This is a genomic window from Rhizobium sp. AN80A (genome assembly GCF_030053015.1).
Taxonomy (GTDB): Bacteria; Pseudomonadota; Alphaproteobacteria; order Rhizobiales; family Rhizobiaceae; genus Rhizobium; species Rhizobium metallidurans.
Window position 1 is genome coordinate 907,466 of sequence record NZ_JASJPX010000002.1, and the last position, 115,343, is coordinate 1,022,808.

The 115,343-nt window shown below is 57.9% G+C and carries 96 protein-coding genes and 12 pseudogenes (2 of these 108 running past the window's edge); 43 read left to right on the top strand and 65 right to left on the bottom strand.

All coding sequences use genetic code 11. The annotated features are described in order from the left end of the window. From P3R82_RS10925 to P3R82_RS10940, 4 genes are all read right to left on the bottom strand, one after another. Positions 1 to 1,656 carry the 5' portion of an ATP-binding protein gene (locus P3R82_RS10925; RefSeq protein ID WP_283193846.1) on the bottom strand. The gene continues 465 nt to the left of window position 1, outside the view, so 1,656 of the gene's 2,121 nt are visible here — the first part of the coding sequence; its start codon is at positions 1,654 to 1,656; its stop codon lies beyond the left edge, outside the window. Beyond that, positions 1,649 to 3,139, bottom strand: a complete 1,491-nt coding sequence (locus tag P3R82_RS10930; protein WP_283193929.1) for an ATPase domain-containing protein — start codon at positions 3,137 to 3,139, stop codon at positions 1,649 to 1,651. Before P3R82_RS10930 ends, P3R82_RS10925 begins: the two co-directional genes overlap by 8 nt. A gap of 262 nt (positions 3,140 to 3,401) precedes the next feature. Beyond that, entirely contained in the window at positions 3,402 to 3,662 is a 261-nt protein-coding gene (locus P3R82_RS10935; RefSeq protein ID WP_283193847.1) for a DUF982 domain-containing protein, read from the bottom strand. Positions 3,663 to 3,851: 189 nt separating this feature from the next. Continuing rightward, positions 3,852 to 4,139, bottom strand: coding sequence for a PRC-barrel domain-containing protein (locus tag P3R82_RS10940; RefSeq protein ID WP_111563724.1), 288 nt, complete (start codon positions 4,137 to 4,139; stop codon positions 3,852 to 3,854). 327 nt (positions 4,140 to 4,466) lie between these two features. Between P3R82_RS10940 and P3R82_RS10945 the strand changes: the two genes are divergently transcribed. Continuing rightward, positions 4,467 to 5,330: an SDR family oxidoreductase gene (locus P3R82_RS10945; protein WP_283193848.1), complete on the top strand. Its 864-nt coding sequence runs from the start codon at positions 4,467 to 4,469 to the stop codon at positions 5,328 to 5,330. Positions 5,331 to 5,372: 42 nt separating this feature from the next. Here P3R82_RS10945 and P3R82_RS10950 read toward each other — a convergent pair whose 3' ends face one another. The 4 genes from P3R82_RS10950 to P3R82_RS10965 all read right to left on the bottom strand — a co-directional run bounded on the left by P3R82_RS10950 (position 5,373) and on the right by P3R82_RS10965 (position 8,949). Beyond that, entirely contained in the window at positions 5,373 to 6,608 is a 1,236-nt protein-coding gene (locus tag P3R82_RS10950; protein WP_112950140.1) for a DUF763 domain-containing protein, read from the bottom strand. 198 nt (positions 6,609 to 6,806) lie between these two features. Beyond that, entirely contained in the window at positions 6,807 to 8,144 is a 1,338-nt protein-coding gene (locus P3R82_RS10955) for a sorbosone dehydrogenase family protein (protein WP_283193849.1), read from the bottom strand. A gap of 1 nt (position 8,145) precedes the next feature. Then, positions 8,146 to 8,589 carry a DUF2231 domain-containing protein gene (locus tag P3R82_RS10960; protein WP_283193850.1) on the bottom strand — a complete coding sequence of 148 codons (444 nt, stop codon included), beginning with the start codon at positions 8,587 to 8,589 and terminating at the stop codon, positions 8,146 to 8,148. A 177-nt stretch (positions 8,590 to 8,766) separates the two neighbouring features. Next, positions 8,767 to 8,949 carry a hypothetical protein gene (locus P3R82_RS10965; RefSeq protein WP_113178024.1) on the bottom strand — a complete coding sequence of 61 codons (183 nt, stop codon included), beginning with the start codon at positions 8,947 to 8,949 and terminating at the stop codon, positions 8,767 to 8,769. Between the two features lie 155 nt (positions 8,950 to 9,104). Here P3R82_RS10965 and P3R82_RS10970 point away from each other — a divergent pair, with 155 nt between their 5' ends. The 4 genes and pseudogenes from P3R82_RS10970 (at position 9,105) to P3R82_RS10985 (ending at position 11,068) form a co-directional block, all read left to right on the top strand. Then, positions 9,105 to 9,464 carry a response regulator gene (locus tag P3R82_RS10970; RefSeq protein WP_111563730.1) on the top strand — a complete coding sequence of 120 codons (360 nt, stop codon included), beginning with the start codon at positions 9,105 to 9,107 and terminating at the stop codon, positions 9,462 to 9,464. A 138-nt stretch (positions 9,465 to 9,602) separates the two neighbouring features. Next, entirely contained in the window at positions 9,603 to 9,983 is a 381-nt protein-coding gene (locus P3R82_RS10975; RefSeq protein ID WP_283193851.1) for a DUF6180 family protein, read from the top strand. A gap of 102 nt (positions 9,984 to 10,085) precedes the next feature. After that, complete coding sequence (locus tag P3R82_RS10980; protein WP_112950088.1) at positions 10,086 to 10,307, top strand: hypothetical protein; 222 nt, start codon at positions 10,086 to 10,088, stop codon at positions 10,305 to 10,307. Positions 10,308 to 10,569: 262 nt separating this feature from the next. Beyond that, a pseudogene (locus tag P3R82_RS10985) lies at positions 10,570 to 11,068 on the top strand (N-acetyltransferase family protein). 207 nt (positions 11,069 to 11,275) lie between these two features. On the opposite strand, the pseudogene P3R82_RS10990 reads toward P3R82_RS10985, so the two are convergent. Then, positions 11,276 to 11,410 (bottom strand): annotated as a pseudogene (locus P3R82_RS10990) (SDR family oxidoreductase); the annotation flags it as partial. Between the two features lie 94 nt (positions 11,411 to 11,504). On the opposite strand from P3R82_RS10990, the gene P3R82_RS10995 reads away from it, so the two are divergent. The 5 genes and pseudogenes from P3R82_RS10995 (at position 11,505) to P3R82_RS11015 (ending at position 13,939) form a co-directional block, all read left to right on the top strand. Beyond that, positions 11,505 to 12,056, top strand: coding sequence for a DUF924 family protein (locus tag P3R82_RS10995; RefSeq protein ID WP_111563733.1), 552 nt, complete (start codon positions 11,505 to 11,507; stop codon positions 12,054 to 12,056). A 27-nt stretch (positions 12,057 to 12,083) separates the two neighbouring features. After that, a pseudogene (locus tag P3R82_RS11000) lies at positions 12,084 to 12,653 on the top strand (pyridoxamine 5'-phosphate oxidase family protein). Between the two features lie 196 nt (positions 12,654 to 12,849). After that, entirely contained in the window at positions 12,850 to 13,086 is a 237-nt protein-coding gene (locus P3R82_RS11005) for a hypothetical protein (RefSeq protein WP_111563844.1), read from the top strand. A 34-nt stretch (positions 13,087 to 13,120) separates the two neighbouring features. Continuing rightward, positions 13,121 to 13,351: a hypothetical protein gene (locus tag P3R82_RS11010; RefSeq protein WP_283193852.1), complete on the top strand. Its 231-nt coding sequence runs from the start codon at positions 13,121 to 13,123 to the stop codon at positions 13,349 to 13,351. A 213-nt stretch (positions 13,352 to 13,564) separates the two neighbouring features. After that, positions 13,565 to 13,939: a VOC family protein gene (locus tag P3R82_RS11015; protein WP_283193853.1), complete on the top strand. Its 375-nt coding sequence runs from the start codon at positions 13,565 to 13,567 to the stop codon at positions 13,937 to 13,939. A gap of 61 nt (positions 13,940 to 14,000) precedes the next feature. On the opposite strand, the pseudogene P3R82_RS11020 reads toward P3R82_RS11015, so the two are convergent. Then, a pseudogene (locus P3R82_RS11020) lies at positions 14,001 to 14,257 on the bottom strand (sulfite exporter TauE/SafE family protein); the annotation flags it as partial. A gap of 97 nt (positions 14,258 to 14,354) precedes the next feature. On the opposite strand from P3R82_RS11020, the gene P3R82_RS11025 reads away from it, so the two are divergent. The 5 genes from P3R82_RS11025 to P3R82_RS11045 all read left to right on the top strand — a co-directional run bounded on the left by P3R82_RS11025 (position 14,355) and on the right by P3R82_RS11045 (position 19,029). Further along, positions 14,355 to 15,236 (top strand): LysR family transcriptional regulator, encoded by an 882-nt coding sequence (locus tag P3R82_RS11025; RefSeq protein WP_283193854.1) that lies wholly within the window; start codon positions 14,355 to 14,357, stop codon positions 15,234 to 15,236. Between the two features lie 158 nt (positions 15,237 to 15,394). Next, positions 15,395 to 16,276, top strand: coding sequence for an aldo/keto reductase (locus tag P3R82_RS11030; RefSeq protein ID WP_283193855.1), 882 nt, complete (start codon positions 15,395 to 15,397; stop codon positions 16,274 to 16,276). A 15-nt stretch (positions 16,277 to 16,291) separates the two neighbouring features. Further along, positions 16,292 to 16,633, top strand: a complete 342-nt coding sequence (locus P3R82_RS11035) for a hypothetical protein (RefSeq protein WP_283193856.1) — start codon at positions 16,292 to 16,294, stop codon at positions 16,631 to 16,633. A gap of 102 nt (positions 16,634 to 16,735) precedes the next feature. Beyond that, complete coding sequence (locus tag P3R82_RS11040; RefSeq protein WP_111563739.1) at positions 16,736 to 16,957, top strand: hypothetical protein; 222 nt, start codon at positions 16,736 to 16,738, stop codon at positions 16,955 to 16,957. A 170-nt stretch (positions 16,958 to 17,127) separates the two neighbouring features. Next, positions 17,128 to 19,029: a potassium transporter Kup gene (locus P3R82_RS11045; RefSeq protein WP_283193857.1), complete on the top strand. Its 1,902-nt coding sequence runs from the start codon at positions 17,128 to 17,130 to the stop codon at positions 19,027 to 19,029. A 216-nt stretch (positions 19,030 to 19,245) separates the two neighbouring features. Here P3R82_RS11045 and proP read toward each other — a convergent pair whose 3' ends face one another. From proP to repC, 3 genes and pseudogenes are all read right to left on the bottom strand, one after another. Beyond that, entirely contained in the window at positions 19,246 to 20,763 is a 1,518-nt protein-coding gene (proP, locus tag P3R82_RS11050) for a glycine betaine/L-proline transporter ProP (protein ID WP_283193858.1), read from the bottom strand. Positions 20,764 to 21,352: 589 nt separating this feature from the next. Further along, positions 21,353 to 22,591: a phosphoglycerate dehydrogenase gene (gene serA, locus P3R82_RS11055; RefSeq protein ID WP_283193930.1), complete on the bottom strand. Its 1,239-nt coding sequence runs from the start codon at positions 22,589 to 22,591 to the stop codon at positions 21,353 to 21,355. Positions 22,592 to 22,869: 278 nt separating this feature from the next. Then, a pseudogene (gene repC, locus P3R82_RS11060) lies at positions 22,870 to 23,232 on the bottom strand (replication initiation protein RepC); the annotation flags it as partial. Here repC and P3R82_RS11065 point away from each other — a divergent pair. After that, positions 23,222 to 23,491: pseudogene (locus tag P3R82_RS11065) on the top strand (FAD-dependent oxidoreductase); the annotation flags it as partial. The pseudogenes repC and P3R82_RS11065 sit on opposite strands and share 11 nt — an antisense overlap. 192 nt (positions 23,492 to 23,683) lie before the next feature. Here P3R82_RS11065 and P3R82_RS11070 read toward each other — a convergent pair. Together P3R82_RS11070 and P3R82_RS11075 are read right to left on the bottom strand one after the other, a co-directional pair. Next, the gene (locus P3R82_RS11070; protein WP_112436750.1) at positions 23,684 to 23,965 is read right to left on the bottom strand and encodes a helix-turn-helix transcriptional regulator; all 282 of its coding nucleotides are present in this window, start codon (positions 23,963 to 23,965) and stop codon (positions 23,684 to 23,686) included. 20 nt (positions 23,966 to 23,985) lie between these two features. Further along, positions 23,986 to 25,308: a HipA domain-containing protein gene (locus tag P3R82_RS11075; protein ID WP_283193859.1), complete on the bottom strand. Its 1,323-nt coding sequence runs from the start codon at positions 25,306 to 25,308 to the stop codon at positions 23,986 to 23,988. 444 nt (positions 25,309 to 25,752) lie between these two features. On the opposite strand from P3R82_RS11075, the gene P3R82_RS11080 reads away from it, so the two are divergent. Continuing rightward, positions 25,753 to 25,971, top strand: coding sequence for a hypothetical protein (locus P3R82_RS11080; protein ID WP_349294062.1), 219 nt, complete (start codon positions 25,753 to 25,755; stop codon positions 25,969 to 25,971). Positions 25,972 to 25,978: 7 nt separating this feature from the next. On the opposite strand, the gene P3R82_RS11085 is transcribed toward P3R82_RS11080, so the two are convergent. Both P3R82_RS11085 and P3R82_RS11090 read right to left on the bottom strand, forming a co-directional pair. Further along, on the bottom strand, positions 25,979 to 26,188 hold the full coding sequence (locus P3R82_RS11085; protein WP_283193861.1) for a hypothetical protein: 210 nt from the start codon (positions 26,186 to 26,188) through the stop codon (positions 25,979 to 25,981). A gap of 444 nt (positions 26,189 to 26,632) precedes the next feature. Next, positions 26,633 to 26,857, bottom strand: a pseudogene (locus P3R82_RS11090) (hypothetical protein); the annotation flags it as partial. A 59-nt stretch (positions 26,858 to 26,916) separates the two neighbouring features. On the opposite strand from P3R82_RS11090, the pseudogene P3R82_RS11095 reads away from it, so the two are divergent. The 3 genes and pseudogenes from P3R82_RS11095 to P3R82_RS11105 all read left to right on the top strand — a co-directional run. Continuing rightward, a pseudogene (locus tag P3R82_RS11095) lies at positions 26,917 to 27,120 on the top strand (hypothetical protein); the annotation flags it as partial. A gap of 573 nt (positions 27,121 to 27,693) precedes the next feature. After that, positions 27,694 to 27,915 carry a hypothetical protein gene (locus P3R82_RS11100; RefSeq protein WP_283193862.1) on the top strand — a complete coding sequence of 74 codons (222 nt, stop codon included), beginning with the start codon at positions 27,694 to 27,696 and terminating at the stop codon, positions 27,913 to 27,915. A 285-nt stretch (positions 27,916 to 28,200) separates the two neighbouring features. Further along, positions 28,201 to 28,707, top strand: a complete 507-nt coding sequence (locus P3R82_RS11105; RefSeq protein ID WP_283193863.1) for a hydrolase — start codon at positions 28,201 to 28,203, stop codon at positions 28,705 to 28,707. A gap of 1,175 nt (positions 28,708 to 29,882) precedes the next feature. On the opposite strand, the gene P3R82_RS11110 is transcribed toward P3R82_RS11105, so the two are convergent. The 5 genes from P3R82_RS11110 to P3R82_RS11130 form a co-directional block, all read right to left on the bottom strand. After that, entirely contained in the window at positions 29,883 to 30,656 is a 774-nt protein-coding gene (locus P3R82_RS11110) for an SDR family NAD(P)-dependent oxidoreductase (RefSeq protein WP_283193864.1), read from the bottom strand. Positions 30,657 to 30,795: 139 nt separating this feature from the next. Continuing rightward, positions 30,796 to 31,386 (bottom strand): isochorismatase family cysteine hydrolase, encoded by a 591-nt coding sequence (locus P3R82_RS11115; protein WP_283193865.1) that lies wholly within the window; start codon positions 31,384 to 31,386, stop codon positions 30,796 to 30,798. A gap of 246 nt (positions 31,387 to 31,632) precedes the next feature. Further along, positions 31,633 to 31,893, bottom strand: coding sequence for a DUF982 domain-containing protein (locus P3R82_RS11120; RefSeq protein WP_283193866.1), 261 nt, complete (start codon positions 31,891 to 31,893; stop codon positions 31,633 to 31,635). Positions 31,894 to 32,435: 542 nt separating this feature from the next. After that, positions 32,436 to 33,035 (bottom strand): flavodoxin family protein, encoded by a 600-nt coding sequence (locus P3R82_RS11125; protein WP_283193867.1) that lies wholly within the window; start codon positions 33,033 to 33,035, stop codon positions 32,436 to 32,438. Further along, a complete protein-coding gene (locus P3R82_RS11130; protein WP_283193931.1) occupies positions 33,032 to 33,697 on the bottom strand; it encodes a glutathione S-transferase in 666 nt (221 codons plus the stop codon). Before P3R82_RS11130 ends, P3R82_RS11125 begins: the two co-directional genes overlap by 4 nt. A 1,217-nt stretch (positions 33,698 to 34,914) precedes the next feature. Here P3R82_RS11130 and P3R82_RS11135 point away from each other — a divergent pair. Next, positions 34,915 to 36,851 (top strand): annotated as a pseudogene (locus tag P3R82_RS11135) (mechanosensitive ion channel family protein). A 640-nt stretch (positions 36,852 to 37,491) separates the two neighbouring features. Here P3R82_RS11135 and P3R82_RS11140 read toward each other — a convergent pair. From P3R82_RS11140 to P3R82_RS11155, 4 genes and pseudogenes are all read right to left on the bottom strand, one after another. Then, positions 37,492 to 37,878, bottom strand: a complete 387-nt coding sequence (locus P3R82_RS11140; protein WP_283193868.1) for a hypothetical protein — start codon at positions 37,876 to 37,878, stop codon at positions 37,492 to 37,494. Positions 37,879 to 39,241: 1,363 nt separating this feature from the next. Further along, positions 39,242 to 39,727 carry an HWE histidine kinase domain-containing protein gene (locus P3R82_RS11145; RefSeq protein WP_111563757.1) on the bottom strand — a complete coding sequence of 162 codons (486 nt, stop codon included), beginning with the start codon at positions 39,725 to 39,727 and terminating at the stop codon, positions 39,242 to 39,244. Between the two features lie 1,156 nt (positions 39,728 to 40,883). After that, a complete protein-coding gene (locus P3R82_RS11150; protein WP_283193869.1) occupies positions 40,884 to 42,251 on the bottom strand; it encodes an HWE histidine kinase domain-containing protein in 1,368 nt (455 codons plus the stop codon). A 587-nt stretch (positions 42,252 to 42,838) separates the two neighbouring features. Continuing rightward, positions 42,839 to 44,786: pseudogene (locus P3R82_RS11155) on the bottom strand (bifunctional diguanylate cyclase/phosphodiesterase). Positions 44,787 to 45,016: 230 nt separating this feature from the next. Here P3R82_RS11155 and P3R82_RS11160 point away from each other — a divergent pair. Beyond that, a complete protein-coding gene (locus tag P3R82_RS11160; RefSeq protein WP_283193870.1) occupies positions 45,017 to 46,075 on the top strand; it encodes a class I SAM-dependent methyltransferase in 1,059 nt (352 codons plus the stop codon). A 56-nt stretch (positions 46,076 to 46,131) separates the two neighbouring features. Here P3R82_RS11160 and P3R82_RS11165 read toward each other — a convergent pair whose 3' ends face one another. Then, a complete protein-coding gene (locus tag P3R82_RS11165) occupies positions 46,132 to 47,118 on the bottom strand; it encodes a zinc-dependent alcohol dehydrogenase family protein (protein ID WP_283193932.1) in 987 nt (328 codons plus the stop codon). A gap of 786 nt (positions 47,119 to 47,904) precedes the next feature. On the opposite strand from P3R82_RS11165, the pseudogene P3R82_RS11170 reads away from it, so the two are divergent. The 6 genes and pseudogenes from P3R82_RS11170 to P3R82_RS11195 all read left to right on the top strand — a co-directional run. After that, a pseudogene (locus P3R82_RS11170) lies at positions 47,905 to 48,012 on the top strand (cation-transporting P-type ATPase); the annotation flags it as partial. 478 nt (positions 48,013 to 48,490) lie between these two features. Beyond that, a pseudogene (locus P3R82_RS11175) lies at positions 48,491 to 49,099 on the top strand (HAD-IC family P-type ATPase); the annotation flags it as partial. Positions 49,100 to 49,169: 70 nt separating this feature from the next. Next, positions 49,170 to 49,532, top strand: a complete 363-nt coding sequence (locus tag P3R82_RS11180; RefSeq protein WP_283193933.1) for an HAD family hydrolase — start codon at positions 49,170 to 49,172, stop codon at positions 49,530 to 49,532. Positions 49,533 to 50,422: 890 nt separating this feature from the next. Next, on the top strand, positions 50,423 to 52,072 hold the full coding sequence (locus P3R82_RS11185; protein WP_283193934.1) for an EAL domain-containing protein: 1,650 nt from the start codon (positions 50,423 to 50,425) through the stop codon (positions 52,070 to 52,072). Positions 52,073 to 52,582: 510 nt separating this feature from the next. Continuing rightward, entirely contained in the window at positions 52,583 to 53,008 is a 426-nt protein-coding gene (locus P3R82_RS11190) for a hypothetical protein (protein ID WP_283193871.1), read from the top strand. A 125-nt stretch (positions 53,009 to 53,133) separates the two neighbouring features. Further along, positions 53,134 to 53,430, top strand: a complete 297-nt coding sequence (locus P3R82_RS11195) for a DUF982 domain-containing protein (RefSeq protein ID WP_111563778.1) — start codon at positions 53,134 to 53,136, stop codon at positions 53,428 to 53,430. Positions 53,431 to 54,103: 673 nt separating this feature from the next. Here P3R82_RS11195 and P3R82_RS11200 read toward each other — a convergent pair. The 3 genes from P3R82_RS11200 to P3R82_RS11210 form a co-directional block, all read right to left on the bottom strand. Beyond that, positions 54,104 to 54,958 (bottom strand): DUF1236 domain-containing protein, encoded by an 855-nt coding sequence (locus P3R82_RS11200; RefSeq protein WP_283193872.1) that lies wholly within the window; start codon positions 54,956 to 54,958, stop codon positions 54,104 to 54,106. Positions 54,959 to 55,068: 110 nt separating this feature from the next. Further along, positions 55,069 to 55,356, bottom strand: a complete 288-nt coding sequence (locus tag P3R82_RS11205; RefSeq protein ID WP_113177996.1) for a DUF1236 domain-containing protein — start codon at positions 55,354 to 55,356, stop codon at positions 55,069 to 55,071. Between the two features lie 129 nt (positions 55,357 to 55,485). Next, on the bottom strand, positions 55,486 to 55,758 hold the full coding sequence (locus P3R82_RS11210; RefSeq protein ID WP_111563781.1) for a BON domain-containing protein: 273 nt from the start codon (positions 55,756 to 55,758) through the stop codon (positions 55,486 to 55,488). Between the two features lie 555 nt (positions 55,759 to 56,313). Between P3R82_RS11210 and P3R82_RS11215 the strand changes: the two genes are divergently transcribed. Then, a complete protein-coding gene (locus P3R82_RS11215) occupies positions 56,314 to 56,496 on the top strand; it encodes a hypothetical protein (RefSeq protein ID WP_283193873.1) in 183 nt (60 codons plus the stop codon). Between the two features lie 1,654 nt (positions 56,497 to 58,150). On the opposite strand, the gene P3R82_RS11220 is transcribed toward P3R82_RS11215, so the two are convergent. Beyond that, positions 58,151 to 58,750 carry a hypothetical protein gene (locus tag P3R82_RS11220; RefSeq protein ID WP_111563783.1) on the bottom strand — a complete coding sequence of 200 codons (600 nt, stop codon included), beginning with the start codon at positions 58,748 to 58,750 and terminating at the stop codon, positions 58,151 to 58,153. A 121-nt stretch (positions 58,751 to 58,871) separates the two neighbouring features. Further along, complete coding sequence (locus P3R82_RS11225; protein ID WP_112436723.1) at positions 58,872 to 59,300, bottom strand: hypothetical protein; 429 nt, start codon at positions 59,298 to 59,300, stop codon at positions 58,872 to 58,874. Between the two features lie 328 nt (positions 59,301 to 59,628). Here P3R82_RS11225 and P3R82_RS11230 point away from each other — a divergent pair, with 328 nt between their 5' ends. Beyond that, entirely contained in the window at positions 59,629 to 59,832 is a 204-nt protein-coding gene (locus P3R82_RS11230; RefSeq protein ID WP_112436842.1) for a cold-shock protein, read from the top strand. Positions 59,833 to 60,180: 348 nt separating this feature from the next. Then, positions 60,181 to 60,426: a hypothetical protein gene (locus P3R82_RS11235; protein ID WP_283193874.1), complete on the top strand. Its 246-nt coding sequence runs from the start codon at positions 60,181 to 60,183 to the stop codon at positions 60,424 to 60,426. A gap of 603 nt (positions 60,427 to 61,029) precedes the next feature. On the opposite strand, the gene P3R82_RS11240 is transcribed toward P3R82_RS11235, so the two are convergent. Further along, on the bottom strand, positions 61,030 to 61,314 hold the full coding sequence (locus P3R82_RS11240; RefSeq protein ID WP_283193935.1) for a hypothetical protein: 285 nt from the start codon (positions 61,312 to 61,314) through the stop codon (positions 61,030 to 61,032). A gap of 293 nt (positions 61,315 to 61,607) precedes the next feature. After that, positions 61,608 to 61,886, bottom strand: coding sequence for a BON domain-containing protein (locus P3R82_RS11245; RefSeq protein ID WP_162718164.1), 279 nt, complete (start codon positions 61,884 to 61,886; stop codon positions 61,608 to 61,610). A gap of 624 nt (positions 61,887 to 62,510) precedes the next feature. Between P3R82_RS11245 and P3R82_RS11250 the strand changes: the two genes are divergently transcribed. Beyond that, positions 62,511 to 63,011, top strand: a complete 501-nt coding sequence (locus P3R82_RS11250) for an SRPBCC family protein (protein WP_283193875.1) — start codon at positions 62,511 to 62,513, stop codon at positions 63,009 to 63,011. A gap of 935 nt (positions 63,012 to 63,946) precedes the next feature. Here P3R82_RS11250 and P3R82_RS11255 read toward each other — a convergent pair. Beyond that, the gene (locus tag P3R82_RS11255) at positions 63,947 to 64,954 is read right to left on the bottom strand and encodes a YihY/virulence factor BrkB family protein (RefSeq protein ID WP_283193936.1); all 1,008 of its coding nucleotides are present in this window, start codon (positions 64,952 to 64,954) and stop codon (positions 63,947 to 63,949) included. Between the two features lie 717 nt (positions 64,955 to 65,671). Here P3R82_RS11255 and P3R82_RS11260 point away from each other — a divergent pair. Then, positions 65,672 to 66,886: an IS256 family transposase gene (locus P3R82_RS11260; RefSeq protein ID WP_283193876.1), complete on the top strand. Its 1,215-nt coding sequence runs from the start codon at positions 65,672 to 65,674 to the stop codon at positions 66,884 to 66,886. A gap of 153 nt (positions 66,887 to 67,039) precedes the next feature. On the opposite strand, the gene P3R82_RS11265 is transcribed toward P3R82_RS11260, so the two are convergent. Together P3R82_RS11265 and P3R82_RS11270 are read right to left on the bottom strand one after the other, a co-directional pair. Further along, positions 67,040 to 68,077 carry an IS110 family transposase gene (locus P3R82_RS11265; protein WP_283193877.1) on the bottom strand — a complete coding sequence of 346 codons (1,038 nt, stop codon included), beginning with the start codon at positions 68,075 to 68,077 and terminating at the stop codon, positions 67,040 to 67,042. 254 nt (positions 68,078 to 68,331) lie between these two features. Beyond that, complete coding sequence (locus P3R82_RS11270) at positions 68,332 to 68,730, bottom strand: DUF4112 domain-containing protein (RefSeq protein WP_283193878.1); 399 nt, start codon at positions 68,728 to 68,730, stop codon at positions 68,332 to 68,334. A gap of 653 nt (positions 68,731 to 69,383) precedes the next feature. Between P3R82_RS11270 and P3R82_RS11275 the strand changes: the two genes are divergently transcribed. Beyond that, positions 69,384 to 69,818 carry a hypothetical protein gene (locus P3R82_RS11275; RefSeq protein WP_113037615.1) on the top strand — a complete coding sequence of 145 codons (435 nt, stop codon included), beginning with the start codon at positions 69,384 to 69,386 and terminating at the stop codon, positions 69,816 to 69,818. A gap of 361 nt (positions 69,819 to 70,179) precedes the next feature. Here P3R82_RS11275 and P3R82_RS11280 read toward each other — a convergent pair whose 3' ends face one another. From P3R82_RS11280 to P3R82_RS11305, 6 genes are all read right to left on the bottom strand, one after another. Continuing rightward, a complete protein-coding gene (locus tag P3R82_RS11280; RefSeq protein WP_112950108.1) occupies positions 70,180 to 71,079 on the bottom strand; it encodes a sugar phosphate isomerase/epimerase family protein in 900 nt (299 codons plus the stop codon). A gap of 78 nt (positions 71,080 to 71,157) precedes the next feature. Beyond that, positions 71,158 to 72,096: an ABC transporter substrate-binding protein gene (locus tag P3R82_RS11285; RefSeq protein ID WP_111563795.1), complete on the bottom strand. Its 939-nt coding sequence runs from the start codon at positions 72,094 to 72,096 to the stop codon at positions 71,158 to 71,160. A gap of 65 nt (positions 72,097 to 72,161) precedes the next feature. Beyond that, complete coding sequence (locus P3R82_RS11290) at positions 72,162 to 73,145, bottom strand: ribose ABC transporter permease (RefSeq protein ID WP_111563796.1); 984 nt, start codon at positions 73,143 to 73,145, stop codon at positions 72,162 to 72,164. Positions 73,146 to 73,176: 31 nt separating this feature from the next. Then, positions 73,177 to 74,721 carry a sugar ABC transporter ATP-binding protein gene (locus tag P3R82_RS11295; protein WP_283193879.1) on the bottom strand — a complete coding sequence of 515 codons (1,545 nt, stop codon included), beginning with the start codon at positions 74,719 to 74,721 and terminating at the stop codon, positions 73,177 to 73,179. Beyond that, a complete protein-coding gene (locus P3R82_RS11300; protein WP_283193880.1) occupies positions 74,718 to 76,124 on the bottom strand; it encodes a carbohydrate kinase in 1,407 nt (468 codons plus the stop codon). Before P3R82_RS11300 ends, P3R82_RS11295 begins: the two co-directional genes overlap by 4 nt. Continuing rightward, positions 76,121 to 76,900, bottom strand: coding sequence for a DeoR/GlpR family DNA-binding transcription regulator (locus P3R82_RS11305; RefSeq protein ID WP_111563798.1), 780 nt, complete (start codon positions 76,898 to 76,900; stop codon positions 76,121 to 76,123). The genes P3R82_RS11300 and P3R82_RS11305 overlap by 4 nt, the downstream gene beginning before the upstream one ends. Positions 76,901 to 77,078: 178 nt before the next feature. On the opposite strand from P3R82_RS11305, the gene P3R82_RS11310 reads away from it, so the two are divergent. From P3R82_RS11310 to P3R82_RS11325, 4 genes are all read left to right on the top strand, one after another. Further along, complete coding sequence (locus tag P3R82_RS11310; protein WP_283193881.1) at positions 77,079 to 77,636, top strand: class II aldolase/adducin family protein; 558 nt, start codon at positions 77,079 to 77,081, stop codon at positions 77,634 to 77,636. Further along, positions 77,599 to 78,162 (top strand): hypothetical protein, encoded by a 564-nt coding sequence (locus P3R82_RS11315; RefSeq protein ID WP_283193882.1) that lies wholly within the window; start codon positions 77,599 to 77,601, stop codon positions 78,160 to 78,162. Before P3R82_RS11310 ends, P3R82_RS11315 begins: the two co-directional genes overlap by 38 nt. Positions 78,163 to 78,332: 170 nt before the next feature. Further along, on the top strand, positions 78,333 to 79,436 hold the full coding sequence (locus P3R82_RS11320; RefSeq protein ID WP_283193937.1) for an FGGY-family carbohydrate kinase: 1,104 nt from the start codon (positions 78,333 to 78,335) through the stop codon (positions 79,434 to 79,436). Continuing rightward, the gene (locus P3R82_RS11325; RefSeq protein ID WP_283193883.1) at positions 79,429 to 80,268 is read left to right on the top strand and encodes a TIGR01459 family HAD-type hydrolase; all 840 of its coding nucleotides are present in this window, start codon (positions 79,429 to 79,431) and stop codon (positions 80,266 to 80,268) included. The genes P3R82_RS11320 and P3R82_RS11325 overlap by 8 nt, the downstream gene beginning before the upstream one ends. Before the next feature lie 694 nt (positions 80,269 to 80,962). Here the strand turns inward: P3R82_RS11325 and P3R82_RS11330 are convergent. Beyond that, positions 80,963 to 82,279, bottom strand: a complete 1,317-nt coding sequence (locus P3R82_RS11330) for an MFS transporter (protein ID WP_283193884.1) — start codon at positions 82,277 to 82,279, stop codon at positions 80,963 to 80,965. Between the two features lie 575 nt (positions 82,280 to 82,854). Continuing rightward, positions 82,855 to 83,745, bottom strand: a complete 891-nt coding sequence (locus tag P3R82_RS11335) for a porin family protein (protein WP_283193885.1) — start codon at positions 83,743 to 83,745, stop codon at positions 82,855 to 82,857. Positions 83,746 to 84,282: 537 nt separating this feature from the next. Here P3R82_RS11335 and P3R82_RS11340 point away from each other — a divergent pair. After that, positions 84,283 to 84,807: an NUDIX hydrolase gene (locus P3R82_RS11340; RefSeq protein WP_111563806.1), complete on the top strand. Its 525-nt coding sequence runs from the start codon at positions 84,283 to 84,285 to the stop codon at positions 84,805 to 84,807. Positions 84,808 to 85,286: 479 nt separating this feature from the next. Next, complete coding sequence (locus P3R82_RS11345) at positions 85,287 to 85,565, top strand: hypothetical protein (protein WP_162718163.1); 279 nt, start codon at positions 85,287 to 85,289, stop codon at positions 85,563 to 85,565. Between the two features lie 591 nt (positions 85,566 to 86,156). On the opposite strand, the gene P3R82_RS11350 is transcribed toward P3R82_RS11345, so the two are convergent. The 8 genes from P3R82_RS11350 to P3R82_RS11385 form a co-directional block, all read right to left on the bottom strand. Continuing rightward, positions 86,157 to 87,215, bottom strand: coding sequence for a sn-glycerol-3-phosphate import ATP-binding protein UgpC (locus tag P3R82_RS11350; RefSeq protein ID WP_283193938.1), 1,059 nt, complete (start codon positions 87,213 to 87,215; stop codon positions 86,157 to 86,159). Next, positions 87,215 to 88,063: a sn-glycerol-3-phosphate ABC transporter permease UgpE gene (gene ugpE / locus P3R82_RS11355; protein WP_111563808.1), complete on the bottom strand. Its 849-nt coding sequence runs from the start codon at positions 88,061 to 88,063 to the stop codon at positions 87,215 to 87,217. The genes P3R82_RS11350 and ugpE overlap by 1 nt, the downstream gene beginning before the upstream one ends. Before the next feature lie 8 nt (positions 88,064 to 88,071). After that, a complete protein-coding gene (gene ugpA, locus P3R82_RS11360) occupies positions 88,072 to 88,953 on the bottom strand; it encodes a sn-glycerol-3-phosphate ABC transporter permease UgpA (protein ID WP_112436711.1) in 882 nt (293 codons plus the stop codon). A 70-nt stretch (positions 88,954 to 89,023) separates the two neighbouring features. Continuing rightward, a complete protein-coding gene (gene ugpB / locus P3R82_RS11365) occupies positions 89,024 to 90,331 on the bottom strand; it encodes a sn-glycerol-3-phosphate ABC transporter substrate-binding protein UgpB (RefSeq protein WP_283193886.1) in 1,308 nt (435 codons plus the stop codon). Positions 90,332 to 90,499: 168 nt separating this feature from the next. After that, a complete protein-coding gene (locus P3R82_RS11370) occupies positions 90,500 to 91,300 on the bottom strand; it encodes an inositol monophosphatase family protein (protein WP_111563811.1) in 801 nt (266 codons plus the stop codon). A gap of 21 nt (positions 91,301 to 91,321) precedes the next feature. Continuing rightward, positions 91,322 to 92,395, bottom strand: a complete 1,074-nt coding sequence (locus tag P3R82_RS11375) for an ABC transporter ATP-binding protein (RefSeq protein WP_283193887.1) — start codon at positions 92,393 to 92,395, stop codon at positions 91,322 to 91,324. Then, the gene (locus P3R82_RS11380; RefSeq protein WP_283193888.1) at positions 92,392 to 94,632 is read right to left on the bottom strand and encodes an iron ABC transporter permease; all 2,241 of its coding nucleotides are present in this window, start codon (positions 94,630 to 94,632) and stop codon (positions 92,392 to 92,394) included. The genes P3R82_RS11375 and P3R82_RS11380 overlap by 4 nt, the downstream gene beginning before the upstream one ends. Positions 94,633 to 94,701: 69 nt before the next feature. Then, the gene (locus tag P3R82_RS11385) at positions 94,702 to 95,730 is read right to left on the bottom strand and encodes an ABC transporter substrate-binding protein (RefSeq protein WP_111563814.1); all 1,029 of its coding nucleotides are present in this window, start codon (positions 95,728 to 95,730) and stop codon (positions 94,702 to 94,704) included. A 159-nt stretch (positions 95,731 to 95,889) separates the two neighbouring features. On the opposite strand from P3R82_RS11385, the gene P3R82_RS11390 reads away from it, so the two are divergent. After that, on the top strand, positions 95,890 to 96,900 hold the full coding sequence (locus P3R82_RS11390; protein WP_111563815.1) for a LacI family DNA-binding transcriptional regulator: 1,011 nt from the start codon (positions 95,890 to 95,892) through the stop codon (positions 96,898 to 96,900). Between the two features lie 329 nt (positions 96,901 to 97,229). Here P3R82_RS11390 and P3R82_RS11395 read toward each other — a convergent pair whose 3' ends face one another. The 5 genes from P3R82_RS11395 to P3R82_RS11415 all read right to left on the bottom strand — a co-directional run bounded on the left by P3R82_RS11395 (position 97,230) and on the right by P3R82_RS11415 (position 102,827). Then, complete coding sequence (locus P3R82_RS11395; RefSeq protein WP_283193889.1) at positions 97,230 to 97,667, bottom strand: MgtC/SapB family protein; 438 nt, start codon at positions 97,665 to 97,667, stop codon at positions 97,230 to 97,232. 1,132 nt (positions 97,668 to 98,799) lie between these two features. Then, positions 98,800 to 99,078 carry an HU family DNA-binding protein gene (locus P3R82_RS11400; RefSeq protein WP_112950130.1) on the bottom strand — a complete coding sequence of 93 codons (279 nt, stop codon included), beginning with the start codon at positions 99,076 to 99,078 and terminating at the stop codon, positions 98,800 to 98,802. Positions 99,079 to 99,328: 250 nt separating this feature from the next. After that, positions 99,329 to 99,811 carry a CBS domain-containing protein gene (locus P3R82_RS11405; protein WP_283193890.1) on the bottom strand — a complete coding sequence of 161 codons (483 nt, stop codon included), beginning with the start codon at positions 99,809 to 99,811 and terminating at the stop codon, positions 99,329 to 99,331. A gap of 246 nt (positions 99,812 to 100,057) precedes the next feature. Next, positions 100,058 to 101,668, bottom strand: a complete 1,611-nt coding sequence (locus P3R82_RS11410) for a DHA2 family efflux MFS transporter permease subunit (protein WP_283193891.1) — start codon at positions 101,666 to 101,668, stop codon at positions 100,058 to 100,060. A gap of 1 nt (position 101,669) precedes the next feature. Then, positions 101,670 to 102,827 (bottom strand): HlyD family secretion protein, encoded by a 1,158-nt coding sequence (locus tag P3R82_RS11415; protein ID WP_283193892.1) that lies wholly within the window; start codon positions 102,825 to 102,827, stop codon positions 101,670 to 101,672. Between the two features lie 473 nt (positions 102,828 to 103,300). Here P3R82_RS11415 and P3R82_RS11420 point away from each other — a divergent pair, with 473 nt between their 5' ends. Both P3R82_RS11420 and P3R82_RS11425 read left to right on the top strand, forming a co-directional pair. Continuing rightward, positions 103,301 to 104,428, top strand: coding sequence for a PAS domain-containing protein (locus tag P3R82_RS11420; RefSeq protein ID WP_112950133.1), 1,128 nt, complete (start codon positions 103,301 to 103,303; stop codon positions 104,426 to 104,428). Continuing rightward, complete coding sequence (locus P3R82_RS11425; protein ID WP_111565282.1) at positions 104,425 to 104,859, top strand: response regulator; 435 nt, start codon at positions 104,425 to 104,427, stop codon at positions 104,857 to 104,859. The genes P3R82_RS11420 and P3R82_RS11425 overlap by 4 nt, the downstream gene beginning before the upstream one ends. Positions 104,860 to 105,540: 681 nt before the next feature. Here P3R82_RS11425 and P3R82_RS11430 read toward each other — a convergent pair. The 7 genes from P3R82_RS11430 to P3R82_RS11460 form a co-directional block, all read right to left on the bottom strand. After that, the gene (locus P3R82_RS11430; RefSeq protein WP_283193893.1) at positions 105,541 to 106,248 is read right to left on the bottom strand and encodes a Crp/Fnr family transcriptional regulator; all 708 of its coding nucleotides are present in this window, start codon (positions 106,246 to 106,248) and stop codon (positions 105,541 to 105,543) included. 819 nt (positions 106,249 to 107,067) lie between these two features. After that, on the bottom strand, positions 107,068 to 108,960 hold the full coding sequence (gene htpG / locus P3R82_RS11435) for a molecular chaperone HtpG (protein WP_112950151.1): 1,893 nt from the start codon (positions 108,958 to 108,960) through the stop codon (positions 107,068 to 107,070). Positions 108,961 to 109,435: 475 nt separating this feature from the next. Next, positions 109,436 to 111,574 (bottom strand): histidine kinase dimerization/phosphoacceptor domain -containing protein, encoded by a 2,139-nt coding sequence (locus tag P3R82_RS11440; RefSeq protein WP_283193894.1) that lies wholly within the window; start codon positions 111,572 to 111,574, stop codon positions 109,436 to 109,438. A gap of 579 nt (positions 111,575 to 112,153) precedes the next feature. Beyond that, entirely contained in the window at positions 112,154 to 113,137 is a 984-nt protein-coding gene (locus P3R82_RS11445) for a PAS domain S-box protein (RefSeq protein ID WP_112437093.1), read from the bottom strand. Positions 113,138 to 113,245: 108 nt separating this feature from the next. After that, on the bottom strand, positions 113,246 to 114,328 hold the full coding sequence (locus tag P3R82_RS11450; RefSeq protein ID WP_111564717.1) for a response regulator: 1,083 nt from the start codon (positions 114,326 to 114,328) through the stop codon (positions 113,246 to 113,248). A 7-nt stretch (positions 114,329 to 114,335) separates the two neighbouring features. Continuing rightward, positions 114,336 to 114,899 (bottom strand): chemotaxis protein CheB, encoded by a 564-nt coding sequence (locus P3R82_RS11455; RefSeq protein WP_112437091.1) that lies wholly within the window; start codon positions 114,897 to 114,899, stop codon positions 114,336 to 114,338. Continuing rightward, on the bottom strand, positions 114,899 to 115,343 hold the 3' portion of the coding sequence (locus tag P3R82_RS11460; protein WP_111564813.1) for a CheR family methyltransferase. The gene runs 395 nt beyond the window's last position; the window shows 445 of its 840 coding nt (coding positions 396–840); its start codon lies off the right edge, out of view; its stop codon occupies positions 114,899 to 114,901. The genes P3R82_RS11455 and P3R82_RS11460 overlap by 1 nt, the downstream gene beginning before the upstream one ends.

The following is a 115,343-nucleotide window of genomic DNA, read 5'->3' on the forward strand; positions in this document are numbered from 1 at the left end:
CGACGTGCCTTGTCCGGGGGAACTGTCAATGCGAACCTGACCGCCCGACTGCTGCGTGAAGCCGTAAATCATTGACAAGCCCAAACCGGTGCCCTGCCCGATCGGCTTTGTCGTGAAAAAAGGATCGAATACCTTCTCCAAGATTTCCGGGGGCATCCCCACGCCGGTATCTTCTACGGCGATCATCACGTAGTTCCCCGCGTCAAGCCCACCGGCTTCCGATGCCGCGACCCGGCATTGCTCCGCGGTGATCGTAAGACGCCCGCCATCAGGCATGGCGTCGCGCGCGTTGATAGCAAGGTTCAGCAGAGCGCTTTCAAGCTGATTGGCGTCCGCCATGGTATATCCCACGTCAGCCGTGACTTTCAGCTCTATTGCGATGGTTTCAGGAAGGGTTCGTTCCAGGAGTTCCTTCGTAGCGAGGAGCTGAGCTGCCACGTCAAGCGACGTTGCGTCGAGGGTCTGCCGGCGCGAGAAGGCAAGAAGTCTGGCAATGAGCGCGGCGGCCCTGTGTGCCGACTCCGTGGCGGCATCCATGAAGCGCCCAACCTCCTCAACGCGACCGGAAGCGATGCGGCGCTTGGCGAGATTGATACCGCCGATAATACCGGTCAACATGTTGTTGAAGTCGTGAGCAATCCCTCCAGTCAACTGGCCGATTGCCTCCATCTTCTGCGCTTGACGAAGCGCTTCCTCGGCCCGGCTGCGCGCGGCCATTTCCTCTTCAAGTTCCGCAGTGCGCTGCACGACACGCGCCTCGAGATTTCGGTTGAGATCATCGAGCGCTTCGCGCTCGAGACGCAATGCAGCCTCCGACCTAGCCAGTGCTTCCTGCGTCCGCTTGCGTTCACTGATGTCGATGGCCGTGCCGACGAACCGAACGGCCTTGCCGTCAACGAAAATTGTACCGCCTTTCGCCGCGATCCAGCGTTCGACACCGTCTTCTATTCCGATGGTCCGATAGTCGATCTCATACTCTCCGGAACCGCCGGGCCGCAGCGCATCCCTGACGGCTTGGTCTGACCTCTCGCGGTCATCAGGGTGTAGTCCGGCCAAGAACCCCGCTTCGTAGGAAACCTGCCGATCGGAGAGAATTCCGAACATCGCTCGGCAGCGTTTGTCCCATCTCAGCTCACCGGTGATGAGGTCGAAATCCCATGTTCCGACACCAGCGGCGCTGGTTGCAAGACGCAGCCGCGTTTCGCTCTCGTCTAGTTCCGCCAAGCGGTCACGCATCTGGAACTGCTTGGAGCGCAGCCGCATTGCGGACGCGACGGCGCTGAGAAGCGAGGCTCTACCGAGCGGCCGCTCCAGAACCACGCTATTGCTTGCGAGATCAAACAGCGCCAACTGAGACAGACGCCCGTTCGGCGCTCGGCTGGTGCGAGGTGCTGCCAGAAGCACGAAAGGAACGTCAGACCACGAAGGCTGAGCGTCCAGCGCCGACTTGAGCTTATCGACATCCTTGACGAGGGCTTCTTCCGTGAGGAGGATTGCGCCAATACTCTCGTCGATCGCTTCTGCCACCTCGGCGAGATCGAGACAGACGACAACGTCGTAGTTTTCTTGGCGTAAAAGCGTCGCGACGCTGTCGGCATCGCGCCCGAACGGAGCGCTGACGAGAATTCGGCAACCTTCTCGCAGTCGCTCAGCCATCACGTTCGCGATCTTCCATCAGCGGACCCCGCGCGCCCATGTATTCGGGTGTCCCCGTCAGAATTCCCCTGAATTGCGAAAGCGGCTCGCCAATCCTGATGCCGCCACTGTCAATGCGCAGTTCGCGAATGGTATCCTCATGCATGCCGCTGCGGTTCTTCAATACGGATATTGCCTTTCTGACACGCCCTTCCGCCTCGAAGAAACGAAGCAACACCACGGTATCAGCGATATAGGATACATTCAGGTTGGTCGACATGCTTCCAACGAGACCATTCTGCGGGTTGATCAGGAAAGTCACGACGCCTTTCTGGCTGAGATAGGAAAGCAGTTCGTGCATCTGCAAGATTAGATGCTGCTCTTGCGGCATGGCGGCCATGTAGCCGTTCAGGCTGTCGACCACCACCACCCGTGCGCCTCTCGCCTCCACCTCACCGCGGACGCGGGTCGCGAATTCGCCGGGGGAAATTTCCGCCGGGTCGATCTGCTCGACCACAAGCAGGCCACTATCGATATGGGGTTGCAGGTCGAGGCTGAACGCCTTGACACGGGCAAGCAGCGTTCCGATCCGTTCGTCGAATTCATAAACAATACAGGGCTCGCCGCGCTCACAGGCTGCGAAGAGATATTGCAGGGCGATCGTAGTCTTGCCGCAGCCAGCCGGCCCCGTCAGAAGCGTGCTGGTTCCCCGTCGCGGACCACCGCCCAAAAGACGGTCCAGCTCGACCACGCCGCTCGCCGTCACTTCTCCGGAAAAATCCGCGTGATGGGCGGCGGCGATGAGGCGCGGATAGATTTCGAGCCCACCTTTCCTAATGGTGAAGTCGTGATATCCGGCGGTGAAATCGACGCCACGCAGCTTCTGCACCTGCATGCGGCGGCGGGCGGCGCCATAATCCAGCGTCAGCCGTTCGAGGGTGATGACACCATGACAGAGACTATGGAGATGAGCATCCCGCTCCTCGGCGTTGCCGGTCATGTCGTCAATCAGAAGGACCGTCGTGTCGCGTCCCGAGTAGAACTGCTTCAATGCAAGAACTTGCCGGCGATAACGCAACGGGTCCTGGGCCAACAGGCGCATCTCTGAAAGGCTATCGAACACAACCCGCTTCGGTTTGACCCGCTCAACCTCATCCTGGATCAGCCGGATCGTCTCGGTGAGTTCCATCTCCCATGGATGCAGAATGGACTGTTCTCGTCCTTCGCCAAATACGTCTGACGCGGAGTTGAATTCGAAAACGTCGAACTCCTTGATGTCCCACCCATGCGAGTTTGCAACGGCGGACAACTCCTCCTCCGTTTCAGAAAGCGTGATATAGAGCGCCCGCTCACCCTGACGGACGCCTTCTCGCAAGAATTGCAGCGCCAGCGTGGTCTTCCCCGACCCTGGCGCTCCTTCAACGAGGTAAAGGCGCCGCGACGGCAGTCCACCCTTCAGGATGATATCAAGGCCTTTGTTTCCGGAAGAAAGAGTTGCTGGCAAGGTGTGTTCCTGGAAGTTCGTCGCCAAGGGGCTTGTCCCTGGGAAATATGAAGGAAGCGGCGGAAGGCAAGGATAGCCGCACACACGTCGCGCCAGGCTTAAGCTGACGACGATTTAGAGAATGGCTGGCCGCGCGTATGCTCCACGAGTATAAACGAGCCGCAGTCGTCCGCCGAATTTTGTACGGTAGCGCACAGATGAACATTTGCAGTTGGAAGGCCGACAAGCAGCGGCTCCTAAAGTCACCCGACGAAAATGAATGTCAGTTGACACCCGGCTTGGCCGCTTCCACCGCAGCCAAAAACTTGATTTGAGCGACATCGCCGTCGATGAGGCCTGCTACCGCGGCACGGCACGCGTTTCGAGCCTCGATAAATAACGCGCTGGTGCGCTCCGGCCAGCCATCCGTCAGATGGATCATGTCTTCGAAAGGGCCCGCTACAGTCTCCGGCTTAACCCATTCACGATGATAACTGGATTTCCCCACTTGGTGATCGGCATGTTTTCCTCCCTGCGGATGCAAGAAACATCGCTCCACTCGGGGGTTCCAGCGCGCGCTGGTTCGGGCACCACCGTACAAACGTTACCCGGCATTAGTCAGGCTAAGCTTCGCTTGTGACCGACGAGTCCCGAATGTGGATTGCACAGGCGGGCCGGGCGGGGATCAAAAATAGGCCATGAAAAGGCCCGGCATTGAACCGAGCCAGCCTTCTCAATCGCGATGCTCGGGCATCGCCTTTAGCTGATCCTTCGTCCAGCTTGTCACCGCGTGAACATCGCCATCTTCGTCGCGCATCCAGTCGAGGTCCGAAAACGGCACGGCTACGGGCTTCGCACCGATCCCGAGAAAACCGCCGACATCGATAACGACCGAGTTCGTTCCGTGGATGTGATCCACGGAGCCGACCTTGTGGTCGTCAGCGCCATAGACGGTCGCTCCTTGAAGATTGTCCGCTGTCAACTCGGCAGCGGAAAGGCGCACGTGATTCGTGTGATCCATTAGCATTCTCCTTAGCTACAAACCCTAACGTCGCCACCGCGCTTTGTTCCTCGTGCTACCGCAGGCCCGGTGGCTTTGAGGCGAAATCGCAGCTTGGACAGGTCGGATGCTCGCCTGGCGTTTCGTTGCCCGCAGCGAGAAACCGGAAAAACCGCAGCGTTCACCATCCCTGTCGCGTCCGGTTGACACAAGCGCGATCTCCAAATGCAAGCCTGGAGTTCGGAGACAGGTTCCATCACGACCAAAGTCGCCGACGGGGAAATGACCACAGTGGGAACTGTTGCCGCTCGCGTAGGTTTGCCTCCTGAACAGCCAAAGGAGGCGACCATGAGCGATGACCGCAGACCAGCACCCCCTTACCCCGAACAGCGCCAACAGCCGCCCGGCAGCACCTCACGGATGCAGCCCGTTCCCGACCACGGTGAGCGTTCCTACCGCGGTAACGGAAGGCTCGATGGAAAGGTCGCCCTAATCACGGGGGCGGATTCGGGTATCGGCAAGGCAGTGGCGATCGCGTTTGCCCGTGAGGGCGCCGATATCGTGATTTCCTTCCTTGACGAGACCGAGGACGCCGAGGATACGGCAAAGTGGGTCCGCGAAGCAGGTCGGCAGGCGGTCGTCGTCCCAGGCGATATCACGTCGGAAGATCACTGCAAGGATCTCGTCCAGCACACCGTGCGAGAACTTGGCGCCATCGACGTGCTTGTGAACAACGCCGCGTTTCAGCGGACCTATGCCGATATTGCAGACATCACCGACGGAGAATGGGATCGGACGTTCCGCACCAATATCTACGCGCCATTCTTCCTGTCGAAGGCCGCGATCCCTTACATGCGCTCAGGCAGTTCGATCATAAACACGACCTCAATCCAGTCTCGACAACCGTCGGCACACCTGCTTGCCTACGCGTCAACCAAGGGCGCCGTTTCGAATTTCACCGCCGGGCTAGCGGAAATGGTCGCCGAGAAAGGCATTCGGGTCAACGCCGTGGCGCCAGGGCCAATCTGGACGCCGCTCATCCCATCCACGATGCCACCGGAGAAGACCACCAGGTTCGGCGAGCAAACGCTGATCGGCCGCGCAGGTCAGCCGGCGGAATTGGCGGGCGCCTATGTGCTCCTGGCATCTGAGCTAGGGAGCTACATGACCGGCGCGGTCATTCCAGTGACCGGCGGCGAGATCATGATCTAGCATCAAGGGCACTTTGAGAATGACCAGCCAAGATGTGACCGGTCATTCCTCCCAGCCGAACACGCTGCGGCCACCGAAGCTCGCGCTATCTCGGAATTCGCCCGCGAGGATCTCCTTGAGATCAGGCCCCGTGACATAACGCTCAAGCTGCCGCGCCTGGATATCCAGGCGTTGCAGGGCTGCAAGTTCCTCCTCGCGCCCAAGTCGCCCCTTCGCAACGGCTGATCTCATGACGCTGATGGTTTCGTCATAGACCTTCAGCGGCACCGGAAACGGGTGTCGGTCCTTACCGCCATGGGCGATCGAGAATCGCGCCGGATCGGAAAACCGACAGGGAGCGCCGTGGACCACTTCCGCCACCATCGCAAGCGCCCGGACCGTTCGCGCTCCCACGCCTGGGACCATCAGCAGCTCCTGGAAGTCGACCGGACCGCGATCCACCGCTGCCGCCAGGCTGCCATGCAGCCGCTTCATGTTCACATCCGTCTCGCGGACATCGTGATGAGCGGGCATGACGAGGTGTGGCAGCGACATTTGTGCCGGTTCCGGCGCAGGTACTGCCTCGACTTTGCGGGCGAGCGCGGACGCTTCCCGAACAATTCTATCCGGTCCGAGCGAAGCGAGGATATCCAGTTGTCCGACGCGAGAACGCTCCGCGCGCTTGTCGGCGAGATTGATGATATCGCCCTGCGTTCGCCCCTCGATCGCGCTGTGGGGAGAATCGATGAAGCTTTCCAGCCCCTCGGACAGCCAATGATACCGTCTCGCCTGGCGGGTCGCGTCGTTCATCCCTTGCTGCACGACAACCCACTTGCCGTCGTCGGCAACGATGAACCCATGCAGGTAGAGATCAAATCCGTCCTGAACCGCAGCGCTATCGACCTTCGCCACGAGGCGGCTGACATTGGCGAGCCCGGTGCCATCGAGACCCACGCGATGCCCGACATCAACAAGTTCGTCCGGCGTTTTTCGCGAATGGGAGCCGCGGCCACCGCAGACATGGAGCCCAAGCTCCCTGGCCCGCGGTTTCAAACCGCGTTTTAGCGACCCCAGCACACTGGTGGTGATACCGGAAGAGTGCCAGTCCATGCCCATGACGGATCCAAACGACTGGAACCAGAACGGGTGAGATAGTCGGCGCAAAAACTCATCACGGCCATAGTGGTGGATAATCGCCTCCGCGATAAGAACGCCAAGTTTGGTCATGCGCTCGCCCAGCCATGGAGGAACGCGTCCGCCGTGAAGCGGTAAGTCGGCGCTGCCTGATCGTTTTGACATCTCGACGATGTTTACGCTCGGCCGGCCGAAAACACAACCGATCGCCCGCAAACTGGCCGTCTTCTGATCTCGAACAACGATCGTGCGCTTTTCGGCCTCAGCCGGAAATAAATGCCGAGGACGGTCAGCGAATTGCTTGCCCCTGTTGTGACGCGTCGCCGCCTAATCCCTGGTTTCGCACCGGCCGATCGTAGCGGTTCACTGCGCGGTCACCCGCCAGATCGTGTTGCCGACGTCATCGGCGACCAATAAGGCCCCCTTACCGTCAACGCCCACGCCGACCGGTCGACCTCGCGCCTGGTCTTGCTCGTTGAGGAACCCCGTAAGCACATCCTGCGGCAAACCATCAGGCTTTCCATCCTTGAACGGCACGAACACGACCTTGTAGCCGTTGAAAGCATGCCTGTTCCAACTGCCGTGCTCACCAACGAACGCGCCGCCTCGATAGGCCTCGGGCAGATTGTCGGCGGTATAGAATGTCATGCCGAGCGGGGCGACGTGCGAGCTCAACGCATAATCCGGGACGATCGCCTTCGCGACCAGATCCGGACGCTGCGGCATCACGCGCGGATCGACATTCTGCCCGTAATAGCTATATGGCCAGCCATAGAAGCCGCCATCTTTAACCGAGGTCATGTAGTCGGGCACGAGGTTCGGGCCGAGCTCGTCCCGTTCATTCACGACCGTCCAGAGCGCTTTCGTCCGCGGCTCTAGGCTCAATCCGTTCGGATTGCGTAGGCCGGCAGCAAAAATCCGGTGGCGGCCCGATTGACGGTCGACCTCCCAGATCGCGGCTCGGTTCTTCTCCGCTTCGATCCCGTTTTCCGTGATGTTGCTGTTGGAGCCCACGCCGACATAAAGCAGACTACCGTCGTCGCTAGCCACGAGGCTCTTTGTCCAGTGATGGTCGATCGGGCCGCCCGGCAGCTCGGTCAGAACCGTGCCGGGGTCGCTGATCTTGGTATCGCCCTCGCGGTAGGGGTAGCGGACAATTGCGTCAGTGTTGGCGACATAGAGATCGCCTCCAACCAGCGCCACGCCGAAAGGCGAACTCAGATGATCGAGAAACACCTCCCGCGTCTCAGCCACACCATCTCCATCGGCGTCGCGAAGTAACGTAATACGGTTGCTGGCCTCGCCTCCGCCACCGCCACCTCCTGTCGCCAGGGATTGCACCCAGCCTACGATCAGGTCTTTGGGTCGTGTGATCGCCTCGCCCTTTGGCGCCGTGGATTCGACGGCCAGAACATCGCCGTTTGGAAGCGTGTAGACGGAACGAGGATGTGAAAGCCCGGTGGCCAGAGCTTGGACCTTTAGCCCTGCCGCCGCCTTCGGCGTCTCGCCATCTTTCCAACCGACCACCTTCGCGACGTTCATCGGCGGCACGAAATATTCGGCCTGGGCCGGAAGTTTCGGGCTAGGGCCGATCTCCGTCGGCTCCGGCTCACTGTCACTGCACCCGGCTAGCGCCAATAGACCGGCGCTCGCGAACAGGCCGGCCGTGAATATGCGATATCGCTGAGAGAGAAACTTCATTTTACCATCCTCCCGCAGCGAGGCGTCGGACGCGCGCGCCCAGAACCGAAACGATCAACACCAGCAAGACAGTCACCACAGAGAGTGCCAATCCCAGCGGCATCACTGATGTCCAGGCGTCACGGCTATGAACGAAGGAGTTGAAGATGGCGAGGCCAAACACGATGAGATTCCCGACACCATAGAGCCAACCCGCCGCAGTCCTCAGCGCAAGAAGACCCCGCGCCGCATCGATCAGCCCGGCCAGCAATCCGACGGCACCAAGCACGGCCCCGGCGAGCAGGAGCCACGCGGAGAAGTTGGTCCACATCATCTGCATCGTTCGCCAATACGCGATATCGGTAAGAAGCGCGCCGATCAAACAGGCAGCGGCGAAATGTAGGGGGATTGAGCGGAAGGGTGATTTGAATGCCCGCAGCGCGGGCGCAGAGACGGTATAGGTCATGGGCATTTTCCAAAGAAACCGGCAACTAGTGAGAAAACTGACGATCTTAGTGATTGTTCCCGCCATGACTGCATTCGCAAAGCTTGAGCGTGGCGCCGCTATTCAATCGCCAGTTTAGTCGTTGACGCGATCATGCAGGACCGCGTTTGGCGCTTCATGTGAATGTCGCGCGCCGAATTACAGTTGCCTCTCTTGTTGTTGTGCCTGGATCCGCGCGGCCCGCAGCCGCGCGGTCTTGGCATCCCTGCGCCCACATTCTTCAGTGATCGTCTCGCGCGCAATTTCATCCGTCCGGACGCGCGCTTCGATCTTCTTTGCAAGGTTCGAAGTTGCCCGGCTCTTCACCGTGATATCTGTCATGTATTTATTCTCCCGTTCGGGCGGAGAACGCGGAGGACTACGAGATGTTACCGTCTGATAGCGTACAAAACAGCGCAACGGCCCTCGACACGATAAAGTGCTGGTTGTCCGAACGGAGATCTCGGTCAACGTATTGATTGGAGGGAGCCGCAGCAATGAAACTTGGAAACGTACTCGTTCTCGAAAACGAGCCGTTCATCGCGCTCGACATGGAAGACATGCTTAGAGGCTACGGCGCATCTTCCATCACTTCTTTTGACACCCAATCAGAGGCGTTAATATGGCTCGAGACCAACAAGCCTCATGTCGCAGTTGTAGATCCAAGACTGAATGATGGCCTCTGCGTCGATGTCGTAGCAGCGCTGGCTGACGCGAACGTGCCCTTCGTCGTGTATTCCGGCGCCGAGGTCGATGACGATGCAAAGCACGCATTCGAAAAGGGTCTGTGGCTTGGAAAGCCAGCTATTCCGGAAATGCTCAAGGAAACGTTGGCTCGCTTACTCGCCGCGGACTGAACGTGGAAGCGAGCAAATGCTCCGATCTGAACAACCCTTCGAGCTGGAGCGGGTGGTTAGCGCACATCCATCTCTTCCCTTTCGTCGACCGAGCGCCAATTCCCCGGCGACATCCAGCCTTTCAGCGGAGACGTTTCAATGAAGTATTCTGCCCTGCTGCTCACCGCAGCGAGCGTGTTTGGTTTTACGGTTCCTGTTCTTGCGCAAGATAGCAATTTCAATCTGACCTATCACGTGGAGCGCACACCGAAGGCAAAGTTGAGCATCGAGACCCGCGGGAGCACGATCGAGAAAACGGCGGAACAATCGGGGCTCGCATCCGACGTACAGACGTTCCCAGGGCAGCTCGTGCTCGTCCGAGGCGGTGATGAAGGCCGCGGCGCTTTCATCGCACAGTGCATCGAGGTTGAGAGCACGACTGTCAGCGTTGTCCAGGGGATCGACTATCAGGGACCGAAGGCTGCACTCGGTAAGTTTGCAGACCAGGCAAACGCCGCGGTCAAAGCCGCCGCGGAATAACCTACGGTATCGTCTTTATCCTCGTTGTAGGTGGCGAAGACGAGAGATGGTCATATTACAATTTCGTGATATCGTGGCCTCATTGTGTGGGGAGTAGACGTGATGAAGAGTTTGGTTCCAGACGCATTTTACTGGGCACGGTCCGACAAACACACCGATGGCCGGACGACAATCGTACAGGTGTCGACGATTTTCGGTGAGGATCCGGACTTCTGGACCTTGGCCGTCCTCGGCTCCGACCAACATCACATGATCAGTGATTTCGAGCTCATTGCGCTCGTCGAGCCGCTGGAGGGCTATTCGCTGCGTCACGCGGCGGAGTAACTTCAGCCGGACTCTTGGCAGGGCCGGTAAAAGAAAGCCCTCGCAGGAGAACGCGAGCTCGAATTTTATCCGTCCAAAGGGGTGACGGCAAACGCACGCTTGTTTTGTGCATGCGACTATATTCGAACCTGCTCAATAAAATGAAAGTTCCAATGACGCCGACGATCGCTGCGGCACCGAGCGGGCGGCAGAGGTGGTGTTGAAACAATTCTTTCCCGCCCTCCTGATGGACTTCTCGCCATCGTCACAGCACCGTCATAAAATCAGGCGAGATCTTGCGTTCGATTGCCGAGGCGTCGAAGAGGGCGTTGACGACAGCGATACGCCGGAGCCGGATGACCTGGGCGATCGACGCAAGAACCTTAAAAGCAGGCGCTTTCCGCAACTTGTCCCGACCATAAACGGGACCGTGGTCGGTTATGCATATGTCGTGCTGTTCCGCAAACACCCTGCCTACCGCTATACCGTCAAGCATTCGATCTATGTGCATCACGACCACATCAGCAAGCGTCGGAAGCCAGCTCCTACGCGGTCTGATCGACGCCTGTGCGGCGGCAGGTTTCCGACAGATCATCGGTTACATCGACGCCGACAACGCGGCGTCGCTTGACCTGCACGAAAGGTTCGATTTCGTGCGCGTCGGCCTAATGCCAGCCGTCGCATATCGCTACGGCCGCTGGGCCGACAGTGTCATGGTGCAGCGTTCGCTGGGGACCGGTTCGACCACATCCCCTCGCCCGCCGCCTTTATCCACTCGCTGAAGGCTTGCGACCGGCTTGTTGCAAGGTGGCTGAACCGCCGACCTGCTGGTGTTGTGCTGGTCTCAAGACTGTCGGGGACCGCCGCGTGATCTGGATAAGTAGCACGGCCTGACGTCGCGTTCGGCTGATAGTTCAGCTCGCAGTGCAATCGCTTTAGGGCGAAAAGCCGCCGCGACGTCCGGTTGTCGCGGCGGCCACATCCGATTGCTACAAGAGGCGGATTGACATGCCTCCATCGACGATCATCGGGCTGCCGGTCCTGAATTGGGATCGGTCCGATAAAAGGAAAAGCGCGGCTTGCGCGATCTCCAGGGCGGACGCCATTTTTTTCGTTGGATGGATCGGCCTCTTGTTGAAGTGGCGAAGAAGCGCTAGAGGCGCTTAGGCTTTAGGGAGCCTCGCATGGCAAAAACTACCTGCGGCGCAAGGAGGACACGTGAGTTCGATCTGTACACCTGAGGACGTCTATCACTTCTGGTTCAAGAAGTGCGGCCGCGACGACTGGTTCCGTGGCGCCACTGAACTCGACGCTGAAATCAAAAGTCAGTTCCGCGACACCCATCTTGCGCTCGCGGCTGGTCCGAGCCCCGAATGGCGGGAAAACGCCGTAAACCACCTCGCGCTGATTGTCGTGCTCGATCAGTTTGCTCGCAACATCTACCGCGGAACAGCACTCGCATTCGCGACAGACGGCCTTGCCTTGGCCGAATCCGAGTTGGCGCTTAGGTCTGGCCACGACAAAGTTGTCTCGCCAGAGCTCCGCGTTTTCTTCTACATGCCGTTCGAACACGCGGAGGATATCGCGCATCAGGATCGCTCTGTTGCGCTGTTCACCGAACTGGGCGATGACGAGTACCTTGATTATGCGATCCGCCACCGAGAGGTGATCAGGTCATACGGCCGCTTCCCGCATCGAAATCGGTCACTTGGCCGACAGTCGACGGCCGCCGAGCTTGAATACTTGGCGCAGCCGGGAGCAGGATTCTGAAATCTGGCCATCTCATTGGAAGCCGGCATGAACCTAACCGAGCTCGATGAAGCCGCTTGGATCGATCTCGAACTTGCAGGCACGGATCCGAACTCCGGCCTCCGCCATGTGAACCTGTGCACGGTAGATTCCGACGGGCGTCCGCAGGCTCGTCTGGTCGTCCTGCGGTCTGCGAATGGGCAAAAGCGCACGATCGAGATTCACACGGATACTAGATCGGACAAATGGCGCAAGATTGGCGCCAATCCATCAGTAACGCTTTTGGCGTTTGACCCAGCGCGGGGCCAGCAACTTCGGTTACGTGGCACAGCGGAGCGCAATGGACCAGGAGTCCGGTAGCAGCAGATGCGTGGGATCGTCTGTCGCCATGGACGCGGTCGACCTACGCTGGCGGCCCACCGGGCGACCCGCCTACAGGTAAGAGGTCTGACGCAGCGAATGCTGGCGATGAAAGCGGAAAGGTCGTCTTCGGAGTCATAGTTTTCCTCAGCTTCCGAACTCGATTGGTTCCAGTTAGAGCGTGGAGCCAATCGGCGAGCGATGTTTTCCTACGGATCCCGTGGTGAACTCCTGGATGCCCGAAAGATCAATCCCTAATTTTTCTGGAGCTCAGCGTAGGACCGCCCGCTCAACCAACGCTACGTCGCGGCAGGGGTGAACAAGGGTGACGCTTTTTCCTGCAGTCTTTACGCTGATCATCCGGATCTCGGTGAACTGTGACAAAGCGCCGAACTTGATCTTGGTGGACCCGGACTGTAGAGAAGGCGCTCGAATAACGCATGGACTACAGACTTTGACCATACGCTACCTATGGACCCTCGACCGCACTGGTCAGCAGTCCCGCAATGGCCTCGCGACTGAGAACGAGCTCCTCGATATTATCGGTAAAGAAGCCCTGCCCTGTGTCATGCCCGCCGATTGGCTCCTGGCGACGATGCAAATCGATATGGAAGGCAGCGGGCTTTCGATCCACGAGTCCAAGCACAATCCCCAGGACACGTGGAAGCTCGAACTAAAGCTGGCGGCGTAAAGCCGAGGGCTACACGGAAAGCCGGAGCATGAGAATGAGTGAACTGACCGTAGAAGATGCAACGAAGCGGATCTATGAATCGCTTCAGGCCGACAACGCCGACATCGACGAGCGCATCGCAGAGCTCAAGGCAGCGCTGACGCGTGCAAGCCAGAAAGATGCCGTGTTCGATCCCACCAAGCTCGTGCAAAGTAATCGGGAGGGTCGGAAACGGATGAAGGCTTATTTTCGCCAGCGTGGGGTCATTGTTAGGTTCTCGGATTGATCCAAGCTCCTAGCGACTAGGAATGCGCCAATCTGACGGCTTTTGCTGCCAGCTTTTCGCCATTGCATCGACAGGCTGCTGATTTGATGAAACTGAACCGGGTGAGCGATGCTACTGGTGGCTGGCGCTATCTGACCTAACTTTGTCCGGATTTGGTTGGCACGGTGGAATACCCGCTCGCGCGGGTTAGACCCCATTCCAGGAGATGATGCAATGTTCACCCACGTCATGATTGGCAGCAACGACCTGGAGCAAGCGAGACGCTTTTACGACGCCACGTTCGCCGCACTGGGAGGCAAGCCGGGCGAGATGGATGCACGAGGCAGGCTGATCTACGCCCACGAGGGTGGTCGGCTGATGATCTCGAAACCGATCGATGGCAATCCGGCAACTGCCGCCAACGGCGGGACCATCGGTATCGCCGCCACGAGCCCAGACCATGTTTTAAGTTGGCATTCCGCGGGCACGGCGAACGGTGGCACAGCAATCGAGAGTCCGCCCTCCGAGCGTCCGAACGGGGCGTTCGTTGCATATCTGCGCGATCCTGATGGAAATAAACTGACCGCGCGGTCTCAACCGACGAAGTAAGATGGCATCATCAGGATGGGCGACCACTTTGCGCCCTCCACCAGTACCGGTCACTGCTGCGTGTTCCGGCCACCACACCCGCCATCATTGTCCAGAGCCTACGCATGCCCATGAAACGTGGTGCCGCGAACAACTGCCAGACGTTCGTCACAAAGGACGGAATGATGAGCAACGACGCTGCTGCGAGCGGTGATAGCAGGCTCCCAAGTATCCCATTGCAACGGTTGGGAGGCGAATGCCGGTCACCCCTTTAACCGCTCCGGCGGCAAAGAACGTTGCGAAGAGGGCGAACAGGGTCGAGGTTGATAGGCCGGTCATAACCTCTCTCATAGGTTATGCGGCGGCATGCACAATGCGGCGTTCCCGTATCAAGCCTTCGCCTAGACTGAAGGCTAATCGCTTGTAGCATCCCTCGATGTGCTTTGACTTTACCGAAGTGCGTCTCTTTCTTGCCGTAGCAGATGCCGGAAGCATTACCCATGGAGCAGCCGATGTCGGTCTTTCTCTTGCTGCGGCCAGCGACCGTTTACGAGAAATGGAGGCGACGGGAAAGGTTCTCCTCTTGGAAAGAGGCCGCCGAGGTGTTGTGCTAACGGAAGCGGGCGAGGCACTTTCCCACCATGCCCGCGAAATACTCAACCAGGCCGCTTTGATGCGTGGAGAACTGAGCCTCGTTGCAAAGGGCATAAGGGCGACCATTCGTATTGTTGCCAACACGGCGGCTGTCGTTGATACGCTTCCAACACGGCTGTCACCATGGCTTGCGGCGCATTCTAAGGTCGACGTTGAGCTTCGCGAGCGCCAAAGCCATGAGATAGCACGCAGCGTCGCGGCAGGTTTTGCAGATATAAGCGTATTGTCGGACACGGCCACCAACGAGGAACTCCTTCTCAAGCCCTTCGCCGTGAGCAAGCTCGCTGTCGTCTCGGCCCAGGCACATTGGCTCGCGACCGCAAAGGAAGTTCGGTTCGCGCAGATCGGTGAAGAGTATTTCGTCGGCTTGGAGCGCGGCGCACTGCAAGATCATATCGATGCGCAGGCGAACAGGCTTGCGATAAAGCTGCGATACCGGATCAGGCCGCGGACACTCGAAAGCATATGCTCCGCGGAAGGCGCTGGCGTTGGTATTGCCATCGTTCCAGGGACCGTCGCCAGGAGGTGCACGCGCACATCAGGTCTCTCCGTAACGCCGCTGGCCGATACCTGGGCACGCCGGCATCTCTCGGTCTGCATCGCCGCGAGCCGCGGTGTCCCGCCGATTGTAAAAGACCTGTTCGACCATCTGGCGCGCGCATGATCCACGGCAGGTAAGGCCGAGGACCGACAAACCGCCGTGCGTAAGGTTGGTCCTTTCCGTGCGCGTGTGTAAGAATGTCATCAAGACCACTTTAACAACCACCTCGCGCCACTACCTTCACGATATCGATCAACTACATGCGACGGCGGAGCCTGGCGATGACCGAGTACAGTGCGGCGAAATCAGGATCGTTCAAGATCGGCGGAGACATGGAGGTGAACCGCTTGGGGTTTGGCGCCATGCGCGTGACCGGCCCCGGCATCTGGGGCCCTCCCGCAGACCATGGTGAAGCGATCCGAACGCTAAAGCGTCTCCCCTCGCTTGGGGTCAACTTCATCGACACCGCCGATTCATACGGGCCAGATGTTTCCGAATGGCTGATTAAGGAAGCGCTTCACCCTTATAACGATGGATCAATCGTCGCCACCAAGGGTGGCCTCACCCGTCACGGCCCGGATATCTGGCTGCCTGTCGGGCGTCCCGAATATCTAATTCAACAGGTACACAAGAGCCTTCGAAACCTGGGCGTTGAAAGGATTGATTTATGGCAATTGCACAGGATCGATTCAAGGGTACCAGCTAAAGAGCAGTTTGACGCCATCAAGTCGCTCATCGACTCGGGCCTAATCCGCCATGCGGGGCTGAGCGAGGTGTCGGTGGCTGATATCGAGGCTGCATCGAAGGTCTTTAAGGTGGCCACGGTGCAGAACAGGTACAACTTGGTGGATCGCACGAGCGAGGACGTCCTCGACTATTGCACGAAACACGGAATTGGCTTCATCCCGTGGTATCCACTGGCGGCCGGAGAATTGGCGAAGCCTGGATCTCTTCTGGATACGGTTGCAAAGCAACACAGCGTATCGCCAAGTCAAATCGCACTTGCATGGGTCCTGAAGCGTAGCCCGGTCATGCTCCCGATTCCGGGCACCTCAAAAGTCAAACATCTGGAGGAGAACGTCCGCGCGGCGGACGTAACGCTGACCGACGATCAATTCAGGGCACTCGACGCCGAGGGCAAAAAAGCGTTCCAGAAGGCATAATTAAAGAAAGAACCGATGGTCGAGAAGATTTCCAAGCTTTCGCCAACAGCGCCATCAAATGCGACGCGGATCGATCAGAGCGTTTCTGTCGCCGAACCGGACATTGCATGGGTGGCCAACCGGCAGTCCGTGATCGACGCCGCATTCTGTGAGGCGAAGACTGACCGATTGGTCACCGGTGAGGATGATCGAGCATTTGACGGCGAGGAGGAAGCTCGCGGGGGACAAAGCCGAGGGCACGCTCAAGGTGAAACAGACCAAGGCGTCGAATTACTGTCGGGAGAAAGCAAGAGGATTGGTACGGGAAACCTTGATGATGAAGAGGTTGCGTTTGGCGGACATACGGGATTTGTGTGACGTCGAGGAACTTTAGCGTGACAACCTCGAGAGTGGTATCTCTCCAGGTCGATACGCGGCGCGGAGAGCAACGCGAGGACACGCAACAAACGAAAGCATCACATGAGTCGATTTAGCGAAACAGAGAATGCTCTCATCGCAAGGCTTCGGGCACTCAAGGCGAAGCGCAAGGTAACGATCAGTTTGCTTGATATCAGCGACCCGCTTCGCGAGAGCGGGTTTACGCATGATGAAATCCTAGCGGTGTTGCGGGCAATCGAGCAGGACAAGGTTATTGCCTTCACAACCGCAAACCGGATCCGGATGCTGAAGGACCTGCCCTGATGTCGTGTGGCAGACCGTTCGAAACAGGGTAGCCGTACGCGGCCTCTTTTCCTTTTTGGCAAGTCTTAAATGCTGTGGTTCATCCGATCGAACCAATCGAACGTTCGAGCGTTCAGCGATATCATCACCTACAATGTTGAAAACAAAGTCGCTTCCGTCAGGATTGCTCGGTGACCTACCCCCAACTTCGCTCTGAAGACCCAGAACTGGCAACTGAATCGCGCAACGGTCTGCCGTCACTGGTGTTGGCTGCCCTTGGGGTCGTATACGGTGACATCGGGACAAGCCCCCTATACGCGTTTCGCGAAGCACTTCACGCCACGGCGGGGTTGGGATCGCACCGGGAGAACGTGCTCGGCATTCTTTCACTCATCGTGTGGGCCCTGACTATCGTCGTCACCGTTAAATACGTGATGTTCGTTCTTCGGGCTGACAATCGGGGCGAAGGGGGAACGCTGTCCCTGATGACGCTTGCCCGGCAGAGCTTCACCGACAAGCCAGCGTGGATTCTCGTCTTGGGTGTCGCGGGAGCCTCCCTCTTCCTTGGCGACGCCATTATTACCCCAGCAATCTCGGTTCTGTCCGCCGTCGAAGGAATCCAGGTGGTCGCGCCCGGCCTGTCGGCATGGATCGTTCCGATCACCGTTACGATCATTGCCGTACTGTTTTTCGTTCAACGTTTTGGGACAGGTGGTGTCGCGTCAGTATTCGGACCCGTCATGGCGGTATGGTTTCTGGTTCTTGGAATAAGCGGCGCCGTCCATATTCTCGATGATTTGGAGATTTTTAGCGCCATCAATCCACTTCACGGAGTTTTGTATGCATCGAACAATATCGGTCACGCTATCGCCGTCCTAGGCGCGGTCTTCCTCGCTGTCACCGGCGCTGAGGCACTCTACGTCGACCTCGGCCATTTCGGCAGACGACCAATCGTGGTGGCGTGGTTCTCGCTCGTATTTCCATGCCTGCTTCTCAACTACTTCGGACAAGGCGCGTTCGTTCTCGCAAATCCTGGCATGACCGACCACCCATTCTTCGGCATGCATCCTGAATGGGCGCGTGTGCCAATCGTGTGTCTGGCAACCGCAGCAACGGTGATCGCGAGCCAGGCAGTCATTTCGGGGGCATATTCGCTTGTGCGTCAGGCAATGCACCTCAACTTACTGCCACGCCTGCAGATCCTGCACACTTCCGAGACGCACTCCGGGCAGATCTTCATGCCACAAGTGAACGCGTTCCTATTCGTGTTCGTTATCGCACTTGTTCTGTATTTCAGAAGCTCGAGCGGACTGTCTGCCGCATACGGCATCGCGGTTACGGGCGAGATGCTGATCACCAGCATCCTTTTGTTCGTCGTCATGAAACACATCTGGAGATGGACGACGCTCACCACCACGGCGATCATCGTGCCACTCTTCCTGATCGACGCCGGGTTCTTTGTGGCAAACATCGCCAAATTTCCGGAAGGCGGGTGGGTTCCGGTCTCGGTTGCATGCACGATGGCCCTCATCATGCAGACATGGATGGCAGGCCGTCGGCTACTGGCGTCTCGAACGCGTGCGGACGAGGTACCGCTGGAAGGGATCATACAGAGGTTGACGAAGAGGCCACCGACGACGGTACCTGGAACAGCAGTCTTCCTGACAAGCGACGTCGAGGGTGCCCCCACAGCCCTGCTGCACAGCCTCAAGCACTACAAAGTTCTTCACGAGCACAATGTCATTCTGAGCGTCGTGACTGCAACGGAGCCGTTCGTTCCTGACCACGAGAAGATTTTCCTTGAGAGCTTCAGCCCACTGTTCAGCCGGCTGGTGATCACGTTCGGATATATGGAGACGCCTAACATCCCGCGCGCGCTTGTGCTTGTTCGCAAGCTTGGTCTGAAGTTCGATATCATGTCGACATCGTTCTTCCTGTCGCGCCGGACGATCCTCCCATCCAAGAAAGGCGGCATGCCTTTCTGGCAGGATCGCCTGTTCATCGTACTCGCCCAGAACGCAGGTAATGCTACCGATTATTTCGGTCTTCCAACAGGACGCGTGGTCGAGCTCGGCTTGCAAACCGTTATCTGATTTTTTTGGGGTCGATCGTCGCAAAGCGTGCTCCTATTCGCGTAACCTCAAAGACAATCGCTACGTGTACACTGCGGAGGAATTGTCGGTGAAGAAACGCGACGAGTTATCAAGCGAGGGGTCGGAACTCGAATTGGCCCGAAAAATCTCGTTCGAAGCACATCAGGGGCAGGGCCCTCGGGGGCGATCTTCCTGCTTCGCACACCTCGTGGGCGATCAATTCAGTTCGGGGTGTTGGCCCACGAGCTTTTCACGCTTCTGCTGAAGAAGTTGCATCTGCTCGGCCAACTCCGCCATCGCTTCATCGATCTTTTCAACGCTTTCCTCGATGTATAGATAATGCTCCGCCAGAAGCGCACTTGCCTCTTTGCGGCTGGAAGCGTTGGGCGTATCTCCATAAAGGGGCCGATTGGCCGTCTCCTTCAGGAAAAAGGTCGTCAGAAGACCTGCGGCTGCGGCAATCATGAGATAGTACGCCGGCATATAGATGTTGTCGGTCGCTTCGACCAACCATGCCGCCACAGTGGGTGTGAGGCCGGCGACGATAATCGAGATATTGAAGGATATGGCGAGCGCGCTGTAGCGAATTCGCGCAGGAAACAAGGCGGGCAAAGTTGCAGCCATGATGCCGACAAGGCAATTCAGACCGATCGCGAGGATTAACAGACCAAAGAAGATGCCGATCGTGTTGCCGCTCGCTATCAGATGAAATGCCGGCAACGACAAGGCGAGGATGATCATGCTTCCAACCGCGAGAAACGGCCGACGGCCGATGCGGTCACTCAAAAATCCTACCAGCGGCTGCACGAATAACATTCCGACCATGACCGCGATGATGATTAAAGCGCCATGGTCCTCCGTATAGCCGAGGGTTTTCGCCAGATAGGTCGGCATATAGGTCAAGAGCATGTAATATGTGACGTTAGTAACAAGCACCATGCCGATGCATATTGCCAGGGACCTTGGATGCCTCTGGATGATCTCCGCTATCGGGATCATGGGCCGCTCGGACAACGTCTGCTTATCTTCCTTCTCGGTCCGCTTCAGGCGTTCGGTGAAGGCCGGCGTCTCCTCGGCCGCATGCCGCAGATAAAGGCCGATGAGACCCAAGGGAGCAGCGAGAAAGAAAGGTAGGCGCCAACCCCAGGCGAGGAAATTTGCTTCGCTCATCGCCGCGGTCAGAACGACGACCAGTCCAGCGCCGAGAACAAATCCGGCGATCGAGCCAAAATCGAGCCAGCTTCCAAGAAAACCGCGCCTGCGATCAGGCGAATATTCCGCGACAAATATGGCGGCGCCGGTGTATTCACCGCCAACCGAAAACCCTTGGACAAGTTTGCACATGAGCAGCAGGATGGGTGCCCACAAGCCAATCATCGCATAACTCGGTATCAGGCCAATACAGAACGTGCTGACCGCCATGATGACGATCGTCAACGATAGAACCTTTTGCCGACCGAACTTGTCACCCATAGAGCCGAAAAACACGCCGCCCAATGGCCGCACGAGAAACGGTACGGAGAAGGTTGCGAGTGCGGCAACGGTCTGCACTGCTGGCGAAGCTTCAGGAAAAAATACCTTGCCAACCGTGGCTGCGACGAACCCATAGACGCCGAAATCGAACCACTCCATCGCATTGCCGAGGGCGGCCGCGGTGATCGCCTTCTTGAGCTTGGAGTCCTCGATGACAGTGACGTCGTTCAGTGTCAGCGTGTTGGTTTGCGTATCGCTCACGATGCCCCCATGTACAAATTCACCTCAACCAAGAGGCGCGGGTAAATGCCTGAAACGCCTGAACGCTCCAAGCTGTTATCTAGGGCTTGTTTTTGCCGCTCCAAGCTGGCCGCCAGCCTGGCGAGCGAGCCATCTTGCCGGGAAGACGCAGTTGCGTGTCGCGTCCATCGCCAAGCAGTCTGACCTTCTCGAGGCGCCACGTCGCGCCGGCATAGTCGAGCTGACCAGATCCCTCCACGACATCGGTCTCGATCCGACGGCTGTAATCCTCAATGTTTCGCCATGCATTGATCACAATGGCGGCCGCGATCAGAAACGGCAGGCTTGCGAGCGAGAGTCACCATGTCCACTTCACACGATTAGATGCCATCTTTACGGATCGCCAGTCTCGCTTGCGGGGCAGCATCATTCGGTTCGAGCGACACGCTGATCTCGTCCTTGAGCTGCGGATCATATTGTTTCGAGAGCACCAGCTTCATATAGCGTATCTCGTCCTCGGGGAGCTCGTAAACGAATAGACCTGTCATCGGCGGACCGGGCTGAACGACTTTCGCCGAAAGACTGTTTGGCGCATCCCCTGGGCGCACCGTCAATAGAGCAGTCGCGCTCTGATCGTGCCGGGTATCGCGCGCAGCGCCTGTAGAATTTCATCGGACGTCTCGGAAACGCCCTCAACCTCGATCACCACATAGCCCGTGTCGCCATGGGTCTGCAGGAACTCTGCGATTATATTGAGCCCGCGCGAAGAGAATATCTCGTTTAGCTTGATGAGCGTACCGGGGCGGTTTTCATGGACGTGGATGAACCGCGTGCCATTCGGGCGCTCGGGCAGCTGAACCTGAGGAAAATTGACCGCGCCCATCGTCGAGCCGACGTCGGAATATTCGACCAGCTTTCTGGAGACTTCGCGGCCGATGCGCTCCTGCGCCTCTTCGGTGGAGCCGCCGATATGGGGTGTCAATATGACGTTGCTCAAACCCTGAAGCGGCGATTCGAAGCGATCCTTGTTCGATGCCGGCTCCACGGGAAACACATCTACGGCAGCTCCGGCTAGATGCCCTTCCTTCAATACGGTCGCGAGCGCATCGAGATCGACGACAGTGCCGCGCGAATTGTTGATGAAGATCGCGCCCTTTTTCATGCGGCGCAGTTCGGCCTCGCCGATCATGTTTTGGGTCGATGCTGTCTCGGGAACGTGCATCGTCACATAGTCCGAGATTTCGAGGAGCTCGCCGAGCGACGCCATCGATTCCGAATTGCCCCGGCGCAACCGATCGGAAAGGTCGAAATAGCGCACCACCATCCCCATGCTTTCGGCAAGAGCACTGAGCTGCGAACCGATATTGCCGTAACCGACGATCCCTAGCGTTTTACCCCGCAGCTCGCGGCTGCCGACAGCGGATTTCTCCCATCCGCCCTGATGTGCGGACGCCGACCGCGGAAAGATCTGTCGGGCCAGCATGATGATCTCGCCGATCACAAGTTCCGCCACCGAGCGCGTGTTCGAGTAGGGTGCGTTGAAGACAGGTATCCCGCGGCGCCGCGCCGCCTCGAGATCGACCTGGTTTGTGCCGACCGAGAAGCAACCAACGGCAATCAGCTTTTTGGCGGATTGGAATATCTCGTCTGTCAGCTGCGTTCTTGAGCGAATACCAATGATATGCGCATCGGCGATGTGGCTCTCGAGATCCTTGTCATCGAGCGCCTTCGGCAGGTGAGTGAGATTCGTGTATCCAGACGCCGCAAAGTAATCCACGGCGCTTTGGTTGATGCCTTCGAGCAGAAGTACAGAAATACGGTCCCGGGAGAGAGAAAGCTGGCGAGTCATGATAGACCTTTTGTCTCCGATTAAATTTGCCAGCGTCGTTTCGAGCCGACCGTGGCGCCCTTCAACATGGCTTTGCGACCATCCGATAAGCAATGCAAGCGCAAAAGCCGTTACTCTCCCGCCCATCTCTCGATGCATGTTGGACGCCAAGTCGGCGACGCGAGGATCTTCAAACCCACTAATGCGTTGTTTCAGAAGAAAAAAGACCAGAATAAAACGGCCGTCAAGTTTTGCGTCAAGCTCTCAGGCCCTCTGGCGTGTCAGTCAACCGGGCACCGTCAGCCAGCGCGGCGTCCTTCCATCCCATTTACCTTCAAGAACGCCATCAGCATCGGTCCGAGCGAAAACTCACCGCGCTCCGACCGCTTCGCGTGGTCACGCAGATACCCGCCTGGCGAGTCGATCATATTCGATCTCCAAAATGCAGGCCATAGCCACCGCAGGGTTCTCCGGCCCCATCGCTCCGCACGCCTCCTCCTAAGCAGACGGGCTAACCCAAGCATTGACCGGACGACCACCGCGGCTCCCATCAACTCGCGCCAATGGTCAATCCTGCCGCTGGGCCCGTAATCGATGATTTGAAGGCTAGCTTTGAGCACCATGCCTAGCGGAAACGCGTTGATCGGCTCAATGTTGCGCTGCGTTCTACCCTGCCCCGTCAAAGGGGCCGGCGTTGCCGGCCTCGCGGTGGTCCATGCGCTTGTCGCGCGCGGCGCCGAGATCACGGTCTTCGATCCGCACCCCGGCTTTTCGGCGGCCGCGTCATGGCTCGCCGGCGGCATGCTGGCGCCTTGGTGCGAGCGCGAGAGCGCCGACGAGGCGGTGCTGCGCGAGGGGCAGGATGCGCCCGACCGCTGGGAGGCGATGCTGCCCGGCGTCGTCAAACGCAACGGCACATTGAACGACCGCGCAGGGACAGAGGGACGAAAGTCACGCCCGACTCGCGTCGTGGTTACGACGCAGCCACCGCGGTCGGATCGTGGCGCCATTGAATTTCCCGATACGGCGGCACGCCGCGCCAGCTTGAGCGACCCGCAGCGCACCTGGGCGGATACGTCAATCACGCTTTTCGCAACCGGAGATATTGCTATTTCATGATCGTGATCTCGGAATAAACCCGACTCCAAACCCAAACAGGCGACCAATCTTCTCCAACGTCTCCAGTGTAGGATTCGCGGTCCCAGCTTCAATCTCGGCAACTTGCCGCCTAGTGAGGCTTAGCGATTTAGCGAATTCTTCTTGGGTCATGCCGATGCCCTTGCGGAGATCCCCGACTGCTTCGGGTAAAGGCAAATCGCCATTGCGCGCGCGCGCGGCCAATGTCCGGCGGTTTTCAAGAACTTGTTCTTTTGTTGGCTTCTTCCAGCGGGCCATATATCAGTTCGACCTCCGCGTCATGAGCAGGCCTCGAGAACGCTGTTTGTTATTTCGACGCAGCGCGTCATCGCTCGCTGCTGAATTTCGGGAGAAGCGCCCCCGTGCCTCGCAAGGTTCGGCGCCCGTCGCAGTTGTTCAGCGAAAGAGTAGAGTGCACTCGCCATACGTTTCTGCTCATCGGGAACGGCCATCACTCCTTTGCAGATCTTCTTCCAGTCAGGGAGGTGATCGACGCCTCCATCACGCATCATGGCCCATCGTGTCGAGCGAACGATTCCTTCCTTGGCCAGCCGCATGGGCGCGAAGTCAAACAATGGAGCAAGACGGATCGTGCCATCTTGATGTTTGCTTAGAGCCGAGTTCCGACCGTGATTATCAGGATTTCCGAGCGCCAGATTGGCGATATCGCGCTTCACATATTCGACGATGTCCGAGAATGGCTCGGCTGAATATTGGCGCAGCAGGTCGATATACGCCTCGTGTGTGCCAACATGGCCGAAATCCGCGACGCCGATCGCCGACACGAGGCTTTCCTGCCCCAGCCTGACGGTTCCGCCGCCTTCTCTTATCTTCCGGTCGAAACGGGGAATGATCAGGACCCCTTCGGCATGGCTCGAAGGTTCGCTGACATGAAGACCGATCTCTTCAGCAATTCGCGAATAGATGGCTTCGCCCTCGAGGATCAGACGATCGACGGGGTCGCTGCTGCGTACCAGCTTGACGATGACGTGGCGCACGGCCTCGTCATCGGTCACGAAGCTATCAGGATAATAAAGACCATCATTCGCCTGGGTCATGGAGACCTTGGGCCATTCGCCTTGCAGTCCGCTTGAACCAGACGCAAGCATTGCAAAGCGATCAGCCACCTCCATGAAGCGATCCGACCGCTCGAGGATTTCCTCTTCCGTCACGCCTCGGCGCCGCACATTATATAGTCGTTCCCTTTCGGCCTCAGCCGCTTCCTTGATGCGGATATTGCCTATGCCGCCCGTCGCTGATCGCAGAAGCAGCGGGAGATCAGAAGCGCGCGAGCCTTCGGCGAGCCCTAGGTGCTCCGCAAGCTTTCGCCTTGCATGTCCTTGTGGCATGAGATCCAATAGAAACGGCGGCCAACTGCCACTAAATCGATTTTCGAGATCAACAGGATAGCGGATTGACAAGGCGCGATGGTCTCTAACCGTTTTTCCGGCCGCGAATTCCACCGACGCCACGGTAACGAAATAATCGAGATCGTAGTCGACGATCGACGCGCCCTTGAAGCCGGCCGTATCGTCCTTCAATTCGAGCGTCGCGGCGTGGTGCCACTCACGGTTAAAATGTGTTTGAAGCGTCAGCCGCATTAAATTGATCCTTCTAATGGGACGTTAATGTACTACGTAGAAAAGATAAACCCCATTTAATGGTTCATAACCGCGTCGGAGGCGGGACCCGGCGGCGCGGGGAGTAATCGAGCATGCCGAGGATGCCGACGGCCAGAAAAAAGGGTGCCGAGAGTTCAGGCGCTCGGCGGAGAACTCGGTTCGACGGTGTTGATTGCCCCTTCGGCCGATCGGAGCCTAAGCGCGGACACTGGCGATTGATGGCGATATCAAATAGGATTCGATCACGGAAGGCGACAATATCGTCGAGGTTCCCAGCGAAGGCAGTCGTCCGACGACAGTTGGACTAGGAAAGACGCATTGTCAGACTACCCGACCACGCCAGATAATCGATACTTCATAGTGCGCGGCCGCCTATGGCGGCAGTGCAACCCCGCGCTCGACCAAGATACCCATGATCGTCTGGTGGCTCAGCTCATGGCGGCGCGGCGCGCCGTTCGCGATGCGACAGCGGGCAGTCGCGAGATGGCGGACGCCCGTGGCCGCGTCAACGATGCGAAGGTAGCGCTTGGCGAGCGGGGAACCCCGTGGTGGAACGACGGCGCTCCCGACTACAATCGCCATCTCGTCCGAAACACCCCGTACGCTGAGTGGTATGCCGACTTGCAGGAAGCGCTTCCGTGAAAAGTATTCAACCCTTTGGCCCATCCTTCGGCGGTTCGCGGCCCCGCTGCAGGGCGGCGACAATCAAAGGCATTGCCGCAATGACAATCCGGCCAAGCGGTACCTTGCGGATGACGCGAGTCGCCACGGCACTCCCGGCGATACCCGCGATCAATTTTCCCCATGGGAATGCCCCAGAGGTCTCCACGTTATCGGACTTCGTTGTACGCTTCGCCATGTCTATATCCTCAATGCGTTCCCGCGCTAGCAAGGCGTTTCGGGTGGAGTACGACCGACACTCAATGCCAATGCCAATGAGCTTAAACGGGCTGATTACGAGAAAAGTTCACATGACGATGCATTAACACATCCGCGGGAACCCTGTCCGTTCATTGCGCCACCGCCTCAACGAAGTCTCGAACCCTGTCCTGAGGCGGATCCTTATCAAGCGTTTTTCATCGTACCGCGCGATCGCCCATAGTCGCCTATACTCTCCTACCGTCGTTTTTCGTGCTCAAGGTTCGTATGGCCGAGCAGTACGAGAAACCTCGGTATCGTTTTCACGACGCCGCTCTCCTCGCATCGGATAGAGCCGCTTGCTTGACAGGAGACTGACCCTGCGCACCTTCCAGGAATTCCGGTGCGACTAACGTCGCAATGATGCGCAACACAATGGGGCATTCTGGAGCGAGAGCGCGAAGGCGAGCGCGGGGACAGCGACAATGCTCGTGGCGAAGAACGCTGGTCCATCAGCAGGGTCCGCGAAAAAACAATCGAGGCCAAGAACCTCGTAGGCGGGAGCCAATGACGACGGGCCATCGAAGAGATGGCCGCGTTGACACCGTGGGTAAGGCCCTCTGATGCCTGTCAGTGCGAGATCCTTCGTTTCGTCGAAATCGCTCGTCACACTCGCATTTTTTAGTTCATCTTAGCCTCAAACTGCTTCCGCCTTCGGCGGCAACACCGACGACACCACGCGAGAGCATGGTTGAAATCATTCAGACGATCATGCTTGCGGCCCCAAGCACGCATTTCATCGTGATGGCGCAGGCCGTGCTTTACAGAGGCGCGGGCTTTTCGGTCGTTTGGCCACAGTTCATGTGGCTCGCAGGGATCGCCGCGGCCCTGTTTACTCTCTCGCTAAGGGGCTTCCGCCGCTCTCTCAGGTGAGATGCCGGGCTTGAAGGGCGTCAACGTGCCCGGAGCGCCCTGCCAGTAGCCTGGGAGCAAGCAAGGAGATTTGTGATGCTGACCGTGCGATCCATCGAGTCCCGATCCTATCATGCTCGGGCCGCGACCGAGAATATGGGAAGCCGCGAATTCGGTGCTGGATCGCGGCTTCAGCAGCCTGCCAGTCGTCGACAATGACGGCGCGCTGCTCGGCATCGGGTCTCAATTTCGAAGCACCTTGTGCTGATCCTTGTCGTCGTCTGGAGAAGCGCATGATGATGCGGCCGAGCCAAACGCCCGCCAAGCGCGTGATAAATGGACCCATGAGCCTTGCGTCGCCATTTCCCAATCCGACGGTGATCATGGACGCCGAGGCGCCCCCGGCCGCGACAGCCACGTTTCGCAGCGAGATTGTACACTAACGTACAGACTATTCTGTTTTGATATCAATCATTTGCGGATATTCCGGAATATGGCTTTCGAGCCGCTTCAATCATGGTTCAGCTCTTGCCCTGCCTAATCGCGGGCTAGCTTTCTTCTTGATGCTGTCTCATCAAAGCCAAGGGACATCGCTTGACCAAGACCGACTGGCCAAAAGAGCCGCTCACGACAACCGACCTGAAGATGTTGCACGGCGTTCTCATCGATTGGTGTCGCGACAATGACTGCGATCCGTCCAGCGATCGCGGAAGGCTAGCTGCCAAGGCGCTTGTGGGATGGCACGAATTCGGCATTCACGATGCGGCCGAGCTTACCAAGCTCATGCATGACGAGGTTATAATCGCGAAAACCTGATTTTATAGCGTCATCATCCAGACGGCCTCGCCACCGTTTTCGACGTTCTTGGGGCTCTTGATATCCCGGCCGCCAGCCCCAGCTTTCGTTCATGGGACATCTTCGATATCAAGTCAGTAAAAACCATTCCGATGTATACTGGTCGATTATCGACATCTTCACGGGTTGGGCCGCCGTCTATCACGGCGTCCGTCTGGATACCTTGGAACCGGACGAAGCGGATCGGATGGTGGATGTGATCAATCTCGCCGACCTCGCCAAACGCGGACAGCTTAGGCTTCTTCGATGATCTACTTCACGAGCGATACGCACTTGGCCGACCCTCGCGTACTGAGGATCGACCAAAGACCTTTTCCGGGAATGAAGGAGCATGACGCGGCCCTGATCGCAAACTGGAACGCGGTCGTTCGTCCGGATGATGAAGTCTGGCATCTCGGGGACTTCATGGGCAGGGGCGCGGGGGATTGCAACCATATGCTCCAGCGCCTAACCGGCATAAAGCACCTGATCATCGGCAACAACGATCCCGACACGGTGGTCGCCTGCGGAGGGTGGAAAACGGTGCAGCACTACAAAGAGCTCATCGTTGACGGCGTTCTGCTGGTGATGTGCCATTACCCCTTCCGCACCTGGAACCAGATGGGCAAGAAATCGATCAATCTCCACGGTCATTCACACGGCCGGCTCAAACCTTTGCCCCGTCAGTTTGATGTTGGGGTCGATGTTTTTGATCTCAAGCCTGTCACACTCAACGATATCCTATCATCGCGCTTGAAACGAGTGCCAGGATGACCAATTTTGGATGTACAAACCGGGGAGCTACCTTCCTAGCCAAGGTACTCCGCGATGGAGGCATTGCCCGACTTCTTGTGGCGGGTCGCAAGCGAAGGGCAAGGCGAAAGCGCGTAATATCAATGCAGCCTGTCCGTGGGAAAGCAAGATCGCGATCTTTCCAGTAGCGTCATCGAAAACGAGCCGGCATGGTCGCCTGAGGCTATCAGTGCCCGCTTGGCCGATGCATGTCCCTTGGCCTTTGCGATGAGTGCGTTCCATGCGCTGTCGCTGGACGCCGCCTGCTGAAGCGACAACCCCAAGCATGCTTCCTACTCATCCACGTTCCGGCCTTTTCGGCGGGGAGCCTCATGCGAGGTCCGACAAAGGTCAACAAGGCCGAGCGTCGCCAGGACGCACGCTGTCACTGTCGCCTCCGGCATTAGCCAAGGGGCATGACGCGGGACAGGAACTGTGTAGCGCCCGAGCATCATCGTCCCGGTAGCGCTTTCTTCACCACGTTTGAACCGAGTTCAGTTAGACATGGTGCATGTTAAGTTTCCTGTCATGTCGGCCCGATATGCCTTTTCGCGAAGTCAGGCAGAGATTTTGAGATGACCCGTTATGAAGTCGAGATGTCGAACGGCCGATGGGTGGTCATTGATCGCACTACGGGACTAGCTCTGCGAAATTCTTCCGATGAGAGGTTCACCCAGTTGGAAGCCCAGGCTCTTGCTGATTTCCGCAATGGCATCGGGACCTCGACGCCGGAGCGTGTCCACACACGCCTTCAATCCATCCGACTTGCGTGGAAAGCTGTCCTAGGCAGGCGTGGATAGCTCCAAGGTCATCGTGACGCCAAAGAATGCGAAGTCGCGAACGTGAGCGAACCACTCGGCCGCTTGCGTGCTGGAGCTGATTGCGTTGCGGACGAGGCCCCTTACGCCTCCTGGTCTGATGCCGTCCGATTTGGCGGGGACCCGTGGTTCGCACGTGCGGCTATCAGCAAGTTTCGTTCTTGGACGCACCCGTCGATTTCTCAACGTCCTTGGATGTGAGTTAACGTTGTTTGACGCCCCGGCACGATTTCTCCGGTTCATTGCGTTCTCGCCAGCTCTCGGCATGCTTGGCTACCTCCGGGAACAACTCCGTCTGCCGGCCTCGTCCTTACAACGACCGATTTCGACCCGATGGTTTCACCGCAACAGTCCTTGGCCCCCATCGACCCATATTGGTGATCCAGTGATGTGCCGCGCCTTGTCTGATGCCAGAAATGCTATGACGTCCGCCACATCAGAGCTTTTGCCTGGCCTGCCGCCGGTGATGGGAACTTGGCCGTCTGGCCAGATGACGGGGATCACTGTTTGATCCTCTTGTCGAAGGGCAGTGTTCGAGTCGATATTCGTTTCGATCTCGCCGGGGCACACCGCGTTGATACGGATGTGATGACGAGCAAGTTCGAGCGCCAATTGCTGCACCATCGCAACCTGACCCGCCTTGGTGGCGGTGTAGGCCGTCGCGCCGGGCGTCGTGAAGGTTCGGGTTCCGTTGATCGATGACACCACGATGATCGATCCGCCACCCGCCGCCTTCAGGAGAGGAACAGTCGCCCGGATTGTCAGGAAGGTGCCAGTGAGATTGGTGGAGATGGTCCTGTTCCATTCCTCCAATGTCAAATCATCGATGGGAGCCCACGCGCCATTGATCCCGGCGTTCGCCACTACGACGTCGAGCCTGCCGTAACGGCGCGCCAGCTCGCTGACCGCCTCCTCCATTTGCCGTTGGTTCGCGATATCGGCATTCAAGACGTGAGCATCGCCATCGCTCTCGCTGATCTCGAGCATCGTCGCGTCAAGATCGTCCTGGCTGTGTCCAAGCAAGCCGACGCAATATCCTTCCGATGCAAGGGTTTGGGCCGAGGCTCTTCCGATGCCCGATCCCGCGCCTGTAACCAAGGCAACTCTCTTCATGTGACCCCCGTCCAATGCTTGACGAAAACAAGACGATGATTAACCCGGTATCAGCGGATCCGGTTCCAAGTACGCTTCTGTACGGACGTTCGATGGTCGGGTACATGACGGAAAACGCCCACCGAAAGCGCCGCGCGGTTCATCGCACGACTTTCGCAAGCAGCTCTTCCGTGGAAGTCATCTCGACCTGCACGGAAAATCTCGCGCCGAGAAGCTCCAGTGTCGAATCGTGCGTGCTATCCGCCCCACTGCACACCGCGTCATGCGGAATCAGCACACGGTACCCGAGGTCGATCGCGCCGACCACGGTCGCGAGCACGCAAACGTCCGTCTCCCCTCCGGTGACGATAAGCGTATCGACGCCGTCCTGGACCAGAAATTGATGAAGCCGTCCGTCAACCCAGGGGGAATACGTCCGCTTGTCAAAGATCCGCGCTGGCGGGACAAATCGAGCCAGGGCCGGTAAAAGGTCGACAAGCTCGCGCGGTAAGCGGTTCAGGGTCATCTGATCCCACTTTTCGTAATAGGTCTTCCATGCGCCCGGCATCTGGCTCGCGGAGCGCGGCGGGATGAAGCGGGTGAAGATGGTCCGTGCAGGTGTTCTCGCCGCCAATTCCTCGATTTGGCCGGATACCTCCGCCATCCATGGAACGTTCCACGCGGTCTCCTCGTCGAACATCCGCTGCATATCGATACATAGGTGAGCCCACCGTGGCATGATCGCCTCCATGTCGTGCCGCAGACCGCGAACCAGTGGCCTACGAACCAAATCCGAGTAAAAGGCCCATCGCCGTCAAGGAAACAAAGCCTACCGCGGCCAATCCCGTCGTGAGGTAATCACTCAATCGGCCTGGCTCCGCGTTCCTGATTTCGCCCTTGGTCCCCAAGACAGCGGAGAAGCCGGCAAACATCCAGCATAGTAGCGTTATGGATCCCAAGATGATGGCCCAGTGGAATGTCATGGCTGATATCGCTGTCATGAAAGAACCTTCGCCCGAACCGCTGCGTCCATGAAGCTTTCGCGTGCCAATTCCGCGCTTCCGTGCTCCATTAGAGCCTTGCGGCACCTGGACATCGCCAAGCTGAATTCCGCGCTGTCCTTCGATGGCCATTGGCTTTTTAGCGCTAGCAGGGCGGCATCGGGTCCATTAATGCGTTGACGGCTACCGCCAGCCATCCGCACGTGAACTGGCACCGCCCACCTTATCTGGAAGTCGACATCAATAACCATGGGCATGAGGCACCTCTTTTTCAAACCGTATGTACAACCTCGACGACGGTTGCCGGTTCCCGAGGTGAGGGCTTGGTCCGCAACCGCACGATCGATCCTGATTTAGATTGTGTTCCACGACATTTTCGTCAGCGGCATCTCATGATTGGTGTAATGGCCCCATAAATATCCGGGGATATGCTATCTCCCGCGCCATCGCGGCTGACCCAAGGGGGCATGTTCCCGCCGTCGCGGGCGACCAGGAGCGGTCGCACTCCGGCGGGCACGGGTTTTTCGAGCCTTTGGACCGGCTTTTCGGGTTTGATGTGCCGCCTCCCGTGTTCGTGGTGAGGCTCGTATGGAGTTGGTGACGTCGATATCACCAGCCTGCCATGGCCGCCGGATCCAAGCGAGATCCGCACCGCGCTCGAGATCCGCCGTCCGGCCCCAGGCAAATCGAGTTCGCGACCTTGGGCGTTCGGGCGGCTCAACCGTGCGAAACCGCTGGTATCATAAAGAAGCGGCCGTGGCTCGATTCAAACCAGACGGGGACCCGTCGGCGGTAAGAGCTATGGCGCTTTGTTGCCCAACAATCCCGCGAGTTGGACCGTGTTGCGAACGAGCATGTCGACTGCCGACGTCACAACCTCCGGGATCTCGTCGAGGTCCACGAAGTTCTTGCTGCCCATTGCCTCACCCACCCAATAGGCGACCGCGTTGGCGGGAATGGTGAAGCCCACGTCGTTGAGGGCCTGGAAAACCTCGGCGGAAACGTGATGGGCGCCGTCCTCGTTACCGACGACGGCGACGGCCGCGACCCGCCCGTGGGAAATCATTCGCCCCTCGTCATCGGTTTCCTCGAGGAAGGCATCCATGCGCTCAAGAGCGCGCTTGGCGACCGAGGAGGGTTGCCCAAGCCAAATAGGTGTCCCAATTATCAAGATGTTGGCATCGAGAATCGCCGTTCTGATATCGGGCCATGCATCGCCTGGCCCTTCGTCTGATGTGACGCCTGGCTTGATGTCATGGTCGGCCAAGCGGATCGTTTCGACCTCGACATGCATTTCGCGCAATCCGCGCCCAATGAGGTCGAGCATTCGGTCGGTGGATGACGGCTCGCCTCCGCTAGATTTCAGGGTGCCGTTCAGAGCGATTGCCTTGAGGTTCATTGGGTCGTCTCCTTTGATGATCGCGGCGGTCCAAAAGCATAGGGTCCGCCTTTCTCCAGGGCTCTATGGTAGGCGGGACGGGCGTGGATACGTGCGAGCCAGTCTGTTGTTGCTCGATTGTCATCTCCGAGAAACCCACGGGCCCCCGCCGCCTCGAGGGGAAAGCTCATCATGATGTCGGCCGCGGTGAACGCGGTTCCAGCGAACCATTCGCGACCACGGAGTTCCTGTTCGACGAAGTTCAGGTGCGTCTCGAGCATCGGACGTATGCGCTTCAACGCGAACCGTCCCAGAAGGAGAATTTTCGATGCGACGAGGCTGGTGAAGAGTATCGGCATCAGCGAACCTTCGGCATAATGGAGGTACTGGCGATATAGAACGGCTTCGCGGGGCGTCGCAGGCAAGCCTAGCTTGCCGTCCGCCGAGCCAACCAGGTGTTCGACGATCGCACCAGTCTCCACCAACACCTGGCGGCTGGCGGAGCTATCGAGATCCTCGACGATCGGCGACTTTCCGAGCGGATGAACCGCCCGCAATGCCTCGGGGGCGGACATATCCTTGTTTCGCTCGTAAAAGCGGATAGCGTAATCCAGTCCCAGCTCCTCCATGAGCCAAAGGATGCGCTGGGAGCGGCTATTATTGAGATGATGGACAATAAACAGGTGAATTCTCCGCGGTCACGATCAGCAGGGAGAAGCTGGATAGCCGTCAATGGTTCCATTCGTCGCCAGGGCTTGGCAAGGTCGCGCGTTCGCCTCGGACAACAGCAACACGGGTTCGAGCTTCAAATCGTCGCCGAACTGTCCAAGCAGCGGGCTCGTGTTCGAGAGCGGGTTTGTCGCCTTCGGGCGGCGTTTCCCATCCAGACCGCGCGAGCAGTGATCGGCTTCGCCTCGCCGCTTTGACCGTCCGCCCGCTGTCGCCGGCCCGCCCGATGCGCAAGGTATCGCTTTCCTCTCACAGCTTGCGGTCGGCGGTCTCGAACTAGGTGGATCGGTTGTCGAGAACCTTGTCAGGGCGCCGAGAAGATCAGAACCAACGAGGGCGCCGAGGGCTTCTTGTTACAGGTCAGGATTGATTTCGGTTCGAACGAAGAGATCAACTCTGGGTGCTTGAGGAAGCAACTGAACGTGGATCAGGCTCTCATGGTTTGATGCCGCGGCGATCACGACCGGTCGCGATATCAACCAAGGAGGCGCGATTCGTGGCAGGTTTAAGCCGGTTTGCTTATTTCATGCCGGGAAATTCCAGAACATCCCGCCTGAAACCATCGCAACCCCCAAAGTGATGGTTTCTGTTATCACTGTTGGTTTGGGTGAGCTCAAACCACATAGAAAGCGCGTACATTTGAACTACCGCAACCTTCCAACGCCCGACATGACCAAGGAAGCGGTCCTGTGACGTGACGGCCATCGGCCCCCAAACCGGTCTTGAAAGCGGCAACGACGCTTCCGTGTGAAGTACTCACGCCAGCCCGCTCACCTTTAGGCTCGCGGCGGTGGCAGCCATCAGGGCCACCACGATCCAAGGTGGGGCTCGCCGCGAGGCCCCTGCGGACGGCGATGTCTTTCCGATAGCTGAGCGTACCGACGACGGCCGCCACCACATCTCCCACGACGTCCGCTTCCTCGAAGGATTGGCCCGGCTGCCTGAGCGGTCGTCTCGCTAGGGTTCAAATGTCCTTTCGGGAGGTCCCATGGTCCGGGCCGGAAGTCCACGGCTTCCTCATGGCGGAAAGTTCGCGGCGGTGGCCTTCCATAGATACTACGCGATGCTACAAGCCTCACCCACATTCCATCTGCTAGCATCAAGCTGAATGACGTTGCAGGTAAATGGGCATACGCAGGCGCCGCATATGACGAAAGAGAGGGGCTGAAATATGAAATGGCTTCTATCTCTCGCCGCCGGAATTCTTTTCGCTCTCAGTTCTTTCGCACAAGTGCCTCCCGCCGTGGCCCCGCCGGAGAAGGTCGATGAACTCCTGCGCCTGTTACAGGACCCGGAGGTTCAAGCGTGGCTAAACGGTCGAAAGGCATCGGGTTTACCAGCGGCGACTTCGGCGGCCGGTGCCTCGAATCTCAAAAATTGGGATTCGCGGCGCGTGCCCGTATTAGCGGGATCCTTGCCGCCTTAGCGGAGATTCCAACGGAGGTTGTCGCTGCCGCGGCCAGAACACGAGAGGATGCAACAAGCAGGGGCGGCCATGCTCCGGTGTTCGTGCTCTTTGCCGGCCTGGTTGCCGTTGGCCTCATTGCCGAGGGTCTTTACCGTAAGCTAGTGGCACGTGGTGACACCATTCCTAGTGACCTGGCTCCGATTGTCATTTTCGCTGGCGCGATGGCGATTATTTTCTTCGCGGTGGACTGGCCGCCTCTCGCTCGCATCGTCTTGCTAGCCTACCTGTCCGCCTTCATCCTGTTCCGGTTGGCTCGCGTGTTCATGTCCATCGCCAAGGTCGCACCGCCCTTGCGGGCAAGATTGTCGGCCGTCATCGGACTTGTCTGCTTCGCGGCCGCCACTGAAGCAATTGGGGAACCCCTCGGGGTTCCGCCGCTCGTTACGGAGGCAATCAGTTACTGTTTCTCCCTTATCGGCCTGATGTTGGCGATCGAGGCCGTTTGGGCCACTTCGCGGCGACCTCGGTCCTGGAAGGTTGCTATCGCGGGTTTCCTTGTGGTGCTGTGGGTGATCTGGTGTGTCAACATGCGGGGGGTTTTCTGGATCGGCATCTATTTGCTTGCCTTACCGGCCGTCCTCAACGCGGTTGGCCGCGCGGTGGCCTCTTTCACCGGCGATCCGAGCAGCTTTCGCGGTGTCTTGATTATCCGCAGCGCTCGTGCCGTCGTGATCTGTCTGGCCGTCGGCTGGCTGGCGCTGGTCTGGCGTCTCAATCCGGATACGTTGGGTCGGCGCGATCCGGTGATCGTCTCACTGTTCTACGGTGGTCTGAAAAGTGTCTTGATCCTCGTCTGCGCCGATCTGCTCTGGCAACTGGCGAAAGGTTGGATCGACCGGACACTGCATGGCGCGACGGATGCGACCTCGCTCGCGCCGGCCGATGCGGCCCGCCGCGCCCGATTTCGCACCCTGCTTCCAATCCTTCGCAACGCGCTGGCTGTCATGGTCGGCGTCATGGCCTTTCTGATCGTTCTGGCGCAACTCGGCGTTCAGATCGGACCGTTGATCGCGGGCGCGGGCATCTTCGGCGTCGCTATAGGCTTCGGCTCGCAGACCCTCGTCAAGGACGTGATTAGCGGCGTGTTCTACATGCTGGATGACGCCTTCCGCGTCGGGGAGTATATCCAAGCCAAGGATTACAAAGGCACTGTCGAGGGCTTCAGCCTGCGTTCGGTTCGCCTACGTCATCATCGCGGCCCGGTCTTCACGGTGCCATTCGGCGACCTCGGTGCCGTCGAGAACATGAGTCGTGACTGGGTGATCGACAAGTTCAGAATTACTGTCGGCTTCAACACCGATATCGAAAAGGCCCGAAAGCTGACCAAAAAGATCGGAGCGGAGCTGAAGGAAGACCCAGAGCTTGGCCCGCTCTTTATCGAGCCACTGAAGATGAAGGGTGTCGAGGAGTTCGCGGACTATGGAATAGTCCTGAGCTTTGCCATGACCACGGTGCCCGGCATGCAGACTTTCATCCGTCGCAAGGCCTACGCCAAGCTTCGCGAGGCGTTCCTGGCAAATGACATCGCTTTCGCCCAACCGACCGTACAGGTAGGCGGTGACGACAAGGAAGGCGGCGCGGCAGCGGCAGCGCAGGCGATCCGCGCACAACGGGCGGGCACAGCCACGACCGCGACGTGAGCGAAGCCCATGGCCTCAATCCCTCAAGGTGCGCGATTACCACCGCGTGATCAGCACAACATTGCTACAGGCCACGGATGCGGCAGCCCGGTAGCGATCCTGCTCGATCAGTGCGATGAGGGTGTGAAAGACCAAAGCAAGCGCACTTGCTTCCAAAACACAACAACACAACGACGAACGGCCGGGCGGCATTAGTAAGGATACCTCTCTAAATGGGCCTCTTTGCTCAAGCTGTCCTTCGGCGAGGTAGAGCCATTTAGTTCAATCCCGCGATTGCTCCATGGGCGGATTTCGTTAAAACCCTCTTGATCGAGTGCTCATCCGCCCACCTCGGTCTTGCCGGGCTTAGTACCAATGCGAGTCTGCTCCGCGCCTCGGCCCAGGGTCTCGATCCGTGCCGCTTTCTGCGGCGATGAGCCCGTGTGTTGGCGTTCGCGGCCCGAGTTTGGCCAGTCTCCTTGGATTTTGTGCCGTGGCCGCGAGCGCTCAGTGAGTGCGTGCCGTAGTCGCCGGCTTACAACCCATGGAAGCCACCCATCGACGCACGATCCGAGCGCAGTGTCTGCGTCGCCGATCCTGTTGTCATTGCGGTCGACGGAAGTCCCCCCCATGGTGGTCCTTGGTAAACTGGCTCGCTCTTTTAAGTCCCGGATTCTAGAAAATGGCGATGAGCGCCATCCATTGCCTTGCCAGGATTAGGCGAAACGGTGTTCAAGATTCTGCTGCCAGTGACACGTGTTTTCCGTGCTGTCGCGGCGTGTTCGCGGAACGCTCTCACCGCTTCGATCGCGTCGTGGCTTAGCTTAGCCATGGCGGAAGATACGTCGTGGATACCCGCCACCGCTTGAGCATGGCCCACCGACCCAGCGTTGACCGATCCCATGACGATCGAAGTCACCTGGAGCTGCGCTAACATGAAGGCAGCGTGGATTTCGATAACAAGTTGTCGCGTCGCGTCAATGGCTGCAACGGAACTCGTGTCGAACGCATCCCGGTTATCGCTGGACATCTCGGTCAGTCTGGACATGCGCGATCTTTCTTACTGATGCGATCCGGGCCTTTGGTATGAATGCAATCGATACGTCGATGCCCACGACAACGTTTGGCGCGCGAGATGGTTTGAAAAATATCTGAAAGTTGCTCAGCGGTAGAGGTTGTGAACGACGAAGCGGAGACCCGGCTTATGCGTGATCCGGGATCATTTATTGAGGACTGGATGGCTTTCCAACAAAGTGCGATCCTCGTGCGCGGTTGCTTTGTCGCCAGCTTGGATGTCGACGGTGGCGGGAATTTCAAGGACCGCCTTGTTCGGTTGCCAAAATGCCACGACAACCGATGAAATCAGAGGGGCTCGATGCCACGACAACGATCATTCATTGCGGGGCTGTTTGTGTCCGCTAAAACTCGCTGGCGGGAAAAAATGGACCGGAAATGTTTCAACGATCGAATAGGCGGCAAATAGCCCGGACGTTCATCCAAGCGGCGACGACTTGCGCCGCGGCTTTATTGTTAACGGGCGTGGATGCGCGCGCCCAGTCCATCACTCAGGTCGCGCCTTTCTCACTCGTCGCGGCCGAGCTCGACTTGTTGGTGAGCGAGGATACGAGAGCGGCGAAGGTTGACGGTATAGGCTACTTTGTGATCGATGACCGTGGCGCCATGGTGCGCGGGCCCGTCGTTACCGTGAAAGGGTCACCTGCTCCCGCTCGGCAAGCGTTCGAAAGAGATTTTCGTGCCGCTATCTTGAAGGCAGCTCCTTTCGATCCGCGCAAGGAGTTTGTCGGCAAAGTCCTTGTACTGCGCCTATCGACGTGCGGTTCTGGTGCGGACGCCTCTTGTGGCCATCGGCTCAAGTCAACACCACCGAAGCTGGTGCAAAGCTGGCTAGCGCGGCAATAGGAAGGCCTCGGCGGTCCATGGAGCACTATCGCGTCCGTCAGCGCTGCGTCAACGGTACGCGCTGTCATTCGCTACTCCAAGCATCGGCTATTCTGGGTACCGTATCTTGGAAGTCGACGTGCGCGCACCGGGCAGGATATGCTGAGCATTTCCACTCAACCAAGAGCTACCACATCCTCGTCAGGAACCCCGATACGGCATGTCGGCGCGCTCTCATTGAACATGGTCTCTGCCCCACCGTGAACGGAATAGTTTGAGCTTCTCCCAATCACCGTGCCGCCAAAACCGTTTCGTGTTGGCTCCGTCACCCGAGGCCCCCGCTCAATCCAATTGATGACGCGCGATCCAGAGCCCTGCTCCGAGCCGAGTTCAACGGTCACCGTTCCAGTGTCATTCGACAGAGCGCCATATTTCGCGGCGTTCGTGGTGAGCTCGTGGATAATCAGCCCCAACGGAACAGCCGTCCGCGGGAGGATACCGAGGCCCCCCCTTTATCTCGACCGCGTTCGAAAGTTTTCAACAAAGGGCTTCAACTCGGCGACCATCAAGTCGCTCAGCCGGATGAATGTCCAAGAGCGGTCCGCAAGCACATTGTGTGACGCCGCGAGAGCCTGGATGTGACCGGCGAACGCACGCCTGAAGCCGTCGCCCGTGTCCTCTGTCGACGCGGTGCGGTTGGAGATCGAAACGACCAGCGCAAGTCTATTCTTCACACGGTGGCCAAGCTCGCGCATGAGGAGGAACTGCTGCCGTTCGGCTTCCTTGTGACGGGAAAGATCGACCAGCGTCGAGACCGCGCCCTTGGTTTCATTTCCGGCAACCCGAAACGGTGCGGCGCTGACCAGGAGCGGCTGCGAGTTACTCTCGTTCAAGGTGAATGCTTCGACGCCTTGGACGGAATGACCGGAGAGCGCGAGCGAAATGAAATCGTCGCTCTGCATCAATCCGGTGGCAGCCTTGAACTCAAGCTCGAACACGGCGCAAACTTCGAACCGACAGGCTCACGTCGGCATAATGTCAGGGCGGCGGCATTCGCGTGTGACACGAACCGCGCCAGGTCAGTCACGATAACATGCTCCGCCGTGGAGGAAAGTATAGCCATGCCGTGCGCTCCGCTTCCTGGAGCGCTCGTCCTCTATGCGGTCGCCAATATCGTCGAAGGTCACCGCTATCGCATCGGAAATGCTAAGCGTGAGAAGGCCCTCCTCGACAAGCTTTTGGGGAATTTGTTCAAACCGGGCCAAGGGTTTTTGGCCGGAACCTTTATCATTGGTCCCTTGGGTTCCTTACGATCGTGTGGCGGCAAGCTCGCGCTGTTCGTTCGAGCCTCACGAGATTGCTCCAAGGTCCGAACGACATAGTCGAGTTTCGATCTCGCTTTATGACACGGACAGGCGAGCCGCGCGGAAAAGAACCACTAGCCATCCTTGGTTAATTTAGTTTTAGAGCTCGGGAACCCAAGACGCTGTTTACGCGTTCCTTTTCGCATTGTGATAAGGAGTGACTCACCGCATGTCCACAGGCAACAAGGCTCGCCACCGCATGTACGGATTCGTGCGATAATCTTCGCGGCGGGGATCGTGATCGCGGGTGGCTATATCATTTTGGCAAAGCCAGGCGAGAGTACGGACAAGCCAGTCTCCGAGGTCGTCAATCCAAGCAGATAGCGCGTGGGAGCAGTGTCCTGGGAGGATATTTATCACGCGCTCGACAGATGCCCTGGGCCTTGCCGCCGCGCGCAGCTTGGTCCGTGCTGGGCACGAGGTCGTTGTGCACGCCCGATCTCAACCTAGGGCCAACGTCGTTTCCAGCACCTTCCCAGACGGTCATCACGTCCCACTCGATCTAAACCTTGGCGGTTGCGATCGAGAGATGTCAGCGGGCTTTAACGCGCGTGACCACTTGCGCAGCGCGGGAGGCGATCGGCCTTTGTCGATGGTCATTAGCACTCGATCTGGGCGGTGCATTCGAGTGTGACCGAGCATGATCTGGAAAGCAAGGAGATTGCCGGTCTCCTTGTACACCGCGCTGCCTTCGTTTCCTCATCGAGTAGGTGACATAGCGCTTGGTTTTGGCCGGGCGCAATCCAGGCATCCGAGCACGATCGTCTCGAGGCAGTGGAGGCAAGTGGCTTCAAATCAATTCGCCTTGAAGCTCGAATATGAGTCCGGCTTGAGGGTATTGAACTCGCCCTTTGCCACTGAAATAGCTCGGAACAATGCGCGTGAGAAGACGTGATCCGAACCCGTCGCGCTCGGGCGCGGCCACCTTCGGTCCCCCAACTTCTTGCCAAACCAGATGAAGGCGGCCCTGCTCCACTGCCCAAAGTAAACGAACCTGGCCCGTGGGTACCGATAGGCTTCCATACTTGGCGGCGTTCGTAGCCAATTCGTGCACGAGAAGAGCAAGGCCCAGTCCCTGCTGGGGTGATATGGGCGCCAACGGTCCCTCCAACGAAATCCGGCTGTGATTGAGCTCCGCATGGGGTTGCAGGGCTCCCCGCAGGACAACACCGATGTCGGCTCCCGTGTCTGGACCGTGGACGAGGATATCCTGGGCGTTGGCCAGGGCTTGTATCCGTGACCGGATAGCAGTCACTACCTCGTCCGTGGATCCGGCTGATCGAGCACTCTGGCTGACGATAGCCTGGACAACGCTCATGGCGTTCTTGAGGCGGTGCGACATCTCCTGTTGCAGGACGCGCCGGACTTCGTCAGCGGCGAGTTGTTCAGATAGCTTTTCCTGGGTCGTTTCCAGCTCTCTGTTCAGCGTTTCCTGGAGAGACCGTTGCTCGACTTCAGACGTCAAGTCTCGGGCCACGCAATAAAGTAGACCCTGGGAGGGGACAGCATTCCATGACAAGGGACAATACGTTCCGTCACGCTTTAGAAGCCGATTGGTAAAGGAGAGGACCGACGTCCCGCTCGCCAGGCGGTTTATTTCCGAGCTTGTTCTTAGGCGATCTTCGGGGTGCTCCAACCACTCGGAAGTGCGTCCGAGAAGGTCCGAGGGTTCCCAACCAAGTGTTTTTGTCCATGCGGGATTGACGCTCAACCATACACCCTCCGCGTCCGCGACCCCAAGCAGATCGATGCTCAGGCTCCAGATGCGGTCCTGGTCGTCCAGCCCCTTCTCCACTTGGAGCCGGAGCTCGTCATTCGCCTTTTTCAAAGCAGCTTCCGCGATGACCTGGCCCGTCGTTTCCTTCACGACAAGGAAAATGCCTTCGATTTCTCCGGTGTCGCCCCACATGGGACTGTGGCAGTGAGTGAAATATGCCGTCTGGCGTCCGCCGTAACGATCAGGCTGATAGGCGGCGTTCTCGACGTAAAAGGGCTTACCACCCAGCACCTGCTGGAAAATCGGCTCTAGCGCGTCCCACATCTCCGACCACCACTCCTTGGCGGGCCTGCCAAGGTTGCCAGGGTGCTTGTTGCCAAGGCTGGGAGCGTAGGCGTCGTTGTAGAACGTAATCAGCTCTGGCCCCCAGTGGATCATCATCGGGAACTCCGAATTCAAGATCAACCGCACCGCCGTACGCAGACTTAAAGGCCACTTCTCGGGTGTGCCCAAACCCGTGTTCCGCCAGTTGATGGCTCTAAGTGCTGCTCCGCACGCTCCGCCATTTTCCAGGCAACCGAAAATAGTTGAATCCATTTATGAAACACTTGGCTCGACGTCTGATCAATATTTCCGTCGTTTATAGGCCCAAACATCCGTCTTAGTCGATGCCAAGAGTTTGAAGCCATCGTGTCCCATGAGATGGTTTTGTGGCGACGGGTCGCTCAGCGGCAAAACCGATCATGTCGCGGAATATCCGCGTCCGGGGTCTTCTCCACAAGCTCTCGTAGGTCAATTATGTCGTTGGTCATCGATGTATCCTTCGTATCTGGTTGAGTGTCAGCAACCCACCATACCGAAGAATATAGATGACCGCCCGCAAGGCCGCTCACTCGCCACGGCGCACTAAGGGCACGCTCGCGTTCTACCGTCCACCCGCACCACGCCACGGGGTCTGGTCCACATGTAGACAACACGTCGGAAGCCAAGGACTTCGGCCACAGACCCAATCAGCAAAAGAAGTCGAATCAAGCCGCGCTGAGCAGCTCAGCTGGGACCGGCATGCCCATGTGAAACCCTTGAACACGGTCGATATGAAGATCCTTCAGCAACGACAGCTGCGCCGCGGTCTCCACGCCTTCCACTAGGATCGTGTTCCCTCGATTTCGTATGAGGGCAACCATGTCCCGGAGCATGGTCAACCCGCGTGGGGTGGAGCAATCTTGAAGAAACGTTCTATCGACCTTGACTGTCTGGAACTCTATGGCCCTTAACCAAGACAGTCCCGCGAAACCGGATCCAAAGTCATCGAGCCAGATCTCAACGCCAAGCGCCCGCAGATCGGATATGCATTTAAGGACCTCCAGCTGCATATCCATATCCAGGCCCTCGGTCACTTCCAGGGCCAACCGGGACCCGTTCACACCGCAGCTGCTGAGGATGTCGGCGACGCTGGCGGCAAAGCCCGGAGAACGAAGCTGTATCGGAGATACGTTGACACTGACGGTCGCCATCCGGTCCGTCATTAAGATATCCCGGCACGCGGTCTCGATGGCCCACCTTCCAAGCTCCAAGATCGCGCCAGTTCGTTCCGCGACCGGAATGAAGATTTTCGGTGAGACAGCCGTTCCGTCGGGCATCTTAAGGCGCATAAGGGCTTCCACGGCCCTCGCCTTCTCGTGGGTTACATCGAATATTGGCTGGTAGACGAGCGAGACAAGTTTGCGATCGATCGCGGCAGCCAGCAACGGGATGAGCTTACAAGCGCTGTCGTCGGGGCGCGGCAATGCTGGATCAAAATGTCGTATGCAATTTCGTCCGCTGGCCTTTGCACTGTACAAGGCGAGATCGGCCTCACGTACCAACCTTTCGACCTTTTCAACTGACTGCTGGCGCGTGAACGCCACACCGATACTGACTGTAACGATGGATCGATCATCCGGTCGCTCGTCATGAGCGATGGCCAGAAACTCGACCTCCATCTTTATTCTTTCCGCGATGATCATTGCTGTCTTCGAATTATCGATGGGGAGCACCACGATAAATTCCTCGCCGCCGTATCTACCGATCATGCCGCCAGAAGCCTCAACGACAACTTTCAGAGCGTTGGCGATGACTGTAAGGCAGCGGTCTCCTTCCTGGTGACCGTAACGGTCATTGAACCGTTTGAAGAAATCCACATCGATGAGAAAGACCGAAAAATCTCGACCCTCGGTCGTCCACGCTGTCCAACATTCGTCGAGGCGCCTATCCAGCGCTCGCCTGTTGTTTATGCCCGTTAGATAGTCAGTATGTGAAAGCTCAAGCAGGGTCTTTCCACGTTCGGTCGCTTCCCAATGCTGGTGGCGAGCCTCCGCCGCCCTTAGTAGCACCTTCCGTCTCTCCGAATTCAGGCTCCAATTGACGAACGACGTGAAGGCGAAACACGAAATGTAGAACAATCCGAAGGCGATCTTATAGGTCGCGCTCGATGGAAAGAATTCCTCAATCGTGACGAAAAATACACACAGCACGACGCTGGAAGCAGCAACCGAAAGGCGAAATGGGAAGCTAAAGAATAGGTTGGCGCCCATCATGAAGATGGCACCGAATATCATGTAGTACGACATGGCGGCCGCGTCGCTCGTGCCTATCGCGGGTGCGAGCCAGCCGATATAGCCCATCAAGAGCGCCGCGGCGCAGGTGACGTCAAGCCAGAGGGTCCGTGCTTTCGCAAGGCGCAGGATTTCAAAGGTAAGTAGCGCGACCGCGGCGACAGCAGAATCGAGCAACGATGGTCACGGGCGCGACATCAGGGATGAGCAACTGATCTGGCAAGGCGAAAGCAACATACACCGCCACCGCGACCCAAAGACCTCGCCGGGTGCTACGCCGTCGAACAGCATCATTCTCGATCTCAAGAGAATTGCGGGCCTCATCAAATGAAAGTTTTTCGTTTAACGGATCAGATCGAAAATCCGCGTAGGTCGAACTCATGCAAACACCCGCGGTTCATAGCGGGGCAGATCCGGTATAAAGTAAATCATGCCTTGGCGCCCTCCAAAAGCTACTTAGAGCAGCTCGCGACAACTCTTCCGATTACTCCGCTCTTTTAGAGGGTGAAATTTATACCCGCAACAGTAGAATTACCCTTATACCGCGCGGATTCCAGTCGCCTTATTCTCCATGGTTGATTATGATTAACGTATCGCAAATGGGGTCTCGTAATGGCACAGAGCATTTTCCTGGACGGGGAGAGCCTCGTCCTTCCCAACGCAATCCGTCAAGCGGCCATCGGGGTCGAAGCTCCAGATCTCACGGGCCTGTCCTCGGCGGAAGCCGAGCTCGCACTCATTCTCCAACTAGCTATCCAACAGTTCGTATCCGGCGTTGAGCCGTCCATGACTGTCGCGCGACTGGCGCGTTCGCTGCACGACATGCGTCGCGCCCTTCACCCAGCTGTGTGGGATGAGATTGTTCCAATGGCTCAGTCTCATCCCGTCGCGGAGTACCTGCTTCAAGATCCCTTGACGGCTTGGTCGTTCGCGAAACCCCGCGGCTATTCTGGTGATGCGCATCTCCTGGATTTCATCTATGGGAGGCCTGAGGTGCAGGCAGACATCGCATCGGCGAGCAAATTGGGACGAGGGATATATAACCACACCGTCAATGCATCGTCGTCCGTCGCGGTGAGAGAACGTCGGGACATTCTTGCCCGTCGTGTCGACGAGTTTGCTGGGGCCGGAGCTAGCCCGATTGACGTGCTTGCCATCGCGTCGGGGCATCTTCGCGAAGCGTCGCTATCCAAGGCTCTCGCAGCGAAACGTGTCGCGCGGTGGGTCGCCCTGGATCAAGATCCTCTCAGCGTCGGCCTCGTCGCTCGCGACTTCACTCGCACCGTTGTCGAGGCGGTGAACGGCTCAGTGAGATCGTTGCTGGCTGGGAAGTACGCCCTTGGCATGTTCGACTTTGTGTATGCGGCAGGCCTGTATGACTACCTGCCTGATCCTGTCGCAATCAGGCTTGCCAAGAAATGCATCACCATGCTTAAGCCTGGCGGGACATTCTTGTTCGCGAACTTTTCACCCGAGACAGATGTAGACGGGTACATGGAAACATTCATGAACTGGCGACTGCTCTTGCGATCAGAACACGACATGGCTCGCCTGGCGACGGAGTGTGCTCGTGGCGTCGATGTGGATGTGTCGGTTTGGTCCGGCTCGAACCGGAGCGTCGTCTATTGCGAAATCACGAAGAAGCTTGAGGGCCAAGGCCCATACCGGTGACGACGCGGCGGGATCGCGCGGCCGGCGACATGTTGTTCCTCGAAGCCCGCCAGCGTTCAGGCCATGGTGAGCACGGCTGCTCCGTGGACTTGGCCGGCTCGTAGATCCGTCAGCGCTTCATTGGCATTTTCAAGCCGGTAAGGGGTCGAGACAGTGCGGATGTTGGCCTCGCGCGCGACGGCGAAGAACTCTCGGGCGTCCTCTCGGGTAAGATTGGCGATCGATACGACCCGACGCTCGCCCCACAATAGTTTGTATGGCATACGAGGAATGTCGCTCATGTGGATACCGCCGCAGACGACGGTGCCGCCTTTGCGAACCGCGGCAAGTGCTTTTGGCACGAGTTCACCAGCTGGGGCGAAGATGATCGCCGCGTCCAGTTGAACGGGCGGACTTTGATCGGACCAGCCAGCCCATGTGACGCCAAGGTCCAGCGCAAATCGCCTTGCCACTTCGTCTCCCGGCCTGACGAACGCGTAGACCTCTTGCCGGCGGAAGCCGCAAAGTTGAGCGACGATGTGAGCCGCCGCTCCGAACCCATAAAGACCAATTGTTGTTCCGCCGCCGGCCGTCCTCAGCGATCGCCATCCTATCAAACCGGCGCAAAGAAGAGGCGCCGTCGCGACCGGATCGGACTGAATAGGCAGTGTGAACACATAGTTCGCGTCAGCGACGACGTGGGTCGCAAATCCACCGTCGAGTGTATAGCCGGTGAAGCTCGGCGCGTCACAGAGGTTCTCCCGGCCAGCGAGGCAGTGCGAGCAGCGACGGCAAGTGTGCCCGAGCCAGGGTATTCCGACCTTCCAGCCCTCGAGGCTTCTCGATACCCCTGGTCCGACGCCCACAACACGCCCCACGATCTCATGCCCAAGGATAAGTGGCAGCTTTGGATGAGGAAGATCGCCATCGAAAACGTGAAGGTCAGTGCGACAGACGCCGCACGCTTCAATCTCGACCAGAACCTGGCCAGCTATTGGCACAGGGTTGGCCCTCTCGACGAGGCGCAACGGCGAGCCTATTTTTTCCAAGACCATCGCCCTCATTTCGTTCTCTCGGTGCTTGATGGATGATACGCTATTCGTAACGAGATCGGGCGACACCGCCATTGACCTCAATCAATAAGTCTCGCCCGCGATCGACGCCAAGAAGCACGAAGCCACTTGGACGAGGGCCTTGATGACTATTTTGGGAAAAGCGTTGCTCTTGGAACCATGGGAACTGGGGAGAAGTCAAGATCGATCAGGAGGTCAACACTCCCACGACGCGGCTCGATATCGATTGAATCCCATCGTGTCGACGCAGCGACCCAGCGGCCGTTGGGTTGCGTCTTGGTGCCCACCGATATTCTCCCGCGCGTTTACGTGGCGCGTGCGTCGCCTCCGGTTGACAGTCGGGGCCGCACTGCTTCCCGGCGCTGAAATTGTCATCAATACTTCGCGCCCGTTGATCCAGCACATTGCCGCGCGACGCCCCGGAAAGGATGGCCAATTCAAGGACGTCGCGCCGACTTGAAATCGTCCCCCTCGGAGACGCCTCCTTGATTGACTAGCATCAAGGCGGCCGTCGGCTGGGGATCGTATTTTCAGATCCGTCGAGAGGCACCTCTTCGCGCGGGGGTGTTGATCATGGGGCGCGGTCGGGCAGACAAGTGCGATGAAAGAGCCCGCCCATAAGCTTGGACATTGAAAATGGACACTGAAACCGAGCTGGCTCGAAACAGCAAGCCTCGAGACGGACTGTCAGACCGTACTCCAGAGGTGCTCATGGCGGCGACTGACAAGGACCTTGCCTTGATTGCCGGCCTGACGCCAGCCGCCTCTTATAGGTGGATGCATTCAGCATCAACTGGACTATCGATAGACGAAGCAAACGAGCGCCTGCGTCGGTTCGGACCGAACATCGTCAGCCAGGAAAGGCGCGCGACCCTCATCGAGGAAATTTGGGGTCGTCTCAGAAACCCGCTAAACGGGCTATTGCTGACGCTGGCCATCGTCTCCTACTTCCTGGGCGATTTGCGTGCCGCCATGGTGATCGTGGTCATGGTCGCGCTCGCGGTCGCCACGGCTTTCGTCCAAGAGCACAGATCCAATCAAGCCGCGGCCCACCTGCGCGCGATGGTGCATACACGCGCAAGCGTGAGACGCACTCCCTCACGAAACGGCAACTCTTTCGAGGATGTGCCCTTGGAGTCGCTCGTGCCAGGGGACATTGTCCGCTTGTCGGCGGGAGATATGATTCCGCGGACTTACGACTGCTCGAGACGAAGGACTTGTTCGTCAATCAATCAGCCCTCACCGGCGAAGCTATGCCAGCGGAGAAGTTCTCAGACGCCGGATCGGCCGTCCGAGCGGACCCATTCGACATATCCAGTCTCTGGGAGCCAATGTTGTTTCGGGGTATGGCACCGGTGTTATCATTCGAACCGGCGCGGGAACTTTCCTTGGTCAGCTTGCGGAAGATTTGGCCGGCAAACAGGTGCCGACCGCGTTCGATCGAGGCGTGGCGCGGTTCACTTGGATGATGATAAGCTTCATCCTGGTGATGGGGCCGGCAGTCCTCCTTATCGACGGCCTTACCAAGCATGATTGGCTGGAGGCTCTGCTTTTCGCTGTTGCCGTCGCGGTCGGGCTGACCCCCGAAATGCTTCCCATGATCGTCACCGTAAACCTCGCCAAGAGCGCGGTGGCAATGTCGAAGCAGAAGGTCATCATGAAGCGGCTGAACGCCATCCAGAATATTGGGGCGATGGACGTCTTATGCATCGACAAGACCGGTACGCTGACGCAGGACCGGATCATCCTTAAACGGCACCTCGACATTCTTGGCAAGGAATCCGACGACGTTTTGCGATATACCTTCCTCAACAGTCATTTCCAGTCGGGTCTGCGGAACTTGCTGGACGAGGCCGTCCTTAACCATGTTCACCTCTACGGCGAACTTGGAACCGAGGAATACGCCAAGGTCGACGAGATGCCGTTCGACTTCTCGCGGCGCCGAATGTCGGTTGTTGTCAGCCGCCCTGACGGCCGCCATGTGCTAATTTGCAAGGGGGCGGTGGAAGAGATCTTCGCCGTCTGCGCACGGTATGCGCTGGATGGCGAGACCGGGGCCCTGGATCCGAGCCATTTCGAAAGCGCCGACCGAGCTGCTGAACGCGGACGGATTTCGGGTCGTCGCGGTCGCGTTCAAGGAGTTCGACGGGAAGAAGCAGGATTACGGTCTAGCAGACGAAAGCGAACTCACTCTTTTAGGCTACGTCGCGTTTCTCGATCCACCGAAGGAATCGGCGCGCCAGGCCATAGCGGCGCTAAAATCGCGAGGCGTTGCCATCAAGATCCTGACCGGCGACAACGACATCGTCACCCGGAAGGTCTGTTCGGAGGTTCAGATCGAGCCGGGGCGGATTTTACTTGGCAGCGAGATCGTCGTGATAACGCCGCGGCAAACTTGGGAATAAAAGAAGCCGCGATGCGACCGTCCAGGCGTGGTTCCTTCTTCGGCCGGATAGCAATGGGGAAGAGGTAACGTCAATGAAAGCCGCGGCCCAATGGGCGCGCCTTTGGGGCGGCTTCGTGTCGATGCTGGGACCGACCTCGAAAGGGCTCGCGGCTTGAGCTCACTGAGGGGTTTTCCATGCCGCGAGCTACACCCGCGACGCGTCCTCAATCCGCCAGCCGAAAAACCAAGCCTCCGCTCTCAGCCTCCAGCCTTCTACTTCCTTCCGCGAGCAGGCGTTTTCAAGGTGGGGAAGCACAGGATTTTCACACTCGGAAACGCCTAGTACTCTCGCATTGATCCCGCGTTGCTGCCAATCCATCATCGCTTCAACATCACAATTCATCAGATCCTCATGATCATGGCCGACGCCTCTTGGAGCGTTGCAACCCGCCAGACTTCTGCGAGCCCAATCTTGCACGGAGCTTGCGCATGCGTTCAAATCGCTGCGACTGCTCCTACCTTACCACACTCCAAGTCATTACGAATATTTGCGTTTGGGAAGTCATCGGTCGCTGGATCGATCCTTGGATCTGATCGCCTTTCACGGGTCATGCCACGCTTACCTCGGAAGTTGCCTCATGGTGGACTCGCGTTCAATGTCGGCATCTCGATAACAGGAATTACCCGGATGCTGTTCGGGTCGCGCCCTCTCGCGCCACGGACGGCGGCCGACACAACCATCTTGCCAATTCCCCGTAAATCGCAACGTTCAGGCGAAATAAAGCAAGAAAAACAGGATCTTGCTAACATTCACCTTAATCGCCTGATAACATCCAACTGTTACTCCTCTCTCAGGAGGCGATGAGGCCTATCATCTTGGCATGAAGCCGCGCACCGCCGGTGGAGTCCATTCTCTTGATAAAGTATAACCGCGCCCAATTTGAGCTTCTCATTTGGTCTGGGCTATTTCTTGTTGTTTTCGGGTTGGCCCTGCGTTTCAACGGTCATGAAGCGCTTGACCATTTCTTTCAATCTCATGAGCAATACGATCTCGATGAAGTCTTCACGGCCATTAGCATAGCCGGCGCGCTTGGCCTTGTTTACTCCCTGATTAGAATGAAGGACCTGGCGCGTGAGATCGAGCGGCGGATCGCGGCGGAGAAGAACGTCGACTGGATTGCCTGCCACGACCCGCTGACCAATCTACCAAATCGACGGATGTTCGGCGCTCTTTCCGCGCGTCCCGCGCCTGGTGCCGTCATAGATCAATACGCGGTATTCAGTATCGATCTTGATGGCTTCAAGAAGATCAATGATCTTCTTGGACATGCCCATGGCGATGAGGCATTAAAGATTGTTGCTGAACGGTTATCCGCCATCTTCCCGGGTAATGACGTCTATCGAGTGGGAGGGGACGAATTCGCTGTTGTCATCAAGATTCAGGGAGATCAGGATCTCGTGGCCGTCGCGCGACATATCGTCGAGATCGTCAGCAAGCCCATCGTTACCAACGGAGCGACAGTGGACATGGGCGCCAGCGTTGGGCTCGCGCTCTATCCCGAGGACAGCGATGAATTCAAGACCGCCCTGCAATATGCGGACTGCGCCATGTATGCCGCCAAGAAAGCCGGCCGAAACAACGTGAGGACGTTCGCATCATCCATGCAGCAGGACTTGGTTGCGCGTGTACAGATGGAGGCCGCGCTAAAGAAAGCGCTTAACGATGGACGGATTCGCCCCCATTACCAGCCGCTCGTTGACTTGAAGACGCAGGAGATCGTCGGCTTCGAAGCGCTCGCCAGATGGGAGACGGAATCGGGCGCGTTCGTTTCTCCCAGTGACTTCATACCCGTTGCCGAGGAAGCCGGCCTCATTATCCCGATCACCGACTACCTGTTCGAGACGGCATGTCGCGATGCCCTATCATGGCCGTCGCACATCACACTTTCATTCAACATTTCGCCCGTGCAATTGAGTGACCGGCTACTCGGCCTGCGTTTGTTGGATGTCATGAGAGAGGTCGGCCTTTCTCCCCATCGCGTCGAACTTGAAGTGACGGAGAGCGCGCTGATCCAGGATACGGAAACGGCGCGCGAGGTCCTCAGCGGCCTGACAGCCGCCGGGATCAAAATCGCCCTGGACGACTTTGGTACCGGGTTCTCGAGTCTTTCGCAGCTGTCCAACTACCAGTTTGATAAAATCAAGATCGACAAGAGTTTCGTGGCGACGTTCGAAACCAACGAGAAGCAAGAGAAGCTCGTCCGTGCGATCATTTCGCTGGGAACTGGCCTGAGCGTCAAGATTACGGCGGAAGGCATCGAAAAGCAGACGCAACTCCAAAGACTTCGGGAGCTAGGCTGCGATATTGGTCAAGGTTATCTTTTCGGCAGGCCCGCACCGATCGATCAGGTGACCGAGATTATCCGGCGGCGCCCCGCCGCGTCAGCATTTTCCCGGACAGAACCGGATGATGCGCCACGACACGGCGGACTGAATCAGGTGGCGCCTTGGTGGCAACCGGCACAAGCATCGGTTCCGTTCCTGGCCAAGCAAGGATAACGCGAGAGTGAGCATCAATCGGACACATATTGGGAGAAACGTGTATCGCACCTAGCGGAAGCCAGTGCCCCGGTGTGGTCGAGACTAGACGGAGAGCGTTCGGAGGCGTGCAGATCCAACCTTCGTTCCAATGTCGGTCGCGTCTCCAGCCAGACAGGTTGATGCCGTAGCCGTCGAGGCGGACGTGAGCGATCACGCGCAGGTCCAGCGGATCCGCGAGGTGGCAGCAACGACATTTGGGCGGGTCGACGTTTGAGTAGACAACGTCGGCGTGGGAGCCAACGGATACTCTTGGGATATCCCGGTGGAGGATCACGCCCGCCTCATCGACATTATCTCAAGGGGCTGGTCCCTCATACGGCCCTGGAGGGGAAGTGACAAGTCAGCTGGAAGCACGGTGTCGGGCCAATTAAGATTGATACGGCCCTCGCCCGTTGCATGCGCGCGCTACGACGCCCCTAGGACGGCCTCCACGGTCGTCGATTTCTCCTCCCCGGAAAGGATGAGATCATGGGTTTCGGCAAGAGCGGTCAATCTTTGAGCAAAGGTCGTGTAGCTCCCGGGATCGGACTTTCTAAAGGACTGGTGCGCGATTGCCTGGACGAGCGCGAAGCCATTCTTCACACGGTGGGCCAGCTCGTGCATGAGGAGGGAGCGTTCCTCCTTGATCCGTTCAGCTTGGAGGCGCCAGGCTTCGAGTCCGTCCAGGAGGCCGTCCAATGTCGCGCCAACGGCGTGCAGTTCGTCGTCGGTGCCATCCTTGTTCGCGCCCTCGTCTTGCCGTCGCGCCAGTTCCGCATGACGGCCGCGATATGGAAGATCGGGATTAAACTCGACATCGCCACCACGGGCGCGAGAGCCGCGACCGCCACCGTCACGAGTTTTCGTCTCACGAGAACTCCCCTCGCGTGGAAAATGGATAGCACGCGATCTTAGTAGAAGCCATCGCATCGATTGCCCGGTGGGTTTCGCACCTGGTCGAGCGGTGGCGCTTTTGAAACATTGACTGGTACGCTTCTTGCTTCGGACGTGCGTATCAGCACTTGCCGGGGAGAAGTGTCATGGAATGCTACAGATCACGGACGTTTTTAACTTTAATCCTAGTCGTGCACCAACGAACGATCAGGATAAGGACTTTGCCCGACGCCGCGAACGCACTGCTCACCCACTGGGACGAACATGACGGTGAGGAATATGTGATCGCCGTGAAGGAATGCCTTGATGCGATAAGCGGAGAAAGCACCACTGAGCATGCCAGGGCCGCGTTCATCCGAGCGGCGGAAGAGGCTGGCATGGGGGTCATCACGCTCGTTTCACCCATACATACGTCGACGCGAGACGAAAGGACCGCGGCATGATCCGTATGTCCCCGTGGACGACAATTAGCGAGCGCAACGCCCGGGGGACCTCGATCAGGCAAGTCGATCAAGTTTCTTTAATTCAGACGCAACCTTTACGCACGCCTCCGTCCATCACGCGCCCGATACGAGCGAAAGCAGCGAGACCATCATCGTTGAGCATCGCATCGAGCAGCTGTTTGACGGCCCAGATGTCGCGGATGCCATTGCCAGGTTCGAGCCGTCAACCGCCAACTTTAACGGTAAGGTGGATGTTTCGGTCTCCTCCGCGAGGGACATCCTGTTTCCCGGCAACGATAACACGAGCGACCCGTCATCCCATGCGACACCTTTAACATAGCCTTATCGGTGCGGAGGGTCTCAAGGGACCAACAGCACGGCCCGTCGCTTTCCAATTTCCCTTGGTGCTCGAACGCGGGGAGCGCTTGGTTCGCGAAAGTTGGGTGTGAGCCCCCGAGGGCCAGGAGCCTCACGGAGAACTGCTGGAAACAGGCACGAACACGCGAGCGGGCGACGGATGTTCCGGCGTCATTATCAGAACTCCGCATATAGCGGCGATGGCCATGAGAATAACGACGAGCGGGAAACCAGTTCCCGAGCACTTCTCTTCTTGATGGATCATGGACGTTCCTCCAGCGCCCCCGGCGGCGCATGACGCCGCCGGGTCCGCGTGCTAGGCCTCGATGATGTAGACGATCGTCAGCGCGTCTGGATCGACGATCACGATCCGACCATCCGCAAGGAGGAAGAAGCGGTAACCTTCGTACGCCGGTACGATCTTCACGATCCGCGGCGGCAACCGTTCAAGGTGAACCCTCTTGGGAATCGCGGTGCCAACGGACACCGAGAAGTCGACTTCCTTAACCGGGGCGACGTGGACTTCCTGGATGACCTGTCGGATCTCAGTTCGCTGTTGGACCGTTACATTGACGTTGGCTTTGGTGTTGGTCGCCGAGTTGCTGGTCGTCGTGTTGTTGACCTTCGTCTCGGAAGAGTTCTTGTTAGTCGACGAATTCTCATCGGCGGATTGCTTCGAGGGGTTGTTCTGGACGCTCGTGCCGGAAGTGTCGGAGCCCTGGGCTGCACCGTTCCTCGACCCCGCGGCCGTATCGCCACCGCTCGACTCGGACTTCTGCTCCGTTGTCGTGCCACCGGAGGCATCCCGCGGCTCAGGCTTCTTCTTCATGTCGGCGGGTAGTTTTCCGGACCCGCTTCCCTCACCCGTCTGCTGGCTGGCGCTCTCTTGCGCATCACCCTCCTCGCCGCTCGCGGGCGGAGTTGCCGCCTTCGAGCGCGGACATCCGGACGCGCCAGGCGAGCAGTCGGTGACGGGTGCATTGGAACCAGACGCCGATTGATCGGATTGGGGCGCCGAGCCAGCGCCCGTTGAACTTGATCCAGACTGCGCCGCGGTTTGAGCGTCAGACTGTGTTTTCGTGGCGGTCTGGGCCGTCGCCGGGGCGACCGCGAGCGGCGCGACGCTTAGCGAGAGCGTGGCGATGACGGTTGTGAGATGCAAGTGCTTCATGATATCCTCCAAATACTGAAACGAAGGCGGCCCGCGTCAAAATTTCGCGACGCGGCCCGCGTTGAGTGATGGACGGCCGGCGCCGCCTATAACATCACGACTTGAAGCCGCTACTGGATGACCTGGATGACCTTGCGGGTGGAAGGCTCGACGATAACGCGCTCGTCGTTGACGATTGCGTAGGCGTAGCCAGTTTCATCGGGGATCGGGGTCACGACGACCGTTTCGGGAAGGGCCTGGCCCACGACGATCTTTTCCTTGACGACCACACGTTCCTTGGGAGCCGGCGCCTTTTGAACAAAAGTTATGACCTTTTCCGACGGCATGGCCGATTGCGCCAATGCCGCGCTCGAGGTGATTAGCACGGCGGCCGCGATTGCTGCTGCTCTGAAGTTCATGAACTTTCCTCCTTGCCAGCGGACCATTCCGCTGGGAGGCCAAACCCTCATCAGGAGCCCGCGTTCCACGCCTGGGACCTCAGTCCGGGGTCCGCCGGACCTTGGTCCGACGCGGCCTAAACCGTCGTGTTATCGCGCGGGAACGCGGTTCAACATCCGGTCGTGCACGTTCTCGAAACCCACGATCATGGCGGCGATCGATATAGCCTTGTCGCGATGTTGAGCGTTAGAGATGAAGCCCTCCAGAACCGCTACGGGACCGATCATGTTGATCGTGATCGCGCTCCCGTCGAACATGGGGTCCGCCGCGAGCGCGGCCTGAATGGTCGCGATTGTTGACGCCGAGCTATGACCCTGTGAACAGCAGTCTTCGTGACTGAAGCTATCTGAACCGAATTTCATGGCGACACTCCTTCAAGCTCTTCTTTTGAAAAGCCACGGGTTGATACCTCGTAAGCGCGCCGGAAGCTCTTCTGTTCCACGGCTGGGACTTAGGTCCATACGGGCGAACCATGACGCCGCCTTTCGTTTGGTCGGGCCCCCGGATGTGTACCATTGATTTTAGAGGGAGCGGCCAGGCCGCATGATAACTTGCAAGAATTCACTCCAGCCATGTTGGCGATGGACGCAAGGTAGACGATCCCTAGTAACGCAATCCAAGACATGGCCGAGGCAGTGTTGGTTCAATCGCCGCCATTCGCGTTTGTCTAGGCCCTGTGTGACGACCAGACGCCGCGCGAGGCACGATAGGGCCCCCTATCCGCGCCGCGGAGGATGACGCTGCCAATGATCAATCGCGCTAATCTCCTGGCACCAATGAGCGCCGTCTGCCGTCAGGTCACACCGCAAGGGCGCGCTCTCGCGATGCCATCCAGGCAAGCATCTAGGACCTTGGTCCCAGGAGCTGAACAAAACAGGGTTTCGGGTATTTCCATCCCATCACAAAGGAGGAAAGTCATGTCGTTTGAACCGGAATTCCTTGCCCACGAGCAGCTGACCACGGTAAAGACCGCGATGTCCGCTGAGCTGGGCGGTGACAGCGGGTTTATCTCGGTCAGCATGATCGGCAGGAGAATTCTGCTGGAGGGTATGTCACTGATTACGGCGATCGCGAAAAGGCGATCACCATCGCGTCCATGATTGCTGGTCCTGAAAACATACAGGATAGGCTGCGTGACGTTGAGGAAATGGCATTCGCGTCGCTGGTCCTGGAACTCTCTCTCCCGGAGGTCACGGCTCATTGAAGCGGACCAGTCCCCCTGGTGTGAAGAAATGCCGGTACAGCCAAACACCTGGTGGACGACGAGATTCGCGGGGGGCGGGCTTCGTGGTAGGCGTTCTGCGATCTCACGACCGTCATCGCCCTTCGCTTGCGAGGCAGTTGTCTTTTTGGTTCCACCTCGCGATGGGGCCGCGGGAGTGTCCCGCCGCGAAATCATGGCGGACCGGACACGCGAATACGCGCCGAAGCCAGCCGTTTCGCGACAGCGAATGGAAATAGGCAACGGCATGGGAGCCGACCCTCACGAGCTGACCAAGCTCGGCTGACGCCAGGTCAATCCGCGCTCCATGTTCAATGGCGACTGTCTAGAATGGTCCAGGCTTGCGGCGGCGTTTACCGCTCACCAGGCGGCCTGGAACATATTTCGCGGCGGCAGGTTTTTATCCGACGAGCTGGTCTCCAGTGTACCTTGGCAAGTGGAGGGCACGAGGTCCCTCAACGCCGATTGGCCCTCCGTTCTACTCTTCCATGAAGACCAAACGCCTGGGTTCCGGTCCTCAGGGATCTGGTTATTCTCTTGTGGTGAGCAGCGGAGAAGCGCGTCCCCTCCTCCCTGGTCCACAGATAGCGCTCAGTCTTGGAGGGTGTGACAGACAGGACACGAACATCTGCTGAACGGAACGGGGCCCTGCCCGAAAGGGGTAAGCCCAACTGACTTACGCCTCTGTAGCGTGGTTGCCGCTGGATCGGCTTTTCGTTTACGTGGCGTTGACATGAACGCCGGCCCAGCAAATGCCCGCCGTGAGCATGAAGCTCATGGCGGGCGATCATTTGAGGGCATGATCGGCTATGACTTGGATGCCAGGCCACAACATTTGAAGACATGGCGTGGCGGTAATCATGGTTCGCGCGGACGGAAGTGTTTCACTTCAGACGGTCCCGACTCGGGGTTACGCAGGTTTTTTTCGTGGCACACTCCGGCTTTATTTTCCAGGACCATGGAACCTACGTCGTCCTGCCGCGTTAAAGTCGCACTCTAGATCAGCGCCATTGCCCCGCCATCGCGCGGGGCTCCTTTTTTCCCACACCTGGAACGGGGCCTCCCGAGACTCAACCGCACGGGGTGGAGGAGCCTTTGCTCGATCATCAGGGAACAAGTGCGGAGCATCATCGAAAGGGCAAGCGGACAGGCCGGTGTCGTGACTACGTGGTTGCCGCCGCCGCCGTCGCGATCTTGATGATCTGTCGTGGATGGCTGATTGGCTAGGTTCCATCCGACTAAACCCCCTCATCCATTTTCGCTCGAGGACAGGGGCCAAGTAGCGGACGCAATGCTTGGCCGAACCGTACTCGATGGCGTCGGGTGAAAGCGACGTTGCCTCCCGACCGTCGACACGTGCCGATAAGGGCGCTATCGGCGAACGGCGAGCCCCGCCAGCTTTAACCGACGTGGAAACGCGCGAGGTTCCGCACGGAAAGCTTCAAACAGAGTACAGCCGGACCACGCGATCGGCCCCGCCGCTTGAGCGTGTATTTCCTCGGATCAACCCAGAGGCAGAGGCCATTGACAAGTCAGCGATCGTATCGTTCGAGAAGTAGGCGCATATGAGTGTTCTGTGCATGCAGCTTTTCCGCCAAACGCTCCCGAAGCGCGTTTATTTCCGTATCGAGCGCGATGGCTTGATCAACAACGGCGACTTCATCGGAACGGCTGGCGTCATGGGAAACCGAAGCGACCTTGTTGGGTTTTTTTCCTGAATGGGCTGTCCGCTTCTCGGGCGCCTTGTTGTCCAAGTGGCCGGCGGCGCGCGAAGGGTTCGGCGCGATTGGCGTCGACGAGGCCTTGACCTCGACAGGGCGAGGCATCGGCTCTTCTTCGTGCTTGGACGAGACTTCGGTTTGCAAAGGCCGGATGCGGGGGCCCTCGTCCGTCGCGTGCCGCTCCTCCAATGGCGCTTGTGGTTCTTCCGCCGCGATATTGACACGGATCGAAACCGTGTTGGTATCGGCGCTTCTCGGGTCGGTCAGATTCGTCCGAGGCTTACTCTCACGGGGCTGTGCCTTCTCAGGTGCCTGAGCACCATTGTCCTCGGCTTTGTCGGGATGCCCGGGGGATCCGTCCGCCTTGCCGCGCGAGGCAAAGCCTTTCAATACCTGCCATGGCGATCGCATGGATAATACTCCCCGACTCGTTATCGTCGGGGTCATTGTACTAATCCAACGACCGGACTTGCAATGCAAGCCCGGTCTTTAGATGTGGGTGAACTGATTGTTGAACCCAGGGTGCTTGCTATCAGGACATACCGAGCTTTTTACGAAGATCGGCGTTCTCGGCGCGCAGTTTGTCCGACAGGGACTTACGCAGCTTTTGGTTTTCTTCCTCCAGCTTCAGCAGTTCCGAAAAGCCATCGGTGTTGGAGGTCGCGGCCGCCGTTCCGCGCGGCGCGCGCTTGGCCGGCTGGTTCTTCGCGACTGGGGTTGCCTTTTTCGCGGAAGCCGGCGTCTTGACCGCCGGCGCGGCAACAACCGTCTCGCTCGCGGGAGCACTGCTCTTGCGGGGCGCGCGGGTCTTTTTGACTGGGGCGCTCACCGACGAGCCAGAGACCGCTTCCGGTGCGGACTTTGGTTTGCGGGGCGCGCGGGTCTTCTTTTCCTTGGCCTTGGCGGGTGCATCTACGGATGCAATCTCGGCCGCGGGAGCAATGTTGGTTTCGTCAGCCATCGTATCAATCCTTGAGAACTATATAACCATTCGCGACAGTACTTAGTCTGGGACAGTATACACCCCATGTGGTTTACAACTTGTTGACAATGATTCGCTGAACGCGCCCACGCATGTCGCCATGCGGATTGATCCAAACGACATCCAGACTTGGTCGAGCGACCCGTGGACCGGCAACCGACCTCCTCGATGGACCCTCAGGTCCACGGAAGGTGTCGGCGGCTCTTCCTCATGGCTTGAGCGCGGGTTGATTTCAGGTGCGCATGATGTATCGATGTAGCTGCATCTCGCGCTACGGTTCAACTGGGTGAAACTATAGGGTAATATGATGCCAACAGGCACGGTTAAGTTCTTCAACGATGAGAAGGGCTTCGGCTTCATCACGCCCGACAATGGCGGCGCGGACGTTTTTGTCCATGTTTCCGCGCTTGTTCGCGGAGGCTCACTCGGCCAAGGCGAGAAGGTCGAATACGAAGACGGTCAGGATCGAAAGACCGGAAAATCGAAAGCGGAACGCGTTTCCGTTATCTAGGACTGGGGGTTGGCGCGAAAACCATTCTACAATCACCGGCTTCTCTCAGGCATTCGCAGGTACGCGGACTGTAGGGATCGGGGGCGAGCTCGGAGTCGCCTCCGTATCATGGTACCATCCTGGACATTCGAGCTTCGCGGCAAGTTTCTCTCTCCATTCTTCATCTCACAGACACGCCACGCCGTGGTTTGACCGTCTCCCATGCCGAGCATCGGCGATATCATTACATTCGCTTTCAATCCCACCGCATGGACATCACGGTTGTTGAATGCGAACTTGTCGCGCCTCGCGATTCCCTGCTCGAGAACCGAGGCTATCCAGCCATGAGTGGCTAGTAGGCGGCATGCGATGGAAGCAAAAGGAATGATGGAAGAGTTGTCTGACGTATCAATGATCAACCGCGCGCTGAAGGTTATCTGCCGGGAGCTTGGGGTTGAGCGTGATCGAAAGTTGGTCCTTCAGATTGCCACTCTATTGGTCCGCCTTGTAAAAGAGGGCCACTCGCTTGATACCGATCACTTGATTTCCATCGCCAAAAGCCATTTATCGGACATTACTGGCACATCAACATCCGAGCACCCCGCGTCATCCTAGAGCCGCTTTGAGGCGCGAATGCCGTGAAGCGACCAATTGAACGGCCGCCCTCGGGGCTCGGAAGTGAAGCACGCGGCATCGCTGGGTGTGCAAGTGCCACACCCTTATCGCGGTTCGATGGCCCGCGCGTTAAACCCGGGCCGCGCGCTTACCACCGTGCAATATTTCCAGTTGCGGAAATACGCGAAACAAAGCGCCTTACGCAACCCGTCTAAGGGGTCTGCTAAGCACCTCCCAGGCTTAAACAATTCGGCAATTTTTCATTGTTCGTGAATGTCGCTTGAGCTGTCGAATTATCAACCCTTTTGGTCAGCAAGCACACATCCAAGAGCTAACATCAGGTTTCTATGAACTGCTCCGTAATGCCGAAAGGACGTCTATATCGGCTAACCCGGTAACCGTGATACTTTTTATCCGTCGACGTGAGGTTGGCTAACCTGTTGGCCACATAAGTTCCAACTATCGCGAATGGGAGGGTGCGGCTAAGCCGTCGGATCGCCAGCTTTGGAGGCAAGCGTTCCTTTGCCGTCAGTGGGCAGCCCCCGCGGCTTCATCTGGTCGGGAAGCACCGCGCGGCGCTTCCCTCCAACAAACACTCGAAAGTCAAATTTCAGGGCAGCCTCGCGCGTTGGCGAACACGATACGGTCAGGGCCGCGGCGCGTCATACCTTCGATTATAATCCTGCGGGAATTCGCGCTAGCGATTCGAGCGCGTCGAAACCCTTCGTCACGCGCGGCATCCAAAGCCTCGTCGGGGCTGCACCCGCGCCCTCTGTCATAGCCGTCGCGGTACCGGTCAGGATATCGATCACGATCGCGTACATCGACGCCGCCAGGCCCGACACGCAGTTCCAAACCCTGGCCGGCGGCCGGCAGAACGGCAACCATTAAATCCGCCGCGATAATCGCCGCAGCAAAAGCGTACTTGGTAATCTTGATCATTCTCCATCCTCCAAACTACATTGACCATGCAACAGTGGAGCCGCCTGATTGTTCCCACGACAAAAGTCGCGTGAGTTGTTCGCGACGATTGCTGACCTCGGCAAGCGAAAAGCGCGAATGACGGCACGACTAAACTCGGAGGCTGGATTTGTTTGAGAGCGTATGGGAACGCGGCCCATCGTCGAAGGATCGGCCGCGTGTTTGGAAGCCTCGATTGGAAAGCACGTCAAGCGCGCGGGTTACCCGTTGCCCACGACGATCTCCAAGGCGTTGATGACGGAACCAACCCCCACGATGGATCTGGCAACTTCAGTGGCCCGCTGCGCTTCGGCCAAACTCGACACAGCGCCCCGCAACGTGATCTCGCCGTTCATGTCGACAACCACGATGTCGGAAGGATCAAGGGACCCATCTTTTGAAAGGGCGTTTGCCACCTTCGTTTCCAAGCTTGCGTGGTTGGGCGATTCAAGATCGGACTCAGGTTTAAGTCCGTGGAAGTTCCGTTCACGCGTCACCATCTCTGTTCTCCTTGATCGATCCTGCCAGGCGACATTTAGCGTGCTTTCACCGTATGCCGCGCTGTACGAGGAACCCGGACGAGCAGGATTTTGTTCCCGCGGTCCGATGAGAGCCAACATCGATCGGTGGCTTCGGTCAGATCCAGTCCTGGTTGGGGCGGAAGCTGAGTAATACCGGATCGATAAAAACGGTCGACCCAACTTTCTCGTCGGCACATAGTGAGATGAAGCGGTTTGCGCGCCGTCGGTCGGAGGAGGATGTCGCGACGCGCGCGATAGTGTAATCTTGGCGTCCAAAAAGTGGGTTTAGCTTCCCGTCTGGTGATCCTTCAGGCGGTCGAGCTCAGGCCCTAAACTTCTCTCGCGCTTACGGACTTCGTCGCATGCGCGCCGATTGCGTTGCTCTCGTTCGGGATGTGAGACCGCCGTCGGCTGAACGAACGATGATGAGACGAGAGATCGGCTCCACCTATCTCGGACCGGCGGTGGGAAACAATTGGACGGTGTAACGCGACGGCCGCCGATCAAGAACTTTTTTTCGAAGCGCTGTCGGACGCCGGCGCGGCCGAACGTCTTATGGGATGGGCGATAAGAGGAATGGTCCCTTAAGCCGAGGAGGTCTAGATGAAGCAAGATGAAAATGCGGGTGACATCCAGATACAGACTCCGGTCGAACGTAGGGGAGACCGCGAGCTTGTCGCGAAACGAACCTTCAACGCGCCGCCGAATAAGGTGTTTAGAGCGTGGAGCCAGGCCAATATCTTCCAGCGTTGGTGGGTCCCTAGGTCGGCGACAGGCGTGCGGCTCGCATCTTGTCACATGGACGTCCGCACCGGCGGTGGCTATCGGCTCGAATTTAGCGCCGATCAGTCGGAAACGGTGGCCTTTCATGGCAAATATCTGGAGGTATCACCAAATGAGCGCATTGTTTGGACCAATGACGAAGGAGAAGCTGGCGCGGTCACGACCGTGGGCTTCGGGGACAACGGCGGGAAGACGCTTCTAACCTTCCAGGAAATCTATCCATCGCCCGAAGCGCTTGACGAAGCACTTGAGGGCAGCGCGGTCGCGTTGCCCGAGCAGTTTGACCAACTTGACGAATTGCTCGTTATCATGGACAGGTAGTGCAAATCGATCAGCGCTCGCGAGCGAGACGGCGGTGATCACTAGCGCGGGTCGTTGCGAGCGGGGAAACCGGGATTGGGCGAAGACGCCGACGATGGCGGGCACTACTTGCCAGACCTCCACCTACCGGTCGCTCATGGCGCCTAGCCCGGCGCTAAGCGCCTGGCGCGGTCCGACCACGGAGGGTTCATCGGCGACAGGGCTACACGTATCGGGCGAGCAAATGTTGCAGCATCTGGTTTTCCCTGAAAAGCCGATCACGCTCCAGGTTAGCACCAGATCCGGCATGGCCTGATTTTCGAATAAAAGGACGGATAGGTGATGGCTCGCACGATCGATCCGGCGCTATCGGCGTCCGACCGCTGCTAGCACCATCCGAGCGAAACCCGTCAACGGAAGCGCCCCCGCGAGGCGTCTGGACCTGACGGTGTCTTCCTCGGTGAGGGGTTTCGGGCGATATTCTGGTTGATCAGATTCCAAGATGCGATCTAGCTCGTGAATCCAGTCGATATATCTCTGTCGAAGAGGATGATCGGTTGGCATGTCGCGAACCTTCGCCTCGGCCAATCGTTTCCGGTCTCGGTTCAATGCGACGTCGAATCCCATGTGCCACCCTACGTTAACTTTTGGAACATAGAGTGAACATATGGATCACGCAACGTGAATCCAGCGAATTAAGGCGTTGGGTTCTCGCATCTCGCCCGAGCCGGGCCGAACGAAAGCTCGGTGCGCGTCATGAAGCGATGCGCCTCCTGAACCCTTTGTCGGCCAGTTATCCCTGGGATGCCCGTTGAGATTAAGTTTTTCAGACAGGGAATCAGCATTTAACCGCTTACGCCGATGCGAACCGGGGGGCTAAGGGACGCCACGAGATCATTGAGCGCTCCGAGGACGGCTAGACTAAAGGCCTCGCCTGATTGTCTAGAGCAATCTCCTCAGGCGCTCTTTCCGCCAATTGCTTCACCCAATGTGTCCGCGACGTAGGCACCGCGCTCTCCCATCGGCAACGGTGGCCCCGTGGTCGTGTCCCTGGCCGTCTGGTGTTCAAGCTCCGCGTTGAGCTCGCCCCCGATGATCAGAATGACTATGGACAGCCAGGTCCAAACCAGGAAACCGATAAGCGCCCCCAAAGTCCCATAGGTTGCGTCATAGTTCGCGAAATGCGTCAGATAAAATGAGAAGCCAAGCGACATCGCGAACCAGCATACCGTAACCAGAACGGAGCCCCAACTGATCCACCGAAGTCGGGCCGGTTGGCGACTAGGGCCGAAACGATAGATGGCGGTTGTGGCGACCGTGACAATCATGAACAGGATCGGCCAGCGGACAATCAATGCCATCTGTTCCTCAAACCGGTCGAGCCAGACATAGGAGAGAAGTATGGGAATGATCGCGACGAGTCCAACCATGAGTGTCGCCGAGGCCATCGCGCAGATCGTGAACGCGAGGCCAATGAGGTTCAACCGAATGAGCCCTCGCTTTTCCTCTTCATCATAGGCGACGTTCATTGCGTCGAAAATCGCCAACGTGGCACTGTGAGTGCTCCACAGCGCAACCGCCAAGCCAATAGTAAAGGTAACTCCAAGAGTCGAATTGCGGCTAGCCGTTAAAGTGCCGATCCGCTCCGCGATAAGATCAAAGGCTCCAGGCGGCAGAACGCCCGCCAGCTGACGTAGATGATCCGCCATGGTCGAGGGATCGGCAACTAGTCCATAAAGCGCTACAAGCGCCGAGATCGCGGGAAAAAGACCGAGCAGGAGGTAGAATGTGACGCCGGCTGCGATCAGCGTCACCCTATCCTCCGTGATCTGATGAAAAACGCGCCACAAGACATCTTTTATTCCGTTGATCGGAATTGCCTCTGGCACCTTGGCGTCGCGCCCATGGAGATCAGCAACGACCGGAAGCGCATTCATGCCTGGTTTGGTCTTTTTGCCCATCATAAGGGAAATACCGATGGCGGCCAGAAAAATTGCTTTTGTCACAACACCTCGTCGGCTCATTTCCTCACTCCGATCGACCACCGTTGATTGGAAAACGCTGGAGCTGTCGAAAAGATGCATGCCGGGTCGGGTCAACAAAGCTTTCGGTTTTGCGGGAGAACTCTTCGAGGCCTGCTGCCCGGCGTTAGATTCAGGTGACCACTTAAATAGCCTGTTTCATCGCCACTTCGAAGGCGAAGAGCCACGGTTAGGTGGGCCGAATGAGATTGCATACCCTTAAGCCCACGATGGCGGATGCGATCTCCGAGATTCGAGCAAGGGCACCCGTGGGGGCATAACCTTCAAGTACGATTATCCCACAGTCATCTGTAACCGTGATGTGAGCGTCCGCCAATTCCGACGCGTAGGCTAGGGCGGAAGATAGCCTTGACGATTGATCCGTGAGGGACGCGCGTGAACTTAAGAACTCGACGGATACGGATTCAGACATGACGATTTCCTTTGCGATAGGTAAACGTCATTCCCCGGTTTTTGTTCATCCGCCATTCATGTCATTCCCGATCGTGCCCCGTAGCGTGGTGTAAGTCGACGGTAGCAAAGCCGCTCGCGAGCGCGCCCTTAGCGCGCTGTAGCGAGTGAGCGGCTTTGCGGGCGGTCATCGATAATCTCCGGTATGGTTGGGTTGCTGACACTCAACCAGATACGAAGGATACATCGATGACCAACGACATAATGGACCTACGCAAGCTCGTGGAGAAGACCCCGGACGCGGATATTCTGCGCGACATGATCGGTTTTGCTGCTGAGCGACTGATGGAATTGGAAGTTAGCGCTGCAACTGGCGCGGCCCACGGTGAGAAGAGCCCATCACGATTGGCGCAACGCAACGGTTATCGCGACCGTGACTGGGAGACCCGTGCAGGTACGGTAGAGCTGCGTATCCCAAAGCTGCGTAAAGGGTCCTACTTCCCAACCTTCCTCGAGCCACGCCGCATGGCCGAGAAGGCGCTGACAGCTGTTATCCAGGAAGCTTACATTCAGGGCATCTCGACGCGTTCCGTAGATGATCTCGTCAAGGCCATGGGGATGAGCGGCATCTCAAAGAGCCAGGTTTCCCGCCTGTGCGAAGAGATCGATGACAAGGTCAAAGCCTTTCTCGATCGGCCAATCGAGGGCGACTGGCCGTACTTGTGGGTGGACGGCACCTACCTCAAAGTGCGGCGCGGTGGTCGCATCATCTCTGTTGCCGCCATCATCGCGGTGGGCGTCAACACCGATGGTCGACGAGAAGTCCTCGGTATGGAGGTCGGGACCTCAGAAGCTGAGCCGATCTGGACAGAGTTCTTGCGCAAGCTGACGCGACGAGGCCTACGCGGCGTTAAGTTGGTCATCTCCGATGCCCACGAGGGCATCAAGGCTGCCGTCTCCAAGGTCCTGTGCGCTAGCTGGCAGAGATGCCGGGTCCACTTCGCCCGCAATGTGCTGGCCCATGCAGGCAAGAGTGGCAGGCGGGTTGTTTCCGCCTTCATCGGAACAGCTTTCGCCCAGGAGACCCCGGAGGCCGCAAGCAGCCAATGGCGCAATGTCGCCGATCAAATCCGCCCTAAAGTGCCCAAACTCGCTGCGATCATGGATGAGGCCGAGCACGATGTCCTGGCCTATATGAGTTTTCCGAAGCAACACTGGACGAAGCTTCACTCCACGAATCCCATCGAACGTCTCAATGGAGAAATCAAGAAGCGGACGGATGTCGTCGGCATCTTCCCGAACGAAGACGCCATTGTCAGGCTCGTCGGTGCGATGCTCCTTGAGCAAAATGACGTGTATGGACCGCTCCCGGTTTGCAAGGATAATTTGAACGTCACGGCAGACACGGTGCTTGCGGTCGTGTATCCGGCCTATCTATGCGAGCCGCTCGGCCGCTGGCCTTGATGGTATTCGCGGATCGGCGGCCAGACAAATGGACGAGCTCATATGGCTCGCATCATTTCATGGGCCTTTGCCGAACCCGGATCATACCGGTTTGCCATCACATTCGCTTACCCTCGCAAACCAGCACTGGTCGTGGGAACAGTGCTGGAGTTTTTATGCTGCGGACAATGCCGCGGCAATTGGTTTGCGGTACTTTTCTTCACGTGTCAGCATTGCCCACAACGCACGTGCTGTCTTGTGGGCGACGGCGACAGCTGTGACGTTGGTCGGTCTGCGTGCCGCGAGTGCAAGCAGCCAAGGACGAGGTGTTACGTTTTTGCGGAACAACGTACCGACAATCGCTCTTGCGCCGTGGATTAGAAGCGCCCGCAGATATCGGTCCCCTCCTTTACTGATCCTTCCGATCCGCTCTTTCTTCCCGCTTGCATGCATCCTTGGTGTCAATCCAAGCCAGGCCGCAAAATGCCGCGCCGACTGGAACTGACGACCATTTCCCACAGCTGCTACGATCGCGCTCGCCGTGATAGGCCCAATGCCCGGGGCGGTCGCCAGTCGAAGGCTGTCTTCGCTGCTTTTATGCCACTCGACAATCTGTCGCTCGACAGCAGCGATTTGTTCTTCAAGTACATCGATATGATCAAACAGGGTATTGATGGCTTGGCAGGCGATCGATGGCAGCTGGTCTTGCGTCATTGCATTCATGCGCTGCCGCAATTCTGACATGCGGTAGCGGCCTTTCGATGCGATAAGCCCAAACTCACCAACCAATCCCCTCACAGCGTTGATCGATGCCGTTCGTTGGCGAACCAGCAAGGAACGAGACCGATGCAGAACGAGTACTGCCTGCTGATCTCGAGTCTTGATCGGCACAAAGCGCATGTTAGGTCGACCCGCAGCCTCACATATCGCCTCAGCGTCCGCCGCGTCAGTCTTGTTCCGTTTAACGTAGGGTTTAACATATTGCGGCGGAATGAGCCGAACGTCATGTCCTAGAATGACGAGCTCCCGAGCCCAGTGATGAGCGCTTGAGCATGCTTCCATTGCAATCAGACACGGCGGCAGCTTGGCAAAAAACGCCAACAGTTCACCGCGTCCAAGGCGGCGGCGAAGAACAGTTTGGCCGTCAGCATCGACGCCGTGAGCTTGAAACACTGTCTTTGCGAGATCAAGACCAATGGTGACAACAGGCATGGGATGGCTCCTCCGTGCTAAAAAGACAGCGCCATATTCGCTGAGGAAAAGGGAGCGGTCCATGCCATCAAGTGGGCGGTGCAACGGTCGCGCTACATGACAGTAGAAACCATCGGCAAAATGAGCGATGATCCAATCATCAGCTTGCCAGCCGTGGCACGTTGATCCTCCCGGCCTTGCCGGAGAGCACGGTGGCCTCGTCGGCACTTACACCATCTCATGGGACACGATCTCATTCCCACGCCCGTTGGATATCATGTGCTTGTCAGTACAAACTCGCGAGGTGGCGAAACTTCATCTTGACTGGGGTTGACGAAAGCATTGCCGGGCCGCGCGTCTTGATGGATCACGGCTCGATAAAGGACGTTCGAGCCATGAATGATCTGACGACGAGCCTCGTTGACCAGGTAAAGTTTCACGAGCGTGCCAGCGGCGTCACCTACAAACGGGACTAAGCCTCGCACGGCGACCGCGCCTATGCGCAGGCGCGTCAATGGGATACCCACGGCCATGTCCATGAGCGAGGCGACATAGGAAAGCCGCCTCAAGCGGAGCAAATCGTCCGCGCCAATACTCCCTTCAAACCTCGATTGCTCCGGATTGCCCTCTTCCGATTTTGGATTTCCGCCAAGCCGCGCGGAAGTTTTCGCCATCTTGTGATGACTCCTTCAGACGTTCAGTCCGCGCGCATAAGGGAGCCTGGCGTCGCGCTGGGGATGGGCTCCGCGTCCGAATGGTTCCCCGGCGTCATCCGGCCACTTGGTGGCACCACGCCTTGCGTCTGACCAACGTCATCGAATGCCGTTAGCTGGACAATCATCTCCCTTGCGCGAAGAACCGCGTGGTCGCCGTCAAGGCCCCCGTCGCCGCCTGCCATCGTGACTGAAACCACTTCTCGGCCTTCTCCCCTGAATTCCACGGTCACCCTTCCATCCGCAGCGTTGCTGACGTGTGTATCGGATAAGCTGCATCGCGTTGCTCCTTTTGCCGTCAAGGAACAATACGGATTGCCGCGGTGAGTTCCGCGCGTATCCATTTCAGGTCTCCCCTCTCGAAGGTGTGGCGACGGTCCACCCGACCCAACCCACCGTTCCATGGCCTAAGTCGCCCGGTATTTTTTGACGAAAGGATGCGTTGGCATTTACGTCGGACCGGCGAGGAAGACCGCTCTGGTTTGTCATCGTTTCCACGCTCAAGCATGAGGGTCACCGGTGATCGCTTGCAACCAGGTCAAGCGAAACGATTGCCGCGAACGTGGTGAACCAATCCGAAACTCCGGCGTTTGGAGAAAAACCAGGAGTTCAAAATGCTTTACGAAGGACCATTCCTCTCACAAACGCCGCCGGAAAGCCGCCATGCCATCGCCTTGGACGCGGCCAATGACGCGGTGTCGGAATTCGTGCGGTTCGTCCGCGACAATAGCATCGGTAACGACCTCGTTGACGAGATCGAACTTCCTATTCCTAAGCCCGTCCTGATAGAGGCATTCACGCGCGTGATCGCGGCGGAAGATCGACCCGATATTCGGGCGTTGCTGGTCAAGGCGGGATTGACTTTAAGCCAGTATCACATTGGCCTCGGTGAAAGGATCAAGGTACGCCCGATACCTGCCGGTACGAGATGCCGGGCGTCCAATCCCCACCTCGCGCGGAAATTTGCCTGCGCCCTTCTCCTGACCGCGACCGAGCGGACGCGGCTGACTGAAATTTACCAAAACGCCGTGAAGCTCGCACGGCACTAATTGGGACCACCCGCCCAAATTGTCGAGCGCGAAGCCCCAAGGGCGGCCAATTGATGCTCGACGCAAAGCGACATGGAGCATAATTATCGGTTGCAATGGGTTCCCCGACCTCGTTGCTGGTCAGCATGAATAATGGGGTTTGGAAGGCTGTTCGGCATGTTCCCAACGATGGTCTCGACAAAACTGCTCACCGGCGCGGACAGGCCTTCTGGTTCTCGAAAGGGTTCCCTTGGCGACCTTTCATTGTGGTTTCCGGAAGTCCATGTGGTCATAAAGGAATCGTGTAGCATTTCACGCTCTCTTCAACTCCTTGAAGAGATGCGTCGACCTTAAGCTTAAGAAGAGCACTCCCAAATTGCTCTTACGCAATCGGCAAATGTGCTGCCCTTACCAAGTCAGCCTTGAGCCGCGCCGTCTCCAGTCCCAGTTCGATAAACGCGAGCGCATGTTTTGCCAGGGCGACGTTGTCATCCCATAGATTTCTCCAGATCGCGGTCTTCAGCGACAGGTCTTTGTCGACGATGGTCGTCGAAAACGATTCGAACGTGACAAAGTCGTTCCAACCAATCGCAACGAGAGCGTCGAATATCGAGGCAAAATCGATGTTACCGGTTCCCAGATAGCCGCGATGACTTTCCCCGATATGAACGTAACCGATCTTTTCCGCGGCGTTTCGGATTGCGAGGCCAACATCTGCCTCCTCGATACTCATATGAAACGTATCCAGGTGCAGGAAGACGTTTGATGCGCCGGTGTCGCGAATGTATTCCAAGCCCTGCGCCGCGGTATTGAGCATGTTGCTCTCGAACCGATTGACGATCTCAAGGTTCAGGGTCACGCCCGCGGCCTTTGCACGATCAGCCACTTTAGAAAGCGTACCAACGCTCTGGTTCCATCCCTTTCGAGACAGCGAGCGTTCTTGTTTCCCGTGAGCCGAGCTCAATATGCCTGCCAGCTTGGTGCCGCCAAGATCGCGGACGAGCGCCACGGCGCGATCGAGAATCGCTTCACCGTTGGCAACAATTGACGGATCGTCGCTGGAAATATCACCATCTGCGGGCAGCCCCATGCTTACCGCGACATCGAGGCCAAGTTCCCGAATGCGGGACGCAAGCCACTTAACATCGACCTGCTGTGGGTCTAGGTAGGAAAATTCCACTAGTTTGAAACCAAGCTCTTGGGACCGCGCGAGGGTCCTCTCGATCTCGTCTTTTGAAGACCCCGCACTCCAGACAAACGAGTGGACACCGATTTTGGACATGACATCAATTTCCTGATTTCATTGTAGAATGAGCCCCGCCGAAAGCCGGACGTTCCGGCGGGGCACCGTGAGGAGATCTTAACGAGCCGCGGTCCAGCCCTTGTAGTCCTTGATGTTGTCCGCCGTGATCAGCTGAGGATCGAGGAGGACGGTAGCCTCTGCTGGCTTCTTCCCGTTGAACAAGTCGACTGCCATCTTCAGCGAGTCGCCCGCCATAGTGTAAGGGTCCTGGGAAGCCGATGCCTTGATCATCGAGTTTCCGCTGGCAAGCGCCTTTTCGATATCCGGCGCGCCGTCAACGGCAGTGAAGAAGAACTCGTTCCGGTTCAGCTGCTTGGCCGCAAGTTCTGCACCGATCGCTGTCGGATCGTTGATCGCGAAGACAGCGTCGATCTTGTCAAACCGGGTCAGAAGGCCCTGCATGACGGCCAGGCCACCGTCGCGCGAACCCTGCGCGTTCTGGTCGTCTGAAAGGATCTTGATGTCTGGGCTCTGCGTCAGGACGTTCTTGCAACCCTGGACGCGGTCGATGATCGAAGACGATGCTGGGCCGTTGATGATGACGACGTCGCCTTTGCCCTTGAGCTGATCGACGATGTACTTGCAGGCCTCCTCGCCTGCCTTGATGTTGTTCGTCATTACGGTGACGTCAGCGCCGGGCGCCGAAACGTCGAATGCCGCGACGATCACACCTGCTGCCTGCGCCTTCTTTACAGCTGGCGCGATCGCCTTGGCGTCGACGGCGTTTAGCATGATGATGTCGACGCCAGCCGCGACGAAGCTATCCATCTGCGAGACCTGCTTATTGAGGTCGTAGTCCGCTGAGACGGAAGTTACCTGGACATTCGGGTTGATTTCCTTGGCGCGGTCTTCGATGCCCTTGATCGTGGCGACGAAGAACGGGTTGCCGAGAAGACCGACCGAGATGCCGATCTTCTGAAGTTCCTTGGCAGAGGCGGGCATTGCAACGGCAGCCGCGAGCGCGGTACCGATGAGCAGTTTAGAAAACAGACGCATACTTTCCTCCATTTTGGCGCTCCCCGCGCCATTGCTCCGGTAATCCCGGTTTCTTGAGCCACACCTCATGTGCGGCTAAGCCCTTTCAGCCGATAGCGGTCGAGCGCCACGGCGACGATGATGACAAGTCCCTTGATGATGTATTGCCAGATGTCGGAGACCCCGACGAGGATGAGACCGTTGGACAGAACCGCGATAATCAGAGCCCCGATCAGCGTGCCCCATATCGAGCCGACACCACCGACGAAGCTGGTACCCCCAAGGATAACCGCTGCGATCGCGTCCAGTTCGTAAGCCTGACCGAGCTGCAGACCATTTGCCGCATAAAGACGGGCCGCGGACATCACTCCACCGACGCCCGAGAGAAGCCCAGACATCGAGTAGACGAAGAGTAGGACGAGTGGCACCTTGATGCCCGTCAACCGTGCGGCTTCGACGTTGCCGCCCACTGCGTAGATCCAAGTGCCTAGTACGGTCCGCTTCAGAATGAACCAGGAGATTACAATGGTGGCGAGCGCGATGATCGCGAGCCATGGGATTCCGAAAAGAGAGCCGTTGCCGATGAAATCAAACGGGAGGTCGGCGTTGAAGACCGTCGTGTCGTTGCCGAGTAATCGGGCTATGCCACGCATCGCCGTCAACGAGCCGAGCGTCACGATAAATGGTGGCAGCTTGAGGAACGAGATGATGACACCGTTGACCACGCCACATGCCAGCCCCACGCCGATCGCCGCCGGGATACCCAGCATCCCGACTTCGGGATAAAGCGAAACGATGACACCGACCATCGCGGAGGCCGCCAGGATCGAGCCGACCGACAAGTCGATACCGCCGGTCAAGATGACGAATGTCATGCCCGCGGCAAGCACCGTGTTGATCGAGGCCTGCTGGGTGACAATCGAAAGGTTGTTCACGCTGAGGAAACGGCCGCTCAAGAGATGAAAGCCGAGTGCCAGAATGACCAGCACCGGCAGCATCCCCAGCGCGGTCAATGTCGACCTGAATTTTGCCTTGCTGGCGTTTGTGTGATCGGTCGATGTGGAGGTCATGATGTAATCCCGTTGTCTATGGTTTCAGGCCTCAGGCTACCTTGGATGCCGATCCCGTGGAGAAGGCCATAACGGCCTCTTGGCTAATCGGGTGATCGGGCGATGCATGTACCTCGCCAGCGATTAGGCCTTCGCGCATGACAAGCACACGGTCGGCAATGCCGATGATCTCGGGCAGGTCGCTCGAAATCACCACGATGGCGATCCCGCTTTGCGCGAGTTCGTCGATAATCCGGTAGATTTCCGACTTGGCACCTACGTCGACGCCACGCGTCGGCTCATCAAAGATGATGACCCTGGGTTTGGTCTCGAGAAGACGCGCGATAAGAGCCTTCTGCTGGTTGCCACCCGATAACGCTCCGACGTTAATGCTTGCGCTCAGCGTACGAATGGAGAGTGACTTGATAGCCCGGGTGGCACGCTCCTTTGCAGCAGCGAAGTTCAGTATGCCTCCGCGACCCGCATCCTTGCCGATAACGCCGATGTTGATGTTCTCGTTAATCGTCAAATCGAGGAAGAGCCCAAGCCCCTTTCGATCCTCGGTCAGGTAAGCAATCCCGGCATCCATGGCGTCACGTGGTCCACCGATGGTTAGCTCTCGCCCGTCGAGGGTCACTGTTCCAGATGTCTTGCTGTCCGCTCCAAAAATAAGCCGCGCGAGCTCGGTTCGACCTGAGCCGACAAGGCCAGCGATACCCAAGACCTCGCCAGCCTTTGCATCGAAGGAGCAGCCATGCACGCGGCGACCATCGCCTATGTCCTTGACGGCCAAGACAGTCTTGGCCGCCTGTAGAGGTGCACGGTGTTCCTTTTTGTAGAAGGACGACAGATCGCGACCCACCATCATTGCCACGAGCTTTTCGGCGGACAAATCATTGCGATCAAGCGTGCCGACATACGCGCTATCGCGCAGCACGCTCACCCGGTCAGCTAGCGCGTAGATCTCTTCCATGCGATGGCTGATATAGATGATAGCAATCCCCCGCGCCTTCAGACCGGCGATTACCTCAAACAAGCGTTCGGTTTCCCTCGACGTCAGTGAGGTCGTCGGTTCATCCATCACGATGATCTTCGCGTTGGTCGTCAAAGCACGTGCGATCTCGACCATTTGGCGCTCACCCAAAGAGAGAGCGGCGACAGGTTGCGACGGCCCGAATGAGATGCCGAGCTGCTTGAGGATTGGCTCAACACGACTGCGGGCCTCAGCTTTGTCCACGACACCATAGCGAGAAGGTTCGGTTCCGAGAAACATGTTCTGGGCAACGGTGAGGTTAGGGGCGAGCGACAATTCCTGATAGATTACCGAGATACCGTTTGCCCTGGCCTTAATCGGATCTCCTGCCACGATCGGCTTGCCATCTACGAGAACAGCGCCACCTGGATCAGCCGTATAAGCGCCGGACAGGACCTTCATAAGCGTTGACTTCCCAGCGCCATTTTCCCCCATCAGAGCATGAACTTCTCCCGGGTAGACCGTGAGCGACACCTTGGTCAGAGCCTTGGTGCTCCCGAAAGTCTTGCTGATGTCGCGCATCTCAAGCACAGGAGCGCGATCCGTGTTCCCTCCAGTTGTCATGAGTGAAACTCCTTGCGTGGCCGGACCACCTCTGCCTCTTCGATCTCGATCAATGATCGCCAAGCTTTGCGATAGGCCTCAAGCCCGAAGAGGGGCATTGGTTCTGCCCGTGTCGTTTCATTTCTGAATGGAAATTGCCCGACGGTTTCGAAGACGAGCGCGGCGGCCCCGAATGCGCTTCCCTCAGCGGTCGCGCTTGAGTAGACGTCCTGCGAGGGTCGGAGCTCAGCGAGAAGCTCGGCAAACAAACCTGTTTTCACCAGGCCGCCGTCAATGACGATCGAATTTTCCGACCTTATCAGATCGAGGCACAAGTCTGTCATCAAGGTGACGTAGAGAAGTGCGGCAGCTGCCCGCTCCTCACCCTCGACAAGCGGCCCTACGAAGCGGCCGTTGAACCCCTGCATCGGACCACCTGGGGCAAAAGACGGCAGACCGAAGACGCCCTTTGCAATCACTTGCGACAGTGCATCAACACTAACGGGCTTATTCCAACCGCCGCTCGCAAGCTCGTACTCTCTTCCGCCCATGAAACGGATTGTAGGGGCAGCTTTTCCATCGACGGTAACATTGGCCAGCATGTCACGATGCTCATCGAGGGCATCCAACGGGCAAGCCGCATTGAAGATGACGACCCATGTACCGGTTGACACGAGCGTGAAGTCGTCGAACCCAACCGAGCGATAATAGTAAAGCGCCGAATTGCTGTCGTGAACGCCATTATGGACTTGGACTTCGGCGCGGTTACCACCTTGGAGCGGGCTTCGCCAATTTCCGATAGCAGCACCCGCGCGTACAAACGCCGGCATCTTTTCTCGCCAGCCCTGACGATCTACCAAGCTACTAAAGTCCTCGTTCAGAGGTGCCCAGAGATGAGAGTGGCAACCGATGTAGGAGACTTCCGACACCTTGCCGCCGGAAAATTTCCAGGACCAGTATTGCGGATATGCCAGGATCGCGTCGGCCCTCCCCAGGCTTTCCGGCTTGGCCGCCTCCAACCAGAGAATGTGCCGGCCGTAGTTGAACCCGAGAGGGAGTTTGGGCGAGTAGGTCTCACTGAAAACTGGAGCCAACATATCGATGCGCTGCCTAAGCATCTCTGGTGGCTCTTGCTCATAGTCGAGGATCGGATGCGTCAGATGGTCATCTTGGACGAGCGCGAAGGTACAACCATGTCCTGAGAACATGACGTGCCCGACCGCGTGATCCTCGACAGCATTCAGGAGTGAGCTTGTCATCCATCCAAAAAGCGCTTCATCGTCGAGCACACGAATTCCGTCGCGCTCGATCCAGGCTGGCTTTGTCCTTAATTCCGCGAGGATCGATCCATCCGCGCCGAACACGAACAGCTTCGAGTTCGTCTTGCCTAAATCGAAGACAGCCACGGCGCTTCCAGACGTCATCCCTGCCCCCCGACCGCCGCGATCATGATGGTGATCCCCGCGTCTTCAAGCATTTTCGCGCCGGCATCCGACAAGCCGTCATCGGTGACGATCGTCCCAATACGCGAAAGCGGCAGGACAAGGTTGCGCGGCTGAATGGAAAGCTTCCGGCTATCCGCCAGCAAGACGATCTCGTCCGCGCAACTGCTCAGTTCACCGATCGCCTTGGTCAAAAGGGGATGCGACTCTAAGAGCCCTTCGCCGCTAATACCCTGCGTGCCGAGGAAGAAGCGGGAGGCGAAGAAGTCCGGCGCGCCAGCCGACGCATCGTGAATGATACCCGGCTCTCTATATAGAACGCCGCCAGCGAGGAGAAGGCTGCAAGTGCCATGCTCACCTAGATAGGCAGCAAGCGGCATGGAATTCGTATAGAGGCGGACATTGCGCCGGGCCAACTGCAGTCCCAACTGGTAGCATGTTGAACCCGCGTGAACGATGATCGAGTCTCCGTCCCGCACGAGGCTCGCAGCTTTCTCGGCAATAGCGCGCTTGGCATCAACCGCGATGTCGCGATTCTCATCGTATGGCCGTGCCGACAGGCGACCAGAAGCAGCCGACTCGTTCGCGGAGATACCACCGTATACTTTTCGGGCGACGCCGATTTCATCGAGCTTGTCGATGTCACGTCGGATCGTTGCCGGAGAAACACCGAGCCGCTCCTGCAGGTCGCGCACGGATGCGAACGGCCTCTCTTGAAGCATCTCCGTGATCAGGCGATGGCGATCGGAATCGTTCAACTATATGCCTCCATTGACGTTTCTCCCTAACGTCGATGACGAACTATAATCACACACCATCAACAATCGCAACATACAAAGATGTAAAATCTTCACCGTTGACGATATTCGATCACATTTATATGGTTGCGTCAGAGTTCGCTCATCACTGGGCGACAATCGTCAGGAGGAGGCATTCATGGATCGACCAGACCTAAGGGAAACGAACGTGTTCAAGGGGTTCCTCCGGCTTTCCAGCGAGATCGGAAGCGACATCCTGAAGACCCAAGGCGCTGGTGGAAACACGTCGATAAAAGATGATGGTGTCATGTGGGTAAAGGCTTCTGGCACTTGGCTCGCCAAAGCCGAGGCCGAGGACATCATGGTTCCAGTGGTTGTGGACCGGCTCGTCTCTGCACTGCGCGACGGAGACCCGCGCGCGGAAAAATCAACGGATTTCATAGTAAGCGAGCTAAACTCGAGCGGGCTCAGGCCTTCCATCGAGACAAGCTTCCACGCAGCGCTCGAAAACCCCGTCGTTGCGCACTATCACTGTGTCAATGCCATCGCACTCGCAGTTCTTGAGGACCGCGACATTGAGTTGGCGCATCGGATGCGGACCGTTGCGGACCTCACATGGGTGACCATCCCCTACCGACGCCCCGGAACCCCGTTGGCGAGGGAAATCGAAAAAGGCGGCTGCGTCTCGACCGGATGTCTTGATTCTGTTCAATCACGGGATCATCGTATGTGGTGACACCCTCGAGGAAGTTGCGGACAGGATTGAACGCGTTACGAAAGCACTGGCTCAAGGCACACGCGAGACGATCAGCCCCGATCTCGCGACACTCGACGCTATTGCCGAAGGATCCGGATTCCATCCTGCGCGAGACCACGACAGTCATGCGGTCGCATTGTCCGAGGTCAACCGGGCAATCGCCTTGGGGGGATCCCTGTATCCCGACCATGTGATCTTCCTCGGAACCGAGATCGGCGTGCTGCAGGACGGCCAAAGCGCGGCAGATTTCCAAGCTGCCTTGCACAACGAGGGTCGGGACGTACCGAAGATGTTGATTGTCCCAGACAAAGGCGTTCTATTGTCGAGCTCATTGACCGCTGGCGGTGAAGTGATGGCACGCTGCTTGGCCGAGGTGGTTGGCCGCATCCCCAGTGAAAGCAATGTGGTCTACCTGTCCGAAAGCGATGAATACGAGCTGATGAACTGGGAGGCCGAGCAATATCGACAGGCGCTCGATCGTGAATCGGCGAGGCAAACAGCGTGACCAAGAATGCTGGATCAGCTGTCGCCATTGGAATTGATATCGGAACATCGGGCGCTCGCGCGGCCGCCATCGACATTGACGGCACTCCAGTAGCGTTTGCCGCATCGCCGTTCAGATCCAATGACGAACTGCGTGACCCTGCGGCTTGGTGGCGGCGAGTGAAAGAAGCGATGGAACAACTCACCGCGACAATCGACCTTCATGGGGTCGAGGGCGTCGCCGTCGACGGGACGTCTGGAACGGTCTTGTCGCTAAACGCTTCGGGCGAAGCCACCGGATCAGCGCTGATGTACAACGAGCCGTGCCCCGATGCGGACGTCGTGGCCCGTATATCGCGACATGCGCCCGACGGCGCGACGGCCGTCGGCGCGAACTCAGGCTTGGCGCGCGCTATTTACCTGTCCCATGACCGCGAGGTTGACGCCATCGTGCACCAGGCGGACTGGATCCTTATGAAGCTGGGATGCCCAGGACGGCCCAGTGATGAAAACAACGCGCTCAAATCAGGTTTTGATCTCGAAAGCCAGAAATGGCCGGCGTGGATCGAAGCGGCGGGCATGGACATCGCTAGCTTGCCCAGGGTTTACCGCGCCGGCGCGCGAATTGCCCAAGTATCAGGATATCTCAGTCAACTGGGTGTCCCCGCTTCGGCATGGTACCACGCGGGCACCACCGATGGATGTGCATCCTTCCTTGCCACGGGCGCTTCAGCCGTCGGGGATGCGGTCACCGCTCTTGGTTCGACGATCGTATTAAAGTTAGCGTCCGATCAACCGATCAATGCGCCAGAGTTCGGGGTCTATTCACACCGGGTGGGCAATTTCTGGCTGGTGGGCGGCGCATCGAACAGTGGTGGAAACGTGCTCCGTGCGTTGATAGGTGACGACCGGCTGACGGCCCTGACGACCGCGATTGACCCTAATCAGCCGCTAGGTTTGGGATATTACCCACTCCTTAGGCCGGGTGAGCGCTTTCCGATCAATGATCCGCACTATCTGCCGCGCCTTGAGCCGCGACCCGCGGACGACGCGGCGTTTTTCCAAGGTCTCCTGGAGGGAATGACCGAGATAGAGCGCCTGGGTTACGATCGCTTGCGTGAACTTGGTTCCCCCGCCCTAAGAACCCTACGCACGGTGGGCGGCGGCGCACAAAACCCGGCCTGGACGGCAATGAGAGCCCGGGCGATCGGGCTCGAGCCACTACCAGCGAAATCGGTTGAGGCCGCTGTGGGGATCGCTACCCTTGTTCTAGCCAACAGGGACCAGCATGTTTAACCCGACAAAAACCGACCTTGCGGCATTGACGCGGACGTACGACGTATTTCTGATTGATCAGTTTGGCGTCCTGCGCGACGACATCGGGCCTTATGAAGGGGCTGTCAAAGCATTGTCGTGGCTTGCCTCGCAAGGAAAGCGCGCGATCGTTCTTTCGAACTCCGGGCGGAGCGGAGATTACAACAGCGAGAGACTGGTCAGACTTGGCTTCGCGGCGGAAAGCTTCGAACGCTTCGTGACCTCCGGCGATGTCGCGTTTGACCTCCTCTCAAAAGAGGGATCAGGTGTCGCGAAATCCGCACGGTGTTTCACGGTTTCCAGCGGAGGAGACACCGACCTAGCGGATCGTCTCGGGCTTGCGTCCACCGGTGCCGCGCGCGGCGCTGATATCGTTATTATTTCGGGCAGCGAGGCCGAGCGGATCTCAATGGATGAGTATCGGAAGATGCTGCTCCCAGCCGCGGTAAACGGCATCCCATGCTTCTGCACCAATCCAGACATCCACAAGCTACATGAGGGCCGGATCGCGCCCGGAGCCGGGAGCATTGCAAAACTCTACGAGGAACTGGGCGGGAGCGTGCGCTGGGTTGGAAAGCCATTTCCCGAAATCTACGAGTATGCCCTCAAAGTAGCTGCAATAGATGAGCAGAACCGCGTTGTCTGTATCGGAGACAGCATTGAGCACGACATCCTTGGAGCGAACATCGCAGGTCTAGGCTCAGTCCTAGTGGGAACGGGTATCCTGGCTGGCCAGAGCGAGGACGAACTCGCGAGGATTGCTGAGCGGTCTAGCGCCTACCCAGACTTCCTTCTGGCGCGCTTTTCATTGTGAATGTTGAGATCGTAGGCACACCGAAACAGGCCCGGCCGCCCCCGAGGCGAATTGGCGATCCTACGTTGGTATACTTGTGGGCTTGCGGTTCGCGGCGCATTCACTACCTAGGATCTTGAGCAAGGAAAATCCAAATTGGTTGAGCGGCTTTCCTCAGTATCGTCCACCGCACCGTCAAACCCGACACGGGTCGATCGCAGTATCTCGCTCGCGGAACCGGATGTAGCATGGGTAGCTGAGAGACAATCCGCGATCACTGCCAGCTTGGAGCACAAGAACAACGAAGGTCGCCAACAAAACCTCGGGGATGAGGAATTACCTTCAGGCCATCTGTCTCATCCTTCACCTGAAGACCGAGCTCGAGAGGCCAAGCAGTCAGACAGTCATTTGTCAGGCGAAAGCGAGCGAATTGGCAAGGGGAACCTCAGTGAAAATGTTCCATTCGGCGAGCATCAAGGCTACGTCTGAAATAGCCCCCGCCGAATGACGCCCCCCGATTTCCGGCGCGGGTGGAAGCTCAGCAAGCCCAACAATGCCCCCATCAAGGTCAGGCCGAGGGAACAACCATTCTTGTGTCATCGATAGGTGTCCAGCCTGACTCGGTGAGAAGCGGCGGCCGATGACCGCCTTGACGCCGGTGGACGGACGAGCGCCCGGGGCGTATTGATGGTACCACGAGTGTTCTCGGGCACGACTATCGAACGCAATCCGAAACTCCCATATTCCCGCGAGCCGTGTCCGTATTTGGAACCCGGGGTATCATGCGACCAATGACGAGAACCAGAAGAGCCGCGAGCGCCAGGCACGCCGCGAGGAAGAACATGGGCGCGATAGTGCTGCCTGTCGAATCCTTGATCCACGGCACTACGTTTTGCGCGACGAAACCTCCAAGGTTGCCCACCGAGTTGATTGCCGCAAGACCCGCGGCGGCGCCAGCGCCCTTGAGAAAGCGTGATGGAAGGCTCCAAAAGACAGGCTGGCCAGCGAATATTCCCGCAGCAGCGATGCTCAAGAAGGTGAATTGCATGATATGGTTGGAGATAATGGCGGAGAGGACCAAGCAGATTGCTCCAATCGCCGCGGGAATGACGATATACGGCGTTTTGGCGGGAGCCTTATCCGCCTGCGCGGGGATCACGTAGAGCGCGATCCCGACAAGAACCCACGGGATGATGTTGAGAAAGCCGTTGGCCGTGTTGCTCACGCCGAAGCCCTTGACGATCGTGGGCAGCCAATAGCTTAGACCGTAGGCCGCGAGCGGAAACCCGATATAGCAAGCCGACATCAACAAAACGCGGGGGTTGATTAGGGCTTTAAAACCGTTGCCGGCGTTCGCTTCCATGCCCGAATTTTCCGAAGCCAATCGATCCTTCAGCCAGCCTTTTTCCTGAAGACTGAGGAACTTTGCCTGCTCTGGCCTATCAGAGAGGTAGAACAGGGTGACGAACCCGGCGATGACGGCGGGGATGCCGGTCGCGAGGAAAACCCACTGCCAGCCCGCGTGGCCATAAAGGCCGTCCAGATCAAGCAGCGCGCCGCCCAATGGTGCGCCTACCGCGTTTGCCACGGCTGAAAAGATCATGAACAACCCTACCATTCTCCCTCGATATGCTGACGGGTACCAAAGGGTCAGAAGGTACAGCACGCCCGGAAAGAAGCCGGCCTCGCATGCCCCGAGAAGGAAGCGTAGTATGTAAAACATGGTGGCGTTCTGCGTGTAGGCCAACGCGATGGTGACGAGACCCCACGAAATCAAAATCCTGGCAAACCACTTGCTCGCGCCGAACCGATCCAAGAGAAGGTTGCTAGGAACCTCGAAGATGAAATAGCCAATGAAAAACAGTGATGCGCCTAGGCCGTATGCGTATTCGCTCATGCCTAGCGCATCAACCATTTCCAGCTTGGCGAAGCTCACGTTTTGACGATCGATGTAGGCGATCAGGTAAAGTAGGCCGAGAAACGGCATCATGCGCCAGGTAATTTTCGAGATCAGTTTTCTTTCGACAACCACAACGGTTCCTCCTCATGCGGGATGGAGTGGAGATAGGTCCGCCGACCCACCGATCAACCATGGGGAGAAAAGCTTTGTCACAACCGATTTTCAGGAACGCGCGGCCAACCCTGTCAAGCCATGGCACGTAACGATGGACAGGGCATTGTGAAGGGCAACGCTCGACCGATTATCCTCAGGCTTGCCGCATTACCACGCATCACGGGCAGATTGTCAGAATTTCGATGCAGGCGATCAGCCGGGTTTGGACGCTTCCAACGCCGGCCGAGCAGTCGTGTCTCTTGATACAACACTTGCTTGCCAAGAGCGCGACATCGCGCGTGGAGCCGAGTTGCCGAACGGCACGCGGCTTTCAGAATGCGGTCGGAGCATGCGTTGCCGATCGGCAATGGCGTCACGCCGACGTCTCTCTTCAACCAACGACTCGCGGCAACTGCCCCGGCTGCTTGCGCGTGCCAGTGTTGGTTTTATCAGGTGGCCCGCTGGGGAAATGACGCACCATGAGCCGAGCCAGCACCACATAATGACGGACATTTCGGTGGCGCAGCGTGGGTCCCAGCGCTGCGCCCACGTCATCAGAAACTCTTGCGAAAGCCGAACGTCACAGCGTTGCTGCGGAAATCCGTGCTTGATGAGGTACCCGCTTGCGAAGTGAAATCAAAATTATCCGCGGCCGTGAACCTGTATCCAATGTCGAGGGTCGTGTTATCGAAAAGAGAGACATCGGAAAATAGCCCGATAGCCTGCAGATTGATCCCGACACCCGCATCCAGGTGATAGGCGAATGCTGTGTCACTGTCGTCCATCAACGTTGCAACACCCGCTACTCCCTGCTTGCGAAGGTCGAGGTTCATGAAGCCGGCACCGCCGCCAACATACGGGGTGATGGCGCTTAAAGCTCCGTCCGCGGCCAGCGGAATATCAAGGTATCCATTCACGTAACCTTGGATCGAACGGGCATCGCCAAAAGAGTTGATGCCGCCGAGACCTACGCCAGCGATACTATGCTCGTCGACCGAAGCCGTGCCGTAGCCCAGTTCCAATTCCACGCGCGGCGAAACGAAACCGTATGCTCCAAAGTCATAGCCAGCGCGGATGGCGCTATAGAAGCCGACATCATAATCAGTTTCGACAGTCGTGCCGCCGACACCAAAACTAGTATCATCCAGGAAGTTCACGGACGAGAGCGAACCAATGTAAAAACCGGATACCGACCGCGCAACAGCCGGTTGCTCAACGGGAGCCACCAGGTCCGCCGCAAGGAGCGAGGACGGGGAGGAAATAAGAGCGGTGAGAACAAGAGCTGAAATTTTCATTGCGAACCCAGACTTACGCGCCACGAGGAGTTCGTGGGCTTCAGGTTTCGCAAGTAGAGAAGATTTAGCGGCATTCCACCCACCCACGACGATAACGAAAGCAGCGTGACATAATAGCAACGCCGGGTTGCGCTTGCCACGACCACCCACCCCGATAGCCGCACGAACATTCTGACGAAGCCTAGCGCGGCCCGGCTTGGGTGGGCTAATGGCCAGCTGATAGGACGTTGAGAGGCGGATAATTGCGACTATTTCGACAATAACCGCGGACGCTTAGACGGGCGCTTTTGCCCCACCGGATGCAATGTTCTTACGCGAGAAAATTGGGCACCGCCGGGCAATCGCTTCAGACCAATGGGTGACCAGGCGCATCGCTAGGGGCGCACCCGGTGAGTGCACGGTCCGTGAGGCAATTATCGACCGCCGCGGCCGGCGTCCCCACTTCGCCGGCGTTGGACGCGGTCCGCCGGCGGCGCCTCGACATGACTTCATCGCGACAAGGTGAGCGCTCAGTCGCACCTGGCCTCTTCGATCCCAAAGAGTAAGTAGTATGATCCACCACACGTCTCGCGACCATGATTGATTTCAATCCTGTGGATTGCGTTCCCCACGTCGCGTAGACGGAGCGTCTGCCCTATATATCATCTTCCGCGGCCGCTAGCGTGTGCCGTTGCACGGATGATCCATATGCCAGGTAAGAAACAGAGCACTGATAGCCCAAGGAAGCGCCGATCGCTATTGGCGCAACTCGCCGACGAACCGGAAAAGCTTTTCACGGGCGCGTTCCGGCAGCAATATGGCGCCGTCTGTTTCCGTTACGTCGGCGTGACATCGAAGATCGAGGTTCTGATCATCTCGTCGCGGGATACGGGCCGTTGGGTTGTGCCCAAGGGCTGGCCAATGAAGAAGAAAAAGCCCCACGAGGCCGCCGCGATCGAGGCTTGGGAGGAAGCCGGGGTTCGGGGTACCGTCCGTAAAGCCGCGGTCGGACGCTACACTTACCTGAAATTCCTCGACGACGGTGATGTCGTTCCAACAATCGTTGACCTTTTCCAGATAGAGGTTACGGTTCAGCAAGACGAGTTCAAGGAGAAGGGACAACGTCGACTTGCGTGGGTCGAGCCGGACGAAGCCGCGCGACGCGTGCGCGAGTTGGAACTGAAATCTTTGCTCGTTGACTTTAAACCGAAGGGCAAGCGCCAGGGTACCTAACGCGGAATAATCGGGGTGAGCCACCTTCACGCCGAAGGACATGCCGCGGGGGTAACCAGAGCAAAGCTTCAAAAACGAGACTGACACATGATGAGCCCCAGATCATCAGATTCACGGCTCAATTCTGGTTTGTTCATTGGTGAAGGCTGGCTCATGGTGGCGGCTCGGCGCGCCGGAATGGCGATAGCCTCTCGCATTCATCCGCCACGCCATCGAGAGGATCACCTCCGTGCATTAGACCTCGCGTGGCGGCTTTGACGGTGAGCCGCGACCGTGGAAGCTCTCCGCCGTGAAGCACAGATGCTTCCGGCCGCCTCCCTCGACTACCATGGCTTCATTTTACCTGGGATGAGATGGCGGGGCGTGTCGTGATGGCCGCCTTAGCGAGATAGTGACGCACGGCCCGACCAAATCATCGACTGACATGACATTTTCGACTAACATGGGCTTGTGATTAGCTGAGAGACAGGTGAGAGGATATGCTCCGGGACCGTATTAATCACGTGGTGCATGGTCGAGCACTACTTGCAATGAGAATTCCCGAGATACGAGAAGTGCGGGGTACACAGCCTGGCTTCTCCGATCTTTTCGAAAGCTACAGTCTTGCTGTCATTCATCTCAATGCCTTGACAGCACGTCACGCGCCACGATCACAAATTGACGAATATAAAGAGCTGATCTCCAATCTGGAGGAGGAAGCAGCATATTTTGTGAGAAACTACTCCCCAATGCATGGCAAGTTCGATTGGGCGGATTGACACAACGCATTTGCGTGGTCCACTCCGATTTGCCGCGTCCGGGGGCTTTTAATGTGGCCGACCGTCTTGACCAGCATGGTCGAAGAGCAACCAGGAGCGGTTTTGGTTCAACCCCTTCGACGCGCCTCGCTGCCTTGAGGGGGGGCCCCGGTTAAAGGTCCTCTGGTCCAGTTCCTTGATACGCTCCCGCACCGCGCTGACTTCGACCTGATACACGTCGAAGATGACGGGCGCGACATCGCCGTTATCGACGCTTCAGATAAGTGTGGCGGTCCATGGATTGAAGGCTAACGGCTCCACGCACACCCGCCTCTTCCCGTGCTCCGCGGCCGCGCCGCGCGGTCCCTCATCCCTCATCGGCCATCTCTTGGGAAAAACCGGGCCCACCTGTGGTCACAAGTATCCGCTGAACCAATTGCATTGGCATACCTTCGGCGCGATTCGTCCAGATTTACTCTCCATCATCCTTCTCGCCATGTTTCCCATGCAGGCTGTTCACCGGGGCGCTAGCCGCGACCTCCTGGTGCGCGATATAGGTTCGCGTATGGATCGTGCCGTTGATGCCAAACACCCCGACGCGATGGTTTCAGGTCATGACAATCCGACAGGTGTCGCGACGCGACGCCCATGACGATCGAAGAAATGCACAGCGCCTGTTCCAGCTTGAAGGATCACTCGGCTGCCTATTGTCATCACTGAACGACCCGCCGTTCGGAAAATGATCTCCACGCCCCCGATGGTCGTGGCGTGGACATAGCTTTCCGCGCCGACGAGTTCGATGGCGCCAATGTCGACAGCCAGACCCAACATGGAACTCGATAGAGTGTCCGCGACGTTCAAGTCCTCAGGGCGAATTCCGATCGTCGACACGTTAGGCGCGAGCGATACCCCGGGGGCATCAACGGCGAGCGCTTCGGCGCTAATCAAATTCATCGCTGGCGAACCTATGAACGCCGCCACGAAGGTCGTGGCTGGCCGCTCGTAAAGTTCGATCGGCGTGCCGACCTGCTCAATCTTCCCGCCGTTCAGCACGACCAGACGATCGGCGAGCGTCATGGCCTCCATCTGATCATGGGTCACGTAGACGCTTGTCGTCGACAGCGTGCGCTGCAGCTTGCGGATCTCCACCCGCATCTGCACACGCAGCTTCGCATCGAGATTGGACAACGGCTCGTCGAACAGAAATGCCTTCGGCTCGCGCACGATTGCCCTGCCCATCGCGACGCGCTGCCTCTGGCCGCCCGACAGCTGGCGTGGCTTGCGCTCGAGCAGGGAACCAATCTCCAGCGAAGACGCCGCGGCAGCAATCCGTCGTTCGATCTCGGCCGCAGCCATTCCTCGGTTTTTCAGACCATAGGACATGTTCTGCCTGACGGTCATGTGCGGATAAAGCGCGTAGTTTTGAAAAACCATCGCGATATCCCGCTCGGATGGTTCCAAAGCGTTGACAACGCGCCCGTCGATCGCGATTTCTCCGGAGGAGATCGCTTCCAATCCCGCGATCATCCGCAGGAGCGTGGATTTCCCACATCCGGACGGTCCGACGAGGACCACCATCTCACCGTCGGCGATGTCGAGCGAGATTCCCTTTATCGCCTCGAAGCCACCTGCATATGTCTTGCGAACGTCCCTGATCGTGATGCTTGCCATTACTTCTCTGTCTCCACGAGGCCCTTCACGAACCAGCGCTGCATCAAGACGACAACGAGGATCGGGGGAATGATTGCAAGAATTGCGGTGACCATAACGAGGTTCCAAGGCGTCGCCGCGTCGGCGAAATCGACCATTTTGCGCAGTCCGATGATGATCGTCGACATGCTCGCGTCGTTGGTCACAAGCAGCGGCCAGAGATACTGCGTCCAGCCGTAAATGAAGAGAATGACGAAAAGCGCCGCCAGGTTGGTGCGTGAAAGCGGAAGCAGGATATCGCGCATGAAACGGAACGGCCCTGCATTGTCGATACGGGCGGCCTCCACCAATTCGCCGGGTATCGTGAGGAAGAACTGCCGAAACAGGAACGTCGCAGTCGCCGATGCCATCAATGGAAGGGTCAGCCCCGCATAGGTGTCGATCATGCCCAGATCGACGATGACCTTGTATGTCGGCAGGATGCGGACCTCCACGGGCAACATCAGCGTCACGAAAATCATCCAGAAGAACACCATCCGCAGCGGAAAGCGGAAGAACACGATCGCGAAAGCCGACAGGAAGGAAATGATAATCTTGCCGATGGCGATCAGGGCCGCGACGACAATCGTGTTGAACATCATCCGCTCGAGGCTGACTCCGACGACCCTCTCGACCCCACCGACCAGGGCGTCGCCGTAATTCTCCGCGAAATGGCCTTGCGGCAGCATGGTGATTGGTGGGCGCAGTATCTGCGCCGACGTCATCGTCGATGCGACGAACGTGTAGTAGATCGGGAAGGCTACAATGATGATCCCGAGCACGAGGATCAGATGGCCTGTGATACTTGCAATGGGGCGCCGGTCGATCATCTCAAACCTCAAGCGTAGTGGACGCGGCGTTCGACGAAGCGAAACTGCACGGCGGTCAGCGCAATCACGATGATCATCAAGACGACGGATTGGGCAGCGGATGAGCCGAGATCCAAATTGACGAAACCGTCATTGTAGACCTTGTAGACCAATGTCTCGGTCGCCTTGGCAGGTCCTCCACCAGTCACGGCATGAATGATCCCGAACGTGTCGAAGAAGGCGTAGACCGTGTTGACGACGAGCAGAAAGAACGTGGTCGGCGCCAGCAAGGGAAACACGATCGTCCAGAACCGACGGCTCCCGCGCGCGCCATCGATGGATGCCGCTTCGATCAATGATTTCGGGATCGCCTGAAGGCCGGCGACAAAAAAAAGGAAGTTGTAGCTAATCTGCTTCCATGCGGCCGCGACAATGACCAAGACCATGGCCTGCCCGCCGTTCAAGAGCGGATCCCAGGCAAATCCAGCCCGCCGCAGCATATAGGCGAAGCTTCCCATCGCCGGATTGAACATGAAGAGCCACAACATGCCCGCGACCGCGGGAGCCACGGCGTAAGGCCAGATCAACAGAGTGCGATAGAATGTCTGTCCCCGCCTTATACGATCGACGGCGGTTGCAAGCGTCAATGCCACGATCATCGCCAGCCCCGCGGTCGCCACACTGAACACGACTGTCACCTGAAGCGAATGAATGTAGCTTGGATCGCTCAGGATCCTGCGAAAGTTCGCCAGGCCGACAAATCCACTTTTTAGCCCGAACGGGTCTTCCCGCTGCATGGATTGATAAAGCGCCTGACTGGTCGGCCAGAAGAAAAACACGACCGTCAGAACGATCTGCGGCGCCAACAGAAAATACGGAAGGACTTTATTCGGGAAGACGACATTTTGCACGCGGAGACCCCCTTGAGCGAAGCGAGGTGATCATCCGCGCCCGTGAGCACGGATGATCAATAGATCAAGCTTACTTGGCGATCGCCTGCTGGATGGCCGCGTTGCCTCGCTCGACAGCCTTATCGAGAGCGGCCTTGGCATCCTGCTTGCCCGCGAGCATCGCTTCGAACTCCTCGTTCATGATGTCGCGAACCTGCGGCAGGTTGACGAGACGAACACCCTTGGAGTTCTCCGTCGGCACCTTGCCCATCATCTGCAGGATCGGGGTCTCGCGACCCGGGTTCTTCTCGTAGAAGCCTAACTTCTTCGTCTCCTCATAGGCAGCCATGGTCACAGGCATGTAGCCCGACACCTGATGAAGGCGCGCCTGGATCTTGGTCTGCGACAGGAAATGGAAGAACTCGGCGATACCCTTGTACTCGGCGTCGCTCTTGCCAGCGAAGACCCAAAGGCTTGCGCCGCCGGGAATGGTGTTTTGCGGGCGGCCCTCCCCCGGTTCGTAAGGCAATTGCCCAATTCCATAGTTCATGCCGCTTTTGACGATATCGCCCAGGCCGCCGGACGATTCCGTCAGGATAGCGCACTCGCCCGACGTAAAGAGTTGCTTGGCTTCAGACGTGCGACCGCCATAGCGAAACGTACCGTCCTTGGCGAGATCGGCGATATCCTGAAAGTGCTTGACGAAGTCAGGCGTGTTGAACGCGAGTTTGACGTCCGTACCCGCCAAGCCGTTTTCGTTGCTGCCGTAAGAGAGATTGTTCCATGCGGCAAAGTTCTCTGTCTGAATCCAGGTGAGCCAGGTCGACGTCAGACCGCAGGCAGCGCCGCTTGCCTTGATTTTCTTGGCGGCCTCGATGACCTCGGGCCACGTCTTTGGCGCGGCCTCTGGATCAAGTCCGGCCTTCTTGAACAGGTCCTTGTTGTAATAGAGAATCGGCGAGGAAGAGTTATAGGGGAACGACAGCATGGTGCCGTCCGGCTTGGAATAGTAGGCCGCGATGCCCGGCAGATATTCGTCCTTGCTGAATTTGTACCCGCCCTTCTCGAGGACTTCGGCGACCGGCATGATGGCCCCTTCGGCGCCCATCATCACGCCGCTGCCCGCGTCGAAGACCTGAAGGATGGCCGGCGATTTCTTGGCGCGGAAGGCTGCGATGCCGGCGTTCAGTGCCTCGGGATAGGTGCCCTTGAACACCGGAACGATCTTGTAATCGGCCTGGCCCCCGTTGAATTCCTTGGCGAGCTGGTCGACGACCTCGTTGTTGGCGCCTGACATGGCATGCCACCACTGCAACTCCGTTGCGGCAAACGCACTGCCGGCAATCGTGCTTGAAAGAAGGGCCGCGGCAAAGCCGATCGCGATTGGATGACGAAACATATTTCCTCCCTTTGGGTCAATTCGCGCACATTGCGCCTGCGTGGCGCGGCCGACCTCCCCGTCAGCCACGCCGCACATCTGTCAAAGCCAGTAGCCGGCTTCAAATTGGCTTCCTGTCACAAATAACGCCGCGCGGCGATCTGTCCAGATATCGGCAATCGTGCGTTGTCAAATTCCGGCGATAGCGCGAAGATCCTCGACGGCACCGGGTGCTGCCGCAAGAACAGGCGCCCCCTTGGTCAACCGGTCTCCGTCGGTCGGGAATGGGTGGTACCAGCCGCCGGCCTCCTTCACGAGGCAATAACCGGCCAGGCAGTCCCAGGCATGCATGTAAGGTTCGTAATAGCCCACGAGACGGCCGGCAGCGACATAGGCAAGCATTAGCGCGCCAGATCCATTTCGAATGAAGTTGCCGCCGGCGGACAAGAGCTTCTCCACCATCGCGGCGACGAATGCCGGCGTGACATGGTTGTTGGCGCCGATGCCTGTCACGGAATTGCGGATGTTGCGTGAAGGATCAAGCGACAGCGATTGTCCGTCCAACGTGGCTCCGGATCCAGCAGCCGCGGAGTAAAGTTCGCCGTGGCATGGTGCGAAGATAACGCCGACGACCGGCACGTTATCCTGGAGAAGCGCGACCGAGATGCACCAGTTCGGCATGCCATTGACGAAAGGGCTCGTTCCATCGATCGGATCGACGACCCAGGTCAGGCCGGACGTGCCGGCTTCAAGTCCATATTCCTCCCCTAGGAAGCCGTCACCGGGATAGGTTTCGTGAACGGCGTCTCGAATGAGGTTTTCGACGTCCCTGTCAGCGATCGACACCACGTCCTGCGGATCCCGCTTGGTTTCGATGACCAGGCTTTCTCTTTTTTCGAAGTACCCGAATGCCAGGGCACCAGCCTTCCTTGCGATAGCTTCCGCAAAGGCCCTGCGAGCATCAAGGCCCAATGAAGAATGCGATGTCATGTCAAACCCTCTTGCGATTTCTCATTTGCTTGGTGCGGTAATCAGCGCGATCCCGCGATCCTTCAGACTGATGGCGACTTCGGTCGTCGTATCGAAGGGTGAATCCGCCGTCCGGTCGATGACGAACACGTTCCCCCTGCTGGTCGCGACTTCGTATTCGACATGATCGCCAAGATAGGCGGCATGCGTGATCCTGCCGGTGAAGGCACCCTTCGTGGGCGTGCGGTGCAACTGAATTGCATTGGGCCGGATGGCGAGTTCGGCCCTGCCAGCCAATGCGTTCCTGGCCGCGACGCGGTGTTTCAGCCCTTCGATGTCGATCAGTGCGATGCCGTTCTCGACACTTTCGACCTGACAGGCCAGCACATTGGCCTCACCCATGAAATCGGCGATGAAGGCGGAGGCGGGCGCATCGTAAAGGTCGCGTGGCGCGCCTTGTTGCGCGATCTCGCCATCCTTCATCACGATGATCTGGTCCGACACGGCAAGAGCCTCGTCCTGGTCATGCGTGACGTAAACCGCGGTGAAGCCCAGTCGCTGTTGCAGATCACGAATTTCGGTGCGCACCCTTCGACGCAAGCGTGCGTCGAGATTGGAGAGTGGCTCGTCGAGCAGCAGTACCTGCGGCTCCAGGACCAGGGCGCGCGCCACGGCAACGCGCTGCTGCTGGCCACCTGACAATTCGGCCGGCAGCCGCTCGCCCATGCCGTCGAGCCCGACGAGCTTCATCGCCTCCTTGGCGCGTTCGCGCGCTTCCTTGCGCTTGATGCCTGATGATTCCAGACCGTAGGCGACGTTGTCGAGCGATGTCATATGCGGAAAGAGCGCGTAGCTTTGAAACACCATCGAAACATCGCGCTCGTTTGCCGGCAGCATCGTGACGTCCTTGCCGCCGATTAGAATACGTCCAGACGAGGGGTGCTCGAGACCGGCAAGCATGCGCAGCGTCGTTGTCTTGCCGCATCCCGACGGACCGAGAAGCGTGACAAGCGTTCCCGGTTCGATGGTGAGCGACAGGTCGGGAATCGCCGTGAAGGCGCCAAATGTCTTTCTCACTCGTTCGAACGTGACGGAGCCGGGCACAGTCTTGCTCATGCGGTTTTCTCCTTATTGAGCGGCAGGGAGGGATTGGCTGTCGGGGCAGCGAGCGCCACACGGTTCTCACGGCGAAGTCGGCGTTCGCCGACCAGCAACTGGAAACCACCGATCACAGTGACCATCACGACGATAAGGGCGGACGAGTAGGCGATCGCAACGCCATATTCGCCGTTTTCGACGAGGCCGACGATATAGGCCGTCGACATGTTGTATTCGGCGCTGACCAGGAAGATCACGGCGCTGATCGAGGTAATCGCCCGCACGAAGGAATAGACGAGGGCCGCGGTGATCGCCGGGCGCAGAAGCGGCAAGATCACCTTTCTGACGGTTCTGAAGCTGTTTGCACGCAAGGTCAGGGATGCCTCGTCGAGGCTCTTGTCGAGCTGGCTCATGGCCGCCACGCCGCCGCGCACACCGACTGGCATGTTACGGAAGACGAAGCACGCGACGAGGATAAGCGCAGTGCCCGTCATCTCCAGCGGCGGCAGGTTGAACGCCATGATATAGCTGATGCCGATCACGGTCCCCGGAATGGCAAAGCTCAGCATAAGCGCAAATTCGAAGACGCCACGACCGACGAATTTCTGGCGGACGATCAAATAAGCCGTCAGAAGGCCGACAGCGGCCGTCAATGGCGCGGAGATCAGCGCGATTTCCATGGTCGTCCAGAAGGAGTTCCAGGCAACACCCGTCCAGGCTATGCCGCCGTCCTCGCGCCAGCCGATGGAAAAAGCGCTGATGTAGTGCTGGAAGGTCAGGCTGTTATCCAGTCCCCAGGTTCGCACGAAGCCGCCGAAGAGGATCATCGCATAGACCACGACGGTGAAAAGCGCCCAAGGAACGACGATTGAATGAACGGCGATGGACAGGCCCCGCGGCAAGGCGGCGTGCGCTCCAGAATCGCCCTTACCAGTGACCGTTGCATAGCTTTTTCCCTGGAGCCAAAGTCGCTGGGCGAGGAAGGCCGTCATGGTGAAAGCCAAAAGGATCATCGCGAGTACGGCGGCGCGGGCGGGATCGTTTTGCGATCCAACGACGGCGAAGAAGATCTCCGTGGATAGGACACCGTGGCTCCCACCGAGAACCATTGGATTGCCGAAGTCCGCCATGCTTTCGATGAAGCTGATCAGAAAGGCATTGGCTAGACCGGGCTTCATCAACGGCAAGGAAACCCGCCAGAAGGTGCGCCAACGATCGGCTCTGAGCGTCTGCGACGCTTCTTCCATCGAAGGGCTGACACCTTCGACGACGCCAATCAGGACAAGGAACGAGATTGGCGTGAATGACAGGACCTGCGCGATCCAGATACCGGTCAGACCGTAGAGCCAACGGCCCGGCTCGATACCGAGAGCTGATGCTGCGAACTGCGTTACCACACCCGCGCGCCCGAACAGCAATGTCAGCGCCAGACCAACGACAAAAGGCGGCGTGATGATCGGCAGGATGGTCAGCAGCCGCAGTCCCCGCTTGAAAGGGAACCGTGTGCGTGTTGCGACGAGCGCGAAGCAAAGACCAAGCAACGTCGCTCCGCTAGCCGTCATGATCGCGAGCCACAGCGTGCGCCAGGCCACGCCACAGCGCTCGCCCCCGACGACGCAGCCAAGGCTCCAAACCGACGAATCTTGAATAGTGTTGAAGAAGCCGCTGGGATCAAAAGAGCCGTCGACCGACTGGAAAGCGGCAATGAACATGCTTCCGACCGGATAGAAGACGAAAACCGCGACCAGAACCACCAGCATCGAGATTGCGCTGACCACAAACGCGTCGCCCTTCATGACGCCGCGATCGGCAAGACCGAACGAAAAGAACAGCACGAAAACAATGCCTACGACGACGGCACCTGCCCCCATGGATGGCTGCCCGTCCGGCAAGGCGCCAAACACTGCTTCGCTGACCGCCCACGACCAGCCGGAAAAGGTGATCGCCAGCCCCTGAAGTGTGAGAAGCGCCAGTCCGGCGCCGCCGCAGACTGCCAGTAGAAGGCCGCGGCTTCGGGCACTGGCAACGAAGCGCGCTACACAACCAGCAATAAAGAGCAAGGCGACCAGGCCGAGCCACCAGCGTCCGAAGCGTGCAATCTCGATTATCGCCGGTGCGCTTGCCGCGTCCGAAAAGTGGCCGGAAAGCCATTGGAAGCCAAAGAAACCGCTTTCGATGCGATACCAGGGCAAAAGCAGGAAGGCCACGCCACCCATGAGAATGGCGATATCGAGACGGCGATTACTAGAGATCATATCGGTTGTCCGCGGCGTTTCGTGACGGTCGGAAAGGCAGGAGCCTTAAGGCCCCTGCCCGTCATTCGATCAGTTGGCCTTGGCGCCGATTTCCTTGTCCCAGCGGGACAGAAGAGCCTTGCGGACGTCTGGATCGCCGTACTTCTTGAAATCGTAGTCGATCAGCTTGATGTCTTCGAACCTAGGCGCCTCCTTCGGCACCTCGGCGGACTTGTTCGAAGGCAGCTGGAAGGACTTCGCGTCCTTCATGTGCGATTGAGCATCCGCGCTCAGCGCCCAATCATACCACTTCTTGGCATTTTCCAGGTTCTTGGCGCCCTTGACGATTGACATCGAGCCGATTTCGTAGCCCGTCCCCTCGCAAGGCGCGATCGCCTTAATCGGGAAGCCCTCGACGGTCTGAGCGACCGCGTCATGCATGAAGACAACTCCGATGGTGGACTCGCCGCGAGCCGCGGCCTTCACAGGCGCGGAGCCAGATTTGGTGTACTGGGAGATGTTGGCGTTGAGCTTCGCAAGATAGTCGAAGGCCTTGTCCTCGCCCATGATCTGAACAAGGGTCGCAAGCGTGTTATAGGACGTTCCGGAGGAGTTCGGATTGGCGATCTGGATTTCGCCCTTGTACGAGGGATCGAGCAGATCAGCCCAGCATTTCGGCTCCTTCAACCCTTTCTTCTGCAAGATCTCGGTATTGTATCCCCAGCCCAGAGCACCGGCGTAGACACCGACAGTGCGGAAATTCGCACTTTCGGCCTGTTTCTTTGCCCAGTCCTGCAATTGGTCGAATAGCGGCGACTTGTATTCGAGTGTCAGCCCCTCGCTAGCCGCCTGCAGATGGGGGTCGCCCGTCCCGGCCCACCAAAGGTCGGTCTTGGGATTGCGCGCTTCCGCGCGGATCTTCGCATAGGTCTCGCCAGCCGAAAGGCGCACCATGTTCACCGAAATATCCGTCTGCTTTTCGAACAGACCCTTCATCAAGTCGCAGACCTGCTGGTCGGCGGAGCATATGACGTTGAGATTTCCAGCGGCATGGACGGGCAGGGCAAACAACGCGGCAGTTGCCGCTAGCGCGGCCGTGGCGAGCTTTATCGAATTCATGATTTCCTCCGTGTGAACGACGCCTCCACGTCGCCGCCTTTTGCAAGCGTGTGCAAAGCTTGCCTATGGCGGAAAAGACTGTCAATGAATTTCTGACAATGAAGAGGGATTTTGCGATCGCGAGCGATTTTGCAAGCGCGTGCAGCATTGGAGGGGAGTATGGCGCCGAAGGACTTCATCAGCGCGCTGGAAGTAGCGCGACGCGCGGGCGTCTCAAGGTCCGCCGTGTCTCGGACGTTCACGCCAGGCGCGAGCGTCTCCGCGCAGACAAGAAAGAAGGTCACCGACGCGGCCGAGGCACTGGGGTATCACGTCAATGAGCTTGCTCGCGGACTGATGCGCAACCAGAGCGGAATTGTCTGCCTAATCGTGTCGGACGTTGCCACGCCATATCGATCGGCACTCCTGCGCGAGCTCACAGGCAAGCTCCAAAACGCGGGAAAGGTCGCGATGCTGATTAACACCGACCGTTCGGATGGCAGTGTGGATCGTGCTCTGTCACAGGCGATCCGCTATCGCGCCGATGCGTCGATCATATTATCAGGACTACCTGACGCGTCGATCGTCAGACTATGCCTGAAGAATGGGCAGAGACTTGTTCTGATCAATCGCGATGATGACGAGCCGGGGCCGCTAAAGATAAATCTCGACGATTTTGAAGCTGGGGAGCGGATCGTCACCGCGTTTGCAAGGGCGGGCTGCAAGTCACTTGCCTTTGCCAACTCCGATGCCGGGACACCAAGCCTGATGGGGCGTGAGCGCGGCTTCGTCGCGGCGGCCACGAGGCTCGGCCTCGAGGTTTCGGTCGAACGCCATGGCTGGACCGGTTACGAAGCGGGTCGTGTTCTGGCGCAACGATTTCTCACCCGGCCCCGCCGGCCGGATGCCGTCTTCTGCGCGACCGATCTTCTTGCTTGCGGCTTCATGGATGCCGCGCGTCATCAGTTTGGCATCTCTATTCCAGATCAGATGTGTATCGCGGGTTTCGACGACATCGAGCAGGCGTCGTGGCTGTCTTACGACCTAACGACATTCGCGCAACCAGTTGCCGAGATCGCCGCGAGGGCTGTTGCTTGGCTGTCGATCGGCGAGAATGGCAATGATAGCGGTCAGCATTCGGTCCGACTGACTGCTGAACTGGTTTGGAGGTCGTCGATCCGAGCGGGATGAGCTGGGCCGGCTTACCGCGCCACTCGCCGCTAATGCCGCGCGGATCAAGCCGTATTCCACGATAGGACGTTCTCGCAGCCTCACCTCGGCTCTGACCAGTCTTGGAAAATCTCCGATGGCGAATTTTTAATCGCGGACGATGCGTGGATCGCGGCAGAAGCTAGAACGCCGCCGTGGTAGCCCATATCGACCTGCACGATACCGGGGATCTTCAATCGTTCGCGGAACCCAGGTGATGCCGCCATCTGGTATGGCGAGCCAGGTAGCACCAAACAAAACGACCGGCTCGGACTACCTTGCGTGTCCGCGACGTTAGGACGAGCGACAAATCAAGGCGTGACGTCGGGCGGGCGTTTACTTGCTTCAGTTTCCGAGATTGCTTCATTTACTTCCGTCTTGAAGTTCGTCATGAACCGGAGCGTGAAGAAGGTCATCGCGGAAAGTACGATCGCGATGTCGTAAGCGCCAAGACCCACGGCAGCGCCGATGGCCCCGGTCGCCCAAAGACTCGCGGCGGTTGCTGTTCCGCGAATACTTGCCCTGCCAACAAGAATTGCACCGCCGCCAATGAAGCCGACGCCGTTGATCAAACCCTCGACGATCCGCGCGGTGGCCTCGGGGTTGCCGTTTGTAACAGTTTCGGCGGCCTGGATGAAGCCGCAGGCGGCGATCGCGACAAGCGGAAATGTTCGAAGGCCAGCGCTTCGTTCGTTTCTTTCCCTGTCCCAAGCGATTGGGAGGGCCAGTAGATAAGCGACCAGTAGCACAAGCAGATGAGCGACCAGATCAGAATCGTGAAAGGAAGGGGTCGAGCAGTGAGGCCAAAAAGCAATCTCCGATAATCACTGTAGACATGGCGGACATGTTCTTGGCGGCAAGGGCGGCAACTGGTTTCGCGTCGCGAAGACGTGAAAAATTCACAGCGCCTTTAAAAACCACAACGGCATGAACAAAGGGGCACGCTCCAGAATGCGGCGACCTGGATTCCATCGGCCACCTCTTGGCGGCGCTGTATCCGCCGGCCGGGGCACCACTTGGATCAAGGCGCGTTGCCAGGCTCGAGTTTTCACGTCGGTCCTGCCCCTACACCAGCGCGACTAGACCAACTCGCAGAAGCGGGATAGCGACCTGATCTGATTGGGCGCTTACAATTCACAAGCGACCGGTACTTCGGCATGCTGACCCTCGGCAAGCAAGCGACGTACCGCAAACAAGTTTCCCAACCTCGTCGATGACCTGAAGCGCGCAACGCCCCCACCCCGGACGACAAAATCTCTCTCTCAAGCCAAAGGGTCAGGGTTTCGGAAAAGTGGAATGGTGTTTTCGATCCACGGTGAAGGTTCGAGCGACGAGCGAAATGGTTTTCGAGATCGCGCAACGCAAGGCGTCGGACGTGGTTGCCGGGGCTCGAGATGGGTAAAAAGCCAGTCGAACCGTGATCAATCCTCGACTGTCCGACCCGTTGCCTTGCAATGCGCGGAGTGAGGGTGCCGTGTTGAGACGCAGTCCATATTGATGGAACCTCGGGCGGATAAAGCCGTTCTACATCTGAATTACGAAGTAACAAGCCGCAGCGCCGGATGATTTGCAAACCTTAGTAAAGCATGCACCCGACCTGTCTGAACAAGGCGTACACTGCAATGACGAACAATTCCGACGACTTTGTCAGTTCGACATCCGACGTCGCTCGCGCATACGGAGTGTCAGAGGCGCAAGCGGAGCGTCTTGTTAGCCGCTTCAGCCGTTCCTGGAGCGAGTTGGACATGCTTCTGACCGCCAATGGAAGGACAAGAAAGCACCGAGTCAGCGAGGTGGAGACGCCTTCCGCCAAAGCGCCCTACGGGATCGATTAGATCCTTTCCACCCGCCGTCTGGATCGTTTGCGGCTACGGTCCGTGCCTACTTGTTGAGAGCGTCCTTGAGGGCCTTGGCCGGTTGAAAGGCTAACTTCCGGGCGGCCGCGACCTTGATGGTCGCACCGGTTGAGGGATTGCGGGCTTCACGCTCAGGCGTATCCTTGACCTTAAACTTTCCAAATCCGGGAATTGATGTTTCGGCATTCGACGATGCCGCCTCGGTGATAGCGGCAAAGACAGATTCGACGATTGACTTGCCCTGAACCTTGGTCAATCCATGCGCTGCGGCAATCTTTTCGGCGATTTCATTGGTCGTGGTCATTTGTTGGTCCCTTTTTAAGAAAAGGAACCCTTCCACTTTGATCGAGCCTTGTCATTCCATCGAAGTGTGAAAGCGCCCGGAATCCCTGCTTTTCCACAAGATCAGGACTGCGTCCCTGAAGTATCGCAAATGCGGCGAGGCGCAACGCCCGCGCCGGCCCAGTTCCCGTGGCATTTGCGTCAGAGTCGCGAGGTAGGCCCAATTTAGTGCTGCCCTTGAGACAATGGATGTCGCGGATGTAATGCCTTGGCTAGTCCGTCGGCTCAAGCAGGTCGTCTAGTTTCTCGACGACGGCCCGAATGACATCGGCACGGCTGACGATGCCTACCAGGACGCCGTCACGGAGTATAAGAACGCGCTTGATTTTTTCTTTCATCATCAGATCGGACAGATCTGAGAGTGAGGCGTTCTCGTGACTGGAAATGACCGTTGGGTGCATGATTTCGCTAACGCGCTGTTGATTGAGGCGGATCTCGGCAAGGAACTCTGGCGCCAGAGTCTCGCCTTCCGCCAGCAAGCGTAACCATTGAGCTCGCTTACTTTGAAAGTGAGAGCCAAAATGATGCATGACATCGCCCTCGCTCACCACACCCAGCGGCTTGTTATCGGGATCAACAACGGGTACTGCGGCAACATGATGCGATAACATGCAACGGGCGGCCTCTGCGACCGTCGTCTCCGGCGAGACCGTGAATACGTCCGTTCTCATCACGGACTTAGCGGGAATCGTCATCTGCATACCTCCAACCAAAGGTGAAAGCCTGCAGAATACTGGAATATGGGTGGATCGCTTTGAGGCAGCGCAATTTGATGACACGCTCGCAGCCAATCAAGCGCAGGTTGTTAGGACGACCAAGGGACCCTTAATCTCGCTGCGATTGGTTGTTGCGCTTGCCCCCAGCCCCCGCGCTGTTTCCGTTAGGCCAACCCAATCACAGCTAATCGCTTTTTAGGCACAGTCAACTGGCCTCGGGACAGGTCAATGGCCCGTGGATTCCGTTGCCTGTTTGAGGTCGATTCGCCGCAAAATGAGTGCGAGCGGCACCATTAGCGCCGAAATGACCATCAGCACCTTAAAGACGTCTATGTAGGCAAGGTAGCTCGCCTGTGCCTGGACCTGCGATGCCACCCACGCGGTAGCGCGGGAATGCGCCTCCAGGACGCTCGACCCGCGCTCAACAAAGAACTGGGTGGCATGGTCGAAGCCGCTGACGTAACCAGGGTCTGACGGAACAATGCTCTCGACCAGCCTGCTCTGATGCCACTGCTCTCGGTGCGCGAGCACATTTGAAGCGATGGAGACGCCGATCGACCCTCCAGTATTTCGTGCCGCGTTGATTAGAGCGGAAGCTTGATCTGTCTGATCAGGCCTCAATCCATCGTAAGAAGCCGCGGTGATCGGGATAAAAATCAGGGGTAGACCGAGCCCGAGGTAAAGACGGGACCAGACGAAAAAGCCAAAGTTTAAATCAGCGTTAAGCCTTGTCATGTCCCACATCGCGAGCGCGATAATGCTCATTCCGACCGCTATGAGATATTTTGGCTGGACCATGGAGGTGAGCCGGCCGGCGGCGAACATCATGAACATTGTTACAAGTCCGCCTGGCGACAGCGCGAGGCCCGCCCAGGTTGCCGTGTAACCGAAGTTTGTCTGCAGCACCTGCGGCACGAACTGCGTCGTGGCTATCAAGATAGCACCGGTAGCTAACATAACGATTGCGCAGGCACCGAACTGCCGACTTGCCAATAGCCGCAGGTCGATAACGGGATTGGTCCTCGTTAGAAGCCATGGAATAGCGATGCAAAGCGCTAGTCCTGAAATGACCGAGGTCGTTATGACAAAACTGGAGTCGAACCAATCTTCCGTTTGACCGCGATCGAGCACCAATTCCAGCGCCCCGAGAAACGTGGCGACAAGTAGGAATCCAGTTATGTCAAAACGCGCGCCTGTCTCGCGCATCCGAGCACGTTCCTCCCTTAGCGTCTCCGGCTCCTTCACCAGCGCATAAACGAGGAAGAAGGCGAGGACGCCCACTGGACCATTGATGAGGAAGCACCAGTGCCAGGAAAAATTATCGGAGAGATATCCTCCGAGCGTGGGGCCGATCACAGGCGCGACAACGACGGCAACGCCAAACATCGCGAATGCCTGGCCCCGTTTGGAGGGTGGGAAGGAATCGGCGAGGATTGACTGTGAGATTGGCACCATTCCGCCACCCGCGAAACCCTGGATCATCCGGAAGATCAAAAGAGACTCTAGATTCCAGGAAAGACCGCAGCAGATAGAGGATACCGTGAAGGTGGCAAGACAAAGGAGATAAAAACGCCGGCGGCCATAGCGCTTCGCGATAAAGCTCGACGCCACGAGAATGATCGCGTTCGAGACGAGGTAAGTCGTGATCACCCATGACGCTTCGTCCGCGCTGACCGCTAACCCTCCTGAAATATAGCGCAAGGCCACGTTGGCGATCGTGGTGTCGAGAACCTCCATGAAGGTCGCTATCGACACGACCACGGCGATAAGCCATGGATTGGGGGCGCCCAAAGCGGCCGTAGGCAAGCTCGCGGTAGGTGTGGCGTTGCCGGCCATCTCAGCTCCTCGGCCGAACTGTTACTGTTGGAACCACCGACATACCTGGGCCTATGGCGATATCCTTCGGCCAATCATCCACCACGATTTTCACGGGAACGCGTTGGGTAACCTTCACGTAATTGCCGGTCGCGTTCTCGGCTGGAAGCAAGGAGAAGGCAGTACCCGAACCAGGCTGAACGGAATCGACCTTGCCCTTCAAGACATGATCCGGATAAGCGTCGATGGTGAGATCAACCGGCTGGCCCGGGCGCATGTCAGCCAATTGCGTCTCCTTGAAATTGGCGGTCACCCAAACCTCCTCCGGGACAAACATGGCGATCGCCTGACCGGCCTGGATGTACTGGCCCCTGGAACCGCTCAGCTTGACCACTCGACCTGGTTGAGCAGCCGTGATCGTCGTGTAATCCAGGTTTTGCGTCGCGGCCTCTGCCTGCGCCTCGGCCTGTTGTAAACTCGCGATCGCGCTAGCTTTTTGCGCTTCAGCGGATGCTTGATTCTTAACGGCAGAGGTTACGCCTGCCTGCGATTGCGCGTAGCTAGCTTGACCTTGGCGAAGGGTCGAGGCTGCTTGCTGAGCGGCCTGCTCGGACCCGGCCCCGCTCTTAACGAGTTCCTGCTGGCGCTCGTTCTCGTCCTGGGCATATTGAAGCGCGGCCGCGCTGGAGGCCTGTTGAGCCCTGGCTTCGTCGATCGCCGCGCCTGCCGCCGCGATCTGCGCGTTGGCGCTTGAGACGGCGGCCTTGGCAACGCCTATCTGGCCGATCGCTTGGTCAAGTGCGATTTGATAGTCGCGCGGATCGATCTTGGCAATGACGGAACCCGTGTCGAGGTGCTTGTTATCGCTCACGGGCACGTCAGCGATATAGCCGGAGACCTTGGCGGCAACGGAGAAACTCCGCGCGTCGACGAAGGCATCATCGGTACTTTCATATGGATGGAAATAGACGAGCCAGACGAAATACCCGAACACCGCCAGCACGACGAGCGCCAATACGATCGAGAGGATTGCGAGCGGATGGCGATGAATTATCGATGACTTCGTTCTTCCAGAGCTCTCCCGCTCCCCTGGGCCGACGCTCGCTATTTCCGGTTTCGCTCGCTTTTCCCGCTGTTCTTCTTCATCCAGTTGCGATTTGTTGCGCTCGGTCTGGGTCACGGCAGCTCTCGGTTTGAGGGTGGAACAGCCCGGAAAACGCGGGGCTCCCCCATTCGGTTCCTAAGGATCCACGATCAAGAAGACCTGTGACCAGCTCGGAATTGAAAGTGCAGGCTCGACTATGAGTCAACGTAAGCAGGAGGAACTCACCGGAATGCAATATAGACGTGTGCGCATGCCACCTGTCTTATGGCGACGCGATGTTGTCGGGACGACCGGCTGCATAGCACCCGCTCTTCACGAACCATGATCGATGTCGACGTTCTAGAGACGACACGGAGGAATGACATGGGACCGGAAGCGCCGGCCCATGTTTGAGCGCCATCAGGTACCATCGAGGTACTCGCTGGACCAATATATGATTCCTGCCCTTTAAAACTCGAGCGTTCTTCCCATCTCGTCTTGAGAGTTGAGGCATTTGGAGCTATCCGAATTTTTGATCATTCGTCGTTTAACCGCAAGACCAAGAGATTATGCCAGACAACGAACAGAGACGATCTGACGCGCAGGATGCAGGCGAACGGTTGGTTGCGCGACACGTGCGCGAGGATCCTTTCGCCGCGGCGTTCAAAGCCACACGAATGCCGATGATTGTCACGGACCCAAATCAGAATGACAATCCGATCATCTTCTGCAACACGGCGTTTGAAAAGCTAACCGGTTACTCAAGCCGCGAAGTTGTGGGGCGCAATTGTCGGTTTTTGCAAGGAGAAGAAACTAATAGCGAAACCGTGGGTCGTATACGCGATGCAATCGCCGCAGGTTCGGACATCGCGGTTGATATTTTAAACTACAAGAAGGATGGCACCTCGTTTTGGAACGCGCTTTTTCTGTCTCCAGTGCGTGATGACAGGGACAAGATCATCTATTTCTTCGCTTCTCAACTAGACTTCACGAACGTCAAGAGCCGTGAGGCCGACCTAGCGGCTGCTCGCCACAGGGCGGAAGAAGAGGTCGCCAAACATACAGAGAAACTGGAAGCCGCGCTGGCAGCAAAGACGCTGCTCGTGCATGAAGTCGACCATCGAGTTAAGAATAATCTTCTTACCATGGCCTCGATCGTGAAGTTGCAAGCTCGAAAGACTAAAAACGAGGATCACAAACAGGTGCTAATGTCGGTGCTAAACCGGATTGAGGCCTTAAGCACGGTGCAGCGTAAGCTTTTCACGCTTGAGGATGTCTCTCGGTTCGACATCGCCGATGTCGCAAGGGAGATGGTAACGGATCTGGTTGGCGCTACCAGTCGGGAAGACATCCGACTAACGCTTGACCTTCACCCTGTTTATGTACCCGCCGTGAAAGCCACCCCCCTTTCCCTCATCGTGAACGAATTGGTTGGGGACGCGATAAAACGAGGACTGAGCGACGGCGGTGGCGACATCCATGTAGTGATTAAAAGACTGAACGGTCATTTCTTGATACGGGTGGAAGATACCTCCGTCCCGGTCGACGTTGATGACGAGACCACTGAAATTGGTCGTATTTTGCTTGAGAACTCGGCAAAGCAAGTGGGCGCCAAAATCGAGAAGAGGGTCGAAGGGCACCGAACGACAGTTGATGTCACATTACTGGTGGAAGCACCGCAGGAGAATGATTCTTGAAAGTACTCATCGTTGAAGACGAAATGCTCCTGGCGATGGAGCTAGAGAGTGAAGTTGAACTGGCGGGTCATCACGTAACGGCAACCGCGATGTCAAGAAGCCAGGCACGGGAAGCTGTGTCGATAGAACGACCCGAATTCGCATTCGTCGACATTCAGCTTCAGGATGGCCCAACCGGGATAGATGTCGGCCGCGATCTAGCGGACGAGGGCATCCCATTTGTTTTTGTGAGCGGTAACATCAAAAAGATTCCCGATGACTTCGTGGGAGCTCTAGGGGCCATCGAGAAGCCTTACACGGTCGCCGGAATGAAGAGCGCTATCGCTTACATTTCAGGGGTGATCGAGGGGCGGTCCGATCTTCCACTTCCCGCTAGTCTTGTGCTCGCCGAAGACGTCGAAATCATTCGCGGGGGGTATCGCGTATCATAGGACGTCATTGTCAATGCGCCGGCGGTTTGGGCTAGGCGGATGGACGCGCATGTGGAGCGCCATGCCTCCCAAATAGCGTTTGGCTGCTGCACTATCACGGTCGCAAACGGCCAGTTCCCCCAGTAGCGGATCTTCCGCTGACTGGGGGATATTAACGGTGCTGGCCTTTTTAATCCACTTGGATAGCGATCTTCGCTCTAAAGCATTTCGCGGAGGCAACCGTCGTCCGCCTCGCGCGGCAGATCAAGCGCGTTGCGACGGCAGCGGACATAGCAGCGTTGGGACATTTGCTCTGTCGCACCTCGAGTAACTCGAAAGGTTCTAACGAGCGATCTGCAACTATTCTGATACATGCGCTAATATCGATCGGGGGCAGTTACAGCGCGCTAATCCATGACATTGCCAATACACTGCCATCATGCAGGCATCACCCGAGGCCTGGCACGAACCGATCGAACTCTGTGGCGAAGACCGCGTTCTCGGCGCTGGTTTTTTCTAACACACCGATTATTTTCGTAACAAAGCATGCTAGCTTATCACGACTTATCACGTCGTTTGCATCCCCGGGTCGGGGAGCAAAGCACTTGATAGAGCACATGGTGTGAAGCCCAGATGCTCGCCCATTGCCGCCTGCACCGCCGATGTTTTATATTTCAAACCTCGATCTAGCGGTGCGCGGATCTACCGATCACCAATCAGCCTCTCGAATTCATGCTCGGGAACGCCGTAACAACCACGGCTGAATCGCTCCAGTCCCTTACGGTTGACGACAGCGACGATGCCCCGGCTTGAACGGATCAGTCGCTCGCCCTCCAAGACATGCAGTGCGTTCGTCACGCTTGGACGACGCGTTGATAAGAGCATTGCAATATACTCATGAGTAATCTCCAGGGTGTCGTGACCGATCCTATCTTGACACATGAGAATCCATCTCGCGAGGCGCTGGTCGATTGTGAAACGTGCGTTGGCGAGAGCCGTAAACGCTACTTGCACAGCGAACACATGCATATACTTGACGAACGGGACATGCAGGCTTGCGCTCTTTAACATAAGTTCCGCTATCATACGAATTGGCATTCGATAACCGGCTCCTCCCACCTTCATTTCGATATCGTAAGGCACAAGGTTGTCACCAATTATGGTAGATGTGGGTACGAAGCCTTCAACGCCGAACATACCCGCCTCGGAACTTTCTCCGTTTGGTGTTAAGCTCATCACTGCACCGATACCCGATTCAGGAAAATATAAATAATCAAGTGGTTGACCAGGCGAAGCAACCTTGAATCTATTGGGCATCGGCACGAGATCAAGGTGCGGGGCCACGAGGCTGAAGTCGTCGTCACTGAGCGCCTTGAGGATACGATTGCGCACGCCTGTTTTCTCTATCAACCTTGTCGCTCCTCAATCTTGTTTGGAGCGCTCACGCTGAGCTACTGACCAAAACCCCATGAAATGTAGAGAGGGCCAAAGGCTGGTCAAGCCGATTAACGGGACGGAGCTCATAGCGCGAAACGTAATATGTTTTTCGAGCCATCCCGACCGCATTAATCTTGAGACTGGCAACTTGTTCATACAGATGCCGACTACAAGTCGGCGAAAGAACTGTTCGTCACGGCCGGCTTTTCGGGCTGCGCAGGAAGCAGGCGGTCTTTCACCAAAGCGGCGGTGACGGTCAATATGCCGCGACGAGCGACCAACAAATTTCGGTGATCTGTTGATGTGGGGTTATTCAACATCAGAAAGTGTCCGGGAGTTTTACGATCTGGTGGTCGTCATGCTGTTAGACAAGCGTCATGGAGATGATCACATAGAGGTATTTCGTCTGAGGCGTTCGAAAAGCCTTGCTGCCTTCTTGATGTGGCAAGGCACCACTCATGACATGCCGTGGACGCCGTCCGCACACGAAGCTTGGCCTTTCACGTGGTATCGCGAAAATGAGCCACCTCGAAGTGAAGCAAGAGCTGGGGGACGCCACGACAATGGAGGGCTGCGCGGTACTCCAGCACCATGTCCGCTTGAGACAGAACCATCAGGGGCGGCAGTGTCGTTCGAGGGAAGTAGGTGTCTTCCTGGAGCTACTTTACCCCCTGCCGCCGTAATCGGTGCAACCCGACTGAAACTTTTAGGGTAATGCCGATCGTAGGGAGAGCGCGAGATCTAACCGAGCGACTTTCGGCGAGGCGGCGTCAGGCTACCTCGCCGATTTCCTCACTTGTCGCGTTTCATCGCGAGCGCGAACATTCTGGCTTGCCGCTCAGCGAAAGCGCGCGGGTTGGCAGGCTTGTCTCCGTCTAGAATGCGCGCTTCGTCAAGCAAAAGCCACGCGGCATCCTCGCGAAAGGCTTGATCGCGCATTGACGCGACATCCAAGATAAGCTCGCTCCGCGCGTTTATCTCCAATATTGGTTTCGACGCCGTTTGCAGCCTGCCGGCGCCTTGTAGGAGTTTTTCGAGTTGGCGATCCGGACCATTCTCCGGCGCGACAAGGCATACCGCGCTCTCGGTCAACCTGCCTGAAACACGCACGTCTGCAACCTCCTCACCAAGAAGGCCTCGCGCGAAATCGATAAAGGCGGTCACCTCGGGAGACGATTGTTGGTCGCCCTCCCCGCTGTTTTCGCCGCTGGCGACGGCGTTGAGATCGGCAAGACCCTGAGTTACGGATTTAAAGGGCTTGCCTTCGAATTCCGCGACATTGGTCGGCCAAAAATTATCCACGCCGTCGGTTAGCAGTAAAACTTCTATACCCTTCGCCTGGAAACCCTCAAGGTGCGGCGAAGACCGCAACTGCTCCAAATTAGAGCCGCTGATGTAATAGATGGCGGACTGTCCTTCCCTCATCGCGCTCACATAATCGGCCAAGCCGCGCGTCGCCTCGTTCGACACGGTGCTTTGGAAGCGCGCCAGCTTGAGCAACTGCGAGCGCCGTTCGAAATCCTCATAGATGCCTTCCTTGATCGTCGCGCCAAAAAGATCCCAAAACTTGGAAAACCTATCGGCATCGCTCTCGGCCATCTTTTCCAGCGCGGAGAGGATTCGGCTCGTCACGCCCTTTTTTATGGCGGCAAGGACCGGGCTTTCCTGGATCATCTCGCGGGAGATGTTAAGTGGTAGATCCGGGGTATCGACGATACCACGAACGAACCGCAGGTAGCGCGGCACCAAATCGGCCTCATCGGTTATGAAGACGCGCTTCACATAGAGCTTTATCCGACCCTGTCGGTCTAGGTCGAAGAGGTCAAATGGCTGAGAGCCTGGGACAAAAACGAGCGTCGTATACTCGTACCGGCCTTCAGCGCGGAAATGCACGTTACTCAATGGCTCGTCATACTGACCCGAAACGCCACGATAAAAATCGAGATAGTCCTGTTCGGATATGTCGCTTTTTTGCTTGGTCCAGAGCGCGGCGCCATCTGACAACTGTAATGGCTCGGCGCCATCCTTCTCGATTAGGCGGATAGGGACGGGGACATGTCCAGATTGATCACGGATAATCTTCTCGACCGTCCATTTGCTTGAATATTTCTTGGCTTCCTCCATGAGATGTAGCACGACACGCGTGCCGCGGGCTGGGGCTTGTCCGGGGTCGACCGTGACTATGTTATAGCGCCCCTTTCCATCTGATGACCATTTCGAGGCTTCGAACTCTCCGGCGCGGCGCGAGATCACATCGACCTGGTCCGCGACCATGAACGATGAGTAGAAGCCAACTCCAAACTGGCCGATCAATTCCGCCTTTTCTCCAGCCTTGGCCGCTTCTAGTCGATCCATGAAAGCTTTGGTTCCGGAACGCGCGATCGTGCCAAGCGCGTCGACCATCTCTTCACGGCTCATGCCGATGCCGGTGTCCTCAACAATAAGCGTCCGCGCTTCTTCATCGAGTTTCACGAGGATCCCCGGCTCGAGGCCATCGGACGAGAGCCGTGGATTGGAAATCGACTCGTAGCGCAGCTTTTCGCACGCATCCGCGGCGTTGGAAATCAATTCCCGGAGGAATACATCCTTGTCCGAGTAAACCGAATGCACCATCATGTGCAGCAGTCGGCTAACATCGGCTTCAAAAGCGTGTTGCTCGGGCTGCGCTTCTTCAACTGTCGTCATCCTTAACTCCATTCTAAACAGACCGCGGTGAGATGGCTTCTCCTGGAAGAGATTTCAAGCGCTCTCGACCTGGGGAGGAGCGTCAAGAGGTTAATCTTTCTGTTCGGGTCATGTGTGTCGCGCCAGTGGACCGTGGCGCGAAGGCCGCGAAAACTCGCTTTTCAACCGCCACCCGGTTGCATCCAGATCTAGATCCGAATTGAGATCCAAGTCCAACTCCAGCGCTGGGAAGGTCGCCAAGGCTGATCAAACCCAACTTGGGCCAGTCAATGACACGAAGGAGGCCGCGCCACCGTTCGAGCCATGGACGAGGCCATTGCCGTTGCGAAACGTCGGACAATGGCGATGGCTTGACTTGGCTGGGTGGAAAAGGCCTCGACCGCGTGGACTATCAAGCCGGTACACGAGCCTTCCGAGCTAGATCGGTCCGGCGCGCGCATGAGCAAAAACCCCGTGGAACCCACCACCAGACGTTTCAGGGCGTGTCTATTGGCGCGGTCACAACGGTGCGCAAACCTGGTTTATTGTCCTGTTCATCGATGGTTCCTTTAAGCTGATCCACGACGGCAGCGAGCATTCGCTTCCCAAATCCCGACCCGCCGCCCGACTTTTTCCCCGCGCCGTGGTCCATCACGATAAGTCGGAACATCCCGCGGTGTTGCTCGAGAATGACGGAAAGCCGGCCAGGTCGCCCTTCATAGGCGTGCTTCTGCGCGTTGATGACCAGTTCGGTCAGGACAAGACCGACATTCACGGCTCGATCGGTGGAGATCTGCACAGGGGCAAGTTCCAGGTCGAACTGGCGCGCCCACTCGTCGTCCATTGTCGTCTTCATTTCACTCACGAGATCTTCCAGATAGCGCGATAGGTCGACGACCTCGACGCTGTCGTCTCGGTAAAGGCGTCGGTGAACCAGAGCGACCGCGCTGAGCCGTCTGTCAGCTTCTTCAAGCTGGAGCCTGACGGCGTCATCCCCGGAGGTCTTGCCCTGCAATCGCAGAAACGCGGCCACCAGCTGGAGACTGTTTTGAACGCGGTGATTGACCTCCTTCAACAGGAAATCCTTCTGTCGCAGAAGGGTCTCGTTTTCGGCGATGGTCGTGGTCAGTTCGCGATTAAGCTCACGCACCCTCAAGTCGTTCCTGCGCTCGAGCATCAACCGGACGACCCGGCCCGCTGCCTCGACTTCGCCGTGCGACCACGGCCGTGCCTTATGGCGCACCTCCTCCGACCAAGCCTCGAATGACGCGCGCGGTGTGAGTGTGACACCCGGCTCCACGGGGACACCCTTATGGGGGTTGCCCGCCCATTCCAGCACTTCGAGATGTTCCGCGCGAAACCAGATCAGAATTGTCGGGATCTCGGTGGACATTGTCACCGCGAGAAGTCCGCTTGCGCGATCAGCGTAGGCTTCCGCTTCCGGCATCTTGGTCTTGAGGCTGGGCGTCGCGAAAGGCTGCAACGCGGCCGGCCTCCTGATAAAATCCGCTATGGCGCGTATATCGATATTGTCAGGGCATTTGCCGTAGGTAAATAGATCTTGCCCCTGAACGGCCGCGAACCCATCGGAACTTAAAAGGTTGGCGAGCTCGCGTCCGGACCGCTCGAAGAACTCGCTCAGCGAACCGTCAGCGCCGAGCTTGGACAAGACCGTCTCTTCCTGCGATCGAAAACGCAACCGTTCCCGATAGAGTTCGGCCTCCTCCTTGGAACGGATCTGCCGAGCGAGAGACCCGGCGATGGCAAGACAGGCGATCCGGACGTTGAGCGTGATTTCCTTGGGCTCGTGGTGGTGGCAGGCCACCAATCCCCAAAGGACGCCGTCCTTGACAATGGAAATCGACGCGGAGGCGGCGACACCCATGTTCTTCAGATATTGGATATGAACAGGCGACACACTACGAAGCGTGGAATCGCTAAGATCAAGTCCCCTCAAGTCCTCTCGGACGGAGCGAATCGGCGCGGGAATGTAAGAGACATCCGGAATAACGCGGACCTTGTTGCGAACATAGAGGGCCCTCGCCTGTTTGGGAATATCAGTTGCCGGGAAATGGTGGTTAAGGAAGCTTGAAGACCCTTCGTCAAGGCTTTCGCCAACAACCACGCCCGCATCGCCATCAATGAATTGGTAGATCATTACGCGACCATAACCTGTCAGGTCGCGAAACGTGGCCGCCGCCTGCCGGCACAGGCTTTCCACGGTCGGCGCGCGTTCAAATTGGCTTACCGCGGCATCCAGTCCGAAGAGGAAGGGCGCGCTGAGCGTTGGCTCCGGTTCGGCGGCGTCCATCTCAACAACCAAGCGTCCCGCTGATCGGTACGCGATGGCATTGAGGTAGCCACTGGCGCCCTCGACCCGTCCAAGGATGAGCGTAGCGTCTTCCTCGACGCGCGCGGCCTTCGCGACACAGTCGCCGCCGACAAGGTCAATCAATGCGCGTCCAGGCCAGTTTTCCGTTAAACGCCCCTCGATATCTCCAGCCGCGCCGATCACCTTGAGCTCGTTGTTGACAATGAGCATAATGCCATGTGGCTGGATCGAGCCAGGGATGTGGATTGGTTCTAGATCGCAGGACGTTATATCCGCATCGCTCGGCAGAGCATCGTTCAGCAAGATTGTGTTTCCGAATTTCTACCGCGCACGGAAGGCGTGAACCGACAAGGATACCGGAACTTTGCGATCACGTCTTAGCATGCGCTCGGCGCGACGTCCCTTTTTTTCCCGGATTTCGAAATACGGACCAACACATTGCTCATCAAGCCACCTTGTCCCACGCTGGGGTCCGAGAATGACCCTTGGGACGCAGCCTCGGAACCCAAGGCGCGAACGTGGCTTCATTCGAAGATCTAGAATGTCGGAGTTCCACCGTTTGGATGGTATATTCGCAGTGATCCAGAACAGAGCCGAGCCTCAACCGATTTGCGGAGGCGGACCTGCAGCTTCTCGACGCGCGGGAAAAAGTGCGCAGCGGCCTTGCGGCTCCGACATGTTAGAAAAAAAAGGTATAAAGCATGGCAAACGATCCGAAGGATCGCGACACGCTTTAAGTTTGGGAATATGGTGTCCGAGCCGCGCGCAGCCAAAAGTCTCCATCCGTCCCGAGATCTTCTTCAACGGAGACCCGAAGCTGTCAGATACTGGCACTCCGTCTCGGTCAATACAGGGGTAAACAAGATTTCGACGTTGAGGCTGTTAAGGAGGTGCCACTTGGACAGCGGAGAGAGGAGCAATTAGCGTCCACTGAATGAAACCGCCATGCATGCTCCAAGCCGCCTGCCCGGAAAGAGCCGACGGCACGAGTTTGCGGAGTACGAGCGCGCCAAAACCGTTTTCCTGCATCAACAGCTCGGCGTATTCGACCGCCGACTCGGACCATTTTAACTCGAAACGTTGGCCGTTACCGTCCGTTGCGGGCAGTATGCTCCATGTCACCGAGGGGTGCTGGCTTTCAATCGCTCCGAAACGGATTGCGTTTATAGCCAGTTCATGAAGCGCCATGCCTATGTTTAGAACCGCGTTGGCGTCGAGTGTTATGTCCGGGCCAGAGACCTTCACCGTCTGGCTCATCTCGAACGTCTTGAGTTGGTGCGAAACAAGTTGGGCAAGACTTACGCCCGCCCAGTCGACCTGGGAAAGCAGATCGTGAGAGTGGGACAGCGCCATGATCCGCTCACGGATGCGTGCTTCGAATTCCTTTACCGATCCGGCACGCATCGCCGTTTGCCGGACTACCGCGAGCACCACCGCGTATTGGTTTTTAACTCGGTGGTTGACCTCGCGCATCAACAGGTGCAGCCGCCGTTCGCTTTCCTTTGTCTGCGAAATATCCCTGGCGATGCTTGACGAGCCTACAAGTTTCCCGGCTCGGCTTTTGATGGGTGAGATGGTGATCGATACCGGGATTCGCCTGCCGTCACGATGCCGGCGGGCAGTCTCGAAAGTCTCGATGCGTTCACCAAGCTTGAGTTGCTCAAGGATGCGTGCCTCTTCGTCGTGCTTATCGTCAGGAACAAGCAGGTATATCGACTGGCCGACGGCCTCCTGCTCTCGATAGCCGAACATTTGCTCGGCCGCCCTGTTCCAACTGACGATCATTCCTGCAAGATCCTTGCTGATGATCGCATCGAACGACGACTCGACGATGGCCGCAAGACGCTCTTCGGTATGTTTTTTCATGTCTGACGATGCAACTTTTACCGCTGGTGGCTGAGAATCTAGGCAGCTTGTGGTGAGATCAAGTCCAACAAGCTCGTGGCAGGTTGGATATCCATTCCAGGACGCCAGTCATAGCCTGACAAGGGATGGAAGCGGAATGAGGACCCGCAGTCGAAGCCCCTCCTTGGTCCAATCTCGTGAGATCCGCCCGCTTAGGCCTTGAAGCGCCGCCTTCTCGAGGGTCGATCCGAAGCCCTCCCGCTTTGGTTGCCCCTCCAGTCTCATCGCTCCTTCCTCTGACCAATTGATCGATAAGACCTCGCCCTGCGACTCTACCTCGATTTTCAGTTTGCCATCCGGGATCGAAAGCGCCCCATATTTGGCGGCATTGGTTGTGAGTTCATGCAGCAGCAGCGCAAGGGAGGTCAGCGCGCTGCCCGTCAGCGGAGCGTCCGCTCCTGATATCTCGATGCGAGAATCCTGGTCATGCTCATGTGGCGCCACGATCGCGCGAAGGAGCGCGTTCACCGTCGTCGCGATCTCGCTCCCGGCTCCGTCGAGCGCGAGATCCGGCAACGTCAGTTCGTGCGCTCGCGATAGCGCATGCAGTCGGGACCTGAGATCGGCCTCCAGTTCGGCAACGCTTCTCGCGGGCCGGGCACTCAAGGAGATCAATCCGGCGGTCACGCTGAACAGGTTTTTGATGCGATGATTGATTTCCCGCAGCAGCACGTCCTTATGGCCCGCCGCCGCCTTGAGCGCTTCAGCTTGCGATGCAAGCTCGTCACGTTGAACCTTTAATTCGTCACGCTGAGCGGCTAACTGCTGACGTTGGCGGAACAACTCGTAAAAGACCTCCACCTTGCTGCGCAGGACATCCGGTTCGATCGGCTTTTGAATGAAGTCGACCGCGCCGGCCTCATAGCCACGGAAACGACGCTGTCCATCGGTGCTGCCAGCGGTCACGAAGATAATGGGGATGCGCCTGGTGCGTTCGTTGCCACGCATTAGCTCGGCGAGCTCGAAGCCGGTCAAGCCCGGCATCTGGACATCGACGAGGGCGAGGGCGACGTCGTGATGAAGAAGCATTTCCAATGCCTCATCGCCCGATCGAGCCTTCAGTAGAATCAGGTCTTCACGGCGGAGAAGCGCTTCGAGTGAAAGAAGGTTCTCCTCCAGATCGTCGACAAGCAGGAAAGGCACGGCGTCCATTATGTATTCAAACCTTTTTCAAATATTCCGCGATCGACGCAAGCGTCATAATGTGAGCTTCCGGACTTGCCTTGGCGGCCGCGTCCGGCATTAAAGCTGCATAAGCCGTGGCGGGATCCTGGATCAATCCGACGCCACCCGCCTCAACCACCGCCTTCAACCCCTGAGCGCCGTCGCTGTTGGCGCCAGATAGCACGATCGCGACTAGCCTTTCCCTATAGGCATCGGCGGCGGTCTCGAACAAAACATCGACGGACGGACGGGAGAAAAGGACCGGCTCATCGCTTGAAAGAGCAAATGTTTTATCGAGTTCGACGAGTAGATGATAGTCGGGCGGCGCGAAATAGATAGTGCCCGCGCAGATCGGCTCCTTGTCCTCAGCTTCCTTCACGGCCATATGGCATTTGACCGCGAACAGTTCGGCCAAGGCGCTTGGCCTGTTCGGCGGTATGTGGACAACAACGATAATCGGCATCGAGAAATTCGCGGGAAGCAAGGGAAGAATGGCCGAGAGTGCCTCCAGGGCCCCAGCCGATGCTCCAATCACCACGGCGTCAAAACGCCCCGCCATCACCCACCCCGCTTCTGGTAGAGTTTCTCTTCCCTGGAAAGTTCCTCGAAGGAGCCCGCGAGAGCCGAAAACCTCAGGCTTTCCTTCGCACCCAGGCCTAGAAATCCCTTTCGCACCATGGAACCTTCAAACAGCCTTATGGCGCGGTCTTGCAGATCGCGGTCGAAGTAGATCAGGACATTGCGGCAAGAGATGAGATGCATTTCCGCGAAGACGGCATCGGTGACCAGGCTATGATCCGAGAAAACCACGTTGCGCCGCAAGCTTTTGTCAAAGGATGCTCTCCCATAGGCAGCCTGATAATAATCGGACAATGACGATTTACCGCCCGATTTTCGGTGGTTCTCCGTGAACAGTTGCACACGATCGAGGGCGTATACGCCAGCCTCGGCCACGGCGAGCGCCTCCGCGTTGATGTCCGTGGCGTAAAATAAGGTGCGCTCT

Bases quoted from the DNA above. Each gene is read 5' to 3' on its own strand.
- P3R82_RS10940 (WP_111563724.1), bottom strand. From the start codon at position 4,139: ATGGATCACACGAATCACGTGCGCCTTTCCGCTGCCGAGTTGACAGCG.
- P3R82_RS10945 (WP_283193848.1), top strand. From the start codon at position 4,467: ATGAGCGATGACCGCAGACCAGCACCCCCTTACCCCGAACAGCGCCAA.
- P3R82_RS10950 (WP_112950140.1), bottom strand. From the start codon at position 6,608: ATGTCAAAACGATCAGGCAGCGCCGACTTACCGCTTCACGGCGGACGC.
- P3R82_RS10955 (WP_283193849.1), bottom strand. From the start codon at position 8,144: ATGAAGTTTCTCTCTCAGCGATATCGCATATTCACGGCCGGCCTGTTC.
- P3R82_RS10960 (WP_283193850.1), bottom strand. From the start codon at position 8,589: ATGACCTATACCGTCTCTGCGCCCGCGCTGCGGGCATTCAAATCACCC.
- P3R82_RS10965 (WP_113178024.1), bottom strand. From the start codon at position 8,949: ATGACAGATATCACGGTGAAGAGCCGGGCAACTTCGAACCTTGCAAAG.
- P3R82_RS10970 (WP_111563730.1), top strand. From the start codon at position 9,105: ATGAAACTTGGAAACGTACTCGTTCTCGAAAACGAGCCGTTCATCGCG.
- P3R82_RS10975 (WP_283193851.1), top strand. From the start codon at position 9,603: ATGAAGTATTCTGCCCTGCTGCTCACCGCAGCGAGCGTGTTTGGTTTT.
- P3R82_RS10980 (WP_112950088.1), top strand. From the start codon at position 10,086: ATGAAGAGTTTGGTTCCAGACGCATTTTACTGGGCACGGTCCGACAAA.
- P3R82_RS11010 (WP_283193852.1), top strand. From the start codon at position 13,121: ATGAGTGAACTGACCGTAGAAGATGCAACGAAGCGGATCTATGAATCG.
- P3R82_RS11015 (WP_283193853.1), top strand. From the start codon at position 13,565: ATGTTCACCCACGTCATGATTGGCAGCAACGACCTGGAGCAAGCGAGA.
- P3R82_RS11025 (WP_283193854.1), top strand. From the start codon at position 14,355: ATGTGCTTTGACTTTACCGAAGTGCGTCTCTTTCTTGCCGTAGCAGAT.
- P3R82_RS11030 (WP_283193855.1), top strand. From the start codon at position 15,395: ATGACCGAGTACAGTGCGGCGAAATCAGGATCGTTCAAGATCGGCGGA.
- P3R82_RS11035 (WP_283193856.1), top strand. From the start codon at position 16,292: ATGGTCGAGAAGATTTCCAAGCTTTCGCCAACAGCGCCATCAAATGCG.
- P3R82_RS11040 (WP_111563739.1), top strand. From the start codon at position 16,736: ATGAGTCGATTTAGCGAAACAGAGAATGCTCTCATCGCAAGGCTTCGG.
- serA (WP_283193930.1), bottom strand. From the start codon at position 22,591: ATGACTCGCCAGCTTTCTCTCTCCCGGGACCGTATTTCTGTACTTCTG.
- P3R82_RS11070 (WP_112436750.1), bottom strand. From the start codon at position 23,965: ATGGCCCGCTGGAAGAAGCCAACAAAAGAACAAGTTCTTGAAAACCGC.
- P3R82_RS11075 (WP_283193859.1), bottom strand. From the start codon at position 25,308: ATGCGGCTGACGCTTCAAACACATTTTAACCGTGAGTGGCACCACGCC.
- P3R82_RS11085 (WP_283193861.1), bottom strand. From the start codon at position 26,188: ATGGCGAAGCGTACAACGAAGTCCGATAACGTGGAGACCTCTGGGGCA.
- P3R82_RS11105 (WP_283193863.1), top strand. From the start codon at position 28,201: ATGATCTACTTCACGAGCGATACGCACTTGGCCGACCCTCGCGTACTG.
- P3R82_RS11110 (WP_283193864.1), bottom strand. From the start codon at position 30,656: ATGAAGAGAGTTGCCTTGGTTACAGGCGCGGGATCGGGCATCGGAAGA.
- P3R82_RS11115 (WP_283193865.1), bottom strand. From the start codon at position 31,386: ATGGAGGCGATCATGCCACGGTGGGCTCACCTATGTATCGATATGCAG.
- P3R82_RS11120 (WP_283193866.1), bottom strand. From the start codon at position 31,893: ATGCCCATGGTTATTGATGTCGACTTCCAGATAAGGTGGGCGGTGCCA.
- P3R82_RS11125 (WP_283193867.1), bottom strand. From the start codon at position 33,035: ATGAACCTCAAGGCAATCGCTCTGAACGGCACCCTGAAATCTAGCGGA.
- P3R82_RS11140 (WP_283193868.1), bottom strand. From the start codon at position 37,878: ATGTCCAGACTGACCGAGATGTCCAGCGATAACCGGGATGCGTTCGAC.
- P3R82_RS11150 (WP_283193869.1), bottom strand. From the start codon at position 42,251: ATGATGATCCACTGGGGGCCAGAGCTGATTACGTTCTACAACGACGCC.
- P3R82_RS11160 (WP_283193870.1), top strand. From the start codon at position 45,017: ATGGCACAGAGCATTTTCCTGGACGGGGAGAGCCTCGTCCTTCCCAAC.
- P3R82_RS11165 (WP_283193932.1), bottom strand. From the start codon at position 47,118: ATGAGGGCGATGGTCTTGGAAAAAATAGGCTCGCCGTTGCGCCTCGTC.
- P3R82_RS11180 (WP_283193933.1), top strand. From the start codon at position 49,170: ATGGCGAGACCGGGGCCCTGGATCCGAGCCATTTCGAAAGCGCCGACC.
- P3R82_RS11190 (WP_283193871.1), top strand. From the start codon at position 52,583: ATGGGTTTCGGCAAGAGCGGTCAATCTTTGAGCAAAGGTCGTGTAGCT.
- P3R82_RS11195 (WP_111563778.1), top strand. From the start codon at position 53,134: ATGGAATGCTACAGATCACGGACGTTTTTAACTTTAATCCTAGTCGTG.
- P3R82_RS11200 (WP_283193872.1), bottom strand. From the start codon at position 54,958: ATGAAGCACTTGCATCTCACAACCGTCATCGCCACGCTCTCGCTAAGC.
- P3R82_RS11205 (WP_113177996.1), bottom strand. From the start codon at position 55,356: ATGAACTTCAGAGCAGCAGCAATCGCGGCCGCCGTGCTAATCACCTCG.
- P3R82_RS11210 (WP_111563781.1), bottom strand. From the start codon at position 55,758: ATGAAATTCGGTTCAGATAGCTTCAGTCACGAAGACTGCTGTTCACAG.
- P3R82_RS11215 (WP_283193873.1), top strand. From the start codon at position 56,314: ATGTCGTTTGAACCGGAATTCCTTGCCCACGAGCAGCTGACCACGGTA.
- P3R82_RS11220 (WP_111563783.1), bottom strand. From the start codon at position 58,750: ATGCGATCGCCATGGCAGGTATTGAAAGGCTTTGCCTCGCGCGGCAAG.
- P3R82_RS11225 (WP_112436723.1), bottom strand. From the start codon at position 59,300: ATGGCTGACGAAACCAACATTGCTCCCGCGGCCGAGATTGCATCCGTA.
- P3R82_RS11230 (WP_112436842.1), top strand. From the start codon at position 59,629: ATGCCAACAGGCACGGTTAAGTTCTTCAACGATGAGAAGGGCTTCGGC.
- P3R82_RS11235 (WP_283193874.1), top strand. From the start codon at position 60,181: ATGGAAGCAAAAGGAATGATGGAAGAGTTGTCTGACGTATCAATGATC.
- P3R82_RS11240 (WP_283193935.1), bottom strand. From the start codon at position 61,314: ATGGTTGCCGTTCTGCCGGCCGCCGGCCAGGGTTTGGAACTGCGTGTC.
- P3R82_RS11245 (WP_162718164.1), bottom strand. From the start codon at position 61,886: ATGGTGACGCGTGAACGGAACTTCCACGGACTTAAACCTGAGTCCGAT.
- P3R82_RS11250 (WP_283193875.1), top strand. From the start codon at position 62,511: ATGAAGCAAGATGAAAATGCGGGTGACATCCAGATACAGACTCCGGTC.
- P3R82_RS11255 (WP_283193936.1), bottom strand. From the start codon at position 64,954: ATGATGGGCAAAAAGACCAAACCAGGCATGAATGCGCTTCCGGTCGTT.
- P3R82_RS11260 (WP_283193876.1), top strand. From the start codon at position 65,672: ATGACCAACGACATAATGGACCTACGCAAGCTCGTGGAGAAGACCCCG.
- P3R82_RS11265 (WP_283193877.1), bottom strand. From the start codon at position 68,077: ATGCCTGTTGTCACCATTGGTCTTGATCTCGCAAAGACAGTGTTTCAA.
- P3R82_RS11270 (WP_283193878.1), bottom strand. From the start codon at position 68,730: ATGGCGAAAACTTCCGCGCGGCTTGGCGGAAATCCAAAATCGGAAGAG.
- P3R82_RS11275 (WP_113037615.1), top strand. From the start codon at position 69,384: ATGCTTTACGAAGGACCATTCCTCTCACAAACGCCGCCGGAAAGCCGC.
- P3R82_RS11280 (WP_112950108.1), bottom strand. From the start codon at position 71,079: ATGTCCAAAATCGGTGTCCACTCGTTTGTCTGGAGTGCGGGGTCTTCA.
- P3R82_RS11285 (WP_111563795.1), bottom strand. From the start codon at position 72,096: ATGCGTCTGTTTTCTAAACTGCTCATCGGTACCGCGCTCGCGGCTGCC.
- P3R82_RS11290 (WP_111563796.1), bottom strand. From the start codon at position 73,145: ATGACCTCCACATCGACCGATCACACAAACGCCAGCAAGGCAAAATTC.
- P3R82_RS11295 (WP_283193879.1), bottom strand. From the start codon at position 74,721: ATGACAACTGGAGGGAACACGGATCGCGCTCCTGTGCTTGAGATGCGC.
- P3R82_RS11300 (WP_283193880.1), bottom strand. From the start codon at position 76,124: ATGACGTCTGGAAGCGCCGTGGCTGTCTTCGATTTAGGCAAGACGAAC.
- P3R82_RS11310 (WP_283193881.1), top strand. From the start codon at position 77,079: ATGGATCGACCAGACCTAAGGGAAACGAACGTGTTCAAGGGGTTCCTC.
- P3R82_RS11320 (WP_283193937.1), top strand. From the start codon at position 78,333: ATGGAACAACTCACCGCGACAATCGACCTTCATGGGGTCGAGGGCGTC.
- P3R82_RS11325 (WP_283193883.1), top strand. From the start codon at position 79,429: ATGTTTAACCCGACAAAAACCGACCTTGCGGCATTGACGCGGACGTAC.
- P3R82_RS11340 (WP_111563806.1), top strand. From the start codon at position 84,283: ATGCCAGGTAAGAAACAGAGCACTGATAGCCCAAGGAAGCGCCGATCG.
- P3R82_RS11345 (WP_162718163.1), top strand. From the start codon at position 85,287: ATGCTCCGGGACCGTATTAATCACGTGGTGCATGGTCGAGCACTACTT.
- P3R82_RS11350 (WP_283193938.1), bottom strand. From the start codon at position 87,215: ATGGCAAGCATCACGATCAGGGACGTTCGCAAGACATATGCAGGTGGC.
- ugpE (WP_111563808.1), bottom strand. From the start codon at position 88,063: ATGATCGACCGGCGCCCCATTGCAAGTATCACAGGCCATCTGATCCTC.
- ugpB (WP_283193886.1), bottom strand. From the start codon at position 90,331: ATGTTTCGTCATCCAATCGCGATCGGCTTTGCCGCGGCCCTTCTTTCA.
- P3R82_RS11370 (WP_111563811.1), bottom strand. From the start codon at position 91,300: ATGACATCGCATTCTTCATTGGGCCTTGATGCTCGCAGGGCCTTTGCG.
- P3R82_RS11375 (WP_283193887.1), bottom strand. From the start codon at position 92,395: ATGAGCAAGACTGTGCCCGGCTCCGTCACGTTCGAACGAGTGAGAAAG.
- P3R82_RS11380 (WP_283193888.1), bottom strand. From the start codon at position 94,632: ATGATCTCTAGTAATCGCCGTCTCGATATCGCCATTCTCATGGGTGGC.
- P3R82_RS11385 (WP_111563814.1), bottom strand. From the start codon at position 95,730: ATGAATTCGATAAAGCTCGCCACGGCCGCGCTAGCGGCAACTGCCGCG.
- P3R82_RS11390 (WP_111563815.1), top strand. From the start codon at position 95,890: ATGGCGCCGAAGGACTTCATCAGCGCGCTGGAAGTAGCGCGACGCGCG.
- P3R82_RS11400 (WP_112950130.1), bottom strand. From the start codon at position 99,078: ATGACCACGACCAATGAAATCGCCGAAAAGATTGCCGCAGCGCATGGA.
- P3R82_RS11405 (WP_283193890.1), bottom strand. From the start codon at position 99,811: ATGACGATTCCCGCTAAGTCCGTGATGAGAACGGACGTATTCACGGTC.
- P3R82_RS11410 (WP_283193891.1), bottom strand. From the start codon at position 101,668: ATGGCCGGCAACGCCACACCTACCGCGAGCTTGCCTACGGCCGCTTTG.
- P3R82_RS11420 (WP_112950133.1), top strand. From the start codon at position 103,301: ATGCCAGACAACGAACAGAGACGATCTGACGCGCAGGATGCAGGCGAA.
- htpG (WP_112950151.1), bottom strand. From the start codon at position 108,960: ATGACGACAGTTGAAGAAGCGCAGCCCGAGCAACACGCTTTTGAAGCC.
- P3R82_RS11445 (WP_112437093.1), bottom strand. From the start codon at position 113,137: ATGAAAAAACATACCGAAGAGCGTCTTGCGGCCATCGTCGAGTCGTCG.
- P3R82_RS11450 (WP_111564717.1), bottom strand. From the start codon at position 114,328: ATGGACGCCGTGCCTTTCCTGCTTGTCGACGATCTGGAGGAGAACCTT.
- P3R82_RS11455 (WP_112437091.1), bottom strand. From the start codon at position 114,899: ATGGCGGGGCGTTTTGACGCCGTGGTGATTGGAGCATCGGCTGGGGCC.